Here is a 115,343-nt window from a genome sequence, read left to right as displayed (position 1 = left end):
AATCACCTATACTTGCAGCGGCAGTACCTCCGTCGCCTCCGGCAGTTGTATTGTTGGCAACACTTTCGCCTCCTTTGGCAAGCAGGGTAGTGGCAGAGCTAAACCATGAATCGCCTCCGTTTGAAGTTGATGTACTTCCGGCACCAACGGTTACGGTGTAAGTAGTTAATGGAGTTACGGTTATTACGCTTCTAACATAAGCTCCGCCGCCTCCGCCTCCGCCTCCGCCGTTGGTTGTTCTGGTTCCTCCTTTTCCGCCTCCGCCCCATGCCTCAACAGTGATGCTGGTAACGCCAACGGGTACAGTAAATGTTCCTGAAGATGTAAATGTCTGGTTTTGTGAATAGCTTACGGAAGTAAGCAATACAAGAAATAGTGTAAGCGTCAGCTTACAGCCTAGTAGGTAGGTTTTTTTCATAATCTTATGGGGTTTAGATAATGATAAATTGCGATAAAATAGACTTGGGGTCTTTATAAGTAAAAGTTGCAGGGGTTAGCAACTTGAGCTATTTTATAGATTTTAAAGATTAATACTAGATTTGGGTATTCAAATATAAAAAAGTTTTTTCAAATTTTAACATAAATTATCTAAAATATAGCGTAAAAAATGCAAAGGCTTGCAAACACTGGGTGTTGCAAGCCTTTAATTAATAGGGTTTTACGTTTTTTAGAGCTTTTGTACTTCCAAATTTAGTATTTGGATGATTCAAGAACAGAAACTCTTTAAATATTATGAATTTCTTTTCATCAGTTTTGGGCTGTATTTTAAAAATACATAAGCCAATCCAACCAAGGCAAGAAGCCAAATGTGATCGCTGATTGGAGCACTAGGGCCATCCAAATCTTCAGGAACTTCTTCAGGATTTTGTGCCAAAACCGATAATGAACTAAATAAGAAGAAAATCAGGCTCAGAAATTTTATAGCTGTATTTTTCATGTTTTCTTTTTATTAGTTAGTAAACAATCTTTTTGGTTGCGGTTCCGTTTTCCGAAGTAATGATTTTTACCAGCAATACCTGATTTGCAACCGAAAGATTTGAAATTACGGTTTTCGTATCATCAACTTCTGACTTAGAATAGATAAGTCTTCCACTTACATCGTACAACTCAATTTTTTCCATCATATAATTTCCAGAATCAATGTAAAGCATTTCGTTTTTCTTATAAACGACAATACTGTTTGGATTGATTGTTGGAGTTTCCACGCCAAGTGCAGCTCTGTATACAATCTCGAAACGGTTCGTAAAGTTTCCTGATTCTGTTGTGAAATTATAAGCAGCTGTTTTTAGGTTATGGAGTTGTCCGGATTGATTATCTCTTAAGAAAATATCCTGGTTTGCTTCAAAAAGACCGTCTAAATGGTCGATAGAAATACTATAGCTTCCAGAAACGTTGGTTTTAAAGCTCAAAGGGACAATGTCATTTGTAGAAAACGGCAAGCTTCTTCCTTGAATTGCATATTCTGAATTGTCAATATAAGAAGTCAGGGCAATTGGGCTGTCATTGAAATATTTTCCATCAATTCCATAATCAACACCTTCTGTAGCACCTGCCATATATCCAAGTAAGGTTTGGCCTATGACATCCGTTTCGTTAGATAGGTTTAACCACATTCTGTGTTTCTCGATATCCTCTGAATCGGTAGTTCCATTTCTAAAAAATACGCCGTTTGTACCAGCTGAACGAATAGCATTGCTGAAATTTAATGACGATTGAGAAGCATTATTTTTCACTTTCACGAAAAATCCTTGCCCGCTGCTGATGATTCCGTTTGGATTCATAGAAGCTACTTCCGGCTGTGCACTCGTGATTCCCAATCCTGTTGTTGTAGCATAACCACTTCCTGCAACACCGTTTCTTTTTCTCCAGAACCAGACAGTTCCATCAATGGCATTGGAATTCGAAGAAAATAATCCGGAAATTGAAATAGCAGAAGGATAAGGGTTTCCTACAAGATTAAATCCGTTATTGGCGTTGGAAAGAGGAAAGCTGAAGTTTCCATTGTAAGGTATACCAACAAAAACACCGTTGTAAGCGATTCCTGGAATTGATGAATTCACATAAGAAACATAATTGTCCGGAACTCTGATCAGGTATCCTTTTGCTTGTGCAAAGGTGTAGGTACTTTCATTTTGCGCAGGATAAATGGCTTCATAGTTACCATTATTTCCAAGTACAGGATTATAGATGTAAAATCTGTTTGTTAACGTTGCTGGCGAGAAATTGCGCAGATTTTGGCCATTTACCGGTGAAGACCATAGGGTGTAATCAAAACGATATAATGGAGCGCTGTTTCTTTTTACAGTAATTTGGCCTGTATTTACGGCATTGTTTGTCTGGATCAGGTTGGCATTACTTTCTACGATGAAATTTGCTGCTCCTGCATTATTTGTGATGGCATCACTTATTGTCAGGCTAGTTCCGGTATTTACGGTTAGTGTATAGCCTGAATTGAGGGTTAGGCTCTTTGTAGTAAATGTGCCGTTAGCGCCCGAAGAGAAATTTCCATTTATGATAGCATCAAGACTGGCCGTTGGAGTTCCGTTAGACCATCCACTTCCGTTCCATGTGGTAGAAGTCGGTGCTGTAATAGTAAAGTTCGTTGCAGCTGTTGAAAAGTTATTGCATGTATTAAATACTTTTACCGGAATTGTACCCGTTGTAGCAATTTCAGAAGCAAGAATCGACGCGGTCAATTGGGTCGCGCTTACAAAAGTAGTCGTCTTGTTAGTGCCATTCCAGTTAATTATAGATTCACCATTAACAAAGTTAGTACCATTTACGGTTAAGGTAAAGCCTGCTTCGCCTCTTACTTTTGTGTTTGGAGTAATGGTGGTTATGGTTGGATTTGGTTTTACAGTTACGATAACTTCGTCTCTAACGCTCTTAAAGGTTTGGAATTTCCAGTTAAAGAAAGGAAAGAATATTCCAGTACCGCTATTGGCAGTAATTGAAATTACTCCATTAGTATAAGGGTAGGTAATTCCGGAATTGGCTCTGTAGATACTGAATCCTGAAATTTCTCTTACAACCAACCTCATGTTGTTTTCTGCAGGGACAAAGAAATTCAAATCAATTTCCTGAGTTCCTGATGCGGCCAGTTTTATCACTTTAGATTCCAACATTGTTCCCGTACTGTTTTGAAGTTCCACCATGATATCTCCTGCGGCACTTGAATTAATCGTTACGGTTTTCAATTTTGATGGAATCGTAGCACTAAAAATCATATATCTGTTTCTAGCTGTCGTATTGTTTACTACAGCACCTCCTGAAACTGTTGCAGGGCCCACAGTTTGTGGCGTTTCGATCTCTACAAAATAAGATCTGTTTGCGCTTAATGCCGGAGTTGTATAGGATGTGCCGGTTGCAAGTACTGTAGTAGTCGTGTTATCTGCATACCATCTGATGGTTCCGGTTCCGGTTGCTGTAAGTGCAGCAGTTTGTCCTTCGCAGATTGTCTTGTCGTCTGCTGTTGGAATAGCTGTACTTGCTACCATTGTAACATTTAGTACTGTTGCCGCATTGTTAGCAACAGTAACACTTTGTGTCTGGCTGATATAACCCGGAGCTTCAAAAGTTACATTGTAGGTTCCTGCAATCATCACTTTGTAGTAGTCACCCAGCGGGCCTGTTTTTACCCAAGATCCCATCAAGTCAACATTGCTGATGTATATTTTTGCGTCTACAGCTTCGCCAGCGCTGTTTTTTACGGTTCCTTTTAAGCCATAATTGGCCTGTTTCATATAGTTAAGAAGCGCCTGTCTGTTTCTGTCCCAATAGAACGGAAGGTTAGCAGCAGATGGGAATTTGGTTGCCGAAATCTCGATCGTCATTTCTTTGTTATGGTTAAAGAAATTGTTCCAGTCCTGTCTTCCGCCATAAACAGAATACCATGCGGCACCGTTTGTTGTTCCTGGAAACTGCCCTGTGTTGATAACATCGTCCATATAATTGGCATTTCCGTCAGCAATTTGGCAAAGCTGAGCATATTCTTTTGAAACAAACTTGAAATAGTTGTCATGCGGATGGATACTGAAATTGGCCGTACCTGGCGTCGTTGACGTATCCCATGGGAAGTTTACTACTTCTACACCACCGTGATAATTAGCTGCCAATACAAAATTTCGAGTTTTCTCAAATTCCATGAAAGCAAGCGTTTCAGGTTGGTACGCATAACCGTCAGGGTGTAACCCGTCGATAGCGTCAGGGTAGTTTCTGTTGAGGTCGACTCCTGCGGAATTGGCTCTGGTAGCCGTATTTCCGGCAGAATTCATAGTGTCGTTTCCGGCAGTTTTATAAGATCCATCGGGATTTGCCAACGGACAGATAAAGATTTCGGTATTGTTGACAATGTTGCTAATTTCGCTGTTTGTAGCATAACCTGTCAGCAGATAATCAATAAGACGCATCATGGTTGGAAATCCTGTAATTTCATCTCCGTGCATGGAAGAGGTATAAAGGAATTCCGCTTCGGCCTCATCAACCTGTGCGTTGTCAGAAATTTTCATGACATAAAGTGTTCTTCCGTTTGGAGTTGTACCAATGCTCTGAAGTTTACATAAATTAGGATAAGTATTGGCCCAATATTGCATTTTAGCAACATATTCTGAATATTTAGGATACGCATTCCAGGTATCATCCCAAGCCGAAGTGCCGTAAGTAAGGTATTCGTCGGCAATAAATTCATTCTCAGAAACGCTGACTTCGAACGGAAGGCCATACGTCTGGAATTTTTTGAATTGCTCCGGATTGGCATATGCCTCGACTTTCAGATCGTTTTGGTCGACTATCTTGTGGCTAATAGACAAGAAACGCGCCAGTTCTTTAAATTGTTCTTTGGATTGAGCTTGGAAAGTGAAGACTACTTCGCCTTTTTCTTTAAGATAGTGTTGCGCTTTTTCAAGTGGGGACTTGTTCTCAGACACAACTTGACCTTGGGTTATGCCCATAACGAATAGGCACAACATTCCTAATAAGGTAGTTTTGTTCATAATTAATATTAGATTTGGGATTACAAACGTAGGAAAAAAGTTTTAATTAATGTTAAATTGTTGTAAAATATTTTATTTTAGGCTAAAATATTGCCGTTTTATAAGTTTTTTAAATACCGGCTTTTTTTAGTGCAATTCATCTTTAATTTCACGAAACAGCAGCAAAACCTTGACAGCCGATAACTAAACCAGGGTGTAAGAATGCTTTATCTTTTGGGAACTTTACTTGCTTTTTATTTCCAAATCCAATGTAATAATTACCTGGAAATTGTCGAAATTTGTTATACAAAATGGAGGCAATAAAAGACTCAGGAAATTTAAAAGAGAACAGATGCAGACGATACTTGGAGCCAACGGACAAATAGCTGAAGAACTGGCAAGAGAACTAAAACGGAATTACACTTCAGACATCAGACTAGTGAGTAGAAAACCTAAAAAGGTAAACGAAACCGATAGACTGTTTGCAGCCAACCTGCTAGATAAAGATAAGGCTGATGAAGCCGTAAAAGGCAGTGATATTGCATATTTTACTTTAGGACTTCCGATGGACAGCAAAATGTGGGAAGAGCAATTTCCTGTAATCATGCGGAATGTGATAGACGCTTGCAAGAAGCACCATGTCAGGCTGGTATTTTTTGATAATACGTATATGTATCCCCAAAATAGTGAGATCCTGACAGAAGAAAGTCCGTTTAGTCCTGTAGGCAGAAAAGGAGCAGTGCGGAAAAATATGGCTGAAATGCTCTTACGTGAAATGGAATCAGGTCAGATTGAAGCAGTAATCTGCCGTGCTCCTGAATTTTACGGGCCGGGTAAAACGCAAAGCATAACCAATACGCTTGTTTTCGATGCTGTCAAGAAAAACAAAAAGCTGAAAGTTCCATTGAGCGACCAGAAATTAAGAAGCCTGATCTGGACACCGGACGCCAGTAGGGCTACAGCATTGATTGGGAATACTCCCGATGCGTACGGGCAAACCTGGCATCTTCCAATAGATGTAAGCAGGCTCAATTATAAGCAATTCATAGCGTTAGTGTCTGACGTTTATGGAAAGGAATTGAATTATAAGGTTATTCCAAAATTTGTTTTTAAAATAGGTGCTATATTCAATAAGCAGGCTAAAGAACTTCAGGAACTTTTGCCAAGATATGCCTCTGATAATATTTTTGATGTATCTAAATTCAAGAACCGCTTTCCGGAGTTTAAGATAACAACTTACAGGGAAGGAATAAAACAAATCAAAAATAGTTGATAGTTGATAGTGGTTAGTTGATAGTGGTTAGTTGATAGTGGTTAGTTGATAGTGAAGATGTTCTGGGTAGTCTTACAACCTTTAACCTTTTGACCTTTTAACCTAATATTTTGTTCAATTAAAATTGTCGCGGGTATTGTAGGACACCGTCCGATTGTCTAATTTGCGGCCTAATTAATTAAAAAAATATGGCTTCAGGTATTTTTGCCGTTTTAGATGATATAGCGCTACTTATGGACGATGTAGCAATGACTACAAAGTTGGCAACGAAGAAAACCGCCGGGATTTTAGGTGATGATTTGGCCGTAAATGCAGAAAAAGCTACCGGCTTTTTAGCTTCCAGAGAAATTCCTGTTCTTTGGGCAATTACCAAAGGTTCGCTGTTGAACAAAGTGATTATTGTACCGATAGCCTTGCTGTTAAATGCCTTTCTTCCCCTGGCTATTATAATTATCCTGATGTTTGGCGGAGCTTTTCTTGCCTATGAAGGAGTAGAAAAAATTGTTGAATATCTTTTCCATCGAAAAACAGCCGACCATGCACCTGTAGTTGAAGAGGTACGAGATGATGCAGAGGCTGAAAAGACTAAGGTAAGATCAGCAATAACCACAGATTTTATACTTTCGGTCGAAATTGTGATTATTGCTCTGGGAAGCGTGCTGACACAATCATTGACGGTACAGATAATAACGGTTTCAGCAGTGGCACTTATAGCAACTGTGGGAGTATACGGTATTGTTACACTGATTGTTCGTATGGATGATGCGGGTTACAATCTGATCAGACGTTCAAAAGAAAAGTCTTTGATGTTTTTAATAGGTACGTTGCTTGTGAAGTCGTTGCCGATAATTATTAAAGGATTGGCCATAGTAGGTACGATTGCCCTAATTCTGGTAGCCGGAGGTATTTTTGTGCATAATGTACATTTTTTACATGAATTGTTTCCAACAATACCATCAATGGTTAAGGAATTTGGTGTTGGTTTGGTTGTTGGAATTATAGCAGTTATTTTGGTAACTATAATAAAAAAGCTAATCGGGAAGAAAGCATCTGCTTGATTTAAAAATATCTTTTTGAAATAAAATAAGAACGGTGGAAGTGAAATACTCCACCGTTCTTATTTATACCAGGTGATTATCGGGAACTATAAGTCATTGCGCCTTTGCATGAAAATAATTACTCGCGAAACCACTTGATTATTTATCAAAATCCGGATAAGGGAATCCTTTGCCGGTTTCGCAAAGAAATTTCAGGCTTCTGAAAAATAGCGCCCAGTCAAAACTGCACGAGGCCATTTCCGGAGTATAAGATTCCCAACCATCATGATGGAACAATAAAGTGCATCCTTTTTGATGCGCTTCTAATTCAAAAGTAAGGGTAGTGCCAATCCAGTCTTCAAAGGCTTTGATACACTTCCATTTTATCAGGCTGTACGGTTTTAGATCAATCACTTCCATCTGTTTGAAATATTCAGGACCAAATCCAAATCTTAAAATACTTCCTACTTCTGGTTTTGCAATTGTGTCTGGTGTCCACCAACCCGCCAATCCTTCTTGAGTAGTAAGCGCCTGGTAGACTTTTTCTAAAGGCGATTTAATCAACAATTTGTGATAAATGCTTTTTGTGTCGGATGGATTATTGTGTTCGGCCGGAGTTGAGGTTGTTGATTCGGTTTCCTTTGGTGTAGGCTGACCTTTTCCTGTTGTGACAAGCATTTTTAGGCTTTCTTGTATATAGTAAGTCCATGCATCGTGACATACCTGATAGCATTCGTAGGTTGGAACCAGACCTTGATGTGTAAATTTCATTTCGGTCTTGCCATTCTTTTCAGTAATATCAAAAATGATATGGGTGTTTTTCCACTCGCTTTTATCTTTGGTAAACTTAAAATTATTATCAAGAACGTGCCAAACTATTTTAGTATCGGTCTGCATTTCTGTAACTTTTATGCGGCAGCGGTGTACGTCCATATAATGATAGGAAAACTCGCCATTCAGTTTATCTGTTGGGCCTTCGATATTTTCTGACCACCATCCCCGTACATTGTTAATTGCATCAAATACTTTTCGTGGCGTGGCATCCACAATAAATGATGTTGTAAAATTTTCTTGTTTCATGATTCTTTAATATTGATTGTTTTTTATTGTTCAATTCAAAGGTATTGACAAGAAACCATCTAAGCAGGGTGTGAAATAGACTTAATAAGAGGTTGATTTGGACAAAATGCTTTCTTAACTTTGTAATAGCTATGGAGTTATAATTTAAATTTCTAAATCCTGCCACATGAAACATCTTACCATATTAGTGCCTGATGTACAGACCGGGCCCAACACGCTTTCCTGCATCATAGGAGCCTATCATATTTTTACGGAGGCCAATAATTATTGCATCCGGCAGAATAAAAATCCGGTATTTACAATTGAACTGGCGGGTGTTTCAGGGCAATCCAATTTTGTAAATGGGTTGTTGTCTGTTATGCCTCAAAAAGAAATAAATTCCATAGAAAAGACAGACCTGATTATTATTCCTGCGATACTGGCTGCTTTTAAAAAAGTTGAGGGTGGAAATGCTCTTCTGGTCGATTGGATATTGGAACATTATAAAAAAGGAGCTGAGGTAGCGAGTATGTGTACAGGAGCCTATATCCTGGCTTCAACTGGACTGCTGGATAAAAAGAACTGTTCTATTCATTGGAATGCCGCTGCGAATTTTAAACAATTGTTTCCCAAAGTAAATTTAAAAGCGGAAAAACTGATTACAGATGAACAGGGTATTTATACTAATGGTGGCGGATATTCTTTCCTGAATCTTATTATTTATCTGGTTGAAAAATATTATGACAGGCAAACAGCCATTTATTGTTCCAAAGTTTTCCAGATCGATCTTGACAGGCAGACGCAATCGGATTTTGTGATTTTTAACGGACAGAAAACACATGGTGACGAAGTAGTCGTAAAAGCACAGGAATATATTGAGAAGAACTTTGCTGAAAAAATATCAATGGAAGAACTTTCCAGCAAATTTACCGTAGGGCGAAGGAATTTTGACCGCAGATTTATAAAAGCTACGGGCAATACGCCAGTTGAATATCTGCAACGGGTAAAAATTGAATCGGCAAAAAAGGAACTGGAAACCTCCCGGAAAACAATCAATGAAGTGATGTATGAAGTGGGCTATGCCGATGTAAAGGCGTTTCGCGAAGTATTCCGAAAAATTACAGGCTTGTCGCCATTGGAGTATAAAAACAAATACAATAAAATGACTGCGGCTGTACTAATTTAATTCCAAAAGAACCCAGGATAAAAATATAGTGTTGGTTGAGCTATGGTGGCTATTGTTCTATTTTAAAATATTTATAATTGGGTTGATAATCTACATTTTTATCTATAAAATTGGGCAGTAACAAAAACTCCTCATTGATAAGAAAAGTAAAATTTTGTTTGTTACGGAATAGCTTTTCAGAAAGCGAAATTTCATATTCGTCTCCTTTTCCTTTGGTAAAAGTATATTTATTCTTTTTTGTTTTCCAATTGTTAAAATCGCCAACAAGTTTTACGGATTTGATTTGATTTTGTTTCAAATAAGTTTGCAGATATATTTTAGGCGTTCCCTCTAAATCAGTCAACAGGCGATTTTCTATTGTAGAAAAAGAGAATTTATAATCTTTTCCGTGTTTGGAAACAGTTGTATTGTTTTTTTGCTTTGCTATTGTTGAAAAGGTGTATAAATAAGATTTGTCCAGATGTAAGGAGTCGACACTTTTGAAGTTCACGCCCAATGCTAATCCGTAAGTGGTATTCTCATCAATGTTTCTTTTTAGTGAAAGATGTATTTCCTTTTTATTTTCTGATAATTTTATTGAGTCAATTGGTGGATAAGAATACGGATAGGGTGGTTGGTTTATATTGTAATTATAGAGCATTTCTTTATCAAAATACAATATGATTTCTTTTGTATCTGTAGCAATGTTTTGCGCTCCATTCTTTGGTGAAAAATCGATGATTTTGGGTGAATTGGGATTGTCATTAATAGGTAAAGTAAAAACGTAATCCATATTGTGTTGATATTTCTCTATAGGGTTTTGAGAAATAGATTTATAAACAGCAACAATTTCCGGCATAAAGCTTTCCAAAGTAGGATATTTTTCCCTGTTTTTCTGGTATAATTCAAGTGCGACGACTAAATCGGGAACCCAATAGAACTTTCTATTATAGGTTTCGTAAAAAAATTGTTCGTTTTTTTGTTTGGAATTTGCTTTTTGGGATGTATTGAAATATTCTACAACAGCAGCCCGTACAAGGCCTTCATTTAAGGCGGTTAGCCAACTACTGTATGCCTGCTTCTTCAAGTCATTTTTAACGATGTTGTAAATCTTTCCTCCGTATGGAGCTAATATTTTTTTCATGCGGTACTGAAGATAGTTTACAAAGGAATGGTTAAACTCGTGAACAACCGTTTCAGTATAACCGTTTTCTGTTGTATAAATTGGAAGTCCTTCTTCATCAAAATCCCAACTTCCTAATATGCTATAAACTGTTTCTTTTTGATTTGGAATTTGAAGTTTAACACCAAAATTACCCGTGAATCCCATTCCTAAAAGAATCGCAAATTTTTCATTTGGCACTTTGCCGTAAAATTTAGCATACCAATCCACGTCAATTTCGGTCAATACATTTTTATTAAATCGGTCTTCTGCAATTTTGTACAGATTTTTATGCTCGTCATAAAATTTTTGAAAGTTACTTTCTTTATGAAATTTTTGAAGTAAGGTCACAAAACGATCTGTGTTTTTCAAATCTGCTCCCCAACGCCGTTCGGGAATATTTTTAGTAAATGGAATGATTGGTTTTAATTCAGGATAAGAAAGATGAACCGCCATATTGGCTACTGCATCGTATCCAATTCCCTGTTTATTTCGGATTTTTTTAATGAAGTTTATAAGCTCGTGATTTTTATATCCCGCAAAATAGGTGTTTATATCCTCTACGTAGCTTTCAAAATAGGTGTCTTTAAATTCTTCAGCGTCTGCCAATCGGAAAACTATTGATAGTAATTCTATTCTTGGGTCAACTTTTGCGTTTTCCAACTGCTTATTTCCCTGGGAAAATCCATAATTTGAAATACAAAAAAAGGCGATTAGGATTAAAAATTTCTTTTTCATTATTATTCTGCTTAGATGTTATGGTATATGGCTTTACTGACAAATTTATAAAAAAAAGTCGATACCTCAGGTACCGACTTTTTGATTATTGTTTTGTTGTGAGCAATCTTTATTTATATCTCGCTTTAAAAATTTAGAGTGTTTTCAATTTGTCCCGGTATACACAAACAATATCTCCGTTTCTGACTTTGTGCTTCTTTTCTAAAAATTTTCCATTAACAGAAAATGCTTCTGTTTCAATTAACTGGTTCAATTTGTTAGCAGAAACATTTAAGGCTGTCCTGATAACAGCTGATAGTTTTAGATTAAAGTCCAAAGGATATTGGATTCTGAACAGTATAGTTTCACTTTCAAAACCTAAAATATCTTCTATTGAAAAACTGTCGTGCAGTAGGTCGTATTCTACACTTCCAAAATCGAATTCGACATTGTTTTTTCGTTTGGCTTCATGAGAAAAAGCATACTGCCAGGCTGCTTCCGTATTGTTTTCTGAAAATTTATGAAATAAATCCTTTTGTATCAATTCCGGCTTGGTCCGGGAAAATAGTGAAAGATTATAGGTGCTATCACATTTTATACATCTGTAAATCAACCATACATCAATGTTCTTTTTTTGAGCGTTCATCCTGAATTTCTCACTGCAAATGAATTCGTCATTAGTGCAACGGTTGCATTTTCTTTTTAAAAGGGGAGTGTTTTTGACTTTTACTTCCCATATATATTCTCTTGTCATTTTTATAGTAGTGCTTAATATTCTTGTTTGAATTTTTTGCATACTATTCATGGCATTTCAGTTTAAGATTGATATGAGCTATCAAAAACTGAAATAGCAAATGCGATTGCTTTTGGGAGCAATGCAGTGATGAATAGTATGATTAAATGAAAAACCGGCTTGGGTAGGGTTACCCAAACGAAAGAATAATCAGCCTGCGGTTATAAGGCTGATATTAAGCGACTATAAATTTAAGAGTGGATCTCAAAATATATGAATTGTGGTTTCTATGAAGTAAAAGTAATTAATTCAGACTAAAGTATCAAGAACAATATGGAATGACACTGAATACAAAAATGATTATTAGGAGCCTATGCCAGATTCTCTCATTAGAAACTTTGCGGCTCTGCGCCTTTGCGTGAAATAGTTGCTCGCAAAGGCGCAGAGTCGCAAAGCAAGAAAAATATAAATATATTGGAATAAGGTTTCAGACAGTCAAGGAAGATAATTTAACTTTTCTATAATAATATTGTTTATTGCTGTAATACTAATCTTGCCTTATCTTTGTTAGATAATTCTGAAGATATTTATTTTCAAATAGTATTGGTTTTTGGCGAAAGCCGAAATTAAAAGGGAATCGTGTGTGAATCACGAGCTGTCGCGCAACTGTAAATGATGCAAAATTTTTACCCTTGATGCTCACTGTCTGCTCTCGCAGATGGGAAGGGCGGTAAAAATATCATGAGCCAGGAGACCTGCCTTCACTGTATTGACAATGCTTTCGCGATTGAAGCTATTGGTTTGATGTTGCATGGGATAATTGTATCCCTGCGTATTTTTCTTTTCAATCACATTGCTGTCACTAAGGATTATTCAGTATTCTTTTTAGGATATGGAACATTTATAAATTCATTGGCAATGACAAAATACCAGCCTAGCAAAATCAATATTTGCCTATAGTTTACTGCGCCTTTGTTTTATAACACAAAAAAACAATTTATTCACTTTACGCATTGAACAAGCAAGTATTATGACATTAGATGAAAAAATCAAGCAATCGGAAACGCATATTTTTAAGGCTGTATTTCCCAATACCACAAATCATTATGATACGCTGTTTGGAGGAACGGCGATGCAGCTTATGGATGAGGTCGCATTTATTACAGCCACCCGGTTTAGTAGGCAGCGTGTCGTGACCGTCAGCAGTGACCGTATTGATTTTAAAAGACCAATCCCGGCAGGTACGATTGCCGAGTTAATTGGTAAGGTAAAATATATCGGAAAGACAAGTCTTCAGGTTCATGTTGAGATTTTTGTAGAAGATATGTATTCTGAAAACCGTGAAAAGGCAATCAGCGGCAACTTTACATTTGTTGCTATTGATGAAAACAAGATGCCAACATCAATAAATAAGGATTAAAATATGGGCCAAAACATTAAAGCTGCCATTACGGCTGTAGGTGGCTATGTTCCTGATACAGTATTGGACAATTTTCAGCTCGAAAAACTGGTAGATACTTCTGATGAGTGGATTGTTGCCCGAACAGGAATTAAAGAACGAAGAATTCTTGCAGACAAGCAGAAAGGAACATCAGATATGGCTGCTGCTGCAATATTAGAATTGCTTGCAGAAAATTCAATAAAAGCTGAAGAAATAGATTGTGTTCTTATGGCTACCTCTACGCCAGATAAGCTTCTGGCGCCTACAGCACCTGTAGTTTGCAAAAAAGCAAATCTGACTAATGCATGGGGACTGGATATGAATGCTGCCTGTAGTGGTTTCCTGTATGCATTATCTGTTGGAGCTTCATTTATAGAATCAAGAAGATTTAAAAAAGTTCTTGTGGTTGGAGCCGATACCATGAGCAGGATTGTTGATTATAAAGATAGAAATACGTGCATCCTTTTTGGAGATGGGGCAGGAGTTGTTTTATTGGAACCGTCATTAAACCACGGCCTGCATGATTTTATTTTTAAGATTGACGGGTCAGGAAGTGATTTTTTGTCAATTCCGGCAGGAGGATCTTTACAGCCGGTAGGAGAAGTATCGCTGCAAGAAAATTTACACTATGTGAAACAGGACGGACGCACCGTTTTTAAAAATGCGATTTCGAGTATGACAAGCAGCTGCGATGAACTATTAGGCAGGAATGGTTTTGATGCCGATGCTATTGACTGGATAATCCCACACCAGGCAAATCTGCGTATCATTAATGCCGTTGCAGATAATCTGAAAGTGCCCATGTCCAAAGTAAAAGTAAACATTGAGCGATACGGTAATACTACTGCTGCAACTATACCGCTCTGTCTTTGGGATTTCAAGAATGACTTCAAGAACGGAGACAGGATTTTTCTAACGGCTTTTGGAGCCGGCTTTACTTATGGAAGCAGTTATCTTACATGGGGAAATTAAACAACTGTACTGTTTTAAATATAAAAAGGCTGACAGAGATTATCTGCCAGCCTTTATTTATAGTATAAGTGTCTGGAAAGAGAAATCGGGATTGCGCATTTCTATCTCATTTTTTTCGGATTCCGATTGTGCTTCTCCGGCATAGATGAACATTTTTTGCTCATAGTCGTTAATGGCAGATTCTATTGTTTCATATTCTCCATTTGTGAGATTATCAGATAAAACCAGGGCATCTATAAGCCCCGTGTTTACACCTTGTCCGGCAAAAGGAGGCATCAGGTGAGCAGCATCACCAACCAGTGTTATGGGTAACGGGCGGTTATTTTTCCAAGGCTGATCCAAAGGGAATTTTCGTGTAGGCAAGCCCACAAAAAAAGAGGTAGAACGAATTAGTTTTTTGTATCGTTCATCCCAATCTGAAAATCGTTCCAACAGAAATTCAGAGACATTCTGTATGTTTTGAAAATCCAGACTGATGCTTGCAGTCCATTCTTCCGGAGTTTTGAAAATAATACCATAGCTTAACGCGCCATTATTAGACGGATTGGCAACCAATAGATTTCCCTGATGTGCAGTCATAAGTCTGTTGCCGTTACATAACTGAAAAAACTCAGGACAATTTATTTCAGGTTTGTCAATATCGCCCTGTATAATAAAAGTTCCTGTTTCTTCAATTTTGGAATCAGAGACATAGCTTCGTGCTTTAGACATTCCACCATTGGCAACAATTACTACATCAGCAGCTGCGGCAGGCTGGTTTTCAAAATGCAAAAGCCATTTATCATTCTCAGTCTTGATTTCGATAAGTTTTCTGTCCCAGACAACAGTGTCGTCTTTCAAACTTTTCAATAGCATTGTCCTTAGTATATTTCTGTTTATTTCCGGATTGTCATGTTGATTTTCAACAGTAGGTTTTCTTGTAGACAGAACAGTGCTCTTTTCAGTAGCAAAAGTTATTCCCATCGGCAATGCCAGGTCGTAGTAAGTCTGCAACAGGTCTGCTTTTTTCAAGGCTTCTTGCCCTGAATTTTTATGAAGATCAAGTGTGCCGCCCCAAATTCTTGCTTGAGAATTCTTGTCTCTTTCATAGACCGTTACATCAATATCTTTCTGCTGTAGTAAAATAGCCATAGTCAGCCCAACTGGCCCAGCACCAATGATGGCTACTTTTTTATTTTTTAGTAACATAATTTCATTGTTTAGTATAGTACAAAATTACAATGTCTTTTAGGGCTAAAATAGCTATATTTGACATTAAAATAGTCGTATATGGAATTATATCAAACACGATTGTCAGCAACAGTACCTAATGTCCTAAAGAGATTTGCAGACTTGCTGAATACCGAAATGACAGGTAATAAGGTTGTGATTCCTCAGAAGTTCGGCAAAGGCTACTGTGCCGGATATGTTCTAAATGAAAATATACGTTTGCTTCTGCTTGATTATGAATTAAAAGAAGAATTAATGCTCGAAGATCCTGATAGCGATGTTGTTGGGAAAATGCTTCTTTTTAAGTTTCAGGGTATTTATTCTAAAAGTGAAAAACCGCCTGCTCTGCCTACTGCTTTAATTGCCACAAGAAAGGCAGGCTCCCATATTCCTGTCCATACGAATACTGCAACTATCAATATTGAAGTATCGGCAAGCTATTTAGAAGGCCTGTTAAACTTATCTGGAAAGTCTACTGTCTTGCAACAGCTAGTACTGAATACGCAACCTTTGTTGTTTGAACAGTTGGTTCAGCCTGCTTTACAGAAAATTGTAGATGAAATTTTAACGAGCGCTACATTTGGAACATTTGAGCTTTATTTTCTTAGGATTAAGACAGAAGAACTTATTTGCAGGTTGCTGATGGAATTGGAAAAGAGAGATCAAAACCAGCTTTATGCTTTAAACGGAAACGATATCCGGATCTTGTATAGCATAAGAGAACGGATTTTGGAACATTTGGATATTCCGCCTGTTATTAATGAATTGTCTGCTGAAGCCAATATGAGTCCGACCAAACTAAAACGTTTGTTCAAGCAGATTTTTGGGAATAGTATTTTTAACTATTATCAGGAATTTAGGATGAAAGAAGCCGCACGTTTGCTAAAAGACGAAAAGTTGTCTGTTTCAGAAGTGGGCTACCAATTAGGATTTGCCAACCTAAGCCATTTTACACGTCTTTTTGAAAAGCATATCGGATTAAAGCCGAAAAAATACAGTATGATGGTTTAGTGAATCTAATAAAAAACTACAGGCTGCTCATTGACATAAGCAGCCTGTAGTTTTTTTGTGACATCTTAATAGATTAAAAAGATTGTATTGTCTGTTCCGTAGGTAAACGGAACTTTCCTTTAATTGATGGCTGGTTCGCATCTTCCGGATTTCTGTAACCTATAGCAACAGCAAATAGTGATTTATAGCCATCCAATTGTAGTATTTTGTCATACTCTTCATTTTTGATACCTTCCATTGGTGAACTGTCAATATCCATACTGACACATGCGGAAAGGAAAAACCCGAGAGACAGATAAACCTGATGTTCAAGCCACGATTTGATTTCAGCTTCCGGTTTTGGCTTTATGAATTGGTTGTAATAATTTACGGAACCTTCAGGTAAATTTTGCTTGATTTGATTTTCAAATTGCTGAATATCGTCTATCACGCTAAAAACAACCAGGTGGCTTGCCTCATTGATTTTTTGTTGGTTGAAATAAGAAACGCTGGCCAATTCGCTTTTTAGACTTTCATCGGAAATAAAAATAAATTTCCAAGGCTGACTGTTTATCGAAGATGGACTTAAATTTAAAATCTCTTTTAACTCTGTAATGGTTTCTTCCGGAATCCTTTTATTTGGATTGTAACTTTTTGTAGTGTATCTGCTTTTTGCTAGGTCTAAAAAATTCATAGTTGTTCTGTTTTTTATATACTATACATTTTATAGTTGCAAAACTAAGTATAGTTAAATAACTTTGCAATAACGGTCAAAATAGATAGTATAAAATGTATTGTATAGACGATAAAAAATATCCTTGTACCACCAGCCTTACCATGAAATATATTGGAGGGAAATGGAAAGCAGTAATCCTTATTCATCTGATCAGGAAATTACGCTACAACGAATTGAGAAAAGAACTGCCAATGGTTACGGAACGTACTATAAGCCTCCAACTAAAAGAATTGGAAGAAGACGGTCTGATTAAACGTACTGTTCATACCAGTAAACCGCCATTAAAGGTAGAGTACGAGCTGACTGAGTTTGGAACAACATTAATCCCGTTGCTGAATGCTATTTCGGAATGGGGAAGAGAAACGGCAAAGAACAATAAACGTATTGACGTTGTTGTGTAACAACAACGTAGTATTCTGCATTGGCATCTACAAAATCATCAGTGTTGTCAACAATTACAATTTTGTAGATGTTCCAGTTTTTACTTTATTTTAACCAGTTCTACCCGTCTGTTTTTAGCTTTATTACCTTCTGAATCGTTTGGAACTAATGGACGTTCTGATCCAAAACCTACAGCTGACAGTCTTGATTTATCAATACCCTGTGTAGTCAAGGTTGATAGAACAGCTTTGGCACGATCATCGGATAGTTTTTTATTATGTGCAGCATTGCCTGAATTATCAGTATGTCCTTCTATGGCAATTTTTAAAGAAGGATTTTCCTTTAATGCTCCTGCTATTTCTGTTACTATTTCCTTGCCATCAGGCGAAATTGTAGATTTATCTATATCAAAATTAATATATAGAATTGATTTGCCTTTTTCCGTTAAGTCTTTTGCAATTTCATCTGCCGTAATCTTTGTTATCGTTTGCTTAAATGCTTCTTCTTGGAGTATATTAAGTTTTCCTGCGGCATTATTTGCTGAAAACTGAACATAGATATTTCCTTTATCTTTTGTACGGATAACATAAAATTTAATCTGTTCATCTGCATAACCAATATCACCTTCATTGCCTTTATTGGGATCCTGTTTATTGTATCGGTCATATTCTTCCGAGGAAATTTTTCCATCAAAAATCTTTACAGCTCCCACTGAAGTAAGATAATCTTCAATACTCTTTTCAAAATACCTTTGTGAAAATTCCTCACCTGGCTTAGAAACTACATTTGATTTATAGAGACGACCTTCAAATGGAGTCATTATGCCGTCAATAGGAAAATAGCAAACATCGAATTTTTTCTCCAGTGGTTTATTCTGCTCTTTAAGTCCTTGAGGTAAAGTGAAAAATGGAAAATCGCCTATAGTAGCATTCGAAAAAGCGATGTCTTCAATATTGAATTTTTTTTCTGTTTGAGATTGGTCATTTTTTTCGGAAACTTGTTCTGTTTCTATTTCCTTATTCTGATCTCCTTCCGATTTCTGGTTACAAGAGAGCATAATTGATGCTAATGCAAGCAAAAGAATTCCTTTTTTCATTGTAAATTTTATAAAAAATTAGGTTTTAAATGTCTTACATAATTTTGTAAAAAACAATACTTAATTAGGAAATTGATTGTATGCTTAAAAGCTCTTAAAATAGGCGAACCTAGTCCTCTAATCCTGATGCTGTTTTTTCTGCAACTTCATGCAATGATTCTATAGTAGCGAGGTTTTTGTTTTCGGCAAAATGGGAGATATATTTTAGTGTCCTGTGTATCAATCTTTATGCTTCTTTTGTACTTTTATAGATAGAAATAGATCAATAATGAAACTTAAAGTAAACGAGGAAAATACAGGGGGCGAATTTCTGTTTTTTAAAGATGAGCCCGGTTTTGACCGTCTGTTTTTTACAAGAGACAAGTTCAATAAATATTTTACCATTGCATGGAACTCAGGTGAGAATCAGATAGTAACCGTTGATGGAACGGAATATGAATTTCCTTCCAATTCTCTGCTTACTCTTCTCTTTAACCAGACTTTTAGTTTTGAGGATTCTTCGGCTATCACTGCATGGCAGTTTAACCGCGAATTTTATTGTATTATCGATCACGACAGTGAAGTGAGCTGTGTTGGATTTCTGTTCAGCAGTACGGATCACATGTTTGTCAGGCTCAGTGAATCCGCACAAAAGAAACTGCAACTGCTTACAGAAGTGTTTATTGAAGAATTTGCTACTTCCGATCATATTCAGAATGAAATGCTACTGGTGCTGTTAAAAAGGCTTATTATTTATGTGACCGGACTAGCCAAATCAGCCTATATGCCTGTTATGAAAAACCAGGAAGAAAGATTTCATGTCGTACGGAAATTCAACCTATTGGTAGAAGCCAATTTTAAATCAGAACATTCTGTTAGTTTTTATGCCGGACAGCTTTTCAAGTCGCCCAAAACCTTATCCAATCTGTTTGCCATTTACAACCAGAAGACACCTTCGCAGATCATACAGGAAAGAATAGTTGTGGAAGCCAAACGGCTGTTACGCTACACTGATAGGTCGGTTAAGCACATTACCTTTGAACTCGGCTTTGAAGATGTATCCTATTTTTCTAATTTCTTCAAGAAAAATACGGGCACGTCGCCTTCTGATTTCAGGAACTTACAGGAAACAGCCAAACCTTAATGAGATAGGAAAGGTTTCTAAACAAATTGAAAAGTACTATATGTTTCAGAAAAATAATAGAAGATAAAGAGTAAACCGGCATCAGTGAATGTAAATTAAAATTCTATTGATGTTAGAAAATATGGAGATACAGCTAAAAATCAGATAAAATTTGTGATAATCTAAAAAAATGACAAAAACCGAAATTTTAAATCAGGAAAATAAGCTTTATAAGGCTATTCAGGAAAGTAATATAGCAATGCTTGACGAGTTATTACATGAAGATCTACTTTTTGTTATCCCGAGCGGAGAAGTGATTACCAAAGAAATGGATTTACAGACCTACCGTAGTGGCAACATAAAAATTAATAAACTTGTTCCTAAAGTTGAAAATCTAAACATATTGGGTGATTTGGCGGTCATCACATTAACAATAGAATTACACGGAAACTATCTTAAGGAAGCCTTTGAAAGCAAGTGTCGCTACATTCGTTTTTGGAAAGAGTTTCCAGAAGGAATCAAGGTAGTTGGCGGTAGCGGAATGGTCATTGGTTAGACCTCCGAATAGTAAGTTATAAATAAAAGGTATTCCGCCAAAAGGAGAAACACTATTGTTTATAATCTTTATAGCAGAAAAAATGCAAAAAGGGAAATAATCACAACTAATCGGGTAATCTGCCCACGAATTACGCTTGTCTTTCGGCGGATCTTTGTATCGTTGAATCAAACCAAAACTTCAACGACAACAAAGATGAAAAATCAAACCTTAATTAATGTATTCAAAAGCGGCATTATAGCATTGGCTGCCGTACTTTTCTCAACAGTAGCGGTAACCGCACAAACTGTAAAAAATGTAGTATTGGTTCATGGAGCTTTTGCGGATGGTTCCGGATACAAAGGCATGTATGAAGTGCTGACCAAACAAGGGTATCATGTCACCATAGTACAGAATCCTTTGACTTCTCTTGAAGATGATGTAAAAGCAACGAAGTTGGCATTAGATGCGCAAGACGGCCCTACCATCTTGGCTGGACATTCTTGGGGCGGAGCTGTGATTACCCAAGCAGGAAATCATCCAAAAGTGGCAGCATTAGTATATATAGCGGCTTTTCAGCCTGACAATGGAGAATCGGCTTTGCAATGGTTTCAGACAGTGAAACCTGCGCCGGAAAATGGTGTATTGCCTTCTGATGCGAAAGGAATAGTTTATTATGACCAGGCTAAATTTCATGCAGGTTTTTGTGCCGATTTAAGCAAGGATGAAGCCGCTTTTATGTATGCTTCACAAGGCGCATTCTATGCAGAATGTTTTGTAACACCAATTACGGATGCCGCCTGGAGAAACAAACCGACATACGGTATTGTAGCTACCGATGATAAAAGCATACAGCCAGAAATTCAACGAAATATGTACAAGCGTTCTAATACTAAAGTGACAGAAATTAAAGGCAGTCATGCCGTATACATTTCGCAACCGCAAAAAGTTGCTGCAGTAATTATTAAAGCAGCTAAAGAAGTAGCTCGAAAATAAAAGACAGAGTAATAAGATATTGATTTTTTTGTTTTTATGTTGTTGATACAAAGTTCTGCATGATCTAAATAAAAGCTGTAACCGACTATTAGGTTGTTGTAGCCGAAAAGTCTGAATATGGAAAAACGGATTATTTTACGGGTAACTTGGCTAGAAATATTTAGTAGCAAGTGTAGGAGTTTATTCAGGCTCTTACTCTAATTTTTTATGTATGCTAAATTGTTTTTTTTTGAATAAAGGTCAAAATGGGTGGTGTTATTAATCTACGAATAACACCTTAAAATCGATAAAATCTCTATTTCAATCCGCCATTATATTCCTCATCCGTTACAGCTTCCAGCCAAATAGTCTCACCTTTTTCCCGTCCGGTTATGGCCAGCTGAATAAATGTACTATTAACACTTGCTCCATGCCAATGAGGAATATCGGGCGGGCATTTGACAGCGTCACCTTTTCTAACAATAACTTTTGGGCTGCCTTTTTCCTGATAATATCCCTCGCCTTCGAGTGCCAATATAATTTGTCCGGCAGGATGGGAATGCCATTTAGTTCTTGTTCCTGGTTCAAAGGTTACACTGCCAATAGCATTCTGATTAAGACTGTCAGGCTGTACGAGAGCAGATAACCATACATCGCCAATAAAATTACCATTGGTGATTTTTTCGCCTTTCGGAAATATAAGTGCATTTTGTTGTTTTGTATCTTCCATTTTTTGGTTATTGCTACAAGCCTGGAACAGAAAAATTGCAAACACTAATAGGCATTTAATAGTATGTTTCATTATCTATTTTTAGTTCAGGTATTGTTTGAAAAACCCATCCAGTTTAATTAAGGCTTGCGCTACATATTCGGGTTTCCAATAGGTTTCTATATGGGTAGCTCCATTAATCAGAAACAACTCCTTGTTTTTTGTATTGGTTGCTTTGTTGAATGCTTCATCCGTCATATAATAACTGTCGGCTTTACTTCCTGCAATCATCAATAATGGCTGGTTGATTAAATCCATATTGGTACTGGCATCCCAAGTCATCAGGTCCATAAGACTGCTCATTGTATATTTGAATGTAGAATTTGGATGTGCGTGTGTTCTGTTATAGTAATAATGTCCTTCGCGATACATATCAAAAGGTGTTTTGTCTGCCATTTGATCTGTTATTTCTGTGTCACCAAGATAACGTACTTCGCCTCCTGCAGCTTCTAATTCCCGTGCATCGGAAGCCTGTTTTAATCGTTCCTGTATTGTTGCGAATTGGGAGTTCATAAAACCATTACGTCTCACCAGACCTGAATTGAACATACTCAATGTGGCTACTGCCTTAAATCTTTTGTCTCCCTGAGCCGCCTTCAAAGTATAGCCGCCACCGCCACAAATACCAAGTACTCCGAGTCTCTCAGTGTCAACTCCTTTATATTGAGAAATGAAATCTGCCATACCGTGAATGTCTTCAATACGATTTGCAGGCTTGTCTACGTTACGTGGAGTGCCACCACTGCCGCCCTGATATGCAGCATCAGCTGCAATGGTAATAAATCCTTGCTCTGCTAATCGCTGAGCATACAAACCCGCTGCTTGTTCTTTAACTCCTCCGTTGGGATGCGCTACAACAATAGTTGGATATTTTTTAGAGGCATCGAAGTTTGGTGGCGTGTAAACATTGGCCACAATTGAAATATCTTTGATTTTGTAAGTAACAGGATGGATATTTACTTTTCCTTTGATATTTTCCGTGATTGCTCCCTCATATACCAAGGTGTAAGGGTTTTTCTTTGCTTTTTGATAATATTGTGATTGAGCATTTGCCATAGTAGTAATTGTTATTAATGCGATTACGAATGATAATTTTTTCATACTGTTTTATTTATTGCTTTCTATTGTTTTTCAGAACTTCGTCCAAAACGACTTTTGCGGCTTTTGCCTGTTTCTTACCGATAACTGATTTAATAACTCCTACAAATTGCTGTAGTTGTTCGGGTGTTATGCCTGCATTCAGGCTAATAATCAGATGTGAACGCAACATAGGTTCTGCATCGCCAATAGTAGCTATTACAGAAATCGTAACTAATTCTCTTTGGGCATAGCTTAAAGTATTTCTCTCAAAAATATCGGCAAATAGATGTTCTTTTAAAAAAGTGTCTATTACGGGAGCAAAAGCCGAATAGCCTGTAAGTGTGTCGGGTTGTTGCGTTTTGGTAAGTTCCGCTAAAATCTTCTTGCCACGTTCGTATTTGCTTTGCCCATTTTTGATTGCCAATGCTTCTGCACCTGCTACATCATTAATACCTTTTGCCTTGCGTTCTTCTATTACCTCCATAAAAGTTTGCAACCCGCGAATGCTGCGGGGAAATCCGCAATAGGCATAGAGATGTACTAATATTTCTTTTATTTCATTAACGGTTAGTCCTGCATCAAGTCCTGTATTCAGTTCCTCTTTTAGTCTGGATAAATCACCTTTTGCAGTTAATGCTGCAATAGAAATGATACTTTGCTCCTTTGGGTTTAGTACTTTTTCTGTTGTCATTTTTGGGTGTGCATTTATAGTACTGACCATACCGGTTATTGTTATCAGTAACAGTAGTATTAATTTTTTATTTATTATTTTCATACTATATGGCTGATTCATTTAATTATTTTGAGCTTTTTTACCTGCCAACATTTATTTGATAATCTTTTGAGATAGGGATTTTCGAGTTTTTAGGTAACTCAAGCTGGATTCACGAGAGGTTGTCATTCTCCTAATTTATTTCTATTACAAAGTTCCAGGTAATTGTCAGTGTGCGGCTTATACCAATTACAGTATTATCTACCATTATTACTGATTAGGGATTCAGAGATCAAGAACTGTTATTTGATTCTGTAAATTTGTATCTACTTTATTAAAATGTCAAGTGATGGACGATATCATTAATTTCAACAGTATCAGGGAATATAATGCATTCAACAACCAGGAAACGTTACACCCGCTGGTAAGCGTTGTTCATCTGGATAAGGCGGAACCGCGCAAGCAAAGACGCCTGCGTTACGAGTTCTATACTGTTTTTCTGAAACAGATACACTGTGGAGACCTGCGTTATGGATTAAATCATTATGACTACGAAGAAGGGACATTGATATTTCTTGCGCCTGGCCAGGTAATTGGTGAAAGCGGAGATGAATATTATCAGCCACAAGGAACCGCATTAGTATTTCATCCCGATTTGCTATTAGGTACTTCGCTTGGCAGAAATATAAATGATTATCTTTTTTTTACTTATGCGGTGAATGAAGCCTTACACTTATCAGAGCAGGAAAGAAAAATAATACTGGATTGTTTGGCTAAAATAGAATATGAATTACAGCACACTATTGACAAGCATAGCAAGCAACTGATTGTAAATAACATCGAACTGTTTTTAAATTACTGTGCCCGGTTTTACGACCGACAGTTTATAACAAGAGATACTGCCAATAAAGGAATTTTAGAACGGCTTGAAAATTTGCTCAACGGTTATTTTTCGTCTGATAAACCTTTGGAAACAGGTCTGCCGTCAGTTTCTTTTTGTGCTGATGAATTAAATTTGTCTGCCAATTATTTTGGGGACTTGGTCAAAAAGGAAACGGGCGTGTCTGCACAGGAGTATATTCAAACAAAAGTAATTAATGTAGCCAAAAATAGAATTTTTGATAACACTAAGTCCATCAGCGAAATTGCTTATGGCCTAGGTTTTAAATATCCGCAGCATTTTACAAGATTGTTTAAACAAAAAGTTGGCGTGTCCCCAAACGAATACAGGAATTCCAATTGAGTTATGGCTAGATACTTACTTCACAATCAATATAATCGTTCCTGCAATAATGAAAGCCGCCCCGATTAGAGTTTTTAAAGTCAGTGCTTCTCCTAAAAAAATAACAGCCATAATAATTGTAAGGGCTACACTTAATTTATCAACCGTTGCCACCTGTGATACATTTCCCAATTGCAGGGCTTTGAAATAAAATAGCCAGGATAAACCTGTTGCTATCCCTGAAATGACGAGGAAAATAATATTTTGTTTTGATAAAGTGCTAATCCCTTTTGCTTCGCCTCTTGCCAGCACGATACTCCAGATCATTATTACTATAACAATCGTTCGTATACCGGTTGCAAGGTTGGAATTAATATTAGCGATTCCTAATTTGGCAAAGATTGCCGTAAGCGAAGCAAAGATTGCTGATAGTATTGCGTAAATCCACCACATAATAAATGATTTTAAATTTTTATTGGTAAATCGTATTGTTGTAGTTGTGGCTTTTCTTTGCCTGACAGTAGTTCGTCAACCTTAGGATAAAGCCAATATGCTAACTCTGTTGATAAAATTCAATGCCTATTCAAAGTTCGGAAAACTTCTTTAAGATAAGCTAAGAAATAATTGGAAAAACTAACCCAAAAGAGATGTTTTTATACTTTCTAAAATATAAATTGCATATTGGCTATTAGAGGAATGAATACAAAAGCAATCCTAATCTTAGTCCTGATCTAACCTTTGATTTCTTTTAAAAATTTGCCTGAATTGTCGAAAATCAAATCTCTGCCGTCTATTTCTACTTCATAAGTAATGGTTCCTTTTGTATCGGTAATTTTTGCAGCTTCTTTAATCTTTTTGTTCGGATAGTTTTTGGTAACATAGGTTTTACTATTGGCAGGCAATTTGTCAATATTGATTTCAACCTCAGTTTCAATCATTTTTCCTGATGCGTCAATTAATACAGAATAATTGATTTTTGCCATTTCAAATTCGGCTTCATAATTATTATTCTCTTTATCCCATTTCAGATTCTTGGCATTGGGATATTCTTTTTGTAAAGTTGATTTTACTACTGCCGGAACTTCTTTTTCCGAAACTTTTTGTGCATTGGCGAATGACACATATGTCACTGCAGCCAATAAAAAGATTGACTTTTTCATTTTTTTATTTTTAATTGTGAACAACAATATTCTAAAGAGATTTAGAAGAAATTTAGAATGTTAAACCTTGTTTGTGAATGTTTTATAAGGTACGGCCATACAAAAGAAGAAGCTATTTTTTTGTTTGAATAAATGGTATAGCTCAAAAATGAATTATTACTGTGATGATTTTACAGTTGCTTTCTTGTGAGCTATGACAATCATTATGGTCATGACAAAAATTGAAACCAGAGATGATTGGAGCGTACCAAGTTCAAGTCCTCCTTTTGCTATGGGCTTTGTCAGAAAATCACCAAAGGTTGCGCCAAATGGTCTTGTGAAGATAAAAGCTATCCAGAATAGCAATATATGATTGAGTTTGGTAAAATAATGCAATACCACCACCACAAGAATTATGATGCCGGTTACCAATGCGCCATACATATAGCTCAGTCCTAAATTATCGCTTAAAAAATCACCAAAAGCAGTTCCCAGGCTATTGGAAAACAAAACCGCTGTCCAGAATAACAACTCTTTGTTTCTTTCTACAATAGGATAGACTTCTAAAGAATTATACTTTTTGTACCACACTACTAAAGTACCAACCAGGCAAGAGGCTAAGAATATACTGCCAAAAAGATAGCCCAGATGCAGCGAACGGTCAATAAAATCCGAAATCTCAGTGCCTAAAGTGGTCGTTCCAATGATGACTAGCCAATATTGCAAAGGTTTATACTCGCTGGCATTAAGCTGCATCATTAGGGCAACAATAAAAATGACGAGTGTAATCATTATGCCTACTACATAGCCATAATTAAGAGTCATTGAAATAAAATCACCCAGCGTTTCTCCCAAAGTTGTAGCTACCACCTTCATTAGCCAGAATAAGAGTGTAATAGGAGCTACTTTATTTAATTGTTTCATCTTTTTTATATAAAGATAAACTTCAATTTAGAAAAAAATTAGAATCGTTAGAAACAAATTAAAAATAGATACGCTTTTTTTTAAACTATAGCCTGTCTGGTTATGAAATTAGTGATCTGCTATTCCAAAATTTGTAATTACCATAAAATCAATACTTCGGGATTAGGGTAACAAAAAAACAACTTCGTTGATATAGTAAAAATCAGCGGAACCCGAAAAGCTTATAGAGTAGGGAACAAACTTAAATACAATAAACCATGAAAAAAATTAATTTTTTAATCAACCTTTCATTATTAGCTTTTGCAGCTTCTTCCAGCTATGCTCAGCAAGTAACAGGCTCATCGCTTTTTTCTCCGAGTGGTGGTGGAGCACGTATTCTTTCTGCCCAGGGAAATACCGCTGCAAATCCTGCAATCGGATTTCAATCTACTGTTTCAACCACAACTACTGCTCAAAATGACGGCGGCGGCGGAAATGGAATTTTCAGGCCAGCAGCTAATTCTATGGCATTTTCTACCGCAAGCATAGAACGAATGAGAATTGCCCCTGGCGGAAGCATTGGAATTGGAACGACCAACCCGTTACATAAATTTCATCTTCATGATGGGTTAATGATGATATCCGGAGCTAACGGATCAGGTGGACCAATGATTGTTTTCAGTGATAATATTGCAAACAATGCATATCCAAATGGACGTTGGGGAATAGAGTATGTTCCAAACAAGGGACTAAATTTTTGGAAACCATTTAATCCAAGCACAGGTGGTGGTGGCAATTACTATATGTTGCTGAAAGATGACGGAAGAGTATCTATTGGTACTGAAAATACGCCAACAACAATTGGAGCCACTGACATTAGCGCTTATAGACTGTATGTTAAAGGCGGAATCCTTACAGACGAACTGAGGGTAGCAACGGGTTGGGCTGATTATGTTTTTGAAGACAACTATAATTTAAAACCATTATCTGAAGTTGAATCGTTTATTGAAGCACACGGTCATTTGCCTAATGTGCCTTCTGCAAAACAGGTAGAATCTGAAGGAATTAGTGTTGGAGAAATGGCTAAAATCCAACAGGAGAAAATTGAAGAATTAACACTTTATATCATTATGCTTAACAAGAAACTGGAAGTTCTTGAAGCAAAATTGAACCAGAAGTAACTATCCATAGTTTAATCTTTAAAATATTGAATTATGAAAAATAGTAAAATTCTTCTGATAATTATATTTCTGCTGGGATGTACTATTCAGGGAAATGCCCAGAGCAAAGGTCAAATAGCAAAAAAACTGAAAGAGAAATCAAAAATCGGAGAGTTTACGGTGTACAAAGATTTACTGACCGTAAGCAAAGAATTTGATGCTTCCCAAATCAATAAAGAAGTTGCGAATGCTACCGTTTTTGATCTTAACAGGGACTTGGCTTCAGAAATAATCGAGCAATCGTTAGATTTAATTTCAATTGAAATAACTGATGGGGTTGTATTGGATTTATATCGAGAAACTGATGCCTTTTCTTCTTTGACTATCAATACTTCTGATGGTAGGGAATTTGATATGCGTTCATTAAAAGCATCCTTTTACAGAGGAATGATCAGAGGCAACGAAAATAGCCTGGTAAGCCTGAGCCTTTTTGAAAATGAAGTCGCGGGGTTTATCTCCTACCAGGAAGGCAATCTGGTTTTAGGTAAGCTAAAAAACAACCGTCAGATTATTTTGTATAACGATAAAAACTTAAGAGGCAGGCCTGAATTTAGCTGTGAGGCGTCTAACTTGCCTATGACAGAGTCTGAAGTTGCAAATTATCAAAATGTTTTTTCCCAATCGCTTACATTTAAATGTGTCCGTTTGTCTTTTGAAACAATGCATGATATGTTTCATACTTTAGGTAGTGCTGCAAATGTGGCAACTTATGTGACTAACCTGTATAATCAGGTAGCAACAATATATGCTAATGACGGAATAAGTACAGCAATTTCTAACATTTCAATTTGGGTTACTGCTGACCCATATAATGGAGTGCATATGTTAGATATACTGCCACAATTTTGGGCTCATACCAGTTCAATAAACGGAGATTTGGCCCAACTTCTTACTTTTAGAGATATTGGAGGCGGTGTTGCCACAGGTTATTCTGGAATTTGCAATAGTGATGTAGACCAAAGTTTAAGTGTTATCGGGCGATTGGCAGGCATTTTCCCAAACGTGCCCACCTACAGCTGGTCTGTTTATGTGTGCGCTCACGAATTTGGTCATTTGATGGGATCTCACCATACTCATGACTGTGTATGGAATGGGAACAATACTGCTATTGACGCATGTGCCGGCCCTTTCGGAGGCTGTCCGCCGCCAACGCCAACACATCCTCCAAGCGGTGGAACCATTATGAGTTATTGTCAGGATTCTGCCGTGGGTGTAAATTTTGCAAATGGATTTGGCCCGCAGCCCACAGCCGTTATGACTAACATAATTAATAATGGGACTTGCTTAACGAGTTGTGTTCCTTGTCCGACTAACTTGGTAATAACCACTAATGTATTATCGCTTAGTATGGATTACAGACAGGCGTTTAACACAATAACGGCCACCAATGTCATTAACAATTCAGCAACTGGGATTTATCATGCCGGGACACAATTGGTTTTTCAAAACGGGTTTAATGCCGCTACCGGCTCAGATTTCAGGGCGTATATTGAAGGATGTACTGACAGCTTTGTGGCCCGTCAAAATTTTATCAACCCTGTGGTTGCCGATGGATTATCGCAGGAACATAAAATAAAAAATATGACTCTTACGCCAAATCCGAATAACGGACTTTTCACTTTAAACTCAAAAGAGCCAATCAGTGGTACCATTCAGATTATTGATTTATATGGAACTTTGGTTTATGAAACAGAGTTCAAATCACAAACGGTGTTTGAAATTAATATACATGAAAAACCAAAAGGAATGTATGTTGTAAAAGTACTCACAGACAAAGCCAATATGATTGCCAAGATAATTAAAAACTAAAGTTGATAATGTTTGCATAATTACAAGCGCCTGGAAATATATTCCAGGCGTTTTTTTATACTTTATTCTTATCTGTTTCCAGATCCTGTATGTAGAAATATTCTCTTTTTATACAACAATTAAGGACAAAAAAAGCAAAATTGGAAAACAATTGAATAGAGAAATGTCGGATACCCAATGATTGAAAACAAAGATGCTTATTACAAAGTGAAATTGTAAAATTTTGAATTACAGTTATTTGGGTGTTTTTTATTGAGGAAAAACGTAATTGGGCCATTTTTTAGCAGCAATTAGAAAATTTTTTTAAAAAAAAATTAACAAGTTTTTCTAGAAACAAACCCACAACGATTTTTAAGAACAAACAAACAAACACAGGCGTTCAGCCCCGTCTTTTTTAAATTGTCCGCGGATTAAAAATACGTAAGATAACACGCTCATTTTTAGAAAAAAGAACCTGATGGGGAAAGCCGTAAGGATAGGCTTTTGGTCTATTGTAAATTCGGTAAACACATTGAAGTTTAAGCAGTTGCATTTTCTTAACGGTTATATAAAGAGCTACCACCTCTACTATATACTATGGCGAACTTACTAAACATACCCACTTTTCTACAGATGAACCTAAAGTCTATCCATCCTCCATGAGCTGAGGTCACTCTTTAACATGCTTAAACAATTAGTAACCTAAACTATAAAATCATGAACAATAAAATTTACACCCTATTACTTGTTTTCTTTATGAGCGTTATTGGGATGAATGCCCAAAACAGCTACTTCTATTACTATAAAGAACAAAAGATTGCCCTGAACCTCGATCGAAAATTCCTGAACATCAATACCTCCGCCGACTTCCAAAAATCGGCCCTTGAAGGATTGAAGTTTAAAGACGTAACGTTGCAAGACGACAATTCTACAGGTGAGCGTCAAAAGTTCGGAAAGCTGGAGTTCCAGTCAGAACCTTCTGCAGCCGATTTTGAAAAGGCCATCAGCGACCTGAGAAAGATCAAAGGAATCAAAAGCGTTTCGCTTTTCTTCAAAAGACCTAATGCTCCATCTATTGGAACATCCAACCTTTTTTATGTAAAGCTGAAAGACGAAAGAGGATTTGAGTTGCTTAAAAAGACTGCCGTAGAAAATAAGGTGAAGATCGTACAGCAGATTTATGGAATGCCTTTATGGTATGTGATGGCAGTAGAGCCAGAAAATCAAAGCAATTCACTGGAAATGGCAAACCTGTTTTATGAAACCGGACAGTTTGAAGGTATCGACCCGGCATTCATGTTCAACTTCAGATCTGTTTGTGCCAACGATACCAACTTTGGCAGCCTTTGGGGACTTAACAATACAGCCAACCCAAATATCGATATTAATGCCTGCCAGGCCTGGACGCTTTCACAAGGAAATGGCGTGAATGTAGCCATTCTTGACCAGGGAATCTATAAGCCGCACAACGACTTGGCGGCTAATATCTCGCCTTTGAGCTATGACGCACAGGGTGGTGGCCCTAGCGTTTTTATCTCGGGCAACAACCACGGTACCCACGTAGCAGGAACTGTAGGAGCTATAAAAGATAACAATCTTCAGGTAGTTGGAGTAGCACCAAAATCAAAACTGATCTCAGTGAGCCACTCATTAAATGTTGTTCCAGCTATCTCAGCACAATTGGCTGGAGGTATTAACTGGGCTGTAGCCAATGGAGCTGACGTAATCAACAACTCCTGGGGTGACCAAGGCGGAGCATTTTATGCCCAGTTGTATAGCTTGGCGTTGGAAAATGCTATCATTAATGCTATGACAAACGGTAGGGGCGGAAAAGGAACCCTGGTCGTTTTTGCAGCAGGAAACTACGGAGGAGGCGGTCCGGTAATGGACTATCCGGGTAACTTTCACGATAATATCCTGACTGTAGGGGCGATCACTTCTTCAGGATCAAGATCCAGCTTTTCGGGCTATGGTTCAAAACTAGACGTAGTAGCGCCAGGAAGTAATATTCTGTCTACTATTCCAACCAACGGCATAGGATCGATGGACGGTACGTCGATGGCAGCGCCACACGTAACAGGATTGGTAGCCCTGATTCTTTCCGCAAACCCATGTCTTACAGGTCAACAAGTGCGTGATATTATAGAAAGTACTTCCCAAAAAATTCCAGGTTATACTTATTCGGTCACAGCGGGGAGAGGTAACGGGACATGGAACAACCAGCTGGGTTATGGATTGATTGATGCCTATGCTGCCGTACAACTTGCGCAGCAGATGTATTCACCAACTTTAGATCTTTATGTAAAAGATAGTCCTGGAGACATAGGAATTGAGCCGAATACTATTTCGCCATATATGTGGGCCAGTGAAGATATCTGGGTACGAAACTATAACGACAATGGTCTTGTACACCAAAATCCGGATTACAGCCCAACCAACCCGAACTATGTTTACGTGCGTGTAAGAAACAAAAGCTGTGTAGCTTCTACAGGAAACGAGCGTTTGAAACTATACTGGGCTAAGGCAGGAACCTCTTTGGCCTGGCCAATGAGTTGGAACGGAACCTATTTTGTAGGTGGTGTGCTAATGGGCAAACAGATCGGGGCATTAACAGGAATCCCGATTCCGGCACTACAGCCAGGACAAGAAACCATCATAGCCTTTGCATGGAACGTTCCAAATCCTGCTGACTATGCGCCAATCAATTCAGAACCATGGCATTTCTGTCTGCTAACGCGAATTGAGGCCGCTAACGACCCAATGACCTTTCCGGAAACAGCAGATCTCAATCTGAATGTCAAGAACAACAACAATATTGCGTGGAAAAACGTAACTGTTGTTGACGTATTGGCTAATGGAAGCATTGGAGGTGTAGTAGGAGTTGGTAACCCTACCAGAGTTCCAAAAAAATATTTATTAGAATTTATTGCCGAGGATATCCCAGATGTACGACCTATCTTTGAGCAAGCGCAGGTAGGAATAAAAATGGACGAAAGGCTTTACAGAGCCTGGCAGCAAGGTGGTGCCGTAACCCGAGGTCTGGTTGAAGGCCGGGAAAGAATGGCATTCGTGGTCAGGACAAACTATGCCACTCTGAACAACATTGTGTTCCAGCCGGAAGAATTGGGAACACTTAACCTGACGTTTGCTTTTAATACTGATGATGCCACGCCACAACAGTTTGTCTACCATATTGTGCAGCGAGATCTCGAAACCGGAGAAGTGGTAGGAGGAGAAACCTATCTGGTGAACAAAGGTAAGCCACGAGGCAGAAGGCTTTTTGCTGATGCAGGGAATGATAAAAAAGTAAACCGAGATGAGATTGTTACATTTAGCGCAGCACAGTTAAATGAAGCCGTAATTTATAATTGGTATGATTCTGAAGGCAAGCTCGTCTATCAAGGAAAAGACCTGACTGTAGCGGTTGACGTTGCTAAGAAATACAAACTGGAAGTGGTAGCCTTGGCCGACGGAGCTAAAGAGTATGCTGAAGTAGCGGTAACGCTGAATCCTAGTGCCTTAGGAGGTATTGCTCCTAACCCTGCGCAAAACAATGTTACAGTAGGATATAAGCTAAACGACACGGGTTCTGCCTATCTATCGATCATTGGAAGTTATGGCACAAACAGAGCTTCTAACAATTACATTTTAGATGTGAAAAATACCGAAATTAACGTCGATATCTCCGATTATCCAAGCGGCCTTTATACGGTAGTCTTGATAAGTAACGGTAAGATAGTAGATGCTAAAAAGCTGATTAAGAAATAAGTAGTTTTAAAGCCCGTGCCCGGCACGGGCTTTTTTATTACGGTTATAGTCGCGATCCTCTAAAATCTTTGCGATGAAACCCATTATGTTTTTTAACAGTCTTGCTCTAAAGTTGCAGCAGTAGCAGTGAAGTCGATTTCGAATCCCGAAACATAGAGGCCGTTTATTTTTCTGACACTTAGAAAATAAAAAAGCCCTTACAATTTGTAAGGGCTTTTTTAAACCTAGTAGCGAGGACGGGAGTTGAACCCGTGACCTCAGGGTTATGAATCCTGCGCTCTAACCGACTGAGCTACCTCGCCATTTTTTAAGACGTGCATCCTTGAATGCGGGTGCAAATATAAAACTAAATTTAGAGCTTGCAAATATAAATGACCAAAAAAAATAATTTTTAAATTATAGTTATCTTGATTTTATTCTATATATTTCCAAAAAAAATTAGAGCATACTATGGAAGGTAAAATACGTTACGAACTAGAATTTCCTTTAAATTCCTCACCTCAATTACTATATCAGTATATATCAACACCTTCCGGTTTATCGGAGTGGTTTGCCGATAATGTTAATTCTCGCGGAGAGTTTTTTACTTTCATATGGGATGATGCCGAAGAGAAAGCCAGACTGGCTTCCAAAAAAACAGGAGAAAAAGTAAAATTTCGCTGGATTGATGAAAATGGACAAGACGGAGACTATTTCTTTGAATTGCGAATCCTTGTGGATGAAATTACAAAAGATGTCTCTTTGATGGTCGTTGACTTCGCAGAAAAAGATGAGGTGGCAGAATCGACCCAGTTATGGGAAAACCAGATTTCCGATTTAAAACATGTAATCGGATCGGTATAGCAGAATTCACTTTTTAAGACTTATATTTGCCCTGATTTAATTTCAGGGCTTTTTTTATGATTAATTTCAACGGAACTATTACGGAAGACACAAACATATTAGCTGGTAACAGAGCATTTCTTTACGGAGATTCTGTTTTTGAAACAGTGAAAATTTTGGATGGAAAAGTGCTTTTCCTTGAAGATCATTATTTTAGATTGATGTCTGCCATGCGTATCGTCCGAATGGAGATTCCGATGAACTTCACAATGGAGTATTTCGAAGAACAGATTTTGTCTACTGTTGCTTCAGAAAATTTTTCAGGTTCTTGCCGTGCCCGTATTTCCGTTTACAGAAAAGAAGGAGGTTTTTATCTTCCTAAAAACAATAATGTGTCGTTTTTGATTACGGTGCTGCCATTAGAAGATTCGGTTTACCGAATTGAAAAAGACGAATATGAGGTCGAATTATACAAGGATTTTATCGTTACCAAACATTTGCTTTCTACAATCAAATCATCTAACAGGATGATAAATGTAACCGGAAGTATTTTTGCCGATGAAAATGGTTACGACAACTGCCTTCTGATTAATGATGAAAAGAATGTTATTGAGGCTTTAAACGGGAATCTGTTTATGCTGATGGGAAATAAATTGGTAACACCGCCAATTTCTGAAGGTTGCTTGAATGGCGTCATGCGCAAGCAAATTTTAGCGCTTGCTAAAAAAATAGAAACGATTGAAGTAGCTGAAGAACCAATTTCTCCTTTTGACCTTCAAAAAGCTGATGAGCTGTTCATTACTAACGTAGTCAGAGGAATCCAGCCTATAACAAAATACCGTAAGAAAGAATATGGGGTAGGGTTGGCAAAGGATTTACTGCTTCGGTTAAACGCGCAAATCCGTCTGGGCTAATTCAGTATCGGATTTTCGGGGGCATTGGACCATATAACATAGTCGCCCCCTAACTCGAGGATTTTCTGCTTCCAGAAATCAGTGGTCGATTTGCCTATAATTTTATTCTCGTAAATATTTTTTGAGATAATCCAGGAATTAGCCTGCATTTCTTTGTCCAATTGTTGTGCATCCCAACCGGTATAACCTAAAAAGAAACGAATGTTACTCTTTTTGATTTTTCCTTCGTTGATTAGTGCTTTGGTAGATTCAAAATCGCCTCCCCAATAAATTCCGTTAGAGATTTCGATACTGTTCGGAATCATGTCGGGAATATTGTGAATAAAATAAAGATTATCCTGTTCAACAGGACCGCCATTATAGATCTTGAATTTGGCGTTGATTTCAGGAATCAGATCTTGTATGGTATATTCCAAAGGCTTGTTAAGGATAAATCCTACAGAACCTTCTTCGTTATGGTCTGCAAGCAAAATCACTGAGCGATTGAATGATAAGTCTCCGATTATGGATGGTTCCGCGATCAGAAGGATTCCTTTTTTGAGCTTTTCTGAAATCATTTGGATGCAATTTTTACTAAATTTAACAATAAAAAGTTTTTTTTCCAAATTAATTCGACGAATGGCATAAAAAAAGCCCTCCAAATGGAAGGCTTTAATTTATATCGGGACAAAAAACTATTTTGAGTTAACTGATCCTTCTAGTTCAGCACCAGCCTTGAATTTCACTACGTTTTTAGCAGCGATTTTGATAGTTTTTCCAGTTTGAGGATTTCTTCCTTCTCTTGCAGCTCTAGAAGAAACTGACCAAGATCCAAATCCTACTAAAGATACTCTGCCACCTTTTTTCAAAGTGCCACCTACGTTATTTAAAAATGACTCTAAAGCTAATTTTGCAGCTGCTTTAGAAATTCCTGCGTCAGCAGCGATAGCATCAATTAATTCTGATTTGTTCATAATAATAGTTTTAATTGTTGGTTAAACATTATGTTAATTATAACAAATTTAATAGGATTTCCTTACTAGGCAAGACATTTCGGGTGTTTTTCGCTGTTTTGTTGATAACTTGAGACTTTTGTTAATAAAACCGGCTTGTTTTTCTCGGAATCGCTGTGAAATCAGTGTTTATGCGGGCTTAGAACGCTTTAGCATCCTTTCCGAAACTAATACCGTTTAATAGTTCCGCAGTCTTTAAATTTTTCTTCCCGGGAAATTGCAACTGGGCTATTTCGATATAACCGTCGCTAACGGCAATTTTCATTTCTTTTTTTGTCGTAATGATTTTACCAATTGTTTCGGAATGGGATTGAGGCGTAAATTTTGCCTCATATATTTTTACGTTCCATTCCTGTCCGTTATCACTAAAGAAACTCCAGGCCGCCGGATAGGGTGATAGTCCGCGTATTTGGTTGTGTATCTCTTTTCCTGTCCTGTTCCAGTCGATCTTGCAATTGTCTTTGTTGAGTTTGTAGGCAGTTTTTATTTCGGCAGAGTCTACTTGTATAGTCGTTTCTGCTTTTCCATCTTGAATTAATTTTAAAGTTTCAGCAACAGCTTGGCTCCCTAGGTTCATTAACGTGTCATGTAGCTGCCCTGCATTTTCATCAGGTGTAATGCTTACTTCTTTGCTCAATATCATGGCACCAGTATCAATTTTATCATCGATAAAAAACGTAGTGACGCCGGTTTTGGTTTCACCATTTATAATTGCCCAATTAATAGGAGCTGCTCCTCGGTAATTTGGAAGCAACGAAGCATGGAGATTAAACGTGCCAAATTTTGGCATATCCCAAACAACTTTAGGTAGCATACGGAAAGCTACTACTACCTGAAGATTGGCATTTAAATCTTTTAATTCTGCTAAGAAATTTTCGTCTTTGAGGTTTGTAGGCTGTAATAGTCTCAGGTTTTTCTCTAAGGCGTATTCTTTAACGGCTGAATATTTGATTTTCTGACCACGGCCTGCAGGTTTGTCGGGAGCAGTAATCACTCCAACGACTTCAAAATTGTTATTTAAAATGGTGTCCAGTATGCCGACAGCAAATTCCGGAGTTCCCATAAAAACGATGCGTAACTTTTCCATTCTATTTTAAAGTGTATTTATTGTTGGGTAACAGCTCAATTTTATTTGTTTCCAAAAGCTGTTTCAATGCAAAGATAAGGGCATCATCCGGAAATTTGGAATGAAACTGGATTTCTCTTGAGCTCATCGGTGCGGTTTTTAATAAGTGCAGTATTTTTTCTGCTACAGTATTCGGAACGGTAACTTTATTCTGTTGGATGCAGTAGGAGCAGACGCCACAATCTTTGCTGTCTTTTTCTCCAAAATAACTCAGGAGCTGGCGACTTTTACATGATGTATTGTCGGCTGCATATTTTAAAACCGTTTCAAATTGCTCTTTTTTCAGACTGTTCTGTTCTTCAAGGTATTTTGAAATACGATTGATTGTCCTGTCGTCTTCTCGTATCTCATTAAAAGTAACGGTAGAATCGTTATTTTTTGCATGATAGTCAATAATCTGCCTTTCGTGTAACTTATGTAAGACCGCTATTACTTGTGTTTCTTTGGTGCCGGATTTTTTTGCGACCAGCGGAATGTTTATAGCGGTCACAATTTCATAAATGCCGGGATAGGTGCGTAGCAATGTCAGTATGATTTCTTCATCTTGTGGATTAAGACTGACATATCGGATTACTTCTTTGGATTCGATAATGAAACGTACGGTTACCTTTTCTGAAAACTCCTGCGAAAGCGAAATGATTCCTTGCCTGTCTAAAAATTGGAGGCTGTTGAATGTTTTCAATGGTGAAAAACCATATTGGACGCAAAATTGATTGATATTAAAAGAAAACTGTTCATTGATTCCTTCTCCGTAAGCAATCTGGAAAAAATTACAGAGCTTGACATACATTTCTTTTAAGAACTTTTTGTCGGGAAGGTTATTCAGTATTTGGTTTTCTGAATATTGGATGTCAGACGGATTGTTTAGCAATATGGCAAAAGCCTTTTCTCCGTTCCGTCCGGCGCGCCCTGCTTCCTGATAGTAATTTTCCAGGTTTTCCGGCAATTGTATATGGATGACAGTTTTTACATTGGCCTTGTCTATTCCCATACCAAAAGCATTTGTCGCAACAATGACCTGCGCTTTTTCTTCCATCCACAACTTCATGTTCTTTTCCTTTTCCGTGATATGCAGTCCACCATGATAATAGGTGGCTTTAATGCCAAGCGACTCCAGTTGCGAAGCCGTGTCGAGGCAGGCTTTTCTGTTTCGGACGTAAATTATGGAGGGTTGCGGATTTTTTTGCAGTATCTGTTCTATTCTGTAAAGCTTGTCCTCTGCATTTAAAACCATATAGGCGAGATTCTCTCTTGCGAATGATTTTTGAAAAATAGCCGGATTCTCTATTCCAAGCTGTGCAATGACATCTTTTTTTACGCGTTCTGTTGCAGTCGCGGTTAATGCTAAAAAAGGAATTTTTGGAAAATGGGTTTTAAGAGAAGCAATTTTTAAATAGGCAGGACGGAAATCGTGTCCCCACTGCGAAACACAATGCGCCTCATCAATGGCAATAAGGTTGATTGGGAGATTTTTGAGCCGGTCTACAATCCAGTCGGCTTGCAGTCTTTCTGGCGATAAGTATAAAAATTTGTAATTCCCGTATTGACAGTTATCTAAAAGGTCACTAATCTCATCGGTAGAAATACCTCCTGTAAGTGCAATAGCTTTAATGCCTATTTTCTGGAGATTGGCAGTCTGGTCTTTCATGAGTGCTATGAGCGGTGAAATTACAAGACAGATGCCTTCCTGTATCATGGCGGGAATCTGGAAGCAAATCGATTTTCCACCACCCGTAGGCATCAGGGCAAACGTATCGTGCCCGTCCAAGACTGAAGCTATAATTTCAGCTTGCGGTGTTCGGAATGAATCGTATTTCCAGTATTTTTGGAGAATCGATAACGCTTCTTGCATGTTTCTAGTTAGAAAGATGCCCTAAGATAAAAAGAATTCTGTTATCTACCGTGTCTTTTGGAACTTCAATCAAGTGATACCCGTAACTTTCGTAAGTTTCTTTTAGGTGTTTGTAGATTAAAGTGGCCTGTTCGTAATTTTCATAGCGCGCATCGTCGCTTTCATAGATATCTTCCCAAGGCGGCAATATGAAGATTTTGGTATATTTGTGTTCGCGGCAAGCCTCGTCAAAGAAAGCCGGATAAGCATCGCCTATGTAGTGCATATAGGCCAAAACGTCAGGAATACCACGATCGATAAAAACTACCGGACTTTCCTCTTTTAGAGCTTCGTGGTATTGTTTTTTTCTTCCTTCCAGAAGCAATTCGCTGAAAAGCAGCGGATTTTCAAGAAACAATTGTTCAATTCCCTGTTTTTTTGCTTCCATTGTTACTTCCCGTGAAATTTCAGGGAAACAACAGTGTCCGCGTTCAAGCAGCCCATCAATGATGGTTGTTTTTCCCGTTCCCGGTCCGCCTATGATAACAACAATATCTTTTTGCACTTTTTGAAAAATAAGGGGCAAATTTACTTAAAGATTTTTAAATACTAAAGTGAATTCGTTTTTTTAGAAAGTGATCTTGAAATGAGGAAATAAAATGGATAAAATGGTCAGGATTTGTTTTTTATCACTTGAGATTTCTGTGGCGGTTCATTTCACATTAAATTAATTCCATACCTGTTAAATCTAAAATCAATACCGTATATTTGCCTTTATTTTAATTTTGAAGATGGATAAGAAGACTCAGGAATTTTATGAAAGGCTGAAAACAGAATTGGATGATGCAAACGTTTGGCCGGCAGAATACCTTTTTAAGTTCATAGTCCCGACAGACAAGCAGAAGATTGACACAGTAGAAAATGCTTTTAATGGCATGGGAGCTGTGATTAATACGACTCAGTCAAAAACGGGGAAATTTACCAGTATTTCTGTAAACGTGAGAATGGGAAGTTCACAGAGCATCATTGATAAATATATAGAAGTTTCCACAGTAGAAGGAATCATATCGCTTTAAAGCTTCACAACGATTTATGTATATAAAAGAAAATCCACACGACATCGTTCATCATCTGGAATACAATGCTGAAAGACCGCATTTGATTATTCCGGAATACGGACGTCATTTACAGAAACTGATTGATCAGGCTACTGTAATTGAAGACAGAAATGAGCGCAACAAGGCTGCAAAATATATTATTGCAGTAATGGGTAGCTTAAACCCGCATTTGCGCGATGTACCTGATTTCCAGCATAAGCTTTGGGATCAGATTTTTATTATGTCTGATTTTAAGTTGGATGTAGATTCTCCTTATCCGGTGCCGTCAAGAGAAATGCTGCAGCAGAAACCGGAACGTCTGAAGTACCCGCAAAACTTTCCTAAGTACCGATTTTATGGCAACAACATCAAATACATGATTGATGTAGCCAATAAGTGGGAAGAAGGCGAATTGAAAAGCGCATTGATTAAAGTCATTGCCAATCATATGAAAAAGTCTTACCTGAGCTGGAATAAGGATACGGTAAAAGACGAAGTGATTTTTGAACATTTGTATGAGCTGTCTAACGGCAAAATCAATCTTAAGACGAGTTCGGAAGAATTGCTGAATTCTACGGATTTGATGCGTACGAACAAAAAAATGTCCAATAAAAATCAATCGCCCCTGCAAAAGCCAAAATCTAAAAATGGCGGAAAGCAGAACAATAATCAAAACAAAAACAATAGAAAACCACAAGGTTAGGACCGGTATTTGGCGCTTGCCACTAGTTTCTAATCAATAACTCATAATTTAAAAAAATGGAAACTTTCAAGATTGAAGGAGGCGTTCCTTTAAAAGGAGAAATTACGCCGCAAGGAGCAAAAAATGAGGCATTGCAAATTTTATGTGCGGTTTTGCTTACTCCGGAAAAAGTAACTATTAATAACATTCCGGATATTATTGATGTCAATAAACTAATTACTTTATTGAAAAATCTTGGAGTTAAAGTTGAAAAAATAGGTAAGGGTTCCTATACTTTCATATCAGATGAGGTCAATATGGCTTATCTCGAATCTGAGGCTTTCAAAAAAGAAGGAAGCTCGCTACGTGGTTCGATTATGATCGTAGGCCCGCTTTTGGCTCGTTTTGGAAAAGGGTATATCCCAAAACCAGGAGGAGATAAAATTGGAAGAAGAAGATTAGACACGCACTTTGAAGGCTTTATCAATCTTGGAGCTTCATTCCGTTATAACAGAGAAGACCATTTTTATGGTGTAGAAGCAACTAAACTAACAGGAACATCTATGCTTCTTGATGAGGCTTCAGTAACAGGAACAGCTAATATTGTAATGGCGGCTGTTTTGGCTGAAGGAAAAACATCAATCTACAATGCAGCTTGCGAACCTTATTTACAGCAGCTTTGCAAGATGTTGAACTCAATGGGAGCGAAGATTACCGGAGTAGGATCTAACTTATTGGAAATTGAAGGTGTTTCGTCTTTAAATGGCTGCACGCATACCATTCTTCCGGATATGATTGAAATCGGATCATGGATCGGATTGGCGGCTATGACGCGTAGCGAAATTACAATCAAGAATGTAAGCTGGGAAAACCTTGGTGTGATTCCGGGAACATTTAGAAAACTTGGAATTACATTAGAAAAAAGAGGCGATGATATTTATATCCCTGCTCATACAGAAGGTTACGAAATCCAGAATTATATCGACGGTTCTATCCTGACTATTTCAGATGCGCCTTGGCCTGGATTTACACCGGATCTTTTGAGTATTGTTTTGGTTGTGGCAACACAGGCAAGAGGAAGTGTTCTGGTACATCAAAAAATGTTTGAAAGCCGTTTATTCTTCGTGGATAAGCTGATTGATATGGGTGCAAAAATTATCCTTTGCGATCCGCATAGGGCAGTAGTTATTGGTCATGATTTCAAATCGCAATTAAAAGCTACGACTATGTCTTCTCCGGATATCCGTGCGGGAATTTCCCTGTTGATTGCGGCACTTTCTGCAAAAGGAGTAAGCAAGATCCAGAATATTGAGCAAATCCACAGAGGATATGAAAATATCGAGGAAAGACTAAAAGCATTGGGTGCTAAAATTATAACGGAATAATTAGGCAAACTATTATAAAAAAAGGCGTTTCAATCGAAACGCCTTTTTTATTTGCTTATTCTAAAATGTTTAAGAATTTTAATCCAAAGACAACACCGTCGCCTTGGAAGCCATTTTGGTAGGAGCGTACATAATCTACACGCAACATCCTGAATTTGCCAAAACCAAGATTGTCTAATCCCACAGAAAACTCAGAATAAGGCTTTACATCAGGAACGGCTATCGCATGATAACCAACAATAAGATTGGATTTCAGCTTGTTTAATAAAGGAATCCTGTTCATGATATAACCTTTAAAATTATGCTCGGCATGAAACTCTATATAAGAATCGTTTGTACTGTGTGAATAATACGGAAGAAGGTTGAATACATTTAGGTATCTTTCAGTCTGGCCAATATGCGTCTGGTTTCCGTTAAAGTGTTTGTAATCTGCAAAAGAAATATTGTCGGCATTAAAAAACTTTCCGGCTTTTAGGTTGACTCCCAATTCACCTTTGTTTCCTAAAGTAACATCGTAAGTCATACGTGCATGTATGGCGTCATATTCATATCCTTTTTCACTTCCTGCGAATGCTTTTTCATAAGTTGCAAAAAGTACAGGATATTTCTCATTTCGGATATTCATTTTTCCATCCGGTCTTGAAATATATTCCTGTCCGAAATTCACTCTGGCAGAAATGGAAGCCTTTGCCAGGCGATGCGTCTCAAAAACAGGTAACGAATTGGCTGTTGGAGCCAACGGATTGTTTGAAGTATATTCCTTATCGTTTTTAATCAATACATAGTCCGTATTGTTGAAAAGCGATTTTCTTCTGGAATATTCAACATTTCCAAATAACATTAATCCATTAACGACTTCCTGCTGATAGCCAATTCTACCAAAAGTCTTGTCATATAATTTCATATAGTTGTCCTTAAAGAATAAGGTACTTACTGAATTTACAACATCAGTAATAGCCGAGCTGTTGAATTGTACAATTTGATTACCCGCAGCGGCATACAAAATAGAATTGGTCTGGTTGTTCAGTCTTGTCGAAAAATAACCAAAAGCTCTTAGTCTGTCTTCTGCGAGCCCATAATTCATTTTTACACCAAAATGGGTATAAGTGTTTTCATCCGGATTTCTTTTTGTAAACGAAAAACCTGTATTCAAATTCCAGCCTTGAACGGTATTAAAGCCAGGTACTTGTATCAGTCCGTCATATTTTATAGCCCAGTTTTTATAAGAGTTATTAAATGTATAGCCTCCAATAATGTCAAATACTTTGAAACGGTTTTTCTTGTTGTCTACTGAATCAAGATAGGTTTTTGACTTACGGATGGTCTGAATACTGTCTTTTTTGATGTAGTCTTTTGATTCTTCTTCAGTCAAAGGAACCGGACGTGATGCATTCCAAAACGAATCGTCTTTTTTGTTAGCTTCCTTGTCAATCGACACGATTTCTTTGGTGAACGTTTTCTTCTCGAATTCCTGTTTGAATTCGTAATTGCTAAACGCATGGGTAAATTTTCCGGTAAACTTGATTCCGAAGAGTCCTGCACTAAAATCTAATGTCTGAAGGCTTTTAGCCCATATTTTAGAGTTGGAATTGTAGCTGAAGTTTTGGGTAAGGTTCATCACTTCAAGAATTGGTTCCTGCATTCTGTAACCTTTGATGTCAAGATCTACGGCATAAATTGCCCAGCTATCTTCAACTATATAAATATAACCTTCAAAAACAGGATCACTGTCTCGTTTTGGAGTTACCTTGATTTTGTTTATGGTATTGTTGTTTTCGTCTATAAATGTACCTTCCATTTTAAACTTATAGTAACCAAAAGCATTGTTAGCGATTGGAGAAACCATATTGATGTTGAGATTGATATAATTTTCGTAAAAATCATAATCAGTGTTTCTCGCAGTATTATAGCTGAATCCATTATCGTTTCCGCTTATTTTAGATGCGATGATTTTCTCTTTCAGTTTGTCCGGTTTTTGGTAGGTGACTCGGGATACGGTTTCAGACAAATACATAATTCCTGTTCCGGTAGAATCCAGAATACCTTGTTCATCTACTGTCTGGCCAAGAATTTTCTTAGGCATGTCTTTTACTCTAAAAATTCCACGTGAATAGAAATCGGCAGTGAACTTGGCTGTCATTTCTGAATTCTGTTTTTTGGCAGCGATAGCGCTTCTGATAATGGCATTAGCAGGGTTTTCTTTAGAATCGATAACGATTTCCGGAATAGCTATGTTTTCTTCAGCAAGCGTTACGTCTAAAACATAAGGAAACTTATCGGCATTTACGGCTATTTTTTGAGTCTTATAACCCAGGAATTGAAATACTACAGTATATTTTCCGGTTGATTTTACACTGAGCTCGTATTGTCCAACCTCGTTGGAAGAGGTGCCATTATAGGTGTTTTCAATATAAACGTTTACGGCTGGTAATGTAGCTCCGGACTGATCGGTAATTTTTCCTTTGATTTGTGCTGAGGCAGCAATAGAAAAGGCAAATAAAATGAGGGTAATTATTTTTTTCATGCAAAGAAATAAGTGAAGTTTAAAGTTAGTAATGCGGTCACATTATAAATAGACGAATCTATTTACAAAATGGTTGCATGGGTAAAAAATATTATTGGAAAGCCTTTAAGGCAAGTTTGTAGCTGTCAAGTCCAAAGCCTATAATGATTCCTTTTGCATTAGGGGAAATATAAGACTGGTGTCGGAATGACTCTCTTGAAAAAGTGTTGGAAATATGAACTTCTATAACAGGAGTGGGAATCGATTTGACAGCGTCGCCAATTCCTACGGATGTGTGGGTATAGGCAGCAGCGTTGAGGATGATTCCGTCAAAAGTAAAGCCTGTTTCGTGAAGTTTGTCGATGATCTCGCCTTCGATATTGCTTTGGAAATAGTGAAGTTCGATGGTTGGAAATTCAGCCTTGAGTAATGCGAAATAGTCTTCAAAAGTCTGACTTCCGTAAATTTCGGGTTCCCGTTTTCCTAACAGGTTTAAGTTAGGCCCGTTGATAATAATGATTTTCATGAAAGATGATTTTTGTAAAAATAGGAATTTCCCTTCTTTATAAAATGTTAAGGCATAAAAAAACCGTCTTGTCAAACAAAACGGTTTATTTTTAAGGGCTGTATTTTTTAGAAAAAGTATCCAAGAGATAACTGAAACACGGCATTTTTAACCTCTGCATCTTTTGAAACTTCAGTAAGTCCGATAGTATATCTTGCCTGGGCAAAAAAGTGGTCGGTAATATTAAGTCCTAAGCCTCCTGCTGCTGCGAAATCAAAGCTTTTGTTGTCGAATGCTTCTTTTGCATCATCAACCAAAAACGAAAACTGTGGGCCAACTTCCACGCTCAATTTTTCAGAAAGGATATAAAATTTAGCCAGAACCGGAACAGAAACATAATCTAAGTTGAAATCACCAATTCCTTTTACGTCAGCACCTTGAGAAGTATACATCAATTCAGGCTGTAATGAAAAGTTTTGAAAAAGTTTTACTTCGGCAACCGCACCAGCATGAAAACCGGTTCTGCTGCTGTAATCGATACCATCGGCACCTCCGTTAAAGTTGGCAAAGTTAACGCCTCCCTTGACACCAATTTTTAAAAGTTGCGCATCAGCATTTGTTGCTCCTGCAATGATTAAAATTGCAGCTACGATAAGTTTTTTCATAATAAATTTTTTAAGGTGGTTTTAAAAGTTTTTGAGCTTTACAAGACAAATTTAGCCATGTTTTTTTGAGTTAATTTTAAATTTATGAAATTATTAATACTTTTTTTCTTAAATTTAAGTTAAATAAAAGTATGAAAGTCAGTTGTTTCGTGTTATTTTTTTCATACATTTGATTGTAATTTAAAACTAAAACAAACATGAAAAAAATTTTTTTAACAGTAGCTGCGGTATTTGCTTTTGGGCTTGCCAATGCTCAAGAAGGAATTAAATTTGGTGTTAAGGCTGGTTTGAACTTCACAAATTTTGGTGGAGATAGCGACGCAAACGGTAAGACAGGTTTTTATGTTGGAGGTTTGGCGGATTTCACAGTAACTGATAAATTCCATGTTCAGCCGGAATTATTGTATTCTAACGAAGGAGCTGAGGATGCTAAATTAGATTACATACGAATTCCGATTATGGCTAAATATTATGTTTATCAGGGATTAAGTATTCAGGCTGGTCCGGAAATTGCATTTAAAATTGCTGCTGAGAACGATTTTCTTGATAAAAGCACAAAATCAATTGATTTTGCTCTTGGTGTTGGTGCCGGTTATGAATTGCCAAACGGTTTATTCTTTGATTTAAGATATAACGCAGGTTTGACTAATATCAATGATACTGATACCGGTTTTGATGTTAATAATACCGGTTTTCAAATTGGCGCAGGTTACAGATTTTAATTCTATAACTATATAGAATAAAATGCCTTTCATAAATGGAAGGCATTTTTATTTTTTGAAATTAGCTTTATATTAACTTTTCATGTAGTGTGTTGATTGTCAATATGTAATGTTTGGTGCTGGTGTTTCGTACTAATTTAATAATAAATGAAAAATAACATGTCAGTTGTTTCGTGTTATTTTTTTTATACTTTTGCCGCATAATTTTAAAACTAAACAAACATGAAAAAAATTGTTTTAACTGTAGCTGCCGTATTCGCATTCGGTTTTGCTAACGCTCAGGAAGAAACTTCTGAAGGCTTTAAAAAAGGAGATACATTCATTTCTGGTGCTGTAAGTTTCGGATCAACTAAAACTGGAGATTTCAAAACTAGTGATTTTGAAATCGCTCCAAGTGCTGGTTATTTTGTAACTGAAAACATCGCTGTTGGTGTTTCTGTTGGATACTTAACTTCAAAAGTTGATGTAGGTGCAGCTGATGCTAAAAACAGTACTTTCTCAGTAGGTGCTTTTGGTAGATACTACTTTACACCAGCTTCTAAATTCTCTATCTTCGGTCAGTTGGGTGTAAACTACATGAGCTATGATAATGAATTTAATCCTGAAACAGGAGCACCTGGTGAATTCAAAGGTAACGGTTTTGGTGTAAAAGTAGCTCCAGGTGTTAGCTATTTCCTTGCTAAAAACTTCGCACTTGAGGCTTCTTTCGGAGTTCTAGGTTTCGAAACTACTAAGCCAGATGCTGACGGTGCTGAAAAAACAAATTCTTTTGATTTCGGTCTTGACATGAGAGATATCAGATTAGGATTGGTTTACAAATTCTAAGAAATAAAATTAGAATATATTAAAAAAGGCTTCCCTATGGGAAGCCTTTTTCTTTTAAGATTCACTTCGGTTTCCCTAACTTTGCAATCTTCAATCTACATTCATGTTATCAGTCCAGAATATTTCTTTCGGTTATACCGAAAAACAAGTTATAGAGAATATCAGCTTTACCATCCAAAAAGGCCAAAATATTGCAATCATAGGTGAGAGCGGCTGTGGAAAAAGCACGCTTTTGAAATTGATTTACGGTCTTTATGATTTGGATGAAGGGCAGATTTTCTATGATGATACGCCTATTTTAGGGCCAAAATTCAATTTGATTCCCGGAGAAGATTATATCAAATACCTGGCGCAGGATTTTGACCTGATGCCTTATATAACCGTTGAGGAAAATGTTGGGAAATATCTTTCGAATGTCTATAAGGAAGAGAAGGCACAACGTGTTGCTGACTTGCTTGCTATGGTTGAAATGTCTGATTATGCTAAGACCAAAGCAAAATATCTAAGTGGAGGACAGCAGCAAAGAGTGGCTCTGGCTAGAGTTCTGGCTTTGGAACCTGAAGTCTTGCTGTTAGATGAACCTTTTAGCCATATTGACAACTTCAGAAAGAACGCCCTTCGTAGAAATCTGTTCGCTTATCTGAAGAAAAAAGGGATAACCTGCATTGTGGCAACTCACGATAGCGCAGATGCGCTTTCTTTTGCTGATGAGACCATAGTGATGCAGAAAGGGAAGATGCTTGAGAAGGCACCGTCTAAAGAGCTTTATTTTAATCCGGTTAATAAATATGCAGCATCGCTTTTTGGCGAGATCAATGAAATTGAAGTAGAAGATGAAAACGGAACCATGACACACCTGCTTTTATATCCGCATCAATTGAAAGTGGCACAGTCGGGTTTTATACAGGTTTTAGTAAAACAATCTTATTTTAAAGGAAACCGATACCTGGTCAAGGCAATATTGGAAAAACAGGTTATTTTCTTCGAACATAATATTGCTTTAGAAAACGATACGCTCGTTTATCTGGAAGTAAGCAATAAAGTATCTTAAAATAAAAATCCCGAAATCTTTTGATTCCGGGATTTTTTAATTTTTATAGATAGCTCCAAATTAGTTTTTCAGATGCTTTTCTAGGAACTGATCTTGTTCCCAAAGCAAGTGAAGGATGTTTTCTTTAGCAGCATATCCGTGGCTTTCTTTTGGCAATAAAAGCAATCTTACCGGTGCTCCAAGACCTTTTAAAGCCTGGAAATATCTTTCAGATTGTAATGTGAAAGTTCCTGGGTTGTTATCAGCATCACCATGCACAAGCAAAAGCGGAGTTTTCATCTTGTCAGCAGTCATGAAAGGCGACATTGCGTTGTATACTTCCGGTACTTCCCAGTAGTTTCTTTGCTCACTTTGGAAACCGAATGGCGTAAGTGTCCTGTTGTATGCACCGCTTCGGGCAATACCACAGGCAAATAAATCAGAATGTGTCAATAAGTTTGCCGTCATAAAAGCACCATAAGAATGTCCTCCAACAGCAACTTTTTTACGGTTGATATAACCTAACTTGTCAACAGCGTCGATTGCTGCAGCGGCATTATCTACTAATTGAGTGATAAAAGTGTCGTTTGGTTCTGCTGAGCCTTCTCCAATAATTGGGAAAGAAGCATCATCCAAAACTACATAGCCTTTAGCTACCCAGTAAACGAAAGAACCATAGTTAGGGAATGTGAATTCATTAGGGTTTTGAGAACTTTGCCCGGCACTGTTTTTGTCTTTATACTCTTCAGGATAAGCCCAGATCAAAAGCGGCATTTTCTCTTTTTTCTTCATGTCATAACCTACAGGAAGGTATAATGTTCCGGAAAGCTCTACGCCGTCTTTTCTTTTGTATTTGATTACTTCTTTGTGTACGTTTTTGATACTTTCAAACGGATTTTTGAAATCGGTAATCTGTGTTAACTGGTTCTTCTTTTTGATATTTCTGAAGTAGTAGTTTGGATATTCACTTTTAGACTGGATTTGAACCAATACATCACCTTTTTTGAAATCTTCAATAGAGAAAATGCTTTCTTTTTTGTCTTTATAAGCAGATTGGTACAAACGTTTTGGCTTTAAAGTCTTAATATTGAACTCATCAATAAAGGGGAACTGTCCGTTTTTAGTATGGCCTTCACCAATAAGAAATGCATTGTCGTTTTCAAGAGCCAATACTTGTCTTCCATATTGATTTTTAATTGTTTCGAAGCTTCCCGGATCAGAATAGATGTCCTGAGAGTTTCTATCAAAAATTACTTTTGGAGCCTGACCCGGATTTGATGGGTTAATCAAATAAGTTTTTTCATTTCTGGTATCATACCATTGGTCAAATAAAATAGCCGTAGTGCTATTTCCCCAAATAATTCCTCCATAACGCTGTACTGTTTTAGCCAAAGAAGTAGGGTTTGAAGTAAATGGAGCTTGCCATAAGAAAACTTCGTCTCTGAAATCTACTTTATTCGCAGGATCTCCACCGTCTAAAGCCTCAACATAGTAAAGAGTAGCAGGTGCATCGTTTCTCCAGTTCATACTTCTTTTTCCTTTACGTGTAGCCATAAATCCTTTTGGCATGATTTCAGAAAGAGGCACTTCGTTAACTACTTTAACTTCTTTTCCTGAAAGGTCATATACAATAGATTTCATAGGGAAACGGCTCAAAGGAACGATATAAGAAAATGGTTTCTGTATCGTAGTAATCATGATGTAGTTTCCGTCTGGAGAAAAACCTTCACCAGCATATAAATCTGCATTTTTATACAGAGATGCTTTTCCGTTAAGATCGATTTTATAAAGTTCTGAAGTTACTAATGTCTCAAAATTAGTTTCGTCAGTCTTGTTTTTTAATAAATCCTGATACGTTCTGTTCTGTGATTTTGAACCGTCGCTTGTAGAAACTGTAGGTCCTTTTGGAAGGTCTTTTTTAGAATCGATCAGGGCAGGACGGTTTTTAGGAAGCATCTTAACCAAAAGGTTCTGGTTATCTCTATACCAACTGAATGGACCACCCATGTTCGCATTTACAGTTGCATCCGTTAATCGGGTTGCTTTTGCAGAAGCGATATCCAAAACCCATAGTTCTACTCCTGTAGCTGTAGTGTGTGTAAAGGCAATTTTCTTTTCATCCGGAGACCAGGAAACATTGCTGATTTTTGGATTTTGTGGCAAACCTGTTACCTGAATTTCATTCTTGTCCTTGATTTTGCGAACTTTCAGGTTGTTAATGTATGTCACGGTACTTGAGATATTGGTAATTGGATTGATTCTCAAACCGCCTAATCTCATTTCTTCCTGATTTAATTCATCAAGAGTTTTGTAAGTGTTTCGATACGAAAGAAGCATATATTCTTTTTTAGTATCCATCGAAACCGAAGGTGCTCTTTCATAGTCAGCCAAATCCAAAATTTCTTTGGAAGGCTTCTGGTAAGTAAGTTCTTCCTGCGAAAATGCTGTCAATCCGACAAGCAGGAAAAGCATAGATAGCTTTAATTTCATATTATTTATATTAGGTTGATGAAACATTTGTCTAAAATAAGCCAAGCTTGTTACATCTGCTAAAATATTTAGTTAATAAATAAAAGCATTTCGGAAAAAATGCACTTACAAAATAAACGGCCAATTGCTGATATTGAAATATTTGCTAACTTGTGCAGGAGATAATTTGCAGATACGTAAATTTGCACTCTGATTTTTAACGAAATAATAAAATATGTATCATTCGAAAATTGCAGGTTTAGGATATTATGTTCCTGAAAATATTGTTACTAATGATGATTTATCTAAAAGAATAGACACTAATGATGAGTGGATTCAGGAACGTACAGGAATTCAGGAAAGACGCCATATTGTAAAAGGAGACGGGAATACTACAACGTCTATGGGTGTAAAAGCAGCAAAGATTGCAATAGAGCGTTCCGGGATAGCAAAAGAAGATATCGATTTTATCATTTTTGCTACATTGAGTCCTGATTATTATTTTCCGGGTCCTGGAGTTTTGGTTCAAAGAGATTTAGGATTAAATACGGTTGGTGCTTTGGATATCCGAAACCAATGTTCGGGTTTTGTATATGCCTTGTCAATTGCAGACCAGTATATCAAGACAGGAATGTATAAAAACATACTGATTATTGGTTCTGAAGTACATTCAACCGGATTAGACATGACGACACGCGGACGTGGTGTTTCTGTGATTTTTGGAGATGGAGCAGGAGCGGCAATAATTTCAAGAGAAGAAGAACCGAACAAAGGAATTTTGTCGACACATCTGCATTCGGAAGGACAATATGCTGAAGAACTTATCGTAAAAGCTCCTGGAATGGGCGGACGATGGGTAACAGATATTATTGCTGATAACGACCCGAATGATGAAAGTTATTTCCCATATATGAATGGACAGTTTGTGTTTAAAAATGCAGTCGTTCGTTTTAGCGAAGTAATTATGGAAGGCTTAAAAGCAAGTAATCTGGATGTTTCTGATATCAATATGCTGATTCCGCATCAGGCGAATTTGAGAATTTCTCAATTTATCCAGCAGAAATTTAAGTTGGCAGACGATCAGGTTTATAATAATATCCAGAAATACGGAAATACTACCGCAGCTTCTATTCCGATTGCTTTGACAGAAGCATGGGAACAAGGAAAGATAAAATCTGGCGACCTTGTGGTGTTGGCTGCTTTTGGAAGTGGCTTCACCTGGGGAAGTGTTGTTATTAGATGGTAAAAAAGATAAAAAGGTACTAAGTGGCTAAGGTACTAAGGTTCTAAGTTGAAAAACTCTCGAAAACCTCAGTACCTCAGGGTCTTATAATCTCTACATTCTTGGATTTAGTAGCGTTATAATTAATGATAAATAAAACTCTAAATCAAAGAACTCTCTAAAACCTTAGCGCCTCAGAACCTTAGTGCCTCAAAAAAATGCTTCTTCTAATCCTCCCAATCTCATTCTTACTCTACTATTTTTATCCGGAACCAAAATTGCCGAAAGGCAAGATCATCGATAGGATAGAAGTTTACAAGTCTAAACGAAAGATGGATGTCTATTCTGATGGAATTCTTTTAAAAAGATACCGCATAGCTTTGGGGAAAAATCCGATTGGGCATAAAGAATTTGAAGGCGACTGTAAAACTCCGGAAGGAATTTATACGATAGAGGGAAAGAACCCAGAAAGTGCTTTCCATAAAAACCTTGGAGTTTCTTATCCTAATGAAAAAGATATAGAGCATGCCATGAGTTTAGGAAAGTCGGCTGGAGGTGATATAAAAATTCACGGACTTCGTAATGGATATGGTTATAGGGCAAAATTCCATAGATGGAAAGATTGGACTGCCGGCTGTATTGCCGTAACAGATCGCGAAATAGACGAATTGTACGAAGCTGTGCAACAAGGAGCAGAAATAGAAATATTTCCTTAATGGTGGTTTTATAAAATAAAAAAACTCGGAGGCATCACTTCCGAGTTTTTCATTTTAACCCAATATATAAAAAAAATCTAAAAATTGATTCTTAGAACATACCGCCGCCTTGTTTCGTGTTGTCTTCACGATATTTTCTTTGCAGCGCTCTGTTTTTACCACCACCAAACATATAGTTGATTCCGAAGTAAAGGCTTTGGCTTTCCCATCTGAAAACTCCTGTGCTTGGATATGGATTTTTGCTGTCAAAGCCATACTCCATCATATTGAAGACGTCATTGAAACGAACACTGAAGTTCATTTTGTTGTTCAGTATAGAATAACGTCCTCCCATATCAATCTTGTACATGTCTTTGCTATTGTTTTGGATTCCATCAACACCGCTTCTAAAGAAGCCAAACAGAAGGAAACTCAAATTTTTGGTAGCTTTGAAATTACTGTTTAATCGTGCATTAAATGCAGCTGCGTCAATTTCTTTTCTTACAAAATCAAATTGATCGATGGTTCCAGGTCTTAATACAGAAACCAAACCTTTTTGTGAAATGCTTGAGAAATCAATAGAAGGTTGAACATCCCACCATTTTGCAATTTTGTAATTGGCAGACAATTCAAATCCGTATGCAGAATTGTTGTCAAAGTTAGCCCAGCTCATAATCAAGTCATTCGGATTGTCTGTAGTTTCATCAGAATACAAAACTCTGCTGATTTCATCGTTAATCAATCTGTAGTAAACACCTCCGGTAATTGAACCTTTTGTAAGTATTCTGGTATAGTTTAATTCTACAGAGTTGGTGAACTGTGGCTGTAATTCCTGATTACCCAAACCTGTAACCAAAGGCGTTGCAAACTCCCTGATTGGTTTTGTTTGTTCCAAACTCGGCCTGTCAACACGACGGCTATAGCTCAATTGGAACATATTTTTCTCACTCAGGTTATACGTAAAATAAGCTGATGGATAAACAGTGATATAATCATCGTCAAAAGCTACCTTGCTATTGTTTACATTCAGGTTGGCTTGTACTTTGTAGCTTTCAAAACGCGCTCCAAGTTGGTAGCTGAATTTTTCAAACTTCTGCCCGAAAGTAGCATAAGCCGAATAGATATCGATATCGTATGTGTAGTTTGAGCTTCTGCTTCCAACAGGAACTAACAAGTTTCCGGTAGTATAGTCATTTGATGTTCTAGTAACTCTGGCTTCGGCACCCAATTCAAGTGTTGACTTTTCAGACAATGGATTTACGTAATCCAGGTTCAATGTTGTCGTTTTTCTTTTGTCAACGATTTTGTCATTATAAATAACCTGATCAGCCGGATTGGTGAATGTTGTCGTGTTGAAATTCGCTTTTTGTGTCTGGTCATAATCGTTATAGTTTCCTTCAAAGTCCAAAGTATGGCCTTCTTTTGCAAACTTATGTTTGTAGGCCAGGTTATAGGCACCACTGTTATTGTCTGTATTATATCTTCCTAGTTGCAGTACGTTTGGCAGATCACCATTCAGGTAGCGGATATCAGTATCTACATTTCCTTTACCATTCATTGAGTTTTGGTTCGTATAGAATGAAATCGTATTGTTGTCATCGATATAATAATCCATACCAATCTTGTACAAATAGGATTCATTGTCATTTAGCATCTTAAGCTTCTGCTGTGAATTGTTGTCAAATCTTTGGATAAAACCCTCATTGTGGTATCTTCCGAAGTTGCTTCCTGCATTTCCGAAGAAGTTTACTTTTCCGGTTCTGTAGTTCATGTCCAAAGAGTTGTTGAATTTTGGCTCTTTGGCGAATGTAATTCCTGAATTCAAGCTCCCGTTGAAACCATTGTTTGAGTTTTTATGCAACACAATGTTGATAATACCTGACATTCCTTCCGGATTGTATTTTGCACTCGGGTTCGTAATCAATTCAATTTTCTTGATTGATGTTGAAGGAATTTGCTTTAACAATTGTGCCGGGTCCATATTGGTTGGTCTTCCATCTACCAATACCCTAACATTTTGGTTTCCTCTTAAAGAGATTTTTCCATCCTGGTCAACATTTACAGAAGGAATGTTGTTCATGATTTCTGAAGCAGTAGCTCCGGCTGTAGTAAGGTCACGCCCTACGTTGATTACTTTTCGGTCGATTTTTTGCTCAATCGTTGAACGTTCAGCGACAACTTCTACGCCTTCCAATTGGGTAGCCTCGTCAGCAAGTGTAATTTTGTTCATAGACAGGCTTTTTTGACCTGATGTAAGATCAGCTTTTCCGTTATAAGGCTTATATCCGATAAACTGTATCTCGACATTGTAATTCTTAGGAGCAAGTCCTTTTACTTCAAAATCCCCACTATCATCAGTGATACTTCCGGTAATTACAGTGGCACCTTCCTTAATTGTTACGGTTGCATAAGAAATAGGCTGTCCCGATTTATCGACTACCTTTCCTGTAATCGTAAGATTGTTTTGTGCCTGCATAGAAAGCAATGGCATCATAATAAGGCTTAGAATAAATAATTTTAGTCTCATTGGGTTATTTTTGATTGATGATTGATGTTGCAAATGTATTTGTTTTTTTATTAATATGTAATACATAGTACTAGTTTATACAAAAATTAACATCTTTTTAATATTGAACGTGTTTTAACTGACTATATAGACTATGAAAATTAAAATATGTTACACTTTTTTTCATATTTAAATTCGTTCCAAACAATAAAAAGGCTTCCTGAAACAAGAAGCCTTCTCATTAACTGTATGTTAGTGTTTTTTTATTTATCGTTTCATGGCGAAATGAGCCCTAAATTCTTTTGTAACGCCGTTTTCTGTATAGATTACTTTGAACCAATAATCGGTAGACGGCAGGGGAGCGTTGTTGTAAAATCCATCCCATCCGCCCGGTTGCGATGGTTTAATCTGTTTTAATAATTTGCCATATCGGTCAAAAATATAAATGACAGCTTCCGGCTGGTGTGATAAATCCCAAATGTTCCAAAAGTCATTATACCCATCGCCGTTTGGAGTGAAATATCTTGGATAATTGATTACGAAAGCAAGTATAGTCGTTGTTTCACATCCGTTCAGATTTTCTACCGTTATTGTATGTTGTCCGGACGAAACATTTTCAAAAACGTTACTGGATTGAAAAGGACCGCTATCAAGCTGGTACACATAATTGCCTCCAACTCCGGTTGCGTTGACCGTAATGCTCTGGTTGTCGCCAAACGTATTGTTCACCGTGTAGGTTACGGTAGCTTTTTCAGAACGGACAACTTCAACAGATGTAAGTTTTGAAGGACAGCCTGTTGTATTGCTTGTTGCAATTACAGAATAAGTGCCTGGAACTGTTGCCGTATAGGAACTGCCTGTTGCACCGGCAATCAGTCCATTGTCATCAAACCATTGGAAAGTATGAAGAGAAGTGCTGAGTCCTGTTTGTATGGTATGGGAGCTGATGAGCTGGTTGGTTTCGCTGTTGATACACACAGTTCCTCCTCTAGGACGAGGTTCCGGTATGCGACGTACTATCAGTTGAACCTGCATGATGTCATAACAGCTGTCTGAAATTCTACTCGAAACCCTTATGTAAATTGTCTGAGCTGTAGATGATGTTACAGGGTTTGTTCTTGTCAATGCATTATTTGCAGATTCAAAATATTCAACCCTGTAATCTTCAGGTAATTGACTGCCAAGTGCAAAATCTGTAAAAACAGACAGGTCGAATGACGTTATGCCGTCATTTACGTCGTCATTATCACAAGTTATCTTTAAATCATTAGGAATTGGATTCACAGTTGGTGTAGTGACAATCGTAATTTCAAATAGGTTGTCGTCAGAACAAATTTCACCACGGTTGTCGATTTCTGCGTAAATATGTAATGTTTCGCTTGTGGTAATAACATCGCCTGCGTGCCTCATGATTCCTTGTCCGTTAGGCTGTGTATAATAATCTCCTACTGTCAGAGCCGGAAGGACATAGCTATCGCAACTGGCAACAGGATCAGGAGAATCGGCTTCAATTCCTACAATTGTAATTGTAAAGCTATTTTGAGCACTACATGGAGGTACAGCTGTACTAATAGCATAAATATAAATGGTCTGTGTTGTAGAAATAACATCTCCGGCAGCAAGTATTCTTCCTTGTCCGTTAGGTTCTGTATAATAATTACCCACTGCCAGAGGCGTTAAGGTATAGGGTTGGCAGGTTGGTCCAATATCCGATCTTGAACTGATTTGCGGAATCGGATTGATAGTAACCAGATAACTTATTTCATTGGTGCAATTTTGTCCCGGAAGCACAGGCTTGTATATATAAACTCTTTGGGTAGTAAATATTGTTTGCCCGGCAAGCATCATTGTACCTGTTCCGTTCGAACCGGTATAGTAGTTTCCTACTGTAATTGGAGGCAATGTATAGCTTCCGCAAACGGCAATATCGCCAGGAATAGGATCGAAAGGATCTGTTATGATGACATCAAAATGTACGTTATCTGTACAGTTTGGTCTTTCGGTCGTGGCTACATACACATAAATTGTTTGTGAAGTGGTAATTATTGTTCCGGCGGGAATCTGTGTTCCAGAGCCGGCTGGTCCTGTATAATAGTTTCCAATAGGTAGCGATGGCAAGGTATAGCTGGAACAATTTGCAGCGTTAGGCGGAGTATCAATTCTGATAAATACTGTAAATTCTTTTTGATCCTCGCAAATGTCGTTCTGTACATAAGCATAGAGCGTTTGGGTAACAGTAATTGTCGTGCCACCCGGAACTATAGTTCCCGTTCCTCCCGGTCCTGTATAATAGTTTCCAAAAGGTAATGTTGGCAACACATAAGAATCACAGTCAAATACCGATGAAATTTGTGGGAGCTTTTCAAACGGAATGATTTCAACATCAAAACTACCGTCAATAATACAGAAAGGCTCTTCAGGAAATTGATAATACACAAAAATGGTCTGTGAGTTTCTAATTTCGGTTCCCGGATTAATTTGGGTTCCGTTTCCTCCCGGCTGTGTATAATAATTTCCAAACGGCAATGTAGGTAGCGTATAACTTGTGCAGTATCTTCCGTCAGGTGGAATCAATGATTCCGGATCAATAATGGTTATCCTGAAACTGCTCTGGTTAGAGCAATTAGGTACACCTCCAGTCTGGCTATATATGTAAATAGTCTGTGTTTCTGTAATAATATCGCCCGGAAGAAGTGGCGTTCCTGTTCCGTCAGGCCCGGAAAAATAATTTCCATTTGTCAAGGGAACCAATTCGTGTTGGTCGCATACAATTACATTTCCGATTATGTCTACAACCGGGAGGTTTTTTACAAAAATCTGAAAACTGGTCGTATCGTAACAGGCGGTATCTGTTTTGTTTTCTAATCTTACATAAATCGTCTGATTGCCTGCTGTGGTATAATTTGTAGAAGGAAGCGGATTGGTTCCGGTCTGCGCATTAGACAGTGATGTATAGTAGGAAACGTTGTAAATGTCAGAAGAAAGCCCATTCAAAACCGGAATGTCCTGTGCTGTAAAGTTGAAATTCGCATCGGTAGCATCTAAAGCAACAGCACATTCAGTAACGTCAGCGGGTTGGGTTGCTGTTGGAGGCGCCATCAGAAGCAGGTCAAACGACTTGATCGAAATACAGCCATTCGTGTTTCGAATCCTTACATATATAGTTTCATTTCCGGCACTTGGATATGTAGCTGGCAGTATGTTTGCTCCGGTTTCAGCATCAGCTCTGTTAGCATGATAAGATAGTGTCACGCCAGGATCAATACCGGATAAAATAATAGGCGTATTGTAGGACAAGTCAAAGTTATAAGTAGGCTGTCCTGTGTTGCATTTGTACAAAGTATGCGGTTGCGGCGTAACCAGTTCCGGATAATATTCCACAATAATGGTATCGGTTACCGGAGCCTCACACGGAAACAGGATGTTGTTATAGGTGACAGAATAAGTCCCTGGTTCGTTAATGACCAATTCGTCATCATTTCCACCAATAGGTCCTCCGTTTCTCATCCATGAAAAAGAATAGGTGCCTGGGTCCAGTCCGGTAGTAAGAGTATGTGTTCCGCCTTGGCAAATTGCCGTTTGTGTGGCAATAGTCAGATCAGGACCTAAAACATCTTGTCCGATATTAAAACTATCTGACGAAAGAAAAATTGCAGAATCTGATTTGTAGTCAGATCGGTCGGCAATAACCAGTTTGATATGGTAAGGCGTATTAGGTGTCAGAGTAGACGAGGCTGTGAAAAGAACTGTCTGTCCATTAAAATTGATGGCAGAACCCAGGGCTTCTGATCCGCCATTAAATCTTCCGAAATATTCCGGATTGACAGAAGGGCATGATGAGTTATAAAGAAAGTCGCGAATTGTCAAGACAGAAATAGGAGTAGTCGTATTTGGAATTACGGCCAGATTTTCGGTGACTCCCGTATTCAGATTTGTGAGCAGAAAAGCAAATGCATCAGAAAAGTTACATTGCGAATTGCCGTATTCTTCTGAGGCAAAAAGAAAATCCATGCTGAAATTGGAAGAAATCGGTATGAAATCAAATTCAAGCACAGTAGCATTTACAGAACTCATCGTTATTCCTGCCGCAGCAAGTACATTTTCTAAATCCGTATCGCCTATCCATGCAGGATTATTTCCGTCATTGAGTTGCGAATTGTTTGGGCCGGGTGCATGGCTTGCGTCTCCGGTGGTTAGTATGACGCCGCTTTCTATGGGGAAATTTGGATTGGTATTCTGGAAATAGCCTATTCCGTTGCTCGAGCCGAAATTGCTTCCGGTTCGCCATGAAACATTCGATACTTCTGTGCAAGGAGAATTTACTAGAACATTGGTGACAAGTTCTGGGACTGTTCGGGTTGACGTATCGACAGTTATGGCCTGGGAATAGCCAAGTATTGGCAATAACGCCAATAAAATCAATAGGTTATTTTTCATATCAAAATCTGGGCAAATTTTTTTGATACTCACTTAATAAAAATTGGGGCTTTTATTTGAAAGTTCTAAGCAAAGATATAGAGAAGCATCGGCGAAATGCAAATTAATCAGACGAAAAGTAACGTTTTGATAACTTGTGTGTTGAAAGTCTTACAAATTTAGATTTATAAGAAAGAAAATTCAATCAGAATAGATTTGCCATTCTAAAAAACAGATTATGATTCAAATACATTTTTATTGCAAAAAATGTGACTTTTGGCAATTTCCAATTATTTTCAAACAAATAGCAAGAATAGGCAATATCAAGTAGATTCAAATAGGGAATTTAAATAGGGTGCTTACCCTGCTTATAATCATGCAAAGTCGAAGAAAAATTATTGAAGCTAATTTTTTTGCGTCTTCTTTATGGTAATAAAACAGCCAATTTTATGGGCAAAGAGAAAAGAAAATCTATCTTTGATAAATGGAATTTTGGTATTCCTAAATTCAGTCAGAATTAATATCTTTGCACGCTTAAAAAACACTTAAAATGACATTATCTCAAATTCTTACACCACAGATTGAAAAAGCCGTTTCGGCTTTGTTTGGAGTTACTATTGATAAAATAGAATTTCAGGCAACACGGAGGGAATTCGAAGGTGATATCACTATGGTGATTTTCCCGTTGCTTAGGCTTATCAAAAGTAATCCGGTAGAACTTGGAAACAAAATAGGAACCTATTTGGTTGAAAATGTTGCTGAGGTTGAAAAATTCAATGTAGTTTCCGGATTTCTAAATATTGTGATTTCGGACAGCTACTATCTTGATTTCTTTGAAAAGACAAGATCAGAAAAGAATTTTGGCTTTGTAGCTCCGGTGGAAAATGAAAAAGCAATTTTGGTAGAATATTCGTCTCCAAACACCAACAAGCCGTTGCATTTGGGCCACGTCCGTAACAATCTTTTGGGATATTCAGTAGCTGAAATTATTAAAGCTTCTGGAAAAAAAGTATACAAAACCCAGATTATTAACGACAGAGGAATCCATATCTGCAAATCGATGTTGGCCTGGGAAAAATTTGGAAACAATGAAACTCCTGAAACTTCCGGATTGAAAGGCGATAAGCTGGTTGGAAAATATTATGTGGAATTTGATAAAGCCTATAAAAGTCAAATTAACGAATTGATACAGCAAGGCAAATCAGAAGAGGAAGCCAAAAAACAAGCACCTATTATTTTGGAGGCTCAGGAAATGCTTCAAAAATGGGAAGCCGGCGATGAACAGGTAATGAATCTTTGGAGAATGATGAACCAATGGGTATATGCCGGATTTGCCGAAACTTATACCAATCTTGGAGTTGATTTTGATTCTTACTATTACGAAAGCAATACCTATTTATTAGGAAAAGATATAATTGAACAGGGACTTGAAAAGGGCGTTTTTTACAAAAAGCCTGACGGTTCGGTTTGGATTGATTTGACGGAAGACGGTTTGGATGAAAAACTGGTTCTTCGTTCTGACGGAACTTCGGTTTATATGACGCAGGATATTGGGACAGCCGTTCAGCGTTCAAAAGACTTCCCGGATGTAGGAGGTATGGTGTATACGGTTGGGAATGAGCAGGACTATCACTTTAAAGTCTTGTTTCTGATTTTGAAAAAACTCGGATACGACTGGGCACAGCATCTTTTCCATCTGTCTTACGGGATGGTGGATCTGCCTTCAGGAAAAATGAAAAGCCGTGAAGGAACTGTTGTTGACGCAGATGATTTGATGGAGGATATGGCTGAAACAGCCAAAACCATTTCTGAAGAATTGGGTAAGTTGGATCATTATTCTGAAGAAGAAAAAGCCAAACTGTACAAGACTATCGGATTGGGTGCCTTGAAATATTATATATTAAAAGTAGATCCTAAAAAACGTATCCTGTTTAACCCTGAAGAATCGGTTGATTTCGCAGGAAATACAGGGCCGTTTATCCAATATACTTACGCGAGAATTCAGTCTATCATCAGAAAAGCTGACTTTGATTATTCAGGAGCTGTAGTTGCGATTGCACTGCACGAAAAAGAAAAAGAATTGCTGAAGCAAATGGAAGCATTTCCGGAAGTAATCCAAAATGCGGCTCAAAATTTCAGTCCGGCTTTGATTGCGAATTATACGTATGAACTGGTTCGTGAATACAATTCGTTCTATCAGGCGGTTCCAATTTTGGGTTCTGATAATATGACGGAAAAGATTTTCCGCGTCCAGTTGTCGAAAAAAGTAGCCGATATTATTGCATCGGCGTTTAACCTTTTGGGGATTGAAGTTCCTGAAAGAATGTAATGAATAAACTATAATCAATAAGTGAAAACGAATTATTATTTCTTTCAATCATTTGCAATTGTGCTTCTGGCTACTGTAGCTTTTATTGGCTTTAAGCAGTTTTTGCCAAAGAAAATTTTTTCAGAAAGCGCTCCCAATTCAAAAAACGTGCTGATTGACAGTATGCTTCTGGATGCGGTTGCAAAAGATGTCAAATCAACGGCAAAGGATACCTTGGTAAATGCAAAGATTGTCTTTGATCCGACATTAGGAATTACTTTTCCTGATGAAAAATTTGAAGATTACAAAGGCTACCAATACCTGATTTCATTTTATGAAAAGCTATACCAGTTGGAAACAAATCCGGAGTCTGAAAATGTGAGAATTGCTTATTTTGGCGATTCCATGACAGATGGCGATATGATTGTTCAGGATTTAAGAGCCGACTATCAGGCAAGATTTGGCGGGCAAGGTGTTGGTTTTGTTTCCATAACTTCTGAATCGGCAGCTTCAAGAGGCTCGATTACACACCAATATTCAGGAAACTGGAAAACCCAGTCCTATTTAAATGTCAAGAATCCGAGAAGCCCTTTTGGAGTTAACGGACACGTATTTTTTGCTAATGATACGGCACACATAGAATGGGTGCGATTTAAAGCCAATACGGCAAGATTTGCAACCATGCTTGATAATCCTACACTTTTTTATGGCAGATCGTCTAATCTTCATGGAAAATTGGATGTAATTATAGGGAAAGACACTATCGTAAAAAGCCTTACGCCAAATAATTTGGTGAATACACTAAAGGTTTCTTCTAACAGCATCAAAGGTTTTAAGGCCGATTTTATAAAGGCCGATTCTATTCCGATATTCGGTTTTAATTTTGACGATGGAAAAGGAGTTCATGTCGATAACTTCTCCCAAAGAGGAAATTCCGGATTGCCTATTTCGACATTTAATCCAGCCGTGATGCAGGCGTTTAACAGCAAATTAGGCTATGACCTGATCGTATTGCACTATGGAACGAATGTACTGAACTACGGAACAAAAGATTATACTTGGTATGACAGGAGTATGACTAAAACGGTTAACCATTTGAAAGAATGCTTTCCGGGTGTTGCTATACTGATTGTTTCTACAGCAGATAAGGGTACAAAATACGATTTGGAGATGAAAACGGATTCTGCGGTTGTTCCATTGACTGTTGCTCAGAAAAGATATGCTTTAAAAACCCAATCCGGATTTGTCAATCTGTATACGCTAATGGGCGGTGACGGGTCTATGGTAAAATGGGTTGAAGAAGAACCTGCAAAAGCAAACAAAGATTATACACACTTCAATCATAGAGGAGCTAAAAAGATAGCAGGACTGTTATATGAGCAGCTGAACCAAGGATATGAAAAGTATAAGACTTTGAGACAAAAAAGAAAGCCGGCTGAAAAGAAAGCTCCTGATTCAACCGTAACAAAAAAGGATAGCGTCGATGCATAAGCTAAAATTATTTATAATCCTGCTTTTTTTGGTAGCGGGTGTCAATATGCGTGCGCAGGTGACAGATTCTATATTTGTTGAAATTGATACTGTTGCGGTAATTGATACGACGGAAACCATCATTATTCCTGACAACCATTTTCATAATACCAAGGCTTTAAAGCCATTTTTTGAAAAATTAAGCCTCAACCAGCAGCAAAAATCAGGTAAGATCAACATTGTTCATATTGGTGATTCGCATATTCAGGCCGATCTGATGACTAATGTAATCCGAAAAAAGTTGCAGGGCGAATTTGGAAATGGAGGAAGAGGATTTATTTTTCCGTATAGCCTGGCAAAGACAAACGGATCTTATAACGAGCGGTTTTCGTCTAACAGAACCTGGGAAAGCTATCGGAATATTTATCCTGCTATCGGAAATCCGGTAGGCTTGAGCGGTATTGGACTTTGGACAAAGGCCAAGGATTTTGCTATTGAGATTAATGTAAAAGACAGTTCTTACGGTTTCAATACGATTAAGATAATCACTCCTAAAAATAAAGATATGTTTGATGTTGCAACGGCATCAAAAACGATCATAATGGAATCGAGCGTTCCTAAAAAGATTATGCATAAAATTAAAAAAGGAGAAGCCATTTCGATTATTGCAGAGAAATATGATATCTCCGTAGCCCAATTGAAAAAAGCAAACAATTTAAAATCGAATAATATCCGTGCCGGAAAAACGCTCAAGATTCCTACGAATGAAATGCAGCAAAAATCCATATCACGCTCAGAATTCATTCCTTTGGATATGCAGGCCAATCAGCTGACGCATTATTATACGACCAATACACCTTTGAGCAAAATTTATCTTATTCCTGATCCGCAGGCTTCAGAGTTTGCATTGAATGGACTGGTATTGGAAAATAACAATCCCGGAATCATTTACAGCAGTATCGGTGTAAACGGAGCCAAATTTTCGGATTACAACAAATATCCGTTGTTTTTTGAGCAAATGAAAGCATTACAGCCGGATATTATTGTTCTTTCCTTGGGTACAAATGAAACTTTTGACAAGACTGTTTCTTCAGAATATATGGTACAGCTTAACTTGTTTTTGGAAAATTTAAAAGCACAAAATATAAATGCACCGGTACTGGTTTCAACACCGCCGCCTTCCTTGTTTAAAAGGAAATTTCCAAATACATTTGCAGCCGATTATTCAGAAAATATCCTGAAATCGGCAGAAGAAAAAGGCTTTGCAGTATGGGATTTGTATTCCCAGTTTGGAGGCTTGTATGGCGTTGAACGCAATGCGGCAAAAGGACTTATGTCGGGAGATAGAGTTCATTATTCCAAAGCAGGTTATGAAAAACAGGGAAATCTTTTGTCGGAAGCATTTCTGAAAGCATACACTAATTTTAAATCGGGCACAGAGAATTAATGACGATCAACAGCATAAATGACTGGTTTATTCAAACCTTCGGAGCGATTACTATAGAACAGGTGCAGGGCTGGTTTATTTACAATAAAAAAGAACCATTGCTTTTTAATACGGGATTGTTTTTGGGGATGTTCCTGATTTTTTATCTGGTTTATGCATTCCTTAGAAAAACTTTTTATTTAAGGTTGGTATATGTCATCCTGTTTTCGCTTTTCTTTTATTACAAGTCAAGCGGGATTTATTTCCTTTTACTAATCTTGTCCTCCGTCGTCGATTATAATCTCAGTGGCGTCATTTATAAGGAAAACCGAGAAGGCTGGCGTAAGTTTTATATTTGGCTCAGTGTTATTTTAAATTTAGGACTTTTAGGCTATTTTAAATATACCAACTTCCTGATTGGTACCTATAACGATATGTTTAGCGGACATCTGGCGTTCCATGACATACTATTGCCTGTCGGGATTTCATTCTATACATTCCAGTCAATAAGTTATATTATTGAGATTTACAGAAAGGAAATTGTCCCAACAAACAATTATGTAGAATACCTGTTTTTTGTGTCATTTTTCCCGCAATTGGTCGCAGGGCCTATTGTGCGAGCTAAAGATTTCTTGCCACAGATTTACCAAAAGCTGAATCTTACAAAAGAAGATGTCAATGCTGCCTTGTTTCTTTTGATTGGCGGACTTATCAAAAAAACGGTAATCTCTGATTATATCTCGATTAACTTTGTTGATCGTGTTTTTGATGCGCCAACAAGCTATACGGCATTTGAAAACCTGATGGCTTCCTATGGCTATGCCATTCAGATTTACTGTGATTTTTCCGGATATTCAGATATGGCAATCGGAGTAGCATTGTTGCTCGGGTTCAAACTGCCAACCAACTTTAGGACTCCGTATAAATCAGCTTCTATAACCGAATTTTGGAGAAGGTGGCATATTTCGCTTTCTACCTGGTTGAAAGATTTCCTTTATATCTCAATTGGAGGAAACCGTAACGGTTCTTTTGCAGGGTTTTTATTCCCGGCACTGTTTTTCTTCGGATTGGTAGTTTGGGGAATTAGCTATTCTACAGTCAGCCATATTCCGCTGATTATTGCAGTTTCTTCATTGGTGCTTTTCAGTCTTACCTTTATACTGTCAAAAGATAGAGAAAAAACAATGTTTACCAATGTGAATCTTTTGACTACAATGCTTCTTGGAGGACTATGGCATGGAGCCAGCTTGCGTTTTATTATTTGGGGCGCTTTGCATGGTGTTGCTTTGGCGGTACACAAGATATTTTTGGAATTCTTTCCTTCAAAAAAAGATGGGGAAAAGAATGCATTTAGCTATATCTGGAGATTCTTCTCTGTGCTTTTGACATTCCATTTTGTTGTTTTCTGCTGGCTGTTTTTCAGGGCAAAAGATTTTGATACGGCTTTACAGATAGTCAATAATATTGGACAGCTTACTTTTGATCCGAAGCAGTGGCAAATCATTATACAAGGCTACAAAAATGTATTCCTTTTGATGTTGGTAGGCTATATCTGGCATTTCCTTCCGGAAGGCATTACCCGAAATATGAAACTTGCTTTTGACAAGACACCATTGATTGGGAAAGCCATAATTTTAGGTTTTGTCTATTGGATAGTTTATGCAACTGCAACAGCAGGTCCTCAGCCTTTTATCTATTTCCAGTTTTAATATTTACGGATAAAAAATATTTCGATTTTACTTTATAACTCTGCCTCTTTGAAAACAACTATTTTCTCAAAGACGTAGAGCTGGAAAGGTTGTAATTGATTATTTGTTTCTTTTGTTATTTGGTGTTTCTTTATATTTTATCTTAAATTATAATAAAAAATAAAGAAAAACGTTGTAGTAATGTTAATTAATCGAATTTTAAACTATAAAAAAACCAATTATGAAAAAGAAACTAATTTTTGCAGCGCTTGCCGGAGTTTTATTTTTTTCAACTGCCTGCAGCTCAGATGATGATGGCAATTCATCACCAAGTGTAACTGTACAGGAAGTTGTCAGTACGGTAAGTTCAGGAACCTGGAAAATTACTAGCTATATTGATAGCGGAACTAATAAAACTAATAATTTTACAAATTATAATTTTACATTTGGAGCCAGCAGTGTATTGACGGCTACAAACGGAACAAATACCTACCAAGGTGTCTGGAGCGTAATGCATGACAACAGTAATGATGACAATCCGGGAAGTGATATTGACTTCAATATTGCTTTTACAACGCCAGTAGCTTTTGCAGATCTAACGGACGATTGGGATATTCTGGAGAGAACTTCAACCAAAATCAGGCTTGTTGATGTGAGTGGAGGAAATGGCGGAACAGATTATCTGACTTTTGAAAAAAATACGCAATAATATAAAAAGCCGGTCTGAAAAGACCGGCTTTTTTGGTTACTATTAAAAATTGAATTTTACAGCGATATTAGGCGTTCTTTCTAACGAATAGGTATTAACGCTTTCGACAGCATTATTGCTGTTATTTACTCTATAATAACGACTGATTGTGTTCTTTTTGTTTAATACGTTGAGAACAGAAATACCCAATTCCAATTGATTTTTTGGACTCCAATTCCAGCAATAGGATGCCGAAAAATTCACCTGAAAATAATCACTCAGGTTTTTATTGTTTGGAAAATTATAATGAATTTCGGGTTTTGCCGGATTACTAAGATCTAAAAGATTTGTTGCTGGTGTGGTTTCAGGTCTTCCGGAATGCCATTTAGTGCCCAACGCTATCTTAAGATTGTTCCAATCATAGATTCCTGCCCAATTGATACTGTGGATAATCTGGAAATTATTAGTAAACTGAGAAGGTATAAATGAATCAAAATAATATTCGCTGCTGCTCAGGTTATAGCTGATCCAGGAATAAAAACGGTCAAAATTTTTCTGGACCAAAAGCTCAGAGCCCAATACCGTATAATTGCCATTGATTTTTATAAATTCCAACTGATTCTGGAAAGCCTGGCTGCCTGTCATAATTCCGGTTACTTTTTTATAAAAATTATCTAATGAAATCAGCCATTCTGAAGTGTTGTATGTAAATCCGATAGAAACCTGTCGGCTTTTTTGTATTGGGATGGAACGGTCATCTGCCAAGATCCAGCGTCTTTTTTCAAGACCCAGAAAATCTTGCTGTTGGTCAATAACCTGTGATGCTGTTTGGCTTTTTTGCTCACCCAGAACTTCAACACTTATTTCCTGATTGAGCTTGTAGTTAAATTGCAGGCGAGGTTCAAAAATATATTTTTCTAATTCTTCAATATAATTAAATCGCAAGCCTGGCTTTATAAAAAGATTCCCGTCAAGATAATACATTTCTGCTTCTGAAATCAAGGAATGCGATCGTAGTACTTCCTTTATGCTTCTTGAAAACCCGGGATTGTCAATGTTTTCAAAATTCCGTACTCCAATTTCATTGTATTGGTAACCCGTATTTAAAATTATATCTGAATTTAGTAGATGACTGTTTTCTAATCGAAATCCCATATCAGTAACCGTATTCTGCTGTACTAAAGTCTGGTTGTTTTCAACAGCTTCATTCCTCGAATTGAGATTGTAATACGAAACATAACCGCTTATCTTGCTAAAATTGTTGTCATTCCATGCGGTTTTCAAGGAAACTGCACCTCCAAAATTTTGCTGGCTCAAATTGCTGTTTCGGGTTCTAAGAATTCCTTCAGAAGTCATTTTCTGGTCGAGATCCAAAGAATTGTTGATTCCTATGAAGGCAGCTGTAGCTTTAGTACGAGAACTTATTTTGTGTTGGTATTGGGCTGAAAAATCATAAAAATAAAATTTCTCATCAGTATGATAATTGGAAATTTCACTGTTTTCAATATTGGTAACGATCGTATTTTGAAAAACACGATTGTAATATTTCTGGTAGGTTGGAGAATTGGCCCAATCTGTGAAAGAACGCCTGCCGGAAACCTGAAAACTGGAATTGTCAGAAATTTTTATTTTAGAATTGAACTGTGCTCCAATCAGGTTGGAACTGATGCTGGAAGCTGTATTTTCAATATGTTCAGGAAAAGAAGAGATATCAATGACACTGGAAACACTTTCTCCATAAAAGGCAGAAGTGCCATTCTTTGAAATGGTTATTTTTTGCGAAAGTGACGGATTAAAAGCAGAAATCAATCCGAAAAAATGTCCGGTTTGAAACATTCGGATTCCATTCCACAGAAACAGGTTCTGGTCGTGTGTTCCGCTCCTTACGTTGATGTTGGAAACCGTCTCGTCAGCACTGTAAATTCCCGGAACCTGTTGCATCGTTTGCAAGACATCTGCTTCCGTCAGTCCCGGTAATATTCCGAATTTTTTAGGTTTTATAATCAGGTTTCCTTCTACAGTTTTGGAAATGCCGCTTGCCAAATATTTTTCAATAACAGTTTCTTTAAGTAGGATAGGAAGGCCTTTAATAGAATCATGTATACCAGCTATTGCCTTTTGTGAAGTAATGACAACATATCGGCTGTTTATGATTTCAAAAGTCAAACCAGTCTGATTACTTAAATATTTTAATTTTTCGGATAAATCCAACTCGGATGAAGGTCGAGTAACTGAGACATATTTTACTTCATCTTCGAGAAAATTAAACTGGATTTTATACTGTTTGGATAAGTTGGCAAGAATTTCTTTTAAGGGTACAACGGGGCTTTCTTCTTGAGCCAGGATCGATTGGTCCGCGAAAAATAAAAATAGAAACAATAATAATCGCGAGATTATTTTCTTCATTCTCTTTTCAGAATAATCTTTTTGTCTGATGTTTTTGTATAACCCAAATGATAAGCCTTGCTAATAATAACCATAGCCGTATCAATATTGTCTGATGGGACTGATCCTGTAAAATACTGTCCGGAATTGATTTGAGAATGCTCAATTTCGATACCGTATTGACGCTGGATTTCGCTTAAGACTTGATTTAAAGTACTGTTGTCAAATTTTATCTCATTCAAAAGCCAGCCCGGTTTTTCAGCGCCCAAAGGCATTCGGGCTGTTATCGTTCCATTTTGTACCGTAACGCTGTTACCTTTTTCTAATAGAATGCTTTTGTTTCCGAAAGCAACTTTTACTTTTCCTTTGTAACAAGCCACTTCAAAATTTTGATTTCGGGACTTGACATTGAATTGTGTGCCCACAACCGTTACTTTTCCAAGACTGGTGTTGACGTCAAACGTTTCGCCTTTGGCAACTTTAAAAAAGGCTTCTCCTTCCAGCTGTAAGTTTCGATTGCTTTTCCATTTCCACTTTTTGTATTTGATTTTTGAATCAGAATTCAGTACAATTTCTGAATGGTCTGGAAGCAGAAAAGTTGTTTTTTGTCCGGCCTCAGCATATTGAGTAGTGGTCTTATTTTTTGAATAGAACACTGTTCCCAAACTGATTACGATAGTTGCGGCAACGAGTTTTATAAACCAGTAGTTTTGCTTTCGTACCGGTTCTTTTTTTGCTTGCTTTATGACGTTTTGATAGGATGATTCAGTATCAAAAACAGGGGCTTCCATACTGCCGGAATAGGTTTTTATTTTTTGATAGGTCTCAAATTCGGGCGATTTTTCAAAAGCCTCCAATTCGCTTCCTGTCATTTCTCCGGCAAGCCATTTCGCCAAATCAAAATTATTTTCCATTGCTTTTTTATTAAAAAACAGATAATTGCCTCAAAACCCTACTTTATATTTTCAATTTCCTGTCGTAAAGAAACCAGGGCTCCATGAATTCTTTTTTCTACAGCCTTGACGCTAATGTCGAGCATTGCTGCAATTTCACTGTATTTTTTGCCATCAATCCGATTCAAAAGGAAAGCTGTTCTTTGACCTTCGCTCAGGTTTTGGATGGCACGTTCTAATTTCTTTTTAAATTGTTCTTCTTCTAAAATAAATTCAGGACTTTCGTTAGTATGCTGCGAAGGACTTTCTTTTTTTGCATAGCTAAAGACTACTTTTTGATGTGCAATCTGGTTTAGTGTCGCATTATTGGCAACCGTATAAAGAAATGACATTGCTTTGCCTAATGGTACATTGGAACAATTTTCCCAAAGTTTTACAAAAGCGTCCTGACAAATATCATTTGCCTGTTCTTCATTGCCAAACTTATACAATAGATAATTCCGTAAGGTTTTTGCGTGTGAACGAAAGAAATCCGAAAAGATAATTTCTTCGCAGATACCCGCAATTTTTTTTATTTCTTCCATACAGTTAAAGACAGTTCCTAACCTATAACAGTCAAGTTGATAAAAACCCTACTTTTATATTTCTTTATTTTTAAGTTTTTCCAAATATAGACTTTAATTAAAAAAAAGAAGTTTCATCTGGTAGGGTATTTTTGACATTGCTTGTTTTATAGCAAAACCAATAAACCAATAATTATGAATATGAAAAAAGTTTTACAATCGATTTTAGTGTTGAGCTGTATTTGTATTGCCATTTTTGTTGTCTCTTGTCAGGATGAAGAAAACGAGACACATCAAAATGAAGAAACGCTAAGTAAGACAGCACCATTGACGGGACTGATGAAAAGAGTAGCGATGAATGCGACAGCAGACGATAACGTAATTGACAGCACAAGTTGCTTTAGTGTGAAATTGCCGGTCAATTTGATTGTAAATAGCCAGTCGGTAACCATCAATACAGAAAACGATTATCATTTGGTAAGCGATATTTTTGAAGTAACAGACACCGATCAGGACTATGTTGATTTTGTATTCCCGATTACGATTGTATATCCGGATTATAGCGAAGTTGCTGTTCAGAATGAAGCACAACTCAATGCCTTAAAAGAATCATGTCAGGAACCTGAACCGGAGCAGAGAAATATTTCATGTGTTTCCATTCATTACCCAATACGGGTTTTTGGATACAACAGTAATTTCCAATTGGCACATACCTATATAATTCATAATGATATGGAATTTTTCCTTCTGTTATTCAATTTGAATGCTACTGAATTTTATGCAGTTGACTATCCGATTACCATAACAAATAGGGAAGGCAATCAGGTTACCATCCGAAACAATATTGAAATGATTGGAGCTATTCAGGATTGTGTTAATAACCAATGCCCAAATCCTAATATATTAACCAATGATCTGGTTATTTATATGCCTTTTGCTAATGAAGCTCGAGACCTGATCCGAATGGAACTTGCAACTTCAGGAACTCCACCTGTATTCGTGACTGATAGGAGTGGTAATGCAAATAGTGCTATTTCATTCAACAGAACAAACTTTCTTACGCTTAGTACGATAAATCGAAATTTTGCAGGAAATATGACAATCAGTGTATGGTTTAGGATGCAAAATACTGTGGAGGGAGATTATGAGCGCATATTTGAAAAATCAGATGGAGTAGATTACTATCCGGCTGGATTTGGAGTAGGAGTATATGACATGAACGCACCTATGTTTTTTGTCCCGAATGGTGGTGGTGGACTTTGGGACTATTCATGGACGAGTAATCAAAGTTTATGGACTGACACAACTAATTGGCATCATATAGTTGTAACGGCTGAGATTGCTAGCGATGTAATGAGCCATAATCTAAAACTTTATAGAGATGGTGTCCTGACTGATACAAAGAATGTACCCAATATATTTATAAACATGCAGGTTCAGGATTATTTTATAGGAAGAAACTTCCAAGGATTTGTTGATGATTTGAGAGTCTATAAAAAAGCATTGACACCACAACAAGTCACAACGCTTTACCAATTAGAGGGAGATAATAATAATTGTTTAGATAATTAGTAGTTTAGTTAAGATGAGAAACCAGGCAGTGATGTCTGGTTTTTTATTTAGTATTGCTTCACTGTCTCTTTGATACTTACCGTCTTTCTCTTATCTTTGCAGCTTCAATAAAGAAAATCATTATGTTTGATAATTTAAGCGATAAGTTAGACAAAGCGTTCCATATACTAAAAGGACACGGAAAAATCACGGAAGTTAACGTGGCAGACACTCTTAAAGAGGTGCGCCGTGCTTTGCTTGATGCCGATGTCAACTTTAAGATTGCCAAAGAATTTACGACTAAAGTAAAAGAAAAGGCAATCGGGCAGGACGTTTTGACGACATTACAACCAGGACAGCTTTTGGTAAAACTGGTTAAGGATGAATTGACCGAGTTAATGGGAGGTGATGCCGCGGGAGTTAATCTTTCAGGGAATCCAACTGTGATTTTAATGTCAGGACTTCAAGGTTCCGGAAAAACGACTTTCTCCGGGAAATTAGCCAATTATCTTAAGACAAAGAAAAATAAAAAACCTTTATTGGTTGCCTGCGATATTTACCGTCCGGCGGCTATCAATCAGTTACACGTAGTAGGTGACCAGATTGGTGTGGAAGTATATTCTGAGCCGGAAAATAAAAATCCTGTTGAAATTGCACAAAATGCTATCAAACATGCCAAATCAAATGGCTTTAATGTAGTTATTGTCGATACGGCGGGTCGTTTGGCGGTTGATGAAGAAATGATGACTGAGATTGCAAATGTTCATAAGGCAATCCAACCGCAGGAAACTTTGTTTGTTGTGGATTCGATGACAGGACAGGATGCGGTTAATACAGCAAAAGCCTTTAACGACAGATTGAACTTTGACGGAGTTATCCTGACGAAGCTTGATGGTGATACACGCGGTGGAGCTGCAATTTCTATCAAATCTGTAGTCAACAAACCAATCAAGTTTATTGGTACGGGCGAAAAGATGGATGCAATTGATGTTTTCTATCCAAACCGTATGGCTGAGAGAATCCTGGGTATGGGAGACGTTGTGTCTTTGGTAGAAAGAGCTCAGGAGCAATTTGATGAAGAAGAAGCAAGAAAATTACAAAAGAAAATTGCTAAAAACGAATTCGGTTTTGACGATTTCTTAACCCAAATCCAACAGGTGAAAAAAATGGGTAATATGAAAGATCTTGTCGGGATGATTCCGGGTGCAGGAAAAGCATTAAAAGATGTAGAAATTGAAGACGATGCCTTCAAACATATCGAAGCCATCATCCATTCTATGACTCCGGCTGAAAGAACTAAGCCGGCAATTATCGACCTGAAAAGAAAAAACCGTATTGCCAAAGGATCAGGAACAGACATACAGCAAGTCAACCAGCTGATGAAACAGTTTGACCAGATGAGCAAAATGATGAAAATGATGCAAGGTGGCGGCGGAAAAAACCTCATGAGAATGATGGGGGGAATGAAAGGAATGAGATAACTAAATATACCTTAGGGCTTAAAGTTTCGGGCTGAAATTTTAAGCCCTAAAAATTTTTATAAACAACAACTAACTACAAAAAGAATGCAACTACTAGACGGAAAAAAAGTTTCGGATGACATCAAAAATGAGATTACTGCCGAAGTACAGAAAATGAAAGAAAAGGGCGAAAAAGTGCCCCATCTTGCTGCTGTAATTGTAGGTAATGATGGTGCCAGCCTTACTTATGTGGGAAGTAAAGTAAAAGCCTGTGAAAGAGTTGGCTTTGAATCGACTTTGATTAAAATGCCAAGCACTACTTCTGAAACAGAACTGCTAAAAAAAATCCAGCAATTGAATGAAGACGACACTATTGACGGATTCATCGTTCAGCTGCCTTTGCCTGACCAAATTGACACTCAAAAAGTATTGATGGCAATTGACCCTAAAAAAGATGTTGACGGATTCCATCCTGAAAACTTCGGAAAAATGGCTTTGGATATGAGTACTTTTATTCCGGCTACTCCATTCGGAATTTTAGAACTGTTGGAAAGATATGGTGTTGAAACCAAGGGAAAACATACTGTAGTTATTGGAAGAAGTCACATTGTAGGTAGACCGATGAGTATCTTGATGGGGCGTAAAGGTTTTCCCGGAAACTCTACGGTTACATTAACCCATAGTTACACAAAAAATATTGCCCAAATCACTACTCAGGCCGATATTATCATTACGGCTTTAGGAGTTCCAAATTACCTAAAGGCTGAAATGGTTAAGGATGATGCTGTTGTGATTGACGTTGGAATTACCCGTGTTAATGATGATAGCGAAAAAGGATACAGAATTACAGGTGATGTTGATTTTGAATTTGTAAGCAAAAAAGCATCCTTTATTACTCCGGTTCCCGGTGGCGTTGGTCCAATGACTATTGCCATGCTGCTTAAAAACACGCTTTTAGCAAGAGAGCAGAAACTTTTAAAGGACTAAATAAAAAGAACAAACCCAAGACGAAAGCCTTGGGTTTTATTTTATCTGTCTTTTCTGAAATTTCTGTTGTCCTTATTTCTTGGCGGAATTTTTCGGATAACTCTTTGTTGTTGCGGCTGTCTCGGCTCTGGTTTTGGAAGACTTGCTTCTTCTGTTTTGCTCGAAGGCTCAATCAGCTGATTCATGTCTTTTATTTCCTGGTCTGTCAGATCTCTGTATCGGCCAACCGGAATGTCCAGTGAAATATTGATAATACGGATACGCTTCAAGGCAGTAACTTCATAACCTAAATATTCGCACATTCTACGAATCTGGCGGTTTAGTCCCTGAGTTAAGATAATCTTGAAGATATATTTACTGACCTGTTCTACCTTACATTTTCGGGTTACGGTATCTAAAATAGGTACGCCATTAGCCATTCGTTCAATGAATCGGTCTGTGATAGGCCTGTTGACCGTTACAATATATTCCTTTTCGTGATTGTTGCGTGCCCTTAAGATTTTATTGACGATATCGCCATCATTTGTCATAAAGATCAAGCCTTCGCTGGCTTTGTCCAGACGCCCGATAGGAAAAATACGGGTAGGATAATTGATATAGTCGACTATATTATTTCTGACTTCCTGATTGGTAGTACATTCAATACCTACGGGCTTATTGAAAGCAAGATAAATTGGCTTCTCTCGTTTTTCGACAATCAACCTGCCGTCAATGCGTATTTCATCATTTGCAGAAACTTTTGTTCCCATTTCGGCTACAGAACCATTAATGGTAACACGTCCTTCTTCGATAAGCTTATCAGCTTCACGACGGGAACAATAGCCGGTTTCACCGATAAATTTATTGAGTCGCTTGATACTTTCTTCCATAATGCAAAGGTAGGGTTAATTTGCTTTTTAGGAAAACATCGGGAATATTTATATAAGTCACTTGGAAACAGCTGAATGTTGCAATAACGATATATGAAAAATAACTATCTTGCACCATATTTCAAGTATAACTAAAGCCCATATATTTTGAAAAAAATTACTCTTATTATAAGTTTTGCCTTGTTTTCGCTATCAGCTTCCTTTGCACAAGATAGGAAAGGCGGTTTTGTTTTGGAAAAAGGCAGTACTGCACATGAGCTATATGTTTCGTTTGAACCGTCGTTGCATTTTGAAGGAGAGCCTTATGAGGCAGCAGTTCTTCAAAGGATTCCAGACTTTAAAGCACTTCAGGCAGAATACAATATTACCTTGGAAAAAGGAATATCCATTTCAGATCAAAAACTTCAGGAAATGGAGCAAAAAGCTATTGAACTTACAGGAAAGGGAAATTCTGTTGCAAAATTGCGCAATATACTGAAAGTAAAAATCGACAATCCTACTAATGAAAGGCTATGGGAACTGGCAAAAAAACTGGAAGGATTTCAGGAAGTGGAATATTGTTCATTCAGTTCTTTAGAGCCTATACAGCCGCCTTTTGATATTCCTCCAACAACGCCAAATTTTGAAGTAAACCAAACTTATATATTGCCAAATCCGGGTGTGAATATGACTTATGCCTGGGGATTGAATCTTACAGGAGCCGGAATACGTGTACGTGATGTTGAATATGGCTTTAATGCCGAACATGAAGATTTAAACGAAAGAAATGTTTTGATAGCACCGGGAATGACAATTTCTGCTAGTGCCAGTACAAGTTATACAGAACACGGTACAGCAGTTTTTGGAATAGTATATGCCGACAAAGGTGCTTATGGTATTTCAGGGATGGCATATGGCGCGTCAGAAATAATGCTGGCTCCGGAATGGCAAGTGTCCGGATACAATCGTGTTAATGCGGTCACGCAAGCCATAGCCAATTCAGCAGCCGGAGATGTTATAATTTATGAAATGCAGACAACGGGCGCGCAAGGAGAATATGGACCGGCAGAATATTCAGGTGCAATTTGGGATTTAACCAAGGCAGCCACAGATGCGGGAATGGTAATCGTGGCGGCGGCTGGCAATGGTGCAGAAGATTTGGATTCAGCGCCTTATCAAAGTTATAGAAATAGAGGCAATAGCGGAGCTATTATCGTTGGAGCCGGAGATACTTCTGTAAACCATAACAGGCTCGGTTTTAGTACTTTTGGAGATAGGGTAGATGTTCAGGGATGGGGAACGGGCGTTTTTGCCACGGGTTATGGAGATGCACAGCAAATAGGAGGTGACTTTAACCAATATTACACTAATTTTTCAGGAACAAGCTCAGCAACGCCAATTGTGGCTTCTTGTGCTATTGTACTACAATCTTATTATCATAGCCTTACCGGAAACTATATGACATCAGTACAGATGAGAAATCTTCTGAAACAAACCGGTTTGCCTCAAGGAACTGGTGCTGCTGGAAATATTGGGCAGTTCCCGGATATGCAGGCGGCAATTCTTCATATTCAGCAGGAATTTTTAAGTGTTGAAAAAGTTAGCGGATTGGAGTTTATAGCGTATCCAAATCCGGCTCAGGACAAACTGACTATCAAGACCAAGAATTTATCTGCTGAGGCAAAAGTTGAAATCAGCAACTCTATAGGGCAGTTTATTTATAAAGGCTCGATAGCTGAAGAAAATATAATTGACCTGGGTTCTTTTTCTCAGGGATTGTATTTTGTAAAAGTCACAGATGGAAATAAAACACAGACTAAAAAAATAATCAAGAAATAAAAGAAAAGAGCATCGTTACGATGCTCTTTTTTTATCCCTATAATTGTCCTTCTCAAATAAAAAAGAACATATTTTTTGATATAGTATGTCGTCATGCATGCTATGCCCTAAGCCTTTGGTTTCTATAAAAACGACTTCTTTCCAGGAACTTACTATTTTTTTGGCCTCTTCAAATGAAACTACATCATCGTCTATGTCGTGTGCAATCAGTCCTTTTATTTTAATTTTTGAGCCAAATATTTTTCCGGAAAATTCTTCAAGCCTGATTTTAAAATGCTCCAAAAAATGATTCTCGATCATATTAATGGCTTTTAGGTTCAGACTTAATAGTTTGGCGTAATTCAAGACCAAAGTCTGTAGGTCGGATGGTGCGCCCAATAACACTAATTTCTCAATAGCCTTGTTTTGGTAGAGGTGTTGGTAGTATAAAGATGTGGCACCTCCCATAGAGTGTCCCACTAAAAACTGTGGCCTGTATTTTTCAACGACTACGTTTACAAACTCGGCATACCTCGGAACATTAAATTCTCTTCCCGATGACAGTCCGTGAGCCGGAGCATCTAAGGCAATTATCGTGCTGCCACTTTCTTTTAAATAAGGAAGAAAATTTTCCCAGCGGGAAGCATTGCTTTCCCAACCATGTACCAGCAATACATAAGTATCATTGCCTTCCCAGATGTAAACGGGGAATTGGTGTTCGTGGAGGCTTAGGATTTCTGTTTTGGCATTTTTCAGCACATCAGGCATCTGATCAGAGAAAAGTTTTCCGGTTCTTGGTTCGCTAAAAAACTTATATGCAAGTTGCGACGCCTTTTTAGGCGATACATAACTCAGCAGATTGATATACAATCCTACGGATTTAGCGAGAAGGAAATTGCGTATCTTTTTCATAAAAAAAAGTCCCGATGTTTATCGGGACTAAATATATCTAGAATTGTGAAAATAAATTCTCCATTTTTTCTTTTTCTTCCTCAGCTAAGGCTGCATCGACCAAGATTCTTCCAGAATGCTCATCCGTAATTACTTTTTTACGGGAAGCGATTTCCATTTGTGTTTGTGGTGGAATCGTAAAGAAAGAACCTGCAGAAGCACCTCTTTCGATTGAAACCACTGCCAATCCGTTACGAACACTACCTCTGATTCTCTTGTAAGCCTGCAATAATCGTACTTCAATCAAAGCTTCATATTCTGCTGATTTTTCAGTAAGGAAGATTTCTTCTTTCTCTGTTTCAGACATGATTGCTTCCAATTCTGATTTTTTGTGCTTTAAGTGAGCTGATTTTGCTTCTAATTTTTCTTTAGAATCACCAATTACTTGCTTTTTGTGCTCAATAGAAGCTTTCATTTCTTTAATTTGCTTTTCAGCTAATTGAATTTCAAGCTCCTGGAATTCTACTTCTTTAGTTAAAGAGTTGAATTCTCTGTTATTACGTACACTTTCCTGTTGTTTTGTGTATTTTTTAATGGCTTCTTTGTGCTCATCGATAGCATTCTTTTTTCCTTTTATCTGCTCTTCGATAACTTCCAGGTCATTTTTCAATTTGTCAAGACGTGTACTCAAGCCAGCCACTTCATCTTCTAAATCTTCTACTTCTAAAGGCAATTCACCTCTAACATTTCTGATTTCGTCAATTCTTGAGTCGATTAACTGTAGGTCATAAATCGCTCTTAACTTGTCTTCAACACTCAATTCTTTTATAGTCGCCATATTTTATAAGTACTTAACTGGATTTGTATTTTCTTCTGATAAAATGATTGCAAAATTAAGAATTTTTTTCGTAAGATAATCAACTATATAGTTTTTTGTATAGCGTTCACTCTCATAATGCCCAATATCGGCTAAAAGCAATTGATTTTCAGCTTCATAGAACTGATGGTATTTCAAATCTGCGGTTAAAAAAGCATCGGCTCCGGCTTGTATGGCCTTTTTGATGGCAAAGCTTCCTGAACCGCCAAGTACTGCTACTTTTTTAATTGGCTTTCCTAAATATTCTGAATGGCGGATACCGTCAGCTTTCATTTTGTTTTTTACCAATAGCAAGAACTCTTTTTCAGACATTTCGGTTTCCAGTTCGCCAATCATTCCAAGACCTATGTTTTGATGGCTATTTTTCAAATCATAGATTTCATAGGCGACTTCTTCATACACATGATTGGAAAATAAAGCCTTTAGAATTTTGCCTTGCAGGTGTTTTTCGAAAGTGACTTCTATTTTTATCTCGGTATTTTCTACAAATTCACCTCTTTCGCCAATTTCAGGATTGCTATTTTCATTTCCTTGGTAGCTTCCAATTCCCTGTGAGTTAAAACTACAGTTTTCATAATTCCCAATGTTTCCTGCTCCGGCATTAAACAAGGCATTTCGTAATTTCTGATGGTTTTCAGGAATCGTATAGGTAATTAATTTTTGGATGAAATTTTCTTTCGGGACCAGGATTTTTGTGTTTTGCAATCCCAAAGCATCACAGAAAATCTTGTTTACGCCATTGTGATGGTTGTCTAAAGCGGTATGAACGGCATAAATGGCAATGTCGTTTTTGATGGCTTTTACTACGGCACGTTCCACATAATTTTTTCCTGTAATCTTTTTTAGTCCGGAAAACAAAATAGGATGGAAGCATACCACCATATTGCAGTTTTTTGAAACGGCTTCATCAATTACATTTTCCAAAGCATCGTGGCAGACCAGTATTCCTGTGATTTTGTCTTCCGGATTTCCAACAAGGAGTCCAACATTGTCAAAATCTTCAGCATAGGCCAACGGAGCCATAGTTTCTAGGATGGAAATTACTTCTTTTATTTTCATAACTTTAAACAAGAATTATATCAGTGGGAGGCGATTTGTTTTTCGGTTTAACTGTTAAGTGCCTCCTAAATTCGGATTTGCTTTATGTTTCAAAGATAAAATATTATATTTTCGTACTATGATGTTACTACGAAAAATACTTTTCCCCTTTTCTGTCTTATACGGATTGATTACAAGCATTAGGAATTTCCTTTTTGATAAAGGCATATTAAAATCCTATTCATTTGACCTTCCCGTGATAGCTGTAGGGAACTTAAGTGTTGGCGGAACGGGCAAGACACCTTTGATTGAATATCTTATAAGGCTGCTTTCTCCAGAATATAAAATAGCAACTTTGAGCAGAGGCTATAAGCGGAAATCGGAAGGATTTGTTTTGGCTGACGAAAATTCCGATGCGGCCATTTTAGGAGACGAACCTTTCCAATTTTATAAAAAATTCCCCAATATCAATGTTGCCGTTGATGCCAATAGAAAGAACGGAATCGAGCAGCTTTTAGAAATTGTACAGCCGGAAATCATTTTGCTGGATGATGCCTACCAACACCGAAAAGTCAAAGCAGGGCTTTATATTCTGCTAACTACTTATGGTGATTTATATGCAAACGATTTGATATTACCGGCGGGAAACCTTCGTGAAAGCAGGAATGGTGCTGAACGAGCCAGAATAATAGTGGTAACAAAATGTCCGCCCAATCTTTCGGCTAAAGAACAACATGACATACAGCGGAGATTGAAAATAGATTTAGACCAAAAGTTATGTTTTACGACTATAACATATGATACATTTGTTTTTTCGGAAGAGAGCCAGCTTTCTGTTTCCGAAATAAGAGATGTTGATAAATTACTTTTGGCCGGAATAGCCAAACCCGAACCGTTTTTCGCATATTTGCAAAGCAAAGATGATACAATCCTGACATTTCCGGATCATCACCATTTTACGGAAAAGGATATTGCAGAAATAAAAAATAAAGCACAAGACAGAAAAATCATCACTACGGAAAAGGATTTTGTCCGATTAAAAGGCAAGCTCCCGGATAACCAGCTTTTCTATCTTCCGATAAAAAGTAGCTTTATCTCCGGCGGGGATGATTTTGATAAAACAATTTTAAATTATGTGGGAAAAAGTTCAAGAAACCGTTAATTATATAAAATCAAAAACCAATTTTTCACCTGAATATGGAGTAATCCTTGGGTCAGGGTTAGGAGGTTTTACAGATGATATCCAGATTGAGTTTACGTTGCCGTACAACGAAATTCCTAATTTCCCTGTTTCAACAGTTCAGGGCCATAAAGGGGCCTTGGTTTTTGGAACTATTGGCGGTAAGAAAGTAGTAGCCATGCAGGGACGTTTCCATTTTTATGAAGGTTACGACATGAAAGAAGTAACTTTTCCTGTGAGAGTGATGAAATATCTGGGCGTACAGCGATTAGTCGTTTCTAATGCTTCGGGAGGTGTAAATCCTTTTTATAAAGTTGGAGATATTGTAGTTATCTATGACCATATCAACATGATGCCAGAGCATCCTTTAAGAGGTCATAACGATGAAAGATTTGGTCCAAGGTTTGTGAATATGAGCGAGCCTTATTCAAGAGATTTGATTAATAAAGCCAAAGCAATTGCCATTGAACTGAATATTGAGGTAAAAGACGGAATTTATTACGGACTTCAAGGGCCAACTTTTGAAACACTTTCAGAATATAGAATGGTAAAAATTCTGGGAGCTGATTGTGTTGGAATGTCAACCGTTCCTGAGGTTATAGTAGCCCGCCATATGGATATGGAATGTTTTGGAGTTTCTGTAATTACTGATATGGGCGATGAACACAATATAGATTCAGTTTCTCATAGTGAGGTACTTGAAGCAGCTAAAAAAGCAGAGCCAAAAGTGAGAAAGCTTATCGGAGAATTGATTTCCAGAAATTAGTTTTAGCTCATCGATTCCGCAATAACCCTATAAAACGCTTCCGGATTAAAAGGTTTGGTGATTACATCAGTCATACCAAATGAAAGTAACATTTCTCTGTTTTCATTTAGAGAAATAGCAGTCAATGCTATGATTGGTGTCTTTTTATCAAACTTCCGGATGCTTTGAGTGGCAATAGTTCCGTTAATACCGGGAAGATGCACATCCATTAATACAAGATCATATCTGTTGTTTCTGACGGCTTCTATGGCATCTTCTCCGTTATCGACAATTTCGCATTGAATTTGTTTCTTTTCAAGCATTTTTCGGGTAACCATTTGATTGATTTTGTTGTCCTCAACCAGCAGTACTTTTTTATCGATAAAATCAGAATCGTTTGTGAAAAGTTTTACGGATTCATTGTTTTCGATTCCTTTTTCCAGTTCCAGACTGAAATTAAAATTAGATCCTTTGGAAATGGTACTTTCTAATTTGATAGTACCACCCAACAGAGAAACCAATCGTTTTACAATAGCAAGTCCAAGACCAGTTCCGCCATATTTTCTGTTGATTTCAACGGAACCCTGAGAAAAACTTTCAAAAATAACCTCTTGTTTTTCTATAGGGATTCCAATGCCTGTATCCACAATTTCAAAATAAATATTTTGCTTGTTTTCAGTTTCTCCCAGAAGGTTGGCGCGTACAATAACAGTTCCGTTTTCGGTGAACTTCAAGGCGTTGTTGATGAGGTTCATGAAAATCTGGGAAAGTTTTGTAGGGTCGCCTGAAAAGGTAGTGCTGATTTCCGGGTCTATTTCCAGTCCAAAATCAATATTGTTCTGACTGGCTATTTCTTTTAATGAATTCTGGATGTCAGTCAAAAGCTGTCTTAGGTTGAAACAGATATTTTCAATTTCAATATTATTGGATTCAATACGGTTGATTTCCAGGATTTCATTGATAAATGTCAGCAGATAGTTTCCTGAAAATTTGAGTGATTTCAGGTAATCAATTTGAGATTTTTTCGGGTTTTCTTCAATCAGAAGATGCGTGATTCCGTTGATGGCGTTTAAGGGAGTTCGGAGTTCATGGCTTACTGTAGACAAAAATTCGGCTCTTGCCTGTGATGCTTTTTCAGCCTTATCCTTAGCAATTTCAAGCTCTGTGTTTTTTTCCTGAAGTTGTTTGTTTGTCCTGTTTCTGATAATATTGTTTTTGTATAGCGATAAGCTCAAAAGCGAAAGGATTGTTATTAAAGCGATGCTCAGTACACTGGTCAGCTTGGAAACTTTGATTAGCTTTTTCTGCTCCCTGTTTTCCTTATCCTTTTGCTTGATGGTTTTCATCTGTTCGCTTTCTTTGAATTTTTCGAAAGCCTCGGCACCAATTTTTTGGCTGTTAAGACGTATAATGGAATCTTTCAGAGCCAAATGTTTTTTTAGATAGATAAACGAATTGTCAATGTCCATCATCTTTTCATAAGATTCACTGATTAGTTTCAGGATCTTTGATTTCTGTTCGAAATTATCGCTTTTGGAATTTAAATCCAGTGCCCGTTTGAGGTAATTTAAAGCGAGGTTATTTCGGCCCGCTTCAAACTCAATAGCGCCAACCTGGTATAAAGCTTCGGCTTTGGTCTTAAAACTGTCGTTGTTGTCAGGTTTGGCAATAATCGAATTAAAGATAGTCGCTGCCAGTTGGGTTTTGCCCTTAGCTTTGTATAAAATTCCTTTTTGAAGATTGAGCAGCTCTTTTGCATCCGGAATATTGATGGTTTCGTAAATGGCATTGGCCTTGTCAAAATAAATTTCTGCTACGCCATATTTTCCTTTCTCCATATAACACAACCCAAGATTGTAATAGCAATAGGCTTGTTCTGTAGAAGGCTCAAGGTCGTTATATAACGAAATGCTACGTACGTAGGTTTCAATGGCATCGTCATATTTCTTAAGTTCGAAATAGATGCTTCCTAAAAAAGTATAGGCATTGGCTTCCTGTTCTTTGTTTCCTTTTTTCTGCGAAACTTCAATGGCGTTTTGAGAACTCTCTAATGCATTTTGATAATTATTGATCTTTAGGTTGAAGTTGGCCAGCTGTATGTAATAGTCAACACTGTCGATTTTTTCGGGCACTGGTTTGTCACGCTGTGCGGATAACAGCGTAGAAAAAAGAAGAATAAAGAGAAGTGGTAAATGCTTCATTCTAACACCCTTGATGAAGGATAAAAGTAGCTATTTCTTATTTGTTAATAAAATTAAATCGATAAGGCGTGAAGAATATCCGATTTCGTTATCATACCATCCTACAACCTTTACCATTTTGTCAATTACTGAGGTAAGTTGCGCGTCAAATAAGCAGGAATTTCTATTGCCTAAAATGTCTACAGAAACGATAGGGTCTTCGGTATAAGCCATAATTCCGTTGAACTGGTTTTGGCAGGCAAGTTGGAATGCCTTGTTGATTTCTTCGATAGTAACTTCCCGTTTCACATAGCAGGTGATATCGGTTAGCGAGCCATCCGGAACCGGGACACGAATACCACTTCCTCCAATTTTTCCGTCCAGTTCAGGAAAGATTTTGGTTAGTGCTTTAGCAGCTCCGGTTGTTGTTGGAACAATAGATTGTGCTGCGCCTCGTGCTCTTCTAAGGTCTTTGTGAGGCTGGTCGTGCAGGCTTTGGTCTGTTGTATAAGAATGTACAGTAGTAATATAAGCCTGTTCAATGCCACATAAGTCATTAATGACTTTTATCATTGGGGCTGCATTGTTGGTAGTGCAGCTTGCATTTGATATGATTTTTTCAGTGCCGTCTAAAATGTATTCGTTAACACCCAGAACAACAGTCTTGATTTTGTCGGTTTCAGAAGGAGCAGATAAGATTACCTTTTTAGCTCCAGCCAGAATATGAAGATTGATTTCTTCAAAAGTTTTATATTTTCCTGTAGATTCTACTACGGCATCAATGTCAAGCGATTTCCAATCCAGATTTGAGATGCTTCTTTCGTGGAAAAAGGGATAAGGCTTCCCATCGATAATGATATTTTGTTCGTCAAATGAACATTCGAAAGGCAATACGCCGTGAATGCTATCGTATTTGATCAGATGTGACATTGTTCTGTTGTCTGCAATGTCGTTGATGGCCGCAACTTCAATGGTTGGGTGGTTGAGCAGTAAGCGGAATAGGTTTCTTCCGATTCTGCCAAATCCATTAATGGCAATCCTGGTTTTTGTCATTGTTGAGTTCAGTTTCTAAAGGCTAAAACTGTAAGCTTACGATTTAAAGAATGTGTTTTTGGGCTTTGTAAGAAGATCTTACAAGCGCTCCGCTTTCTACATGTCGGAAACCTAATTCCAATCCGATCTTTTCATATTTTGCAAATTGGTCTGGCGTGATAAACTCTTTTACTGGCAGGTGTTTTTTACTTGGCTGCAAGTATTGACCAATCGTTACGACATCTACATTGGCTTCGCGAAGATCGTGTAATGTTTGAATAACCTCTTCTTCTGTTTCGCCTAAACCAAGCATGATTCCGGATTTTGTCCTGTTGATTCCTTTTTCTTTTAAATATTTAAGGACGGCAAGACTACGGTCGTATTTTGCCTGAATTCGCACTTCTCGGGTTAGCCTTCTTACGGTTTCCATATTATGTGAAACTACTTCAGGATTGGCTTCCACGATTCGGTCTATATTTCTTTCGATTCCTTGAAAATCAGGGATTAAAGTCTCAAGTGTAGTATTCGGGTTCATTCTTCGGATGGCTTTTACAGTTTCGATCCAGATGATTGAACCACCGTCTTTCAAGTCGTCGCGGTCAACGCTTGTTACGACAGCGTGTTTGATATTCATGATTTTGATGGAACGTGCCACTTTTTCCGGCTCATCCCAATCAACAGTTTCCGGTCTTCCTGTTTTTACGCCACAAAAACCGCACGAACGCGTACATACGTTTCCAAGAATCATAAACGTTGCCGTTCCTTCGCCCCAACATTCTCCCATATTCGGGCAGCTTCCCGACGTACAGATAGTGTTCAGTTTGTACTTGTCAACCAATCCTCTAAGTTCTGTGTATTTTTGGCCTATAGGTAATTTTACCTTAAGCCATTTTGGCTTTCCTGTAGGTAAAATAGCATTATCTAAAACAGTGTTCATAACTCTAAATTGAAAGCACAAAGATAACGAATGTTTTTATTAATTACGTTAATGTGTTGTTAGCGAAATTTGATTTCGAAGTAGGTAAGAAGAATGTAAATCGCAGTAAAGTTTTTCCAATAAAAAACCCTGCACGCACAGTATGCAGGGCTTTTTGAAATAAATAGTTAACTAACTACTCAATTTAATTCTTTATTTCAACGGTAATAGGGAGGTTGTAGGCCGTTCTTACAGGTTTGTCGTTTTGAATGCCTGGTTTCCATTTTGTTTTAATAGATTTTAAAACACGAATGGCTTCAGCTCCTAATCCGTAGCCGGGATCTCTTGCTACCTTTATATTACTTAGTGTTCCGTTTTTTTCGACTACAAAATAGACAAACACTTTCATTGTTGCTTTTTCTCCGATTTCAGGCAATCTGAAATTTTTTCCAACCAAAGCCAGGAAGTTTTTGATACCTCCGGGAAATTCTGGGCTGGCTTGAAGTCCTATGTTTGTAAAGATACCTTCTCCTGGATCAGCAGTGGTTCCTGTATTTCCAAAAGTAGGTTCGGTTCCTTGTCCGTCAAGTGAACTGTTTCCAATTGCTACTGCTCCCTTGTCATCACCCGGATTATCAGAATCGCCCGTTTTGATGTTTTTTGCAGGGTCAAGTACCGCTACATCTTGTTTGGTGGTCTGATTATCTGTTATTGTTGGAGTAACATTTTTAGTTTGCTTTGCTGAAGATTTTTCAGGTATAGCAGTGGTTGCCTTTTCCGGTTCTATTTTTGGTTTTTCTCCCAGGTTTACATATACTGCTGGAGGAACCTCAAGAGGATCAGAAATTATTTCTGCTGTATCTTTATTAGCCAGCATATTAGAAATGATGGGGATGCTAACTAAAGAAACGCAAGCTAAAGTTCCAAAAAACAGTGCCTTTAAAGTGGTTTTTGTATTTTCCTGACGTAGCTGGTAAGCGCCATATTCTTTGTTTCTTCCTTCAAAAACGTTTTCGTTCCAGCTTTGGCTAAAAATGTTGAGATTTGACATGGTTGCATAATTTTAAGTTAGCGTAGATGTTTTACATAAGCTGGAAGTGTTTACTTACATAACGGTAATGTTAACTTTTTTATTGCTTATTTTATAAATAAAATTACATTTTTATGGTTTTAAATTGCCAATTAAGGTTAATAGTTTTTTAACTTAATAAAAAAAGGCAAGCCCAGTCAGGCTTGCCTTGAATAATTATGAATTAGGGTTTATTGGATGATTAGCTTATTGCTAAAGTTTTTGTCTTTTGTTTCTGTTTTTGTGATATAAACTCCCGCAGGTAAATCTAATTTGATAGCATTTGTTCCTGCATTCAGTTCAAAACTGCGGATAAGCATTCCATTAATGCTGAAAATTGCTATTGTCCCGTTTTCAGGAATGTCTATAGAGATATTTCCTTTGCTTGGGTTAGGATAAATAATAGGTTTTACGGCAGTAAAATCAGGATTTGATAAGGCATCACAACCAAACGGAGTAAAAGTTACCAGCCCTAAAGTATTGTCATCAACCTGATGGCTGATTACGTCTTCTACTTCTGCTGCGGTTGGTGTCTGTCCTTCAATCCAACAGTTGTTTTTTGCCATGATTGGAAAGGCAGTGTTGTTGTACAGCGCATAAATTGAGCCTGTGTTTCCATTTTCTGAAAATATGTTACCTCCTTCATTAAAGGTAGCTTCATTAGTGTCGCCCAAATTGATTCTTGCAGTTCCGATTACTGTAATTCCCCAAAGATTTCTTCTGATTTGATTACGGCTTGTAATAATATTCATTGTTGATGCTCCGGAAGCGCTTAGCGAAATACCGCTTCCACCTTGTGCTGGAATATTTTGGCTGTTATTGTCTTCAAGTATATTGCCTCTGATATATCCTGATGAAGCAGCCCCAACAACGGTAATGCCGTAACGGTTGTTGTTAACAATGTTATCGTCAATTATTACTTTAAGTTGACCTCCACCTAATAAGTTTGAAGCTCCAATACCACCTGTCATAGTTTTTGTTCGGTCGCCTTTTATCGTGTTGCCTACTATTCTCAATGTGTCGGCACCGCTAGGCCCCATATTGATTTGCGGGCGGTTTCCGTTAGATTGGTTGTTTCCTTCCAGATAATTATTAGTCAGTGTTGGAGCAACGGATTGGTTGGCTCCGGAACTAAAAGCCGGATAATAATTGAATAAGAATCTGGAATTGTTAATCAGCGCATTTCCGCCGGTTGAGAAAGTTATGGCTGAGCTGGTCGTTGATCCGTTCATGTGATATGACATAACGCAGGTCTGCATCTCGAAATCAGGAGTAGCTACCCGTATTCCTTTTCCGTAACTGATTGTCGTGTTCCTGAAATAACCGCTGGAACCTGTTTCGAAAGTTATGGTATTGTATGGAGTTGCGGTATTTGTTGCGGTAATGGTGATTGCACCTGCATCAGAAGTAAAATCGCCCCTAACAATAATTGCGATATCGGCATTAATATGCACGGTAGCATCCGTATTGATTGCTATTGCGTCATTCGTAGCAATTGTAAGGTCTTGCGATAAGGTGTAAATTCCTCCTGAAAAGGTCAAGGCGCCAGAAGAATTGGCTACCAGGTCGTCTAGGCTCCAGTTTACACCTGTGTTAGGAGTAGTGTACTGGGCTTTTGCCGCCGTCAAAGAAAGAAAGACGGACAGCATGAAAAATAGTTTTTGTTTCATTTTAAGTATATGATTGGTTAACAATATAAAATTACACTTTTTTGCAAAAGCGCCCTGTTAAAAAAAAATAGTACCCAATAATGAAAGTTGCCTATCGTTTGTTTTTGATGATTTCAGCCAGAAGTTTTTTGGCACGGAGTAGCTTTATTTTTACATTGCTCAAAGGTTCTTCAAGCTCTTCGGAAATTTCCTGATAGCTTAGTTCCTGAAAATAACGTAGCTGTATGACTTCCTGGTAGTGCGGTTTGAGTTCCTTAATACATTGAAGCAAACGTGACAGGTTTTGTTCGGTAATCAGCTTGTCTTCAGCCGAAGGAGAACTGTCAGCAATGTTATAGGCCAGACTGTCTTCTTCGTCAGTAATATCAATAAAAAGGGTGGATTTTTTTTTGCGAAGCATGTCGATATGGGCATTCTTAGCAATAGAAATCAGCCAGGTATTGAATTGAAACTCGGGATTGTAAGTGGCGATTTTGTCGAATGCTTTGGCAAAAGTTTCTATAGTGATATCCTCTGCATCGGTTTCGTTTTGCGTCCTTTGGAGCATAAAACCGTAAACTTCATTCCAGTAATAATCCAATAGAGCAGTGAAGGCAATCTGGTCTCCGACTTTAGCTTTCTCTATTTGCTTTTTTATTTCCAATGGACAGGCTTTGAAAAGATATTTGTTATAAAGATATTCAATTGCGTGAATATAAGCATTATTTCTATGATAGGATACCAGTAGATAACGTCTTTTTCTTTTAGTTTACTGGCAGAATAACCCAGAGAAATCCATGAGAAAAGATATCTCCCAGCAACAATAGGCACGATAATCATCCAATTGTATTGGAAAGCCAGTAGTATGGCTGCCAAAGTAATAAATAAAAATTGCGATAAGAAGAAAACGGCCAGTTGCATTCTGTCAAAAGCTTTGTAAAAAGTGGCAGTAGAAACATGTCTTCTTTTTTGGTCGAACCAATCTTTAAAAGATCTTTTAGGTTCTGAAAAAGTAAAGCTTTCCGGAGTAAAACAGATAGTCGTGTTTTTTTTATTGGAAGCCTGATTGATAAAAAGATCGTCGTCTCCCGACCTGATTTTCATATGGTCGATAAAGCCGTTTACGTTAAAAAATTCTTCTTTTTTGTAGGCCAGGTTTCGTCCAACACCCATATAAGGATGTTTCATTTTTGCCCATGAAAAATACTGTACGGCAGTAAGCATCGTTTCAAAACGGATGATTTTATTTAAAAACGAACCGGCAATTTTTTCATAAGCGCCATAACCCAACACTATAGTTTTGCTCATTGTGAATTGAGAACTCATTTCTTTGATCCACTCTTTTGAAGAAGGATAGCAATCGGCATCGGTAAAAAGAAGGTATTCGTTTTTAGCGGCTTTTATTCCCAGAGTCAGTGCAAATTTTTTATTACCCCAAAAAGCCTCGTTGTTTTGTACTTTTACTAGTCGGATATTGGAATATTGTTTTTCAAATTCTTCAAAAATATCCAAAGTAGTATCGCTTGAAGCATCATCGATTAAGATAATTTCATAATCCGGATAATCCTGCTCAGCCAAAAGTGGAACAAACTTTTTTACATTTTCCTCTTCATTTTTGGCGCAAACGATTACAGATATAGGGATTCTTTTTGGTGTGCTTTTTTGTGATTTTGCAAAAGAAAATTTTCCGAAAACAATAATGTAATAGAACAATTGTAGAGCTACAACCCCGATAAACGCATAAAAAGTAATAGTCAACATATAAGCTTGGTGTCTTTAAAAAATGTGTGCAAAGGTACAATTGATAAGCGGAATTTCAATTGTGAATCGCAATTAAAATTAAGAAAAATATCTGTTGTAATTTTTATATTTTTTGAGCAGTCTGAAAAGAATTTTTTGCAAATTATTTTTGCCTTCTGTTTTCACAAAAACTCTTTAAATCACATTGACTTCGGCTTCAATTTCAATATCGAAAAGCTCTTTGACCGTTTTTTGAATTTCTTTAGAAACGTTCAGGATTTCCTGTCCGGTTGCATTGCCATAATTGACTAAAACAAGTGCCTGATTTTTGTGGATTCCTGCATCTCCAAAACGTTTTCCTTTGAATCCGGCTTTTTCAATAAGCCATCCGGCCGGAACTTTTACCTCGGTTTCAGAAACAGTATAGCTCGGCATCTCAGGATGCTGAAGGTGGATTCTTTCAAAATCACTTTTTAGGATAATGGGATTTTTGAAAAAACTTCCGCTGTTACCCAATTCTTTAGGATCAGGAAGTTTGCTTTGACGTATGGTTATGATGGCATTGCTGACATCTTTTAATGTTGGTACAACAATATCCTTTTTGGTCAGTTCTGAGGCAATATCACCGTATGAAATATTGATTTTATGGTTCTGTCTTGTCAATTTGAAAACTACAGAAACGATGATATATTGGCCTTTGGCTTCGTTTTTGAAAATACTTTCACGATAGCCAAATTTGCATTCTTCTTTGGTGAATTTCTTTATTTCTAGTGTCTGTATGTTTACAGCCTCACAGTAGACAAAAGTATCTTTGATTTCGGTTCCGTAAGCTCCAATGTTCTGGATGGGCGTTGTGCCTACATTTCCTGGAATTAACGACATGTTTTCTAATCCGCCAAAATCCTGGCCAATAGTCCACAAAACAAATTCATGCCAGTTTTCGCCGGCTTTGGCTTCAACCCAAACCGCATCTTCTGTCTGCTCAATAATCTTTTTGCCTTTGATATCCACATGGATTGTCAGTGCATCGATATCTTTTGTCAGCAGCATATTGCTACCGCCGCCAAGGATAAATTTTTTCTGTGCAGGATTTTCTTTAAGCACAGCCTGTAGTTCTTCTACAGAATGTACAGAAACGAATTGTTTTGCTTTGGCTTCTATGCCGAAAGTATTGTAATTTTTAAGGGAAAAATTATCGATAATTTCCATTATGATGAGGAATAAAAATAAAAGGCAAAAGTACTTTAAACGATCAATAATTCATAATGAACTACTCGGTATTTAGCCCACGGGTCAGAAAATCGTTTAGCGGTTTTGCTGCAATCAGTTTTTTAGCCGTTTTTTTGACAAAATCTTTTTCTAGTAATGATTTGTCGTCCAGCGGTTGTGTGACCGTAAAGCTTTTGAGTTTTAGGAATTCAATAGCAAGATGGTCTTTTTCGTAATCTTTTGGTGCCGTTTTCAGTGAATTGGATTCACTTCTGTCAAATCCGGAATAGATTTTTTTGAAATCTTTGTTGTCGAAGATTTCTTCCAGATCTTCATAAAAATAAGCGATTTCTTTTCGGATTTTTTTCAGATCCGGAGCTTCCGGCACATGAAGTCCGGCAGCGATAAAACTTCCGCCTTTTTCAATATGGACGTAATATCCCGGTGAATTGCTGCAATTTTGATCGGTTGTCATCCAGATTCCCATATGGGTTTTATAAGGCGACTTGTCTTTGGAAAAACGAATATCACGGTTAATCCTAAAGGCGCATTTTTTAGGCTCCAGATTTCGGAGCGACTCATCATGAGGAGCCATTTCCTCCAAAAAATCAGCAATCAGCTGATGGTATTCTTTTTTATATTCTTCGTAATAGGATTTGTTGGCCTGAAACCAATCGCGGTTGTTGTTTTCTTTTAGATCCTCTAGAAACTGAAGTGTTTTTGGTGAAAGCATACGGATTGGAAATATTTAAGTTAGGCTGAAAACAGCCTAACAATATTAAGAAAATTTATTCAATTTGTTTGTGTGCAAAGTCAAATTTAATGGCTATTGGTAAGTTTCTACGGAATGAAAGAAGGGCGAATTTTTTAGCCGCAGATTAGAATGATTATAGAGATTTTATAAGTTTTGCGGCTTAGCGCCTTTGCGTGCATTATCTCGCAAAGGCGCTAAGGCGCAAAGTAGGAATACTTTTGTTTTATTTAGATAACACTTTCAGCAGTTTTGAATACAATTCTTCTTTGTTTATTGGCTTGATTAGCAGCTCTTCGGCTTGTATACTGGACAGTTCGATCGAATTCATATAAGCATCGCCGGTTATTGCAATAACAGGAACGGTTGCATTGTGATTCGGGAGACTTTTGATGTCTTTGATGAGGTCGATTCCTGAGGCATTGGCAATCTGAAGATCGGTCATGATGATGTTGACATTTTCTTTTTGCAAATACTCTCTCGCAGCAATGTCTGAATTGAAACCGATCATGTTGAAATTAATATCGGATAGCAGTTTTTTAAGCAGTGTAGTGATTATCCTGTCATCGTCTATCACGGCAACTTTGATTTCTGAATTTCCGTAATTACGGATTAACTTGGCCTGGTTTGTCTCTTGTGTGCTGTCAGATTTTTCAAGAAATAAATAAAATGAAATTTCAGTTCCGGTACCAACCTGACTTTCAACAAAGATTTCCCCATCATATAGTTCCACAATTTCTTTGCAGAGGTTGAGGCCCAGTCCGGCACCAAAACCAGCCTGATCTTTGTGATGCCTGCTTTGATAATATTTGTCGAATATTTTTTCTAAGTCTTCTTTAGGAATGCCAGCACCCGTATCTTTTATTTTTACGTCCAGCTTGAATTTGTTACTGACTTCAGTAAATCGGCAATCGACCGTAATATTCCCTTTTGAGGTGAATTTTATCGCATTTCCAATTATGTTGTAAAACAGCTGGTGTATTTTTCCGCTATCAGCCCAAACTTCATTTTCTAAAGAATTGTCAATAGTTGAGATAAGATCTATTTTTTTAGCATCGGCTAATGACTTTAAGGATTCTAATATTGATATTATTTCTGTTTTTAGTATGGTTTTTGAATTATACAATTGTAGTTTTCCGTTTTCATTTTTGAAGAAATCCAAAATCTGGTTCACGGTAATTTGTAATGAATTCGAGGTGAAGTTCAACGATTTGGCCATGTCGTTTTGTGGGCTGTCCATTTTTGTCGAAATCAGCTTGTTGGTAAGATTTGAAATAATGCTCAAAGGTGAACGCATTTCATGGCTCAACATTCCGATTATCCTGTTTTTGAATTCCAGATTTTTTTCAGCTTCTATTTTGGCAATAGCTAGTTTTTTCTCAAAATAGTAGGCAAGGACGGAGTAGAGCAGTAGTAATCCTGTGCATATAGACATGACAACCATCAGGGTTGTAATCAGGCTTCTTTTGTTTTTTAGATTTTCCAGAGCCTTTTCAAACTGTTGTTTGTTGGATTCCTGAACAGATTTGTCATAAAGAAGGATTATGTCCTGGCTGTTTTTCAGGATCTTTTTGTTTATGGCCATAAGTTCCCGGTCGATTTCCCTAAGGTTGGAATAGGTATTTCTCAGGCGTCCGAATTCTTTTTCATAATGACTGCGGGTACTGTTAAATATATTCGCCATCTGTTCTTCGGGAGTTCCCGTTTTTTCAACAGCTCCATAGGTCATGGTCATATAATAACGGAATTCTTCTTTCTCAACATCATATTTCCCGGCAATAGCGTTGCCTATTCTTCTGAAAAATCCTTTTTTCTCTACGCCTTCGGTCGACCGGATCGTGTCGTATGAAATTGACTTCATTACCTTTTTATAATTGTAAGGTTTGAGGTTGAATAATTCGGGATTAGAATTTGAAATAGGGCTGACCCTGTATTTTATTAATGAATCCAGTTCTTTTCGCAGGGCAATAATCTTTTTTTCTTTTTCTTGCTTGCTTTGGATGTTTGGTAGCATTTTCTCGTTCTTATTCAGTATACGATTCAGGCTATCGAGATAAGAAGTCATGAGTGAAAGCGAGTTGCGGTATTTGTGCAGCAAATTCATGTCGTAGGTGTACAGGTATTCCATAAATGAGTCTTCGGCATCAAAATAATTTTTGGTTACTTCGCCCGAATAGCTCATAATCAGGCTTTGCTGGCTGGCTTTTTGGAAAGAATCGGCAAGTTCATTCTCACTGGTATTTTGGTTATACCATAAAGAAAAAATCAGCACTTGCAATAAAATGACAAAAATGAAAAGTCCGCTATGGATTGTTTTCCTATGTTTTAAAGAAGCTAACATGGGCACACAAGTTTAAGTTAAGTCGCAATGAACAATTATTGTTCAAACAAAATGGGGAAGTTTGTCTATATAAAATAGATGCTTAAAATTAAGAAAACTTAAGATAGAGTGGTAGTAAAAGTTTAAATAATTTGCGCAAAGGTACTGCTGATTTTTACAAAGGAGAAAAGATTTTAGCAAAAAATACCTTACAACACTAAAGGTTGAATATTTTAAAACTCTGGTGCATTGATTTTATCACAGATTCTGTACGTTCCGGATGAGTGTCTGAGATAAACAGTTGGCCGAAATCGTCATTGTTGACCATTTCTATTATTTTTCCAACGCGGGTTTCATCCAGCTTGTCGAAAATATCATCAAAAAGCAAGATTGGATTTTGGCGGCTTTGTCTTTTTACAAATTCAAATTGTGCCAGTTTCAAGGCAATCAGGAAAGATTTCTGCTGGCCTTGCGACCCGAATTTTTTTATAGGATGGTGGTCAATCTCAAAAGAGAGATCGTCTTTGTGGATTCCGGTAGTAGTGTAGTGCATGATGCGGTCTTTTGCCAGGTTTTCTTCCAGCAAAGTCATCAGTTCTTTTTCATGGAGCTGGCTTTCATACACGAGTTGTACCGTTTCTTCATTTCCGGTGATTGCCTGGTGGTGTTTATTGAAGATAGGTACGAAATCTTCTAAAAACTGTTTTCTCTTTTCAAAAATAGCATGGCCCAGACCGTTAAGTTGTTCGTTATAGATAAGCAAGGTCGTGTTTTCAAAAACATGGTTGATTGCAAAATACTTTAATAACGCATTACGCTGGCTGATAATCTTCTGGTATTGAATCAGCTGTTGTAGATAAGTCGAATCTAACTGAGAAATAACCGAATCAATGAATTTTCTTCTGGTTTCGCTTCCTTCGATAATCAGGTCGCGATCGGCCGGAGAAATAATAACCAAAGGTATGAATCCGATATGGTCGGAAAATTTTTCATACTGCTTGCCGTTTCTTTTCAGGATTTTTTTTTGGCCTTTTTTCAGGCTGCAGACAATTTGTTCTTTTCTGTCGTCTTTTTCGAATTCGCCATCAATCACAAAAAATTCTTCGTTATGTTTGATGTTTTGTACTGCTAAAGGGTTGAAGTAGCTTTTTCCGTATGATAAATGGTATATGGCATCGAGTACATTGGTCTTGCCAATCCCGTTTTTTCCTACAAAGCAATTTATCTTGCTGTCGAACTCAAAATTCGCTTCCGAAAAGTTTTTATAATTGAATAATGCTATTTTTTTTAAATACATCTGCAAACGCCAGCTGATAGTGAGAACCTTGAGGTTTTTGACACTGATTTTTTAAGAGCGTGCAAATTATTGAAAAATAACGACAAAACATCTTTTACATTTGAATAAAAATTTTATTTTTGCACCTCACTTAATTAAAGATTAATGGCGACATATAACAAAAGAGGCTATAAGGCTCCTAAACCAAAAGAAGAAAACGAATTCGAACCGGATCCACTTGATGCAATTTCAGAAAAAGATAGCACAACTGCAGGAGTATTCAATTCTTTAGATGAAGGTGCTTCTAGAACCGAAGAATGGGTTGCTAAAAACCAAAAAGGTATTTTTATCGTTATCGGTGCTGTTGCTCTTTTAGCAGCGGGTTATCTTTTATACAAGAAATTTGTTGCAGAGCCAAAAGAAGAAGAAGCCGCTAACGAAATGTTCCAGGCTCAGAAATACTTCCAACAGGCTACTGACGGAACGGCGAGCGATTCACTTTACAACCTGTCTCTGAAAGGTGGTGAAGGAAAATTAGGATTCACCGGAATTATAGAAAATTATTCAGGAACAAATGCAGCTAACCTGGCAAACTATTATGCAGGTATTGCGTATTTGAATACTAAAAAATACAAAGAGGCAATTGAATATTTAGAAAAATTCAGTTCAGACGATATGATGTTGTCAGTAGTTGCAAAAGGAGCTATTGGTGATGCGTTTTCTCAATTGAATCAGCCAAAACAAGCTTTGGAATATTATGTGAAGGCTGCTGAAATGAATCAGAATGATATGACTACGCCACGTTTCTTGTTGAAAGCCGGACAGACTGCTCTGGTATTAAAGCAAAAAGAAACTGCATTGAAATATTTCAACGAGATCAAGGAGAAATATGAAACTGCTCCTGAAGCGATGAATATTGATGCAATGATTGGATTGGCACAATAATTAGATTTTGGATTTTAGACTTCAGATTTTTTAATTTCTGTTGTCTTGACCTGAGGTCGCAATCTTATTAAAATGGCTACAGCTAATAAAAATTTATCAGAATACGATAAAAACACAATCCCAAACGCGAAAGATTTTCGGTTTGGGATTGTTGTTTCAGAATGGAACGACAAAATAACAGAAGGTCTTTTTTCAGGTGCTGAAAAGGCATTGTTAGACTGCGGTGCGACGCCGGATAATATTATCCGATGGAATGTTCCGGGCAGCTTTGAGCTTGTTTATGGTGCAAAACGCATGATAGATACGCAGCAAGTGGATACGGTTATCGTAATCGGTTGTGTGATTCAGGGAGAAACCAAACATTTCGATTTTGTATGCGAGGGCGTTACCCAAGGTGTTAAAGATCTGAATGTGCAGACGGATGTTCCGGTTATCTTTTGTGTGCTGACAGATAATAATGAACAGCAATCTATTGACAGAAGCGGCGGCACTCATGGAAATAAAGGAACCGAAGCGGCAATTGCGGCAATTAAGATGGCTTATTTAAGACAACAGTCTTCCAAATAAAAAATAACTTACTTATAAAAAAAGCCTATTTCCGTTATAAGAAATAGGCTTTTTTGTGTGAAAAACTTTCCTGTTTTCCTATTTTCTAATTTTTCAATTGTTATATTAATTGTGTAACTTTGAAAGTCAACAAATTTATAGAATGTCGAGTATAATTCAATTGCTTCCCGATCATGTTGCCAACCAGATAGCTGCTGGAGAAGTAGTACAGAGACCTGCGTCTGTAGTAAAAGAACTCCTTGAAAATGCAGTTGACGCCAAAGCTAACGATATCAAGCTTATTATTAAAGATGCCGGAAAGTCGCTTGTACAAGTGATTGATAATGGTGTTGGTATGAGCGTTACCGATGCGCGTTTGTGTTTTGAGCGCCATGCTACTTCAAAAATCAGGGCAGCAGAAGATTTATTTTCATTGCATACCAAAGGTTTCCGTGGCGAAGCCTTGGCTTCTATTGCAGCAATTGCACATGTAGAAATGAAAACAAAGCAGGAGCAGGACGAATTGGGAACGCACCTTGCTATTGAAGGAGGTAAATTTGTGTCGCAAGATGTGGCCGTCCTGCCAAAAGGTACCTCTTTTGCAGTAAAGAATCTTTTTTTTAATATACCGGCCAGAAGGAATTTCCTGAAGTCGGACACGGTGGAACACCGCCATATTGTTGATGAATTCCAAAGGGTTGCCTTAGCCCACCCGAATATCCATTTCACGATGTATCATAACGGAAGCGAAATGTTTAACCTTCCGGCATCGAACTTACGCCAGCGTATCGTGAATATTTTTTCTGGAAAGACAAATGAAAAGCTTGTCCCGATACAGGAAAGTACAGAAATTGTAGGAATACAAGGTTTTGTAAGCAAACCTGAATTTGCAAAGAAGAACAGAGGCGAACAATTTTTCTTTGTTAACGATCGTTTTATCAAAAGTGGTTACCTGCATCATGCGATTATGGCTGCTTATGAAGGATTGCTAAAAGATGGCTGCCAGCCTAGCTATTTTATCTATCTGGATGTTCCGCCCAATACGATTGATATTAACATACATCCGACAAAAACTGAAATAAAATTTGATGATGAGCATGCGCTCTATGCTATTTTACGTTCTTCAATAAAACATAGCCTTGGGCAGTTTAATGTGGCTCCGGTTTTGGATTTTGACAGAGATTCTAATTTGGACACGCCTTATGAATATGAGAGAAAAGAAGCATCTATGCCTTTAATTCAGGTGGATGCTAATTTTAATCCGTTTGGCGACCCAGACCCGATTCCTACAAAATCATACAGTAGCAGTAGCAGCAGTTATAGCGGATCGGGAAGTTCTTACAGAAAGCCTGAGCCGTCTAACTGGGAAAGCCTGTATGTGGGATTAAAACAGGATACGGAAACGGTTACCGATATCCAGGATATCCAATTTGAATCAGAAGAAGTAACAGGTTCTTTGTTTAACGATAAGGAAATTGAAGAAGCGATTTATAAGACCTATCAGATTCATAAAAAATATATTGTCAGCCCTATTAAATCAGGAATGGTGATTATTGACCAGCAACGGGCTCACCAACGAGTTTTGTATGAGCAGTTTTTGGCAAATATGACCGTAAACCAGGCATCGAGCCAACAGTTGTTGTTTCCGCTGAATCTTTATTTTTCGTCTCAGGAAATAATTCTGATTTTTGAATTGCAGCTTTCTCTGGTCAATACCGGATTTGTTTTTGAAGAAGTTAAGGAAGATCATGTAGTGATATCGGGAATTCCGGTCAATGTGACAGAAAGCGAGGTTTCCATCTTGTTGGAACAATTATTGAGTGACCTACAGGACGAAATTCCGGAAAGTAGTTTCAGCCAAAACGATACGATTGCAAAATCTATGGCAAAAAGCCTTGCCGTTAAGACTGGGACGTATCTGACAGAAAGAGAACAGGAGAATCTCGTTAACGGGCTTTTTGCATGTAAAGAACCCAATGTTTCGCCTTTTCATAAACCTACCTTTATCACAATGAGTGTAGAGGATTTAGACAAAAAATTTGCAGTATGATGAATATCACGCCTACAGTCAAGCAGTTATTGATTATAAACATTATATTTTTTATTGGGACGCAGATAGTTGGGCCATATGCCGAATCTCTTTTTGCACTTTTTTATCCAGAAAATGACCATTTTAAATATTGGCAGCCTTTAACACATATGTTTATGCATGGAAACATCATGCATATTTTCTTCAATATGTTTGCTTTATTTTCTTTTGGTAGCGCTTTGGAACATTTTTGGGGAGCTAAAAAATTCCTGTTTTTCTATATTTCTTGCGGTTTGGGAGCGGCTCTGATGCAGATTGGAGTGAATTATCTCGAAATGCAGCATCTTTTAGAACCGGTTAGGTACTTAGGCTTGCCGGACAATTCATTGCATCAGATATTAAATGTGAATTTTTCTGATGGAACTTCGTATCGCGGAGATATGTTCTATAATGGAATCAAGCCAATTTTAGAAGAAGTTGGGAAAACAAATCTGACTGATGCAGGTTTTAAAAGCCTGTTTGATGCAGCCATGTTGAATCAAACTCCTATGGTTGGAGCTTCCGGTGCCATTTATGGATTATTGGTAGCCTTCGCTTTTATGTTTCCTAATGCTGAATTGATGATGTTTTTTATCCCTATTCCAATCAAAGCGAAATATTTCGTGCCGGGATTATTAGCTCTGGATTTGTTTTTAGGAACTTCAGGCAGATCTTTATTTGGAGATGGCCCTGGTGGAGTTGCTCACTTTGCACACATTGGAGGCGCCATCATCGGATTTTTCATGATGTGGTATTGGAAGAAGAACCAATTTCATAACAATCGCTGGAATTAATCTGTTGGTTTATGGGAATCGTTGATGATTTAAAGATACAATATAAGACAGGAGGAATTACGCTACAGCTAATCTTCTGGAATATAGGTATTGCTATACCTTTGTTCTTGCTGCATGCATTTTCAAACGACGGATTTCTGTCTTTGATGTCGTGGATACAGCTTACTTCAGATCCTTCAGAGTTCATCTTAAAGCCGTGGACGATACTTACGTATAGTTTTCTGCATGTGGATGTACTGCATCTGCTTTTCAATATGATTATGCTTAATTTTTCAGGAAGGCTTTTCCTGACATTTTTTACGCAAAAACAATTTTTAGGTTTGTATCTGTTGGGGGCTATTTTTGCAGGATTGGTTTTTCTGGGGACGTTTTTTCTTTTTGATGTAAAAGCACCTATTATTGGAGCTTCCGGGGCAATAATGGCAGTACTTATTGCTTCTGCGACTTATGCTCCTTTATATCAGTTAAGATTACTGTTGATAGGAACAGTCAAATTATGGCATATTGCTTTTGTTTTCCTGATACTGGATCTTGTCCAGATTCCTACAAATAATATGGGAGGGCATATTGCACACTTGGGCGGTGCCATATTCGGATTTATTTATATAAAGCTGTTACAAAACGGAACCGATTTAAGTCTTATAGTTACCCGAATCCTAGACTTTTTTACCAATCTGTTTAAGCCTAAAAAGGGAACACCTTTTAAAAAAGTACATCGGAATGTGAGCCAGCCAAAACCAAAAACGGCTACAGCCAGCAAAATTGTTGTGAAAGATAAAACACAGCAGCAAATAGATGAAATTCTTGACAAGATTAGCCAATCTGGTTATGATAGCCTGACAAAAGAAGAAAAAGAATTTCTTTTCAAAGCAGGAAAGTAAAGAAAGTTTTATAATCTTTGTTAGAACTCAAAAATTGTTTGTCCAAAAATGAAAAACCTTTCATGGTTCAATAAAGCAATGTTTTTCTTCAATATAGTGTTGACTGTATTGACGTTTCTTGCGTATATCTTACCATTTTTGGCTCCTAAATTGTTTCCTATCTTATCTGTCCTGACGCTGATGCTGCCTTTTATGCTGATCTTAAATCTCCTTTTTTTTATTTATTGGGGAATACAGATGAAAAGGCAGATTCTACTTTCTTCGTTAGTACTGCTGATGGGAATTACTTTTATCAATAAGTTTTATAAATTTTCGAGTACAGACCTTCCGCCTTCCGATAATGATTTTACGGTAATGAGCTATAATGTGCGTCTTTTTAATCTTTATAAGTGGATAGAAAGGGACGATGTTCCGGAATTGATTGCTAATTTCATCAATGATAAGAACCCGGATATTCTTTGTATTCAGGAGTATTCTGAAGGGAAAATAGATTTAAGGGCTTATAAGCATAAATATGTGCTGATGAAAGGGCAGAAGACGCTGACCGGACAAGCCATATTTTCTAAATTTCCTATAGTAGGCAGGGGCGATATCGTGTTTCCGAATTCAAATAATAATGCCATTTATGCCGATATTAAAAGAGGAAAGGATACAATCAGGGTGTATAATATGCACCTGCAATCGATCAGGATTACTCCGGATGTGCATGAAATCAATGAAGATATTAACGGAATCAACGAGCAAAAGTCGAAGAAGATAATCAGGAGAATGAGCGAGGCTTTTAAAGAGCAGCAGGAGCAGGCCGAAATCATAATGAACCACAAGAAAAACAGCAAACTTCCTGAAATCATATGCGGAGACATGAATAACAGTGCATTTTCATTTGTGTACCGAAGTATCAGAGGAAAACTGAACGATGCCTTTGAAGAAGCCGGAAACGGTTTTGGGAAGTCGTATGATTTCAAATACTATCCTGCCAGAATCGACTATATCTTTGCTGACAAAAAGATGCAGGTCAAAAACTTTGAAAATTATCCGGATTTTGTCAATTCAGACCATTTTCCGGTTATGGCAAGGCTGGCTTTCGAGAATTAATAGCGGGTTTTAAAGCGGTTGTGTTTTCAGATACTCCAAAGCGTGTCTTCCCTCATTAAATAATAAATCCAGAATACTCAGGTTATTCAAATAGCCGTGCTTTTCTTCAAAAACCTGGGTATAAGGCTCAAATTGTAAGGTGTCTTTTTTCCCGTTTGCCAGAGGTCGGAAATCTGAAAATTGAGACGCTTCGTGAAAATATTCTTCCGTTTTTTTATACGTAAAATCAAAGCCAAGACAATCTGAAACAATTTCCATAGCCTCAAAATTTAAGTCCATCAAAAAGGTATGCTTTTTTTGGAAAATAGGAGCCAGGTCATCTTCAAAATATTCAAAAAAGGGTGAAGTCCTATAGGCTGCTTCAAGCGACTTGAAGTGTTGTTTCTGCCAACCAAAGGCATCTTCAATTCGGACATCTTTTGTTTTCTGGTGTCTGTCAGCTTTAGAATGCTTTACAGGAATATTAAGCAACTGTAATCCATTTGGACTATAGATATACATTCTGTTCCTGTTGGTCTGCTTTTGGAAGTTGTCTTCCATCTCAAAGGTAATCGAGTCAGCCTGAACCATAGCAGCAAACTGACTGATGGATGGGAAATAAGTAGGAAGCAAAAGAGCGTTCATCTTAATATCTGTCTAATCGTTTCTTTTTTCTTTTGATAAAGAAGTTAGCAATAAAATATCCTGCCATCAATAGTACGAATATGCCGAAATAGGATACTGGTTCTCCGCTTCCACCAACAGTAGTGAACATTCTTTCCCAACGGACTTTGTCAATAACTTTTGATAAAGGAGTATACGGGTCTAAACTCATCCAGATAAACACTGGCTTTCCTACGATATGGTCTGCAGGAACAAATCCCCAATAACGGCTGTCTAATGAGTTATGACGGTTGTCTCCAACCATATAGTAATAATCCTGTTTGAATGTATAAGAATCAGCAACCTGACCGTTGATCATGATTTTATCTCCATCAACTTTTAGGTCGTTCTTTTCGTATTCTTTGATAATGGTTCTGTAAAAAGGAAGCGATTCTTTATCCAGTTTTACAGTTTTTCCAGCTTGAGGAATATAGATAGGGCCTAAATTATCCTGATTCCATTTTTTAGTATATGGAAAGATTCTAGGGTCAGGATGATCTTCTGCTTTAAAAATCTGTTTTGTGATGCTTTGTACCAAAGAATTTTTTTTCAGGATAGCTGCATTTTCATCGGTTAGTGATCTGAATTCATAACTATTGTCTCTTTGGTCAAAGCCAATATCATCCGGATATATTTTTAGATCTTTTGTCAGGTAATTTGGATCAAGCATACTGCCATTTACGGTAGTAACTCTATAAGAGTATTGAACTTTCGCCCTGTCTGATAGGATTAGCTTTTTGCCATCGATATAGACATCGCCATCAACAAAAGAAAGATTGTCGCCTGGAGTTCCTACACAACGTTTTACATAATTTGTCTTTTTATCGATTGGCTTGAAATTGGCTTCGGTGGAATTTGGAATAGTATCAGCGGGCCAGTTGAATACTACAATATCATTCTTTTCGACTGGCTCAAATCCAGGAAATCTGAAATACGGAAGCTGAGGCCTGTTCAAATAAGACTTAACCTTAAGTCCCGGAATTGTATCATGAACCATTGGCATGGCAACAGTAGTCATTGGTGTTCTGGCACCATAATGGTTTTTGCTGACGAAAAGGAAATCGCCTACCAAAAGTGTTTTTTCTAATGAGCCTGTAGGGATCGTGAAAGGCTGCATTATATAGGTATGGACAATAGTAGCAACTACTACAGCAAACAACAATGAGCTTACGGTATCTGCAGCTTTGTTTTTTGGATGCAGGCTTCTGTTTTCAATATATTTTACATCCTGGGTATAGTTGATATAATAGATATACAGACCTAATGTAAGTACTCCCAGGGCGGTGTCTAAAGTTGTGTTTTTTCCAAAACTTCTCAAAGTTTCCACCCAAACGACCGGAAACATGATAAGGTTTACAATAGGTATGAAAAGCAGAATAACCCACCATTTAGGGCGGTTTATGATTTTCATCAGGACAATTGCATTATAAATCGGGATTGCTGCTTCCCAAGATTGTTTTCCTGCTTTTTTATATAGTTTCCATGTTCCTAAAAAGTGTACTACTTGAAGGATAAGGAAAAACACGAACCATTGTGTAGCTGTCATCTGTATGTATTTTTATATTGTATATGTCTGTTAGAAGAACAATTTGTTACGTTAAGTTAAGCACGTCTTTCATGGTATAGACACCTTTCTTGCCTAAAATCCATTCTGCGGCTACAACAGCACCCAATGCGAAACCTTCACGGCTGTGGGCGATGTGTTTGATTTCGATAGTATCGACGTCAGAATTATAAAAAACGCTATGCGTACCCGGAACATTTTCGATTCTTTTGGCATCGATTAAGATTTCATCCTCTTTTGCATTTTCCAATGCCCAGCTTGAATAATCGGAATTTTCTATGATTCCTTTCGCCAGGGTAATGGCAGTGCCGCTTGGAGCATCTAATTTTTGCGTATGATGAATCTCTTCCATAGAAACTTTATATTCCCTGATATTTGACATCATTTTTGCTAGATAGTCATTCAGTTGGAAAAATATATTTACGCCTAGGCTAAAATTAGAGCCGTAGATAAAAGCCCCATTTTTTTCTTGGCAAAGAGCAACCATTTTATCATAGTTGTCAAACCATCCGGTTGTTCCGGAAATTACCGGAATGTTGTTGTCCAAACAAGTTGAGATATTGCTAACCGCTGCGTCAGGAATGCTAAAATCAATTGCAACATCTGCCTGCTCCAATCCTTCAAATGTATCTTCGGCAGATTTTCTCAAAACGATTTCATGGCCTCTTTCCAAAGCGATTTTTTCGATCACTTTACCCATTTTGCCATATCCCAAAAGTGCTATTTTCATGCTATGCTATTAAAAATTATAGTTTAATGTCAGGCCGACATTTTTTTTGTAATTCAGGTCGTTTTGATAAATATCCGGCTTGATAGTGAGCTTTTCGCTGACATTGAATTGCAGAAGATGCGCATCAACGTTTGCTTCGACAATATTCAGGATGTAGATTCCTACGGTGACAATCAAAGAAAGATCCCGATTTTTCTGAAATTGCCTTTGTGCAGAAATCAGCTGGTTATCTGTTAGATTGGAAAGTTTTCCGTTTGGATCTTCTGTTCCGTTCAGGCGCCTTTTGTATTCGTCCCTGTATTTATGATAATTCTTATTGTTGTAAGCATAGATTCCTATTCCGGTTCCTAAAGCCGCATATACGATGGGAATCTTCCAATACTTTTTATTATAGGCTTGTCCCATACCTGGAAGTATGGCCGAATAAAAAGCAGCTTTTGAAGGTGCTAAAGGATTGATTTCTTCTCCTTTGATGCTGTCACGTACAACAATATTCAATTCTTCCTGCGCGCTAACCGAAGTAGTTCCAATCAGAAAAAAGAGAAAAAATATGGAAACTAGCCTATTCACTAACCTTTGATTAATTTGATAATTCGGTTGAAATCCTCTTCTGAATGAAATGGAATCGTGATTTTTCCCTTACCGTTTCCGGCTACTTTGACATCTACTTTTGTGCCAAAATAATTTCCGATGGCTTTCTTTTCGGATTCATCAATAGCAAACGCAGTTCCTTTTGCAGCTTTTGGTGCAGCCGGTTTTAGGCTTTCCTGGTAGTTTTTAACTAAGGCTTCCGTTTCTCTTACGGAAAGATTTTGGCTGACGATTTTTTGATAAATATCAGCTTGTATGTCGTGATCTTCAATGTTAATAATAGCACGGCCATGTCCCATAGAAATAAAACCATCGCGGATTCCGGTCTGGATAATCGGGTCAAGTTTTAATAGTCGGAGGTAATTCGCAATTGTTGAACGCTTTTTACCTACACGGTCACTCATTTGTTCCTGCGTCAGCTGAATCTCGTCGATTAATCGCTGGTAAGATAAAGCGATTTCAATAGGGTCAAGGTCATGACGTTGGATGTTTTCTACCAAAGCCATCACCAAAGACTCGTTATCGTTGGCAAGTCTGATATAAGCAGGTACAGCAGTCAATCCGGCCAGTTTAGAAGCGCGAAGTCTTCTTTCTCCGGAGATAAGCTGGAATTTGTTGTAATCTAATTTTCGTACGGTTATAGGCTGTATTACGCCCAATTCCCTAATCGAAGTAGCCAATTCCTGAAGAGATTCTTCATTGAAATTGGTTCTCGGCTGAAACGGGTTTATTTCAATAGCATCAATTTCAAGCTCAATAATATTGCCAACCACTTTATCTGCATTTTTATCCTCAGCCGACTTAATGTCGTTTTCAGGATCTTTTAGCAATGCTGATAAACCTCTTCCTAATGCTTGTTTCTTTATCGCTTTTGTCATAGACTATTTCTATTTCGTATTTTTCTTAATGATTTCTTCTGCCAGGTTGATGTAATTAGTTGCTCCCTTGCTAGTAGCGTCATAGTTGATGATGCTTTCTCCAAAACTTGGTGCTTCACTCAATTTTACGTTACGCTGGATAACGGTTTCAAAAACCATATCGTGGAAATGTTTCTGAACTTCTTCTACTACCTGATTGGATAGTCGAAGACGGGAATCATACATTGTCAGCAACAAACCTTCAATGTCCAGATCCGGATTGTGTATTTTTTGGACACTTTTTATCGTATTCAATAATTTCCCTAATCCTTCTAAGGCAAAATATTCACATTGAATTGGAATTACTACAGAATCTGCAGCAGTCAACGCATTCAATGTCAGCAATCCTAGTGAAGGAGCACAGTCGATCAGGATATAATCGTATTTGTCCTTTACACTTTCAAGTGCTGTTTTTAGCATATATTCTCTGTTTTCCTTGTCAACCAATTCGATTTCGATAGCTACCAAATCAATATGGGCAGGGATCACGGAAACGTTTGGAGATGAACATTCGATTATTGCTTCTTCCGGCGTATTACTGTGTTCCAGAATCTGGTAAGTTCCAATTTCTACCGACTCTACGTCGATTCCCAAACCCGAACTTGCATTCGCTTGAGGATCAGCGTCAATCAGTAATACTTTTTTTTCTAAAACTCCCAAGGAAGCTGCTAAATTTACAGACGTCGTTGTTTTGCCAACGCCGCCTTTTTGATTTGCAATAGCAATGATTTTGCCCATTTAGTTTCTAAAATTTTGAACCGTAAAAATACAATTATTTATGGGTTTTGAAAATCTATTTTGTTAACAATATAAAAAGTGATAGCGAATAAAAAAGCCGGAAGTATTCTTCCGGCTTATGATGCTGTTTTTGTTTTTGACGGTATGCCTTTTTATTTCAAAATCAGTTTTTTGGTAGTGTTGTAATCTCCTGATTGTAATTTCATGATATAGGACCCGGCAGACAAATCAGAAAGGTATAATGTCTTTTCTGTTGAATTGCTGTCAATTACTGTTTCGTAAACTTTGGCTCCTGTCAAAGTATAAACAATTACTGAAGTGTCATTTTGCAGGTTGCTGCTCGTAATCGTAATTTTTTTGTCTGCTGACGGGTTTGGATATACTTTGAAAGTGTTTGCTATTGGTGTGTCGATACCCAGGTCAGGCTGATAGTTAATGTTATCAATCAAACTTGCCACATGTTGTGCATCGGCTACGATTCTAAGGGCAATAAATTTATGAGCATTTGAAGCTGGTATAGTACGGAAAAAATTGGTTTGAGAAGCAGAAACGGTAATTGGAGAGCCAACTTCTACGAATGAGCCAAAATCAGTAGCGCTTGTCATTGTCCCGATTTGGATAGTCATATTTCCAGGAGCTGAACCTGTTGCTGGTTGTGCTGTAAAAGAAATCGCTTGATTGCCATCAATGCTTGTCAATTCAGGACTTACAATATAAAAAGGCACAGTAGGATTCATAAAGCTATATGCTTGAAGCACCTTGTTTCCTGAAACGGTTGCAACTGACAATTTTGGAGCACCACTTCCTGTCCAACAGTTTTGTGGAAGAGGGCCATCTGTGAAAGTCTCAAAATTTTGAGAGAATGAAACTACAGGGTTGCATTGTGCATTACTGATAAATGTTGCGAAGAAAAAAGCAACAGAGAGTAGAGTTTTTTTCATATTTATTTTATTTGGATTGAAATTTTGCCGCAAATATACTTAATTATATCAAGTCTAAATAAAATTAAATATCGAATTGAAAAATTTAACCTCGATAAAAGGGAATACGCAAAATAGCTACAATACAAAAGGCGCCTCAGTTTCTCAAAACCTTAGCGCCTTTATTAGTCGTTATTTTTTAGCTACAGATTAGTAGGATTACATAGATTTTAAGAAGTGTATATATAAAGAAGTTTATTTTCATAGCCTTCTCATTTATATATAAAATACACAAACTTAATACCTCAGAACTTTATCACTTTAGCACCTCTCTTAACTATTTTTCTTTGCCTTAATCATAGCTTCTAACATATCCCACATTTCTTCAGGAACAGCTTCCAAAAGGTTGAACTGTCCGGCTCCTTTGAGCCATTCACCGCCATCAATCGTGATGACTTCTCCGTTGACATATGCTGAAAAGTCAGATACAAGATAGGCTGCAAGGTTGGCTAATTCCTGATGGTCACCGACTCTTTTCAATGGGACTTTTTTTGCCAGGTCGAATTTGTCTTTAAGGTCGCCCGGCAGTAATCTATCCCATGCGCCTTTTGTAGGAAACGGGCCTGGTGCAATAGCATTGGAACGGATTCCATATTTGGCCCATTCAACAGCTAGGCTTCGGGTCATGGCCAAAACGCCTGCCTTTGCAGTAGCCGAAGGCACAACATAAGCGGAACCAGTCCAGGCATAGGTCGTGACAATATTCAGTATTGTTGAGTTTTGTTGTTTTGTATCGATCCAATGCTTTCCAAAAGCCAAAGTACAGTTTTTGGAGCCTTTTAGCACAATATCAATAATGGTGTCAAAGGCATTAGCTGATAGTCTTTCTGTTGGAGAAATAAAATTTCCTGCAGCATTGTTTAGCAATACGTCGACTTTTCCAAACTTTTCTAAAACGCCTGCGAGCATGATTTCGACCTGTTCATAATTACGAACATCGCAAGCCAGTGGAAGACATTCACCGCCGGTTTCTTTTTCAAGTTCTGCTGCTGTAGTTCTTAGTTTTTCAAGATCACGTGAAGTTATAGCGACTTTGGCGCCTAATTCCAGAAAATATTTTGTCATCGCTTTTCCAAGTCCGCTGCCGCCACCTGTAACTACGATTACTTTTCCTTCCAAAGCATTATCGCGAAGCATTTTTTTTGTAAAATCCATTTGTGTTGTTTTTCTTTTTACTAAAATACGGAATTCGTTTCCAAAAATTACTTTTTCGGGTTTAAAATAAATCCTGAATTTAGTTATAGTGCTTAAATCAATGTTTCTTTTTTTCTATTTCTCGTGTGTTTTTTCATGATTGCTTGATTTGCCGTTAGAGCATTATTTTGGCAATAAAAAAGCGGGAATATGATTTTCCCGCTTTCTGAAATGCCTATTCTTGCATCAAAATGTCTAAGATTGTAATGGCCGCCTCGCTGATTTTGGTCCCAGGGCCAAATACGGCTACCGCTCCGGAATCAAAAAGATATTGGTAGTCTTGAGCAGGAATTACGCCTCCTACGATTACCATAATGTCTTCGCGCCCGTATTTTTTTAATTCTTCAATAACCTGCGGTACTAATGTCTTGTGACCGGCAGCCAGAGAAGAAACTCCCAAAATATGTACGTCATTTTCTACAGCTTGCTTGGCTGCTTCTGCCGGTGTCTGGAAAAGAGGACCAATGTCGACATCAAAACCTACATCGGCATAACCAGTTGCAACGACTTTGGCACCGCGATCATGTCCGTCTTGTCCCATTTTGGCAATCATTATTCGTGGTCGACGGCCTTCGGATTTTGCAAATTCGTCGGCTTTCTGCTTTGCTTTTTCAAAGCTTTCGTCATTTTTAATTTCTTTGCTATACACGCCACTAAAAGATTTGATTTGCGCTTTATATCTTCCAAAAACAGTTTCTAATGCGTCGCTAATTTCGCCTAAAGTGGCTCTATTTCTGGCGGCATCAACTGCAATTTCTAATAAATTGCCCTGGCCTGATTTGGCAGCTTCGGTCAATTTATGCAATATTTCTTTTACTTTTTCCGTATTTCTTGTGGCTTTTATTTTTTCTAGTCTTTCGATTTGCTGTCTGCGAACCATTTGGTTGTCAACATCAAGAATGTGCAACGGATCTTCTTTTTCGAGGCGGTATTTGTTTACGCCTACAATGATGTCCTGACTGGAATCGATTCTTGCCTGTTTTCTGGCAGCGGCTTCTTCGATTCGGAGTTTTGGAATACCGGCTTCAATGGCTTTGGTCATACCGCCTAATTCTTCTACTTCCTGAATTAGCTGCCATGCTTTATGGACAATTTCATCAGTAAGTTTTTCTATATAATAGCTTCCAGCCCAAGGATCGACCGTTTTGGTAATTTTGGTTTCTTCCTGAAGGAAAATCTGTGTATTTCGTGCAATTCTTGCGGAGAAATCGGTAGGCAGAGCAATGGCTTCGTCTAAGGCGTTGGTGTGTAATGATTGCGTACCTCCAAAGGCAGCAGCAGCAGCTTCGATACAAGTACGGGCTACATTATTAAACGGATCTTGTTCCGTAAGACTCCAGCCCGAAGTTTGGCAATGGGTTCTTAAAGCGAGCGATTTCTCGTCTTTAGGATTGAACTGTTTTAGCAATTTTGCCCAAAGCATTCTTCCGGCACGCATTTTTGCAATTTCCATAAAATGGTTCATCCCAATAGCCCAGAAGAAAGAAAGTCGGGGAGCAAACTCGTCAATTTTCATTCCTGCGGCAAGTCCGGTACGGATGTATTCAAGTCCGTCGGCTAAAGTATAGGCGAGTTCAATATCTGCTGTGGCTCCGGCTTCCTGCATATGGTATCCGGAAATCGAAATAGAATTGAACTTAGGCATTTTTTTACTCGTAAAGTCGAAAATATCAGCAATGATTTTCATCGATGGAGTAGGCGGATAAATGTAGGTGTTTCGTACCATGAATTCTTTCAGGATGTCATTCTGGATAGTACCTGAAAGCAATTCCGGTTTTACACCCTGTTCTTCAGCAGCTACGATATAAAATGCCATGATTGGCAATACGGCACCATTCATGGTCATAGAAACCGACATTTCATCAAGCGGAATCTGATCGAACAGTACCTTCATATCTTCAACAGAGTCGATAGCAACACCTGCTTTTCCAACATCGCCGACAACTCTTTCATGATCGCTGTCATAACCTCTGTGTGTTGGAAGGTCGAATGCGATAGAAAGTCCTTTTTGTCCGGCTGCAAGGTTTCTTCTGTAAAAGGCATTGCTTTCTTCTGCCGTTGAAAATCCCGCATATTGGCGGATAGTCCAAGGGCGACGAACGTACATTGTGGCGTAAGGGCCACGAAGATTCGGTGCAAATCCTGCACCAAAATTAAGATGCTCTAAATTTTGGATATCCTTATCAGTATAGGTGTTTTTCAGCTCGATGCCTTCGGCAGTCAGAAAATTTTCCTTGCTTTCTGATACCTCCTTTTTGCTGTCGGTTTGTGAAACTAATTTTATATGTTGGATGTCTTTTCTTTTCATGGCTTATTTTTCTTTCTCGCTTTCCAAACGTTCCTGTTCTATTTTTTCAGCCAATCGTTTTTCTATGATAGGCGTTATCAGGGTTTTTCTTGGTTTTGATTTCACAAAAGGGAATAGTTCCAAATCGTGACTCATCCTGTCGTTTTTGTTCGGGTATTTATTGGTTCCCAAAAGAATTTCTTTTCCGGAATCAAATAACTCCTGTTCTTTTTCGGCACTTTCCTGGATTTTTCTTTGGATGGTTCCTTCAATTAGCTGTGTAATTAAACCGCCATTTGCTTCGATGTCTTTGAATAATGCCAAGGCTTTTTCTGCTAATTGTTCTGTCAATGTTTCAATATAGTAGCTTCCGTCGGCTGGGTTTTTAACCTTGTCGAAATAACTTTCGTGTTTTAGCACCAGGAGTTGGTTTCTTGAAATTCGGTCGCCAAATTCGTTGTCTTTATGGTATAAGGCGTCGTATGCCAGATTCGAAACGGCATCGGCTCCGCCTAAAATGGCGCTCATGCATTCTGTGGTGGTTCGAAGCATGTTTACATTATAATCGTAAAGCGTTTTGTTTCTTTTGGTAGGGATGGCAAGGATGTGGCAGCCTGAATTATGGTCATATTCTTTTGCCAAAAGATCAAAAAGCAAGCGTAGTGCACGTAGTTTAGCAATTTCGAAAAAATAATTTGTTCCCACAGCGACCTGAAACGTGACTGGCTTTGAAATGGTTGCCATACGATTGAAATATTCATTGACATGCGCCATCATATAGGCCAGTTGCTGGACAATATTTGCTCCTGCATTCTGATAAAGGCTTCCATCAATGTTCAGGAAGTTGATGTTCTGGCAAGAGATAGAAATTGTATTCAGAAGATCGAAGTCTGAATTAAGATTCGTGTACCAATTGCCTTCTTTTGCCAATTTTCTAACAGGATCGATTTGTATAAAAAAGTTCGCATTTCTGTTTTTGGCAATAGTATCTATTTTTTTTACGAAATCGATTGAAAGGAACGATAAATAGAAATAAACGGTTGTCGTTTCTAGCGGAAGTTTTTCCAATAGTTTCGCTATATCCAGATTCTCGTCTTCTATCGTGAATCGGATACTTTCGGCTCCTCTGGATAGGGTTTCTAAAGCACGGCCTATGGATTTATCCAAATCGTGCACGAAAATATTCTGGACAATTTTGAAAGCTGTTCCTTTTTCTGAAAAAGAAAGAGGGTTTTCAAACTCGTCAATATGGTAGAAAGGCTTTACTTTGATGCCCTCCGGACTTTTCCAGATTAGCGTTTCGTTATAATCTGCTCCTTTGAGTTCGTACTGAATCTGCTGCTTCCATTGTTTGGAAGATACGGGATTGAAGTCGTCAAATAGGTGGTCGGCCATTTTTAGGTTATGTTGTTCTGCTAAAACAATAGTTATTTGCAGAGATAATTATAATGATTTGCTTTGCTCTTCTTCGGGCAAATTTTCTTCAAATTCAATGATGTATATGTCTTCGCTGTCGCGTTTCATATAGTATTTTTCGCGAGCATATTTTTCAATCTGGTCTGGATTTTTGAGCAGTTTTATCTTCTCTTCGTCGAGCTTGATCTCGTCTTGATAATATTTTTTATTGTCTTCCAGTTCTTTTATCTCCTTGTTAAGAACTCTATGCTCCAGAAAGGAATAGTTGTCAAGAAAAACCATCCAGGCAATAAAAAGCGCCAATACCAGTACGTATCTGTTTCCGAGAAATCTCAGAAAAGGATAACGGCTGGCTATATTTTTGAACGGATTTTTCATCCCTGAATTTTTAATTTATAAAATTAGGAATTTAAATTATAAAATACGCTGATTGATT

98 protein-coding genes, 1 tRNA gene and 1 riboswitch (2 of these 100 cut by a window edge) are annotated in these 115,343 nt (G+C 37.6%); of the genes, 42 read left to right on the top strand and 57 right to left on the bottom strand.

Annotated elements, in window-relative coordinates; translation table 11 throughout:
• The 3 genes from ABH942_RS05485 to ABH942_RS05475 form a co-directional block, all read right to left on the bottom strand.
• Positions 1-418 carry the beginning of a LamG-like jellyroll fold domain-containing protein gene (locus tag ABH942_RS05485; RefSeq protein ID WP_370029976.1) on the bottom strand. The gene continues 4,226 nt to the left of window position 1, outside the view, so only the first 418 of its 4,644 coding nucleotides appear in the window; the start codon lies at positions 416-418; its stop codon lies beyond the left edge, outside the window.
• Between the two features lie 312 nt (positions 419-730).
• On the bottom strand, positions 731-937 hold the full coding sequence (locus tag ABH942_RS05480; RefSeq protein ID WP_370029975.1) for a hypothetical protein: 207 nt from the start codon (positions 935-937) through the stop codon (positions 731-733).
• 16 nt (positions 938-953) lie between these two features.
• On the bottom strand, positions 954-4,991 hold the full coding sequence (locus ABH942_RS05475) for a M14 family zinc carboxypeptidase (RefSeq protein WP_370029974.1): 4,038 nt from the start codon (positions 4,989-4,991) through the stop codon (positions 954-956).
• A 331-nt stretch (positions 4,992-5,322) separates the two neighbouring features.
• Here ABH942_RS05475 and ABH942_RS05470 point away from each other — a divergent pair, with 331 nt between their 5' ends.
• Both ABH942_RS05470 and ABH942_RS05465 read left to right on the top strand, forming a co-directional pair.
• On the top strand, positions 5,323-6,243 hold the full coding sequence (locus ABH942_RS05470; protein WP_370029973.1) for an NAD-dependent epimerase/dehydratase family protein: 921 nt from the start codon (positions 5,323-5,325) through the stop codon (positions 6,241-6,243).
• A gap of 188 nt (positions 6,244-6,431) precedes the next feature.
• Positions 6,432-7,301, top strand: a complete 870-nt coding sequence (locus ABH942_RS05465) for a DUF808 domain-containing protein (protein ID WP_370029972.1) — start codon at positions 6,432-6,434, stop codon at positions 7,299-7,301.
• 138 nt (positions 7,302-7,439) lie between these two features.
• Here ABH942_RS05465 and ABH942_RS05460 read toward each other — a convergent pair whose 3' ends face one another.
• Entirely contained in the window at positions 7,440-8,360 is a 921-nt protein-coding gene (locus tag ABH942_RS05460; protein WP_370029971.1) for an SRPBCC domain-containing protein, read from the bottom strand.
• 166 nt (positions 8,361-8,526) lie between these two features.
• Between ABH942_RS05460 and ABH942_RS05455 the strand changes: the two genes are divergently transcribed.
• Positions 8,527-9,525, top strand: a complete 999-nt coding sequence (locus ABH942_RS05455) for a GlxA family transcriptional regulator (protein ID WP_370029970.1) — start codon at positions 8,527-8,529, stop codon at positions 9,523-9,525.
• Between the two features lie 49 nt (positions 9,526-9,574).
• Here ABH942_RS05455 and ABH942_RS05450 read toward each other — a convergent pair whose 3' ends face one another.
• Positions 9,575-11,404 carry a DUF4932 domain-containing protein gene (locus ABH942_RS05450; RefSeq protein ID WP_370029969.1) on the bottom strand — a complete coding sequence of 610 codons (1,830 nt, stop codon included), beginning with the start codon at positions 11,402-11,404 and terminating at the stop codon, positions 9,575-9,577.
• Positions 11,405-11,537: 133 nt separating this feature from the next.
• Entirely contained in the window at positions 11,538-12,188 is a 651-nt protein-coding gene (locus ABH942_RS05445) for a DUF1062 domain-containing protein (RefSeq protein ID WP_370029968.1), read from the bottom strand.
• A gap of 515 nt (positions 12,189-12,703) precedes the next feature.
• A riboswitch (cobalamin riboswitch) is annotated at positions 12,704-12,894 on the top strand.
• Between ABH942_RS05445 and ABH942_RS05440 the strand changes: the two genes are divergently transcribed.
• The 3 genes from ABH942_RS05440 (at position 12,858) to ABH942_RS05430 (ending at position 14,529) form a co-directional block, all read left to right on the top strand.
• Positions 12,858-13,076 (top strand): hypothetical protein, encoded by a 219-nt coding sequence (locus ABH942_RS05440; protein ID WP_370029967.1) that lies wholly within the window; start codon positions 12,858-12,860, stop codon positions 13,074-13,076. It overlaps the preceding riboswitch by 37 nt.
• A gap of 70 nt (positions 13,077-13,146) precedes the next feature.
• Positions 13,147-13,536, top strand: a complete 390-nt coding sequence (locus ABH942_RS05435) for an acyl-CoA thioesterase (RefSeq protein ID WP_140002353.1) — start codon at positions 13,147-13,149, stop codon at positions 13,534-13,536.
• Between the two features lie 3 nt (positions 13,537-13,539).
• Entirely contained in the window at positions 13,540-14,529 is a 990-nt protein-coding gene (locus tag ABH942_RS05430; protein ID WP_370029966.1) for a beta-ketoacyl-ACP synthase III, read from the top strand.
• Positions 14,530-14,586: 57 nt separating this feature from the next.
• Here ABH942_RS05430 and ABH942_RS05425 read toward each other — a convergent pair whose 3' ends face one another.
• Complete coding sequence (locus ABH942_RS05425; protein ID WP_370029964.1) at positions 14,587-15,717, bottom strand: FAD-dependent oxidoreductase; 1,131 nt, start codon at positions 15,715-15,717, stop codon at positions 14,587-14,589.
• A gap of 81 nt (positions 15,718-15,798) precedes the next feature.
• On the opposite strand from ABH942_RS05425, the gene ABH942_RS05420 reads away from it, so the two are divergent.
• A complete protein-coding gene (locus ABH942_RS05420) occupies positions 15,799-16,749 on the top strand; it encodes a helix-turn-helix domain-containing protein (RefSeq protein ID WP_370029963.1) in 951 nt (316 codons plus the stop codon).
• A 73-nt stretch (positions 16,750-16,822) separates the two neighbouring features.
• Here ABH942_RS05420 and ABH942_RS05415 read toward each other — a convergent pair whose 3' ends face one another.
• Positions 16,823-17,422 carry a nitroreductase family protein gene (locus tag ABH942_RS05415; RefSeq protein WP_370029962.1) on the bottom strand — a complete coding sequence of 200 codons (600 nt, stop codon included), beginning with the start codon at positions 17,420-17,422 and terminating at the stop codon, positions 16,823-16,825.
• Positions 17,423-17,517: 95 nt separating this feature from the next.
• Between ABH942_RS05415 and ABH942_RS05410 the strand changes: the two genes are divergently transcribed.
• Positions 17,518-17,865 carry a winged helix-turn-helix transcriptional regulator gene (locus ABH942_RS05410; RefSeq protein ID WP_370029960.1) on the top strand — a complete coding sequence of 116 codons (348 nt, stop codon included), beginning with the start codon at positions 17,518-17,520 and terminating at the stop codon, positions 17,863-17,865.
• Between the two features lie 80 nt (positions 17,866-17,945).
• On the opposite strand, the gene ABH942_RS05405 is transcribed toward ABH942_RS05410, so the two are convergent.
• Positions 17,946-18,941 carry an OmpA family protein gene (locus ABH942_RS05405; RefSeq protein WP_370029959.1) on the bottom strand — a complete coding sequence of 332 codons (996 nt, stop codon included), beginning with the start codon at positions 18,939-18,941 and terminating at the stop codon, positions 17,946-17,948.
• Between the two features lie 268 nt (positions 18,942-19,209).
• On the opposite strand from ABH942_RS05405, the gene ABH942_RS05400 reads away from it, so the two are divergent.
• From ABH942_RS05400 to ABH942_RS05390, 3 genes are all read left to right on the top strand, one after another.
• Positions 19,210-20,064: a helix-turn-helix domain-containing protein gene (locus ABH942_RS05400; protein ID WP_370029958.1), complete on the top strand. Its 855-nt coding sequence runs from the start codon at positions 19,210-19,212 to the stop codon at positions 20,062-20,064.
• A gap of 169 nt (positions 20,065-20,233) precedes the next feature.
• Positions 20,234-20,599, top strand: coding sequence for a nuclear transport factor 2 family protein (locus ABH942_RS05395; RefSeq protein ID WP_370029957.1), 366 nt, complete (start codon positions 20,234-20,236; stop codon positions 20,597-20,599).
• Positions 20,600-20,794: 195 nt separating this feature from the next.
• Positions 20,795-21,574 carry an alpha/beta hydrolase gene (locus ABH942_RS05390; RefSeq protein WP_370029956.1) on the top strand — a complete coding sequence of 260 codons (780 nt, stop codon included), beginning with the start codon at positions 20,795-20,797 and terminating at the stop codon, positions 21,572-21,574.
• Positions 21,575-21,869: 295 nt separating this feature from the next.
• On the opposite strand, the gene ABH942_RS05385 is transcribed toward ABH942_RS05390, so the two are convergent.
• Genes ABH942_RS05385 through ABH942_RS05375 form a run of 3 tightly spaced genes read right to left on the bottom strand, consistent with a single transcriptional unit; the run spans position 21,870 to position 24,123 of the window.
• Positions 21,870-22,355 (bottom strand): cupin domain-containing protein, encoded by a 486-nt coding sequence (locus tag ABH942_RS05385; RefSeq protein WP_370029955.1) that lies wholly within the window; start codon positions 22,353-22,355, stop codon positions 21,870-21,872.
• Between the two features lie 9 nt (positions 22,356-22,364).
• Positions 22,365-23,423, bottom strand: a complete 1,059-nt coding sequence (locus tag ABH942_RS05380) for an alpha/beta hydrolase (protein ID WP_370029954.1) — start codon at positions 23,421-23,423, stop codon at positions 22,365-22,367.
• A gap of 10 nt (positions 23,424-23,433) precedes the next feature.
• Positions 23,434-24,123 carry a carboxymuconolactone decarboxylase family protein gene (locus ABH942_RS05375; RefSeq protein ID WP_370029953.1) on the bottom strand — a complete coding sequence of 230 codons (690 nt, stop codon included), beginning with the start codon at positions 24,121-24,123 and terminating at the stop codon, positions 23,434-23,436.
• 340 nt (positions 24,124-24,463) lie between these two features.
• Between ABH942_RS05375 and ABH942_RS05370 the strand changes: the two genes are divergently transcribed.
• Entirely contained in the window at positions 24,464-25,357 is an 894-nt protein-coding gene (locus tag ABH942_RS05370) for a helix-turn-helix domain-containing protein (RefSeq protein ID WP_370029952.1), read from the top strand.
• 15 nt (positions 25,358-25,372) lie between these two features.
• Here the strand turns inward: ABH942_RS05370 and ABH942_RS05365 are convergent, their stop codons facing one another.
• The 3 genes from ABH942_RS05365 to ABH942_RS05355 form a co-directional block, all read right to left on the bottom strand.
• On the bottom strand, positions 25,373-25,789 hold the full coding sequence (locus tag ABH942_RS05365; protein ID WP_370029951.1) for an EamA family transporter: 417 nt from the start codon (positions 25,787-25,789) through the stop codon (positions 25,373-25,375).
• A 278-nt stretch (positions 25,790-26,067) separates the two neighbouring features.
• A complete protein-coding gene (locus tag ABH942_RS05360) occupies positions 26,068-26,496 on the bottom strand; it encodes a PepSY-like domain-containing protein (RefSeq protein WP_370029950.1) in 429 nt (142 codons plus the stop codon).
• Between the two features lie 156 nt (positions 26,497-26,652).
• The gene (locus tag ABH942_RS05355) at positions 26,653-27,399 is read right to left on the bottom strand and encodes a hypothetical protein (RefSeq protein WP_370029949.1); all 747 of its coding nucleotides are present in this window, start codon (positions 27,397-27,399) and stop codon (positions 26,653-26,655) included.
• A 257-nt stretch (positions 27,400-27,656) separates the two neighbouring features.
• On the opposite strand from ABH942_RS05355, the gene ABH942_RS05350 reads away from it, so the two are divergent.
• From ABH942_RS05350 to ABH942_RS05340, 3 genes are all read left to right on the top strand, one after another.
• Positions 27,657-28,559: a hypothetical protein gene (locus tag ABH942_RS05350; protein ID WP_370029948.1), complete on the top strand. Its 903-nt coding sequence runs from the start codon at positions 27,657-27,659 to the stop codon at positions 28,557-28,559.
• Between the two features lie 33 nt (positions 28,560-28,592).
• Complete coding sequence (locus ABH942_RS05345; protein ID WP_370029947.1) at positions 28,593-30,407, top strand: 3-coathanger stack domain-containing protein; 1,815 nt, start codon at positions 28,593-28,595, stop codon at positions 30,405-30,407.
• Between the two features lie 696 nt (positions 30,408-31,103).
• The gene (locus ABH942_RS05340; protein ID WP_370029946.1) at positions 31,104-34,154 is read left to right on the top strand and encodes a S8 family serine peptidase; all 3,051 of its coding nucleotides are present in this window, start codon (positions 31,104-31,106) and stop codon (positions 34,152-34,154) included.
• A 228-nt stretch (positions 34,155-34,382) separates the two neighbouring features.
• Here ABH942_RS05340 and ABH942_RS05335 read toward each other — a convergent pair.
• Positions 34,383-34,456 (bottom strand) — tRNA-Met (locus ABH942_RS05335).
• Positions 34,457-34,604: 148 nt separating this feature from the next.
• On the opposite strand from ABH942_RS05335, the gene ABH942_RS05330 reads away from it, so the two are divergent.
• Together ABH942_RS05330 and ABH942_RS05325 are read left to right on the top strand one after the other, a co-directional pair.
• Positions 34,605-34,997: an START-like domain-containing protein gene (locus ABH942_RS05330; protein WP_140002375.1), complete on the top strand. Its 393-nt coding sequence runs from the start codon at positions 34,605-34,607 to the stop codon at positions 34,995-34,997.
• A gap of 56 nt (positions 34,998-35,053) precedes the next feature.
• Entirely contained in the window at positions 35,054-35,890 is an 837-nt protein-coding gene (locus tag ABH942_RS05325; protein WP_370029945.1) for an aminotransferase class IV, read from the top strand.
• On the opposite strand, the gene ABH942_RS05320 is transcribed toward ABH942_RS05325, so the two are convergent.
• From ABH942_RS05320 to ABH942_RS05300, 5 genes are all read right to left on the bottom strand, one after another.
• A complete protein-coding gene (locus ABH942_RS05320; protein WP_370029944.1) occupies positions 35,887-36,447 on the bottom strand; it encodes a YqgE/AlgH family protein in 561 nt (186 codons plus the stop codon). The genes ABH942_RS05325 and ABH942_RS05320 overlap by 4 nt on opposite strands.
• Before the next feature lie 117 nt (positions 36,448-36,564).
• Positions 36,565-36,843 (bottom strand): HU family DNA-binding protein, encoded by a 279-nt coding sequence (locus tag ABH942_RS05315; protein ID WP_056069491.1) that lies wholly within the window; start codon positions 36,841-36,843, stop codon positions 36,565-36,567.
• Between the two features lie 178 nt (positions 36,844-37,021).
• Positions 37,022-37,969: a methionyl-tRNA formyltransferase gene (fmt, locus tag ABH942_RS05310; RefSeq protein ID WP_370029943.1), complete on the bottom strand. Its 948-nt coding sequence runs from the start codon at positions 37,967-37,969 to the stop codon at positions 37,022-37,024.
• A gap of 1 nt (position 37,970) precedes the next feature.
• On the bottom strand, positions 37,971-39,860 hold the full coding sequence (locus ABH942_RS05305; RefSeq protein WP_370029942.1) for an ATP-dependent DNA helicase RecQ: 1,890 nt from the start codon (positions 39,858-39,860) through the stop codon (positions 37,971-37,973).
• Positions 39,861-39,864: 4 nt separating this feature from the next.
• Positions 39,865-40,404, bottom strand: a complete 540-nt coding sequence (locus tag ABH942_RS05300) for an AAA family ATPase (RefSeq protein ID WP_370029941.1) — start codon at positions 40,402-40,404, stop codon at positions 39,865-39,867.
• Between the two features lie 226 nt (positions 40,405-40,630).
• Here ABH942_RS05300 and ABH942_RS05295 point away from each other — a divergent pair, with 226 nt between their 5' ends.
• The 3 genes from ABH942_RS05295 to murA are packed head-to-tail and all read left to right on the top strand — an operon-like array spanning position 40,631 to position 43,003.
• Complete coding sequence (locus ABH942_RS05295; RefSeq protein ID WP_140002387.1) at positions 40,631-40,915, top strand: DUF493 family protein; 285 nt, start codon at positions 40,631-40,633, stop codon at positions 40,913-40,915.
• Between the two features lie 16 nt (positions 40,916-40,931).
• Entirely contained in the window at positions 40,932-41,639 is a 708-nt protein-coding gene (locus ABH942_RS05290) for a DUF4290 domain-containing protein (protein ID WP_370029940.1), read from the top strand.
• Between the two features lie 56 nt (positions 41,640-41,695).
• Positions 41,696-43,003: a UDP-N-acetylglucosamine 1-carboxyvinyltransferase gene (gene murA, locus ABH942_RS05285; RefSeq protein ID WP_370029938.1), complete on the top strand. Its 1,308-nt coding sequence runs from the start codon at positions 41,696-41,698 to the stop codon at positions 43,001-43,003.
• Positions 43,004-43,058: 55 nt separating this feature from the next.
• Here murA and ABH942_RS05280 read toward each other — a convergent pair whose 3' ends face one another.
• The 3 genes from ABH942_RS05280 to ABH942_RS05270 all read right to left on the bottom strand — a co-directional run bounded on the left by ABH942_RS05280 (position 43,059) and on the right by ABH942_RS05270 (position 46,676).
• On the bottom strand, positions 43,059-45,527 hold the full coding sequence (locus ABH942_RS05280) for a DUF5686 and carboxypeptidase regulatory-like domain-containing protein (protein ID WP_370029937.1): 2,469 nt from the start codon (positions 45,525-45,527) through the stop codon (positions 43,059-43,061).
• 91 nt (positions 45,528-45,618) lie between these two features.
• Complete coding sequence (gene aroQ, locus ABH942_RS05275) at positions 45,619-46,032, bottom strand: type II 3-dehydroquinate dehydratase (RefSeq protein ID WP_370029936.1); 414 nt, start codon at positions 46,030-46,032, stop codon at positions 45,619-45,621.
• A 107-nt stretch (positions 46,033-46,139) separates the two neighbouring features.
• Positions 46,140-46,676 carry a porin family protein gene (locus ABH942_RS05270; RefSeq protein WP_370029935.1) on the bottom strand — a complete coding sequence of 179 codons (537 nt, stop codon included), beginning with the start codon at positions 46,674-46,676 and terminating at the stop codon, positions 46,140-46,142.
• Positions 46,677-46,873: 197 nt separating this feature from the next.
• On the opposite strand from ABH942_RS05270, the gene ABH942_RS05265 reads away from it, so the two are divergent.
• The 3 genes from ABH942_RS05265 to ABH942_RS05255 all read left to right on the top strand — a co-directional run bounded on the left by ABH942_RS05265 (position 46,874) and on the right by ABH942_RS05255 (position 49,274).
• Positions 46,874-47,398 carry a porin family protein gene (locus tag ABH942_RS05265; RefSeq protein ID WP_370029934.1) on the top strand — a complete coding sequence of 175 codons (525 nt, stop codon included), beginning with the start codon at positions 46,874-46,876 and terminating at the stop codon, positions 47,396-47,398.
• Between the two features lie 222 nt (positions 47,399-47,620).
• On the top strand, positions 47,621-48,223 hold the full coding sequence (locus ABH942_RS05260; protein WP_370029933.1) for an outer membrane beta-barrel protein: 603 nt from the start codon (positions 47,621-47,623) through the stop codon (positions 48,221-48,223).
• Between the two features lie 103 nt (positions 48,224-48,326).
• Complete coding sequence (locus tag ABH942_RS05255; RefSeq protein WP_370029932.1) at positions 48,327-49,274, top strand: ABC transporter ATP-binding protein; 948 nt, start codon at positions 48,327-48,329, stop codon at positions 49,272-49,274.
• Between the two features lie 60 nt (positions 49,275-49,334).
• Here ABH942_RS05255 and ABH942_RS05250 read toward each other — a convergent pair whose 3' ends face one another.
• Positions 49,335-51,743 carry a prolyl oligopeptidase family serine peptidase gene (locus tag ABH942_RS05250; RefSeq protein WP_370029931.1) on the bottom strand — a complete coding sequence of 803 codons (2,409 nt, stop codon included), beginning with the start codon at positions 51,741-51,743 and terminating at the stop codon, positions 49,335-49,337.
• A 214-nt stretch (positions 51,744-51,957) separates the two neighbouring features.
• On the opposite strand from ABH942_RS05250, the gene ABH942_RS05245 reads away from it, so the two are divergent.
• Together ABH942_RS05245 and ABH942_RS05240 are read left to right on the top strand one after the other, a co-directional pair.
• A complete protein-coding gene (locus ABH942_RS05245) occupies positions 51,958-52,968 on the top strand; it encodes a 3-oxoacyl-ACP synthase III family protein (protein ID WP_370029930.1) in 1,011 nt (336 codons plus the stop codon).
• Between the two features lie 194 nt (positions 52,969-53,162).
• Positions 53,163-53,660, top strand: coding sequence for a murein L,D-transpeptidase family protein (locus ABH942_RS05240; RefSeq protein ID WP_370029929.1), 498 nt, complete (start codon positions 53,163-53,165; stop codon positions 53,658-53,660).
• Between the two features lie 91 nt (positions 53,661-53,751).
• On the opposite strand, the gene ABH942_RS05235 is transcribed toward ABH942_RS05240, so the two are convergent.
• Entirely contained in the window at positions 53,752-56,166 is a 2,415-nt protein-coding gene (locus ABH942_RS05235; protein WP_370029928.1) for a TonB-dependent receptor domain-containing protein, read from the bottom strand.
• 246 nt (positions 56,167-56,412) lie between these two features.
• Positions 56,413-60,582 (bottom strand): choice-of-anchor L domain-containing protein, encoded by a 4,170-nt coding sequence (locus tag ABH942_RS05230; protein ID WP_370029927.1) that lies wholly within the window; start codon positions 60,580-60,582, stop codon positions 56,413-56,415.
• 529 nt (positions 60,583-61,111) lie between these two features.
• Between ABH942_RS05230 and argS the strand changes: the two genes are divergently transcribed.
• The 5 genes from argS (at position 61,112) to ABH942_RS05205 (ending at position 68,162) form a co-directional block, all read left to right on the top strand.
• The gene (gene argS / locus ABH942_RS05225; RefSeq protein WP_370029926.1) at positions 61,112-62,890 is read left to right on the top strand and encodes an arginine--tRNA ligase; all 1,779 of its coding nucleotides are present in this window, start codon (positions 61,112-61,114) and stop codon (positions 62,888-62,890) included.
• A gap of 21 nt (positions 62,891-62,911) precedes the next feature.
• The gene (locus tag ABH942_RS05220; RefSeq protein ID WP_370029925.1) at positions 62,912-64,360 is read left to right on the top strand and encodes an SGNH/GDSL hydrolase family protein; all 1,449 of its coding nucleotides are present in this window, start codon (positions 62,912-62,914) and stop codon (positions 64,358-64,360) included.
• Entirely contained in the window at positions 64,353-65,786 is a 1,434-nt protein-coding gene (locus tag ABH942_RS05215; RefSeq protein WP_370029924.1) for a GDSL-type esterase/lipase family protein, read from the top strand. The genes ABH942_RS05220 and ABH942_RS05215 overlap by 8 nt, the downstream gene beginning before the upstream one ends.
• Positions 65,786-67,474: an MBOAT family protein gene (locus tag ABH942_RS05210; protein ID WP_370029923.1), complete on the top strand. Its 1,689-nt coding sequence runs from the start codon at positions 65,786-65,788 to the stop codon at positions 67,472-67,474. Before ABH942_RS05215 ends, ABH942_RS05210 begins: the two co-directional genes overlap by 1 nt.
• Positions 67,475-67,694: 220 nt before the next feature.
• Positions 67,695-68,162, top strand: coding sequence for a hypothetical protein (locus ABH942_RS05205; RefSeq protein ID WP_370029922.1), 468 nt, complete (start codon positions 67,695-67,697; stop codon positions 68,160-68,162).
• 42 nt (positions 68,163-68,204) lie between these two features.
• Here ABH942_RS05205 and ABH942_RS05200 read toward each other — a convergent pair whose 3' ends face one another.
• The 3 genes from ABH942_RS05200 to ABH942_RS05190 are packed head-to-tail and all read right to left on the bottom strand — an operon-like array spanning position 68,205 to position 72,003.
• Positions 68,205-70,547, bottom strand: coding sequence for a TonB-dependent receptor plug domain-containing protein (locus ABH942_RS05200; protein ID WP_370029921.1), 2,343 nt, complete (start codon positions 70,545-70,547; stop codon positions 68,205-68,207).
• On the bottom strand, positions 70,544-71,440 hold the full coding sequence (locus ABH942_RS05195) for a FecR family protein (RefSeq protein WP_370029920.1): 897 nt from the start codon (positions 71,438-71,440) through the stop codon (positions 70,544-70,546). The genes ABH942_RS05200 and ABH942_RS05195 overlap by 4 nt, the downstream gene beginning before the upstream one ends.
• 38 nt (positions 71,441-71,478) lie before the next feature.
• Positions 71,479-72,003: an RNA polymerase sigma factor gene (locus tag ABH942_RS05190; RefSeq protein ID WP_370029919.1), complete on the bottom strand. Its 525-nt coding sequence runs from the start codon at positions 72,001-72,003 to the stop codon at positions 71,479-71,481.
• Positions 72,004-72,183: 180 nt separating this feature from the next.
• Between ABH942_RS05190 and ABH942_RS05185 the strand changes: the two genes are divergently transcribed.
• From ABH942_RS05185 to ABH942_RS05175, 3 genes are all read left to right on the top strand, one after another.
• Entirely contained in the window at positions 72,184-73,554 is a 1,371-nt protein-coding gene (locus tag ABH942_RS05185; RefSeq protein WP_370029918.1) for a LamG domain-containing protein, read from the top strand.
• Positions 73,555-73,676: 122 nt separating this feature from the next.
• Positions 73,677-75,014: a signal recognition particle protein gene (gene ffh / locus ABH942_RS05180; RefSeq protein WP_370029917.1), complete on the top strand. Its 1,338-nt coding sequence runs from the start codon at positions 73,677-73,679 to the stop codon at positions 75,012-75,014.
• Between the two features lie 84 nt (positions 75,015-75,098).
• On the top strand, positions 75,099-75,980 hold the full coding sequence (locus ABH942_RS05175; RefSeq protein ID WP_370029916.1) for a bifunctional 5,10-methylenetetrahydrofolate dehydrogenase/5,10-methenyltetrahydrofolate cyclohydrolase: 882 nt from the start codon (positions 75,099-75,101) through the stop codon (positions 75,978-75,980).
• Between the two features lie 41 nt (positions 75,981-76,021).
• On the opposite strand, the gene rluF is transcribed toward ABH942_RS05175, so the two are convergent.
• A complete protein-coding gene (gene rluF, locus ABH942_RS05170; RefSeq protein ID WP_370029915.1) occupies positions 76,022-76,849 on the bottom strand; it encodes a 23S rRNA pseudouridine(2604) synthase RluF in 828 nt (275 codons plus the stop codon).
• 147 nt (positions 76,850-76,996) lie between these two features.
• Between rluF and ABH942_RS05165 the strand changes: the two genes are divergently transcribed.
• Positions 76,997-78,667, top strand: coding sequence for a S8/S53 family peptidase (locus tag ABH942_RS05165; RefSeq protein ID WP_370029914.1), 1,671 nt, complete (start codon positions 76,997-76,999; stop codon positions 78,665-78,667).
• 15 nt (positions 78,668-78,682) lie between these two features.
• Here ABH942_RS05165 and ABH942_RS05160 read toward each other — a convergent pair whose 3' ends face one another.
• The 3 genes from ABH942_RS05160 to ABH942_RS05150 are packed head-to-tail and all read right to left on the bottom strand — an operon-like array spanning position 78,683 to position 81,473.
• Positions 78,683-79,558 (bottom strand): alpha/beta hydrolase, encoded by an 876-nt coding sequence (locus ABH942_RS05160; protein WP_370029913.1) that lies wholly within the window; start codon positions 79,556-79,558, stop codon positions 78,683-78,685.
• A gap of 37 nt (positions 79,559-79,595) precedes the next feature.
• Positions 79,596-80,375 carry a zinc ribbon domain-containing protein gene (locus ABH942_RS05155; protein ID WP_370029912.1) on the bottom strand — a complete coding sequence of 260 codons (780 nt, stop codon included), beginning with the start codon at positions 80,373-80,375 and terminating at the stop codon, positions 79,596-79,598.
• 3 nt (positions 80,376-80,378) lie between these two features.
• Complete coding sequence (locus ABH942_RS05150) at positions 80,379-81,473, bottom strand: Nif3-like dinuclear metal center hexameric protein (RefSeq protein WP_370029911.1); 1,095 nt, start codon at positions 81,471-81,473, stop codon at positions 80,379-80,381.
• Positions 81,474-81,591: 118 nt separating this feature from the next.
• On the opposite strand from ABH942_RS05150, the gene lpxK reads away from it, so the two are divergent.
• Both lpxK and ABH942_RS05140 read left to right on the top strand, forming a co-directional pair.
• On the top strand, positions 81,592-82,614 hold the full coding sequence (gene lpxK, locus ABH942_RS05145) for a tetraacyldisaccharide 4'-kinase (protein ID WP_370029910.1): 1,023 nt from the start codon (positions 81,592-81,594) through the stop codon (positions 82,612-82,614).
• Positions 82,586-83,398 carry a purine-nucleoside phosphorylase gene (locus ABH942_RS05140; protein ID WP_370029909.1) on the top strand — a complete coding sequence of 271 codons (813 nt, stop codon included), beginning with the start codon at positions 82,586-82,588 and terminating at the stop codon, positions 83,396-83,398. The genes lpxK and ABH942_RS05140 overlap by 29 nt, the downstream gene beginning before the upstream one ends.
• A gap of 2 nt (positions 83,399-83,400) precedes the next feature.
• Here ABH942_RS05140 and ABH942_RS05135 read toward each other — a convergent pair whose 3' ends face one another.
• From ABH942_RS05135 to ABH942_RS05085, 11 genes are all read right to left on the bottom strand, one after another.
• A complete protein-coding gene (locus ABH942_RS05135; RefSeq protein ID WP_370029908.1) occupies positions 83,401-85,578 on the bottom strand; it encodes an ATP-binding protein in 2,178 nt (725 codons plus the stop codon).
• Between the two features lie 30 nt (positions 85,579-85,608).
• Positions 85,609-86,610 (bottom strand): type I glyceraldehyde-3-phosphate dehydrogenase, encoded by a 1,002-nt coding sequence (gap, locus tag ABH942_RS05130; RefSeq protein WP_370029907.1) that lies wholly within the window; start codon positions 86,608-86,610, stop codon positions 85,609-85,611.
• A gap of 43 nt (positions 86,611-86,653) precedes the next feature.
• Positions 86,654-87,526 carry a lipoyl synthase gene (gene lipA / locus ABH942_RS05125; RefSeq protein WP_370029906.1) on the bottom strand — a complete coding sequence of 291 codons (873 nt, stop codon included), beginning with the start codon at positions 87,524-87,526 and terminating at the stop codon, positions 86,654-86,656.
• Between the two features lie 184 nt (positions 87,527-87,710).
• A complete protein-coding gene (locus ABH942_RS05120) occupies positions 87,711-88,556 on the bottom strand; it encodes an energy transducer TonB (protein ID WP_370029905.1) in 846 nt (281 codons plus the stop codon).
• A gap of 209 nt (positions 88,557-88,765) precedes the next feature.
• Positions 88,766-90,244, bottom strand: a complete 1,479-nt coding sequence (locus ABH942_RS05115) for a T9SS type A sorting domain-containing protein (protein ID WP_370029904.1) — start codon at positions 90,242-90,244, stop codon at positions 88,766-88,768.
• A gap of 91 nt (positions 90,245-90,335) precedes the next feature.
• Positions 90,336-90,887 carry an RNA polymerase sigma factor gene (locus ABH942_RS05110; protein ID WP_370029903.1) on the bottom strand — a complete coding sequence of 184 codons (552 nt, stop codon included), beginning with the start codon at positions 90,885-90,887 and terminating at the stop codon, positions 90,336-90,338.
• Positions 90,878-91,984 carry a glycosyltransferase gene (locus tag ABH942_RS05105; RefSeq protein ID WP_370029902.1) on the bottom strand — a complete coding sequence of 369 codons (1,107 nt, stop codon included), beginning with the start codon at positions 91,982-91,984 and terminating at the stop codon, positions 90,878-90,880. Before ABH942_RS05105 ends, ABH942_RS05110 begins: the two co-directional genes overlap by 10 nt.
• 174 nt (positions 91,985-92,158) lie before the next feature.
• Complete coding sequence (gene murB, locus ABH942_RS05100; RefSeq protein WP_370029900.1) at positions 92,159-93,172, bottom strand: UDP-N-acetylmuramate dehydrogenase; 1,014 nt, start codon at positions 93,170-93,172, stop codon at positions 92,159-92,161.
• A 61-nt stretch (positions 93,173-93,233) separates the two neighbouring features.
• Complete coding sequence (locus tag ABH942_RS05095; RefSeq protein WP_370029899.1) at positions 93,234-93,905, bottom strand: DUF2461 domain-containing protein; 672 nt, start codon at positions 93,903-93,905, stop codon at positions 93,234-93,236.
• A gap of 244 nt (positions 93,906-94,149) precedes the next feature.
• The gene (locus ABH942_RS05090) at positions 94,150-96,264 is read right to left on the bottom strand and encodes a hybrid sensor histidine kinase/response regulator (protein ID WP_370029898.1); all 2,115 of its coding nucleotides are present in this window, start codon (positions 96,262-96,264) and stop codon (positions 94,150-94,152) included.
• 196 nt (positions 96,265-96,460) lie between these two features.
• Positions 96,461-97,540: a DNA replication/repair protein RecF gene (locus ABH942_RS05085; protein ID WP_370029897.1), complete on the bottom strand. Its 1,080-nt coding sequence runs from the start codon at positions 97,538-97,540 to the stop codon at positions 96,461-96,463.
• 144 nt (positions 97,541-97,684) lie between these two features.
• Between ABH942_RS05085 and ABH942_RS05080 the strand changes: the two genes are divergently transcribed.
• From ABH942_RS05080 to ABH942_RS05055, 6 genes are all read left to right on the top strand, one after another.
• Positions 97,685-98,464, top strand: coding sequence for a tol-pal system YbgF family protein (locus ABH942_RS05080; RefSeq protein WP_370029896.1), 780 nt, complete (start codon positions 97,685-97,687; stop codon positions 98,462-98,464).
• 72 nt (positions 98,465-98,536) lie between these two features.
• Entirely contained in the window at positions 98,537-99,031 is a 495-nt protein-coding gene (gene ribH / locus ABH942_RS05075) for a 6,7-dimethyl-8-ribityllumazine synthase (RefSeq protein WP_370029895.1), read from the top strand.
• Positions 99,032-99,173: 142 nt separating this feature from the next.
• Positions 99,174-101,060 carry a DNA mismatch repair endonuclease MutL gene (gene mutL, locus ABH942_RS05070; protein WP_370029894.1) on the top strand — a complete coding sequence of 629 codons (1,887 nt, stop codon included), beginning with the start codon at positions 99,174-99,176 and terminating at the stop codon, positions 101,058-101,060.
• Complete coding sequence (locus ABH942_RS05065) at positions 101,057-101,872, top strand: rhomboid family intramembrane serine protease (RefSeq protein ID WP_370029893.1); 816 nt, start codon at positions 101,057-101,059, stop codon at positions 101,870-101,872. The genes mutL and ABH942_RS05065 overlap by 4 nt, the downstream gene beginning before the upstream one ends.
• An 11-nt stretch (positions 101,873-101,883) precedes the next feature.
• A complete protein-coding gene (locus ABH942_RS05060) occupies positions 101,884-102,753 on the top strand; it encodes a rhomboid family intramembrane serine protease (protein ID WP_370029892.1) in 870 nt (289 codons plus the stop codon).
• A 48-nt stretch (positions 102,754-102,801) separates the two neighbouring features.
• On the top strand, positions 102,802-103,848 hold the full coding sequence (locus ABH942_RS05055) for an endonuclease/exonuclease/phosphatase family protein (RefSeq protein ID WP_370029891.1): 1,047 nt from the start codon (positions 102,802-102,804) through the stop codon (positions 103,846-103,848).
• Positions 103,849-103,857: 9 nt separating this feature from the next.
• On the opposite strand, the gene ABH942_RS05050 is transcribed toward ABH942_RS05055, so the two are convergent.
• The 12 genes from ABH942_RS05050 to udk form a co-directional block, all read right to left on the bottom strand.
• Positions 103,858-104,472, bottom strand: a complete 615-nt coding sequence (locus ABH942_RS05050; RefSeq protein WP_370029890.1) for a WbqC family protein — start codon at positions 104,470-104,472, stop codon at positions 103,858-103,860.
• A 1-nt stretch (position 104,473) separates the two neighbouring features.
• Positions 104,474-106,036 carry a signal peptidase I gene (lepB, locus tag ABH942_RS05045; protein ID WP_370029889.1) on the bottom strand — a complete coding sequence of 521 codons (1,563 nt, stop codon included), beginning with the start codon at positions 106,034-106,036 and terminating at the stop codon, positions 104,474-104,476.
• 46 nt (positions 106,037-106,082) lie between these two features.
• Positions 106,083-106,784, bottom strand: a complete 702-nt coding sequence (dapB, locus tag ABH942_RS05040) for a 4-hydroxy-tetrahydrodipicolinate reductase (protein ID WP_370029888.1) — start codon at positions 106,782-106,784, stop codon at positions 106,083-106,085.
• A gap of 9 nt (positions 106,785-106,793) precedes the next feature.
• Positions 106,794-107,354, bottom strand: a complete 561-nt coding sequence (locus tag ABH942_RS05035; RefSeq protein ID WP_370029887.1) for a DUF5683 domain-containing protein — start codon at positions 107,352-107,354, stop codon at positions 106,794-106,796.
• Positions 107,354-108,253 (bottom strand): ParB/RepB/Spo0J family partition protein, encoded by a 900-nt coding sequence (locus tag ABH942_RS05030; protein WP_370029886.1) that lies wholly within the window; start codon positions 108,251-108,253, stop codon positions 107,354-107,356. Before ABH942_RS05030 ends, ABH942_RS05035 begins: the two co-directional genes overlap by 1 nt.
• Positions 108,254-108,262: 9 nt before the next feature.
• Positions 108,263-109,030: a ParA family protein gene (locus tag ABH942_RS05025; protein ID WP_140002491.1), complete on the bottom strand. Its 768-nt coding sequence runs from the start codon at positions 109,028-109,030 to the stop codon at positions 108,263-108,265.
• Between the two features lie 152 nt (positions 109,031-109,182).
• Positions 109,183-109,971, bottom strand: coding sequence for a T9SS type A sorting domain-containing protein (locus ABH942_RS05020; RefSeq protein WP_370029885.1), 789 nt, complete (start codon positions 109,969-109,971; stop codon positions 109,183-109,185).
• Between the two features lie 312 nt (positions 109,972-110,283).
• Positions 110,284-111,165 (bottom strand): SDR family oxidoreductase, encoded by an 882-nt coding sequence (locus ABH942_RS05015; protein ID WP_370029884.1) that lies wholly within the window; start codon positions 111,163-111,165, stop codon positions 110,284-110,286.
• 214 nt (positions 111,166-111,379) lie between these two features.
• A complete protein-coding gene (gene scpA / locus ABH942_RS05010; RefSeq protein ID WP_370029883.1) occupies positions 111,380-113,512 on the bottom strand; it encodes a methylmalonyl-CoA mutase in 2,133 nt (710 codons plus the stop codon).
• 3 nt (positions 113,513-113,515) lie between these two features.
• On the bottom strand, positions 113,516-114,886 hold the full coding sequence (locus tag ABH942_RS05005) for a methylmalonyl-CoA mutase subunit beta (RefSeq protein WP_370029882.1): 1,371 nt from the start codon (positions 114,884-114,886) through the stop codon (positions 113,516-113,518).
• A gap of 48 nt (positions 114,887-114,934) precedes the next feature.
• Positions 114,935-115,285, bottom strand: a complete 351-nt coding sequence (locus ABH942_RS05000; RefSeq protein WP_370029881.1) for a septum formation initiator family protein — start codon at positions 115,283-115,285, stop codon at positions 114,935-114,937.
• A 36-nt stretch (positions 115,286-115,321) separates the two neighbouring features.
• Positions 115,322-115,343 carry the 3' portion of a uridine kinase gene (udk, locus tag ABH942_RS04995; protein ID WP_370029880.1) on the bottom strand. It continues 587 nt past the right edge of the window, so only the last 22 of its 609 coding nucleotides appear in the window; its start codon lies off the right edge, out of view; it ends in the stop codon at positions 115,322-115,324.

Origin of the sequence: Flavobacterium sp. 28YEA47A (genome assembly GCF_041262125.1) — a bacterium.
GTDB lineage: Bacteria > Bacteroidota > Bacteroidia > Flavobacteriales > Flavobacteriaceae > Flavobacterium.
Note: the sequence above shows the minus strand (reverse complement) of the source record. Positions and strands in the feature narration are given on the sequence as shown.

Coding starts and splice junctions, on each gene's coding strand:
- ABH942_RS05480 (WP_370029975.1), bottom strand. CDS start 937: ATGAAAAATACAGCTATAAAATTTCTGAGCCTGATTTTCTTCTTATTT.
- ABH942_RS05475 (WP_370029974.1), bottom strand. CDS start 4,991: ATGAACAAAACTACCTTATTAGGAATGTTGTGCCTATTCGTTATGGGC.
- ABH942_RS05470 (WP_370029973.1), top strand. CDS start 5,323: ATGCAGACGATACTTGGAGCCAACGGACAAATAGCTGAAGAACTGGCA.
- ABH942_RS05465 (WP_370029972.1), top strand. CDS start 6,432: ATGGCTTCAGGTATTTTTGCCGTTTTAGATGATATAGCGCTACTTATG.
- ABH942_RS05460 (WP_370029971.1), bottom strand. CDS start 8,360: ATGAAACAAGAAAATTTTACAACATCATTTATTGTGGATGCCACGCCA.
- ABH942_RS05455 (WP_370029970.1), top strand. CDS start 8,527: ATGAAACATCTTACCATATTAGTGCCTGATGTACAGACCGGGCCCAAC.
- ABH942_RS05450 (WP_370029969.1), bottom strand. CDS start 11,404: ATGAAAAAGAAATTTTTAATCCTAATCGCCTTTTTTTGTATTTCAAAT.
- ABH942_RS05445 (WP_370029968.1), bottom strand. CDS start 12,188: ATGAATAGTATGCAAAAAATTCAAACAAGAATATTAAGCACTACTATA.
- ABH942_RS05440 (WP_370029967.1), top strand. CDS start 12,858: ATGAGCCAGGAGACCTGCCTTCACTGTATTGACAATGCTTTCGCGATT.
- ABH942_RS05435 (WP_140002353.1), top strand. CDS start 13,147: ATGACATTAGATGAAAAAATCAAGCAATCGGAAACGCATATTTTTAAG.
- ABH942_RS05430 (WP_370029966.1), top strand. CDS start 13,540: ATGGGCCAAAACATTAAAGCTGCCATTACGGCTGTAGGTGGCTATGTT.
- ABH942_RS05425 (WP_370029964.1), bottom strand. CDS start 15,717: ATGTTACTAAAAAATAAAAAAGTAGCCATCATTGGTGCTGGGCCAGTT.
- ABH942_RS05420 (WP_370029963.1), top strand. CDS start 15,799: ATGGAATTATATCAAACACGATTGTCAGCAACAGTACCTAATGTCCTA.
- ABH942_RS05415 (WP_370029962.1), bottom strand. CDS start 17,422: ATGAATTTTTTAGACCTAGCAAAAAGCAGATACACTACAAAAAGTTAC.
- ABH942_RS05410 (WP_370029960.1), top strand. CDS start 17,518: ATGTATTGTATAGACGATAAAAAATATCCTTGTACCACCAGCCTTACC.
- ABH942_RS05405 (WP_370029959.1), bottom strand. CDS start 18,941: ATGAAAAAAGGAATTCTTTTGCTTGCATTAGCATCAATTATGCTCTCT.
- ABH942_RS05400 (WP_370029958.1), top strand. CDS start 19,210: ATGAAACTTAAAGTAAACGAGGAAAATACAGGGGGCGAATTTCTGTTT.
- ABH942_RS05395 (WP_370029957.1), top strand. CDS start 20,234: ATGACAAAAACCGAAATTTTAAATCAGGAAAATAAGCTTTATAAGGCT.
- ABH942_RS05390 (WP_370029956.1), top strand. CDS start 20,795: ATGAAAAATCAAACCTTAATTAATGTATTCAAAAGCGGCATTATAGCA.
- ABH942_RS05385 (WP_370029955.1), bottom strand. CDS start 22,355: ATGAAACATACTATTAAATGCCTATTAGTGTTTGCAATTTTTCTGTTC.
- ABH942_RS05380 (WP_370029954.1), bottom strand. CDS start 23,423: ATGAAAAAATTATCATTCGTAATCGCATTAATAACAATTACTACTATG.
- ABH942_RS05375 (WP_370029953.1), bottom strand. CDS start 24,123: ATGGTCAGTACTATAAATGCACACCCAAAAATGACAACAGAAAAAGTA.
- ABH942_RS05370 (WP_370029952.1), top strand. CDS start 24,464: ATGGACGATATCATTAATTTCAACAGTATCAGGGAATATAATGCATTC.
- ABH942_RS05365 (WP_370029951.1), bottom strand. CDS start 25,789: ATGTGGTGGATTTACGCAATACTATCAGCAATCTTTGCTTCGCTTACG.
- ABH942_RS05360 (WP_370029950.1), bottom strand. CDS start 26,496: ATGAAAAAGTCAATCTTTTTATTGGCTGCAGTGACATATGTGTCATTC.
- ABH942_RS05355 (WP_370029949.1), bottom strand. CDS start 27,399: ATGAAACAATTAAATAAAGTAGCTCCTATTACACTCTTATTCTGGCTA.
- ABH942_RS05350 (WP_370029948.1), top strand. CDS start 27,657: ATGAAAAAAATTAATTTTTTAATCAACCTTTCATTATTAGCTTTTGCA.
- ABH942_RS05345 (WP_370029947.1), top strand. CDS start 28,593: ATGAAAAATAGTAAAATTCTTCTGATAATTATATTTCTGCTGGGATGT.
- ABH942_RS05340 (WP_370029946.1), top strand. CDS start 31,104: ATGAACAATAAAATTTACACCCTATTACTTGTTTTCTTTATGAGCGTT.
- ABH942_RS05330 (WP_140002375.1), top strand. CDS start 34,605: ATGGAAGGTAAAATACGTTACGAACTAGAATTTCCTTTAAATTCCTCA.
- ABH942_RS05325 (WP_370029945.1), top strand. CDS start 35,054: ATGATTAATTTCAACGGAACTATTACGGAAGACACAAACATATTAGCT.
- ABH942_RS05320 (WP_370029944.1), bottom strand. CDS start 36,447: ATGATTTCAGAAAAGCTCAAAAAAGGAATCCTTCTGATCGCGGAACCA.
- ABH942_RS05315 (WP_056069491.1), bottom strand. CDS start 36,843: ATGAACAAATCAGAATTAATTGATGCTATCGCTGCTGACGCAGGAATT.
- fmt (WP_370029943.1), bottom strand. CDS start 37,969: ATGGAAAAGTTACGCATCGTTTTTATGGGAACTCCGGAATTTGCTGTC.
- ABH942_RS05305 (WP_370029942.1), bottom strand. CDS start 39,860: ATGCAAGAAGCGTTATCGATTCTCCAAAAATACTGGAAATACGATTCA.
- ABH942_RS05295 (WP_140002387.1), top strand. CDS start 40,631: ATGGATAAGAAGACTCAGGAATTTTATGAAAGGCTGAAAACAGAATTG.
- ABH942_RS05290 (WP_370029940.1), top strand. CDS start 40,932: ATGTATATAAAAGAAAATCCACACGACATCGTTCATCATCTGGAATAC.
- murA (WP_370029938.1), top strand. CDS start 41,696: ATGGAAACTTTCAAGATTGAAGGAGGCGTTCCTTTAAAAGGAGAAATT.
- ABH942_RS05280 (WP_370029937.1), bottom strand. CDS start 45,527: ATGAAAAAAATAATTACCCTCATTTTATTTGCCTTTTCTATTGCTGCC.
- aroQ (WP_370029936.1), bottom strand. CDS start 46,032: ATGAAAATCATTATTATCAACGGGCCTAACTTAAACCTGTTAGGAAAA.
- ABH942_RS05270 (WP_370029935.1), bottom strand. CDS start 46,676: ATGAAAAAACTTATCGTAGCTGCAATTTTAATCATTGCAGGAGCAACA.
- ABH942_RS05265 (WP_370029934.1), top strand. CDS start 46,874: ATGAAAAAAATTTTTTTAACAGTAGCTGCGGTATTTGCTTTTGGGCTT.
- ABH942_RS05260 (WP_370029933.1), top strand. CDS start 47,621: ATGAAAAAAATTGTTTTAACTGTAGCTGCCGTATTCGCATTCGGTTTT.
- ABH942_RS05255 (WP_370029932.1), top strand. CDS start 48,327: ATGTTATCAGTCCAGAATATTTCTTTCGGTTATACCGAAAAACAAGTT.
- ABH942_RS05250 (WP_370029931.1), bottom strand. CDS start 51,743: ATGAAATTAAAGCTATCTATGCTTTTCCTGCTTGTCGGATTGACAGCA.
- ABH942_RS05245 (WP_370029930.1), top strand. CDS start 51,958: ATGTATCATTCGAAAATTGCAGGTTTAGGATATTATGTTCCTGAAAAT.
- ABH942_RS05240 (WP_370029929.1), top strand. CDS start 53,163: ATGCTTCTTCTAATCCTCCCAATCTCATTCTTACTCTACTATTTTTAT.
- ABH942_RS05235 (WP_370029928.1), bottom strand. CDS start 56,166: ATGAGACTAAAATTATTTATTCTAAGCCTTATTATGATGCCATTGCTT.
- ABH942_RS05230 (WP_370029927.1), bottom strand. CDS start 60,582: ATGAAAAATAACCTATTGATTTTATTGGCGTTATTGCCAATACTTGGC.
- argS (WP_370029926.1), top strand. CDS start 61,112: ATGACATTATCTCAAATTCTTACACCACAGATTGAAAAAGCCGTTTCG.
- ABH942_RS05215 (WP_370029924.1), top strand. CDS start 64,353: ATGCATAAGCTAAAATTATTTATAATCCTGCTTTTTTTGGTAGCGGGT.
- ABH942_RS05210 (WP_370029923.1), top strand. CDS start 65,786: ATGACGATCAACAGCATAAATGACTGGTTTATTCAAACCTTCGGAGCG.
- ABH942_RS05205 (WP_370029922.1), top strand. CDS start 67,695: ATGAAAAAGAAACTAATTTTTGCAGCGCTTGCCGGAGTTTTATTTTTT.
- ABH942_RS05200 (WP_370029921.1), bottom strand. CDS start 70,547: ATGAAGAAAATAATCTCGCGATTATTATTGTTTCTATTTTTATTTTTC.
- ABH942_RS05195 (WP_370029920.1), bottom strand. CDS start 71,440: ATGGAAAATAATTTTGATTTGGCGAAATGGCTTGCCGGAGAAATGACA.
- ABH942_RS05190 (WP_370029919.1), bottom strand. CDS start 72,003: ATGGAAGAAATAAAAAAAATTGCGGGTATCTGCGAAGAAATTATCTTT.
- ABH942_RS05185 (WP_370029918.1), top strand. CDS start 72,184: ATGAAAAAAGTTTTACAATCGATTTTAGTGTTGAGCTGTATTTGTATT.
- ffh (WP_370029917.1), top strand. CDS start 73,677: ATGTTTGATAATTTAAGCGATAAGTTAGACAAAGCGTTCCATATACTA.
- ABH942_RS05175 (WP_370029916.1), top strand. CDS start 75,099: ATGCAACTACTAGACGGAAAAAAAGTTTCGGATGACATCAAAAATGAG.
- rluF (WP_370029915.1), bottom strand. CDS start 76,849: ATGGAAGAAAGTATCAAGCGACTCAATAAATTTATCGGTGAAACCGGC.
- ABH942_RS05160 (WP_370029913.1), bottom strand. CDS start 79,558: ATGAAAAAGATACGCAATTTCCTTCTCGCTAAATCCGTAGGATTGTAT.
- ABH942_RS05155 (WP_370029912.1), bottom strand. CDS start 80,375: ATGGCGACTATAAAAGAATTGAGTGTTGAAGACAAGTTAAGAGCGATT.
- ABH942_RS05150 (WP_370029911.1), bottom strand. CDS start 81,473: ATGAAAATAAAAGAAGTAATTTCCATCCTAGAAACTATGGCTCCGTTG.
- lpxK (WP_370029910.1), top strand. CDS start 81,592: ATGATGTTACTACGAAAAATACTTTTCCCCTTTTCTGTCTTATACGGA.
- ABH942_RS05140 (WP_370029909.1), top strand. CDS start 82,586: ATGTGGGAAAAAGTTCAAGAAACCGTTAATTATATAAAATCAAAAACC.
- ABH942_RS05135 (WP_370029908.1), bottom strand. CDS start 85,578: ATGAAGCATTTACCACTTCTCTTTATTCTTCTTTTTTCTACGCTGTTA.
- gap (WP_370029907.1), bottom strand. CDS start 86,610: ATGACAAAAACCAGGATTGCCATTAATGGATTTGGCAGAATCGGAAGA.
- lipA (WP_370029906.1), bottom strand. CDS start 87,526: ATGAACACTGTTTTAGATAATGCTATTTTACCTACAGGAAAGCCAAAA.
- ABH942_RS05120 (WP_370029905.1), bottom strand. CDS start 88,556: ATGTCAAATCTCAACATTTTTAGCCAAAGCTGGAACGAAAACGTTTTT.
- ABH942_RS05115 (WP_370029904.1), bottom strand. CDS start 90,244: ATGAAACAAAAACTATTTTTCATGCTGTCCGTCTTTCTTTCTTTGACG.
- ABH942_RS05105 (WP_370029902.1), bottom strand. CDS start 91,984: ATGTTGACTATTACTTTTTATGCGTTTATCGGGGTTGTAGCTCTACAA.
- murB (WP_370029900.1), bottom strand. CDS start 93,172: ATGGAAATTATCGATAATTTTTCCCTTAAAAATTACAATACTTTCGGC.
- ABH942_RS05095 (WP_370029899.1), bottom strand. CDS start 93,905: ATGCTTTCACCAAAAACACTTCAGTTTCTAGAGGATCTAAAAGAAAAC.
- ABH942_RS05090 (WP_370029898.1), bottom strand. CDS start 96,264: ATGTTAGCTTCTTTAAAACATAGGAAAACAATCCATAGCGGACTTTTC.
- ABH942_RS05085 (WP_370029897.1), bottom strand. CDS start 97,540: ATGTATTTAAAAAAAATAGCATTATTCAATTATAAAAACTTTTCGGAA.
- ABH942_RS05080 (WP_370029896.1), top strand. CDS start 97,685: ATGGCGACATATAACAAAAGAGGCTATAAGGCTCCTAAACCAAAAGAA.
- ribH (WP_370029895.1), top strand. CDS start 98,537: ATGGCTACAGCTAATAAAAATTTATCAGAATACGATAAAAACACAATC.
- mutL (WP_370029894.1), top strand. CDS start 99,174: ATGTCGAGTATAATTCAATTGCTTCCCGATCATGTTGCCAACCAGATA.
- ABH942_RS05065 (WP_370029893.1), top strand. CDS start 101,057: ATGATGAATATCACGCCTACAGTCAAGCAGTTATTGATTATAAACATT.
- ABH942_RS05060 (WP_370029892.1), top strand. CDS start 101,884: ATGGGAATCGTTGATGATTTAAAGATACAATATAAGACAGGAGGAATT.
- ABH942_RS05055 (WP_370029891.1), top strand. CDS start 102,802: ATGAAAAACCTTTCATGGTTCAATAAAGCAATGTTTTTCTTCAATATA.
- ABH942_RS05050 (WP_370029890.1), bottom strand. CDS start 104,472: ATGAACGCTCTTTTGCTTCCTACTTATTTCCCATCCATCAGTCAGTTT.
- lepB (WP_370029889.1), bottom strand. CDS start 106,036: ATGACAGCTACACAATGGTTCGTGTTTTTCCTTATCCTTCAAGTAGTA.
- dapB (WP_370029888.1), bottom strand. CDS start 106,784: ATGAAAATAGCACTTTTGGGATATGGCAAAATGGGTAAAGTGATCGAA.
- ABH942_RS05030 (WP_370029886.1), bottom strand. CDS start 108,253: ATGACAAAAGCGATAAAGAAACAAGCATTAGGAAGAGGTTTATCAGCA.
- ABH942_RS05025 (WP_140002491.1), bottom strand. CDS start 109,030: ATGGGCAAAATCATTGCTATTGCAAATCAAAAAGGCGGCGTTGGCAAA.
- ABH942_RS05020 (WP_370029885.1), bottom strand. CDS start 109,971: ATGAAAAAAACTCTACTCTCTGTTGCTTTTTTCTTCGCAACATTTATC.
- ABH942_RS05015 (WP_370029884.1), bottom strand. CDS start 111,165: ATGGATTTTACAAAAAAAATGCTTCGCGATAATGCTTTGGAAGGAAAA.
- scpA (WP_370029883.1), bottom strand. CDS start 113,512: ATGAAAAGAAAAGACATCCAACATATAAAATTAGTTTCACAAACCGAC.
- ABH942_RS05005 (WP_370029882.1), bottom strand. CDS start 114,886: ATGGCCGACCACCTATTTGACGACTTCAATCCCGTATCTTCCAAACAA.
- ABH942_RS05000 (WP_370029881.1), bottom strand. CDS start 115,285: ATGAAAAATCCGTTCAAAAATATAGCCAGCCGTTATCCTTTTCTGAGA.